Consider the following 115,343-nt stretch of genomic DNA (forward strand, 5'->3'; position numbering starts at 1 on the left):
CGGCTTCACCGGGGCGGCGCCGGGGGGCCCCGGGCTCCGCGCGCGCGGGGGGGGGGGGGCCCCGCCCCCCCCCCCGCCGCCATCAGGAAGCGGCGCAGCAGCACCAGCGCGGCGTCGACGTCCGCGACCGTCCACCGGTCCTCGGTCGCCCACCGCTGCACGTCGGTCCGCGACACGACGCGGATGACCACGCCGTCCCCGTGGGGCCACACCCGCAGGACGCAGACCCCGCAGCGGTCCTCACCGGGGGTGGGCGCGGTCACGGTCGCTCCTGCCCGGCGGCCCCGTGCCCGGCCGCTCGCGCCGTCGGGGAGCCGACAGCCGTGGCCGTCATCGCGTTCGCCTCCCGTCGGCCCGTCCCGGCCGCACCCGTCCCGGTCCCCCTCGACGGCCACCGCCGATCCTCCGCTCCCGGCGTCACCGGGGCGTCACCGCAGGAGCGGCCCGGCAGCGGCCCGCAGGGCCGCCGTCCCCCGGGTGCTGGGTGACGGAACGGTGACGCAGCGGTGGCGCAGCGGTCCCTAGCGTCGGGTGCACCGGGGATCGGGGGGAGGCGGTCGTGGCGGAGCGGACCGATGGGCAGACCAGGACCAGGGAGGAGCCCTCCGCCGAGGACCTCCTGGTCCCCGTCGTGCCGGGGGTGATCAGCTCGCTGCTGCTGGAGGGCCTGGGGGAGCTGACCGGCGTGCAGAAGCTCGCCGTGGGCACGGGCCTGGGCGTGCTCGCCTGGCTCGTGCTGCGGCTCCGGCACCGGCCGCGGCGCCAGCAGGAGGGCTCGGTCTGGCAGCGCTGGCGCTGGGCGCTCGTCACCCTCGCCGGCGTGAGCCTGCTGGCGCTGGCCGTCACCGTGGCCGTGTTCGGGCGGCCGACCCCGACCACGGCGATCGTGGCGCTGCTCGCGCTCGGGGTCCTGTACGGGTTCGCGCTGGCCGGGCGGCGGGCGTCCGGGGCGGGGGCGGCCGCGCTGTCCGGTGCCCTGATCGGGCTCTGCCTCGGCATCGCCCTGCTGTGACGCCGCCCTGCTGTGACGCCGCCCTGCCGGTCGGTGCGGCAGGATCAGCCCCGGACGAGGTCCCGGGTCGGCGCCCGCCGGGGGTGCCGCCGGGCCGGGTGGGAGGCGGTCCGCAGATGGCGCTCAGCGAGGTCGACCTGAGGCGCCGGTGGTCGGCGGGGCAGGCCTGCCACGGCCTGTGGAGCCTGCTGCCCGGTGCGGTGACCGCCGAGGTGCTCGCCCGCACCGGCCCGGACTTCGTCGTCGTCGACCTGCAGCACGGTGCCGTGGCCGAGGCCGAGCTGCCGGGGATCACCGCGGCGATCACCGCGGCCGGAGCCGTGCCGCTCGTCCGGACCCGCAGCCCGGGGTTCGCCGACGTGGGCCGGCCGCTGGACCTGGGCGCCCGGGGCGTCATCGTGCCGAGCGTGCGCGACGCCGGGCACGCCCGGGAGGTGGTCGCCGCCAGCCGCTACGCACCGGCCGGTGGCCGGTCGATCGGCCGGCTGTTCGGCGGGGCCGACGAGCCGCTCGTCGTCGCCATGGTGGAGACCGCGACCGCGCTCGACGACCTCGACGCCCTCCTCGCCGTGGAGGCGCTGGACGGGGTCTACGTCGGCCCCGGCGACCTGTCCCTGTCGCTGGGCCTGGCCGGGGACGAGCACCGGGTGCGGCTGCGGGAGGTGCTGTCCTCGGTCGTCGCCCGGGCCGGCGCGGCGGGCGTTCCGGTCGGCGTGCACGCCTACAGCGGCGAGGAGGCCGCCGCCCTCGCCGCCGAGGGCGCCACGATCGTCACCGTCGCCGTCGACGCGGTCTCCCTGGGGGAGTCGGTGGCCCACCACCTCGGCCTCGCCCGCGGCCGGGCGCGGACGGGGCCTGACGGGCCGCCCGCGGCGCGGTAGGAAGCAGGGGTGAGCCGCATCAACGACGTCGGGGGGATGGCCGGGTTCCCGGCGATCTCCGAGGAGCCCGACGAGCCGCCGTTCCACGCCGACTGGGAGGCCCACGTCCTCGCCCTCAACGGGGCGCTGATCCGGCGGGGCGTCTACAACCTCGACGAGTTCCGCGACGCGATCGAGCGGATGCCGCCGCAGGAGTACCTCGCCGCCTCCTACTACGAGCGCTGGTTCACCGCGATCGTCACGCTGCTGGCGGAGAAGGGCGTGGCTGCCCCCGAGGAGCTGGAGGGGCCCGGTGGCTGACCTCGCCCCCGGCGTGCGGGTGCGCACCCGCAGCACCGATCCCGACGGCCACACCCGGCTGCCCCGGTACGCCCGCGGCGCCGTCGGCGTCCTCGTCGAGGAGGCCGGCGTGCACCCGCTGGCCGACGACCGGGCCCGCGGCCGCGCCGGCGCCCCGCAACCGGTGTGGCACGTCCGCTTCGCCGCCGCCGACCTGTTCGGCGCGGGCGACCACACGGTCACCGTGGAGCTGTGGGCCGACTACCTGACCCCGATCGAGGAGGACGCATGAGCGGGACCCACGCCGGTTCGCCGATCGCGGCGCGGGTGCGCCACGTCGAGGCGCTGCTGGAGCGCCGCGGCCTGCTCGACGACGGCGAGATCGACCGCCGGATCGACGAGTTCCTCGCCGGCGGCTCGCCGGCCAACGGCGCGCGGATCACCGCCCGGGCCTGGGTCGACCCGGGGTTCGCCGAGCGGCTCCTCGCGGACGCCAACGCCGCGATCCGCGAGCTCGGGCTCTCGATGTCCGGCGGCCTGCAGGAGCAACGCCTCAAGGTGGTCGCCAACACCGAGGCCGAGCACCACGTCGTCGTCTGCACGCTCTGCTCCTGCTACCCGATCGCGCTGCTGGGCCCCTCGCCCGGCTGGTACAAGAGCGAGGCCTACCGCTCCCGGGTGGTGCGCGACCCCCGCGGCGTGCTGCGCGAGTTCGGCCTGGAGCTGCCGGCGACGACGCGGATCTCGGTCTGGGACGCCAGTGCCGAGTCCCGGTACATGGTCCTGCCGCGCCGCCCCGCCGGGACCGAGCGGCTCGGGGAGGAGGAGCTGGCCGGCCTGGTGACCCGCAAGGGGCTCATCGGCACCGCCGCCGTCTGAGCGGCGCGCCGGGGGCTCAGCCCGGCTGGGACTCGTGCCCGGCCGGGACGGCCCGGGTGAGGCCCCGGTAGGCGTCCGCGGCCCGGATCCGGCCGGTGACGACGTCGGAGATCGTGCGCGCGATCGGCATGTCCAGCCCGTGCTCGTCGGCCAGGTCCACCACCGTGGCCACCGTCCGCACCCCTTCGGCGACCATGCGCATCTCACCGAGCACGTCGTCCAGCGACCGGCCCAGACCCAGCTGCTCGCCGACGTGGCGGTTGCGGCTCTGCGGGCTCACGCACGTGGCCACGAGGTCACCCATGCCGGCGAGCCCGGCCAGGGTGGCCGCCTCCCCGCCCATCGCCACGGCCAGCGTCGTCAGCTCGGCCAGGCCCCGCGACATGACCGCGGCCCTGGTGTTGTCGCCCACGCCCAGGCCCTGGGCCATCCCGGTGGCGATCGCGACGACGTTCTTCAACGCGCCGCCGATCTCGCAGCCGACGACGTCGTGGTGGGTGTAGACGCGGAACAGCCCGCGCTGCACCTCGCGCTGCAGCGCCGCGGCCACCGCCAGGTCATCGGTCGCGATCACGCTGGCCGCGGCCTGGCCGGCCATGATCTCCCGCGCCAGGTTGGGGCCGGTCAGCGCCGCCGCCGGCCGCCCGGGCAGCACGTCCTTGACCACCTCGGTCATGCGCAGGTGGGTGTCCCGCTCGAGGCCCTTGCTGAGGCTCACCACCGGGATCCACGGCGCCAGGTGCGGCCGGACCTGCTCCAGGACCCCGCGGAACGCACCGGTGGGGACGCCGACCACCAGCAGCTCGGCGTGCCGGGCGGCCCGCTCCAGGTCGGCCGTCGCCCCCAGCCGCGCCGGCAACCGGGCACCGGGCAGGTAGGCGCCGTTGGTGCGCTCGCCGCCGATCTCGGCGGCCACGTCGGGGTCGCGGGCCCAGAGCAGGACCTCGTGGTCGCGCCGGCACAGCAGCGCGGCGACCGTCGTCCCCCACGAGCCGGCCCCCAGCACGGTCACCCTCATCGACGTCCTCCTCCGGCGTACCCCCGGGTGACCACCGGCCCGCACCGGTCACCGGCCCGCACAGGATGGGGGTGGACGGCGCGCGGGGCCAGTGCGGAGGCCGCGGGAGCCCGGGACGGCGCCGCCCGGTTTGCCATGACGCAGCTCCCGCAGGATGCTGCGCACGTACCGATCCGGGGCCGGAACGGCCGGGACCGTCGGCGTCCCGGCTCTGGTGACGAGGCGGACACGCCCCTGCTCCGAGGAGGCCCGGTGACGTCGACCCGTACACCCGCCCCGACGGCCGTGCGCGGCCCGGCGGGGGCAGGGGGAGCACCGGCCGGGGTCGCCGGCCCGCGCGTGTAGCCGCTCCCGGCCGGCACCGCCGGCCCGGGACCACCGACAGGGAGGGCGCTCGGGTGTTCGACCGCATCGCCGTCGTCAACCGGGGGGAACCGGCCGTCCGGCTCGTCCGGGCCGTCCGCGAGCTCGATGCCGAGCACGGCCGGCGGACCCGGGTCGTGGCCCTGCACACCGAGGAGGAGCGCCGGGCGACGTTCGTCCGGGTGGCCGACGAGGCCGTCCTCCTGCGCGACGGCGGCGCCCGGTCCCCGTACCTCGACCACGCCGAGCTGGCGCGCGCGCTGCGGGAGAGCCGGGCCGACGCCGCCTGGGTCGGCTGGGGCTTCGTGGCCGAGGACCCCGCGTTCGCCGAGCTGTGCGCCGACCTGGGCGTGACGTTCATCGGCCCGCCGCCGGCGGCGATGCGCCTGCTGGGCGCCAAGATCGAGGCGAAGGTCCTCGCCGAGGAGACCGGCGTCCCGGTGGCGCCGTGGAGCCGCGGCCCCGTGGCCGACCTCGAGGACGGCCGCCGGCACGCCGAGGTCATCGGCTACCCGCTCATCGTCAAGGCGCGCAGCGGCGGCGGCGGCCGGGGGATCCGCGTCGTCCGCGGCCCCGCCGACCTCGACGAGGCGCTCACCCGCACCCGGGTGGAGGCCGAGCGGACCTTCGGCGACCCGGTCGTGTTCATGGAGCGGCTGGTCGAGGGGGGCCGGCACGTCGAGGTGCAGGTCGTCGCCGACCGGCACGGCACCGTGTGGGCGCCGGGCGTGCGGGACTGCTCGGTCCAGCGCCGCAACCAGAAGGTCATCGAGGAGTCGAGCTCCCCAGCGCTGACCGCCGAGCAGGACGCCGCCCTGCGGGAGTCCGCGACCGCGCTGGTCAAGGCGGCCGGCTACGTGGGGGCCGGCACGGTGGAGTTCCTCTACCAGCCCGACGAGCAGCTGTTCACCTTCCTGGAGGTCAACACCCGGCTGCAGGTGGAGCACCCGGTGACCGAGGAGACCACCGGCCTGGACATCGTCAAGCTCCAGCTGCACGTGGCCGCCGGCGGCCGGCTCGAGGGGCCGGTGCCCGAGGCGTCCGGCCACGCCGTCGAGGCGCGGCTGAACGCCGAGGACGCCGAGCAGGGGTTCGCCCCCGCCCCCGGGCGGGTCGAGCTCATGCGCCTGCCCGGCGGGCCCGGGGTGCGCGTGGACACGGGCATGGGCGTCGGCGACGTCATCCCGCCGCAGTACGACTCGATGGTCGCCAAGGTCATCGCCTGGGGCCGGGACCGGCCCGAGGCGCTGGCCCGGCTGCGCTGCGCGCTGCGGGAGACGACGGTGGTGCTCCGCGGCGGGACGACCACGAAGTCCTTCCTGCTCGACCTCCTCGACCGGCCGGAGGTGCAGGAGGGGACCGTCGACACCGGCTGGCTGGACCGCACCGGCGCCGGCACCGGGCCCCGGCCCCTCGGCCGGGCCTGGGTGGCGCTGGTCCAGGTGGCCGTGGACGTCGCCGACGCCGAGGAGGCCCGCGATCGGGCGGCCTTCCTGACCGCCGCGCGCGGCCGCCGCCCGCGCGCCCCGCACGGGGTCGGGCGGACCCTGGAGCTCGGGCACCGCGGGCAGGCCTACCGGCTCACCGTCGCGACCCTGGGCCGCGACCGCTACCGGGTCGGGCTCGACGACCGGACCGTCGACGTCGACGTGGACCGGCTCGGGCCCCTGGAGAGCCGGCTGACCGCCGCCGGCGAGCGGTTCTCCGTCGTCGTGTCGTCGGCCACCGGCTCCTCCCTGGTCGAGGTGGACGGCGAGACCCACCGGGTGGCCCTGGACGTCGGCGGTGTGGTGCGCGCTCCCGCGCCGGCCGTCGTGGTCGCCGTGCGGGTCGCGGTCGGCGAGGAGGTCGAGGCCGGCCAGACCGTCGCCGTGCTCGAGAGCATGAAGATGGAGACGCCGGTGCGCGCGCCGTTCGCCGGCCGGGTCCGCGACGTCCAGGCCGCCGTCAACGCCCAGGTCGACGCGGGGGCCGCGCTCCTGACCCTCGACCGGGCGGGCGGCGAGGCCGAGGAGGCCTCCGGTGAGCGCCTGGAGCTGCCGGCCCCCCGCGACCCGGCCGAGGGGGACCCGGGGGACCGGGCCCGGTCGCTGCTGGCCGAGCTGCAGGCCCTGATCACCGGGTACGACGTGAGCGCCGCGCACGCCCGCGAGCTGGTGGCCGGGTACGGCCCCGCCCGGGACGCCGTCCCCGACGACCCCGAGCTGCTGCGCGGCGAGCTGGCCGTGCTCACCACCTTCGCCGACCTGTGCGAGCTCACCCGCAACCGCCCGGCCAGCGCCGAGGAGGAGGCCGACGCGCAGGTCCACAGCCCGCGGGAGTACTTCCACGCCTACCTGCACTCCCTGGACGTCGAGCGCGAGGCCCTGCCGGAGAGCTTCCGGGCCCGGCTGTGCCGGGCCCTGCTGCGCTACGGCGTGCAGGACCTCGAGCCCGGCCCGGCGCTGGAGGAGGCCGTCTTCCGGATCTTCCTGGCCCAGCAGCGCGTCGCCGAGCAGCTGCCCGCCGTGCAGGCGCTGCTCGACCGCTGGCTCACCGCCGCCGAGCTGCCCGACGGCCCCTCCCGGGCCGAGGTCGGGGAGGTGCTCGACCGGCTGGTCGTCGCCACCCAGCTGCGGTACCCGACCGTCGGGGACCTCGCCCGCGCCGTGCGCTACCGCCACTTCGAGGAGCCGGTGCTCCGGCAGGCCCGGCAGCAGGTCCTCACCGAGGCCCGGCGGCTGCTCGACGAGCTCGACGAGGCCGGCGCCCGCGGCGACGCGGCGGAGAGCATCCGGCGGATCGAGGCCCTCGTGGCCAGCCCCGAGCCGCTGGTCCGCCTGCTGGCGCAGCGCTTCGGACGGCCGACCGCCGTCCCCGACCCCGTTCTCGAGGTGCTGACCCGCCGCTACTACCGCAGCCGCGACCTGGAGAACCTGCGGTCGTCGCTGCTGGCGGGCAGCTCGTGCGTGACCGCCGACTACGACCTGCTGGGCACCCGGCTGCACCTGGTCGCGCTGATGGCCGAGGTCGCCGGGCTGCCGGCCCTGGTCGGCGAGGTCGCCCGCCTGGCCGGGGACGTCGGCGAGTCCCGGACCCTGCTCGTCGACCTCTACCTCTCCTGGCCCGACCGCCCCGCCGACGACGAGGCCGTGGTGGCCGAGCTGCACCGGGCGCTGCGCCCCCTCGAGGCGGTGCCCGCCGTCCGCCGGGTCACCGTCACGGTCTGCACGCCCGACGGGGACGTCGACACGGTGACCTTCCGCGCGTCGCCGGCCGGGCTGGCCGAGGAACGGCTCATCCGCGGCCTGCACCCGCTGACCGCCCAGCGGTTCCAGGTGTGGCGGCTGAAGGAGTTCGACGGCGAGCGCGTGCCCTCGGCCGAGGACACCTACCTGCTGCACGTCACCGCCCGGGAGAACCCCCGAGACGAGCGGTTCGTCGCCATGGCCGAGGTGCGCGACCTGACCCCGGTGCGCGACGAGCAGGGCGAGATCGTCGGCTACCCCACCGCCGAGCGGCAGCTGACCGCCTGCCTGGACAGCCTGCGCCGGGCCCAGTCGCTGCGGCGCTCCCGGCGGCCGCTGGAGCACAACCGCATCCACCTGTACGCCTGGCCGTCGATCGAGGTGCCGCTGGAGCAGATCGCCACCTTCGCCCGCACCGCCGCACCGCTGACCGTGGGCGCCGGCCTCGACCAGATCGTGCTGCTGGCCCGGCTGCAGGAGCCGGGCGGGCCGCCCCGGGAGGTGGCGCTGCGCTTCTCGCACCGGCCCGGCACCGGGGTCCGCATGGAGGTCACCGACCGGCCGAGCGAGCCCATGCGGCCGCTGGACGAGTACACCGAGAAGGTGCTCGGCTCCCGGGCCCGGGGTGCTGCGTACCCGTACGAGCTGGCCCCGCTGCTGGCGGGGCCCGGCGGCGAGTTCGTCGAGCTGGACCTCGACGGCGACGGCCGGCTGGCCCCGGTCGAGCGGCCGCCGGGCCGCAACACGGCCGGCCTGGTGGCCGGGCTCGTGCGCACCCCGACGGCCCGCTACCCCGAGGGCATGACGCGGGTGGCGCTGCTCGGCGACCCCACCAAGGCCCTCGGCACCGTCGCCGAGCCCGAGTGCGCCCGGGTCGTCGCCGCCCTGGACCTGGCCGAGGAGCGCGGGATCCCGGTCGAGTGGTTCGCGCTGTCCTCCGGCGCCCGCATCTCCATGGACAGCGGCACGGAGAACATGGACTGGGTCGCCCGCGCGCTGCGCCGGATCATCGAGTTCACCCAGGCCGGCGGCGAGGTCAACGTCGTCGTCGCCGGCATCAACGTGGGGGCGCAGCCGTACTGGAACGCCGAGGCCACGATGCTCATGCACACCAAGGGCATCCTGGTGATGACGCCGGACAGCGCGATGGTGCTCACCGGCAAGCACTCCCTCGACTACTCCGGCGGGGTGTCGGCGGAGGACAACTTCGGCATCGGCGGCTACGACCGCGTCATGGGGCCCAACGGGCAGGCGCAGTACTGGGCGCCGCACCTGGCCGCCGCCGTCGACCTGCTCTTCCGGCACTACGACCACACCTACCGGGCGCCCGGCGAGCGCTGGGCCCGGCCGGCCGGCACCGACGACCCGCGCGACCGGGACGTGCGGGAGTTCCCGCACACCCACCCGGCCAGCGACTTCAGCACCGTGGGCGACGTCTTCTCGGCCGAGGCCAACCCGGAGCGCAAGAAGGCCTTCGACATCCGCACCGTGATGCGGGCGGTCACCGACACCGACCACCCGGTGCTGGAGCGGTGGGCCGGTATGGCCGACGCCGACACCGCCGTCGTCCTCGACGCCCACCTCGGCGGCCACCCGGTGACGGTCGTCGGCGTGGAGTCGCGGCCGATCCCCCGGCGCGGCAGCCACCCCGCCGACGGCCCGGACCAGTGGACGGCGGGCACGCTGTTCCCGCGGTCGTCGAAGAAGACCGCCCGCGCCATCAACGCCGCCAGCGGCAACCGGCCCCTGGTGGTCCTGGCCAACCTCTCGGGCTTCGACGGGTCACCGGAGTCCCTGCGCGAGGTCCAGCTCGAGTACGGCGCCGAGATCGGCCGGGCCATGGTCAACTTCGACGGCCCGATCGTCTTCTGCGTGATCTCCCGCTACCACGGCGGCGCCTTCGTCGTGTTCTCCGGCGTCCTCAACGACAACATGGAGGTCCTCGCCGTCGAGGGGTCCTACGCCTCGGTCATCGGCGGGGCCCCCGCGGCCGCGGTGGTCTTCACCCGCGAGGTGGACCGGCGCACCGCCGCCGACCCCCGGGTGCGCGAGCTCGAGGCCGCCATCGCCGCGGCCGACGCGGTGCAGCAGGCGCACCTGCGCGCGGAGCTCGCCGGTGTCCGCACCGCCGTCCGGTCGGAGAAGCTCGGCGAGGTCGCCGACGAGTTCGAGGCCGTCCACGACATCGAGCGGGCCCGCCGGGTCGGCTCGGTGCACGCCATCATCCCGGCCGCCGAGCTGCGGCCCCGCCTCATCGCCGCCGTCGAGCGGGGGATGGAGCGCGCTCCCACGACCTGACCGCCCCGTCACGAGAGGACTCCCGTGAACGCCTTCGTCCTGAACCGGCACGGCCGCATCGTGTTCCCCTCGAACATCATGCCGGAGCTCGACTTCTCCACCCTGGAGACGCTCGACCAGCTCGACAGCGTCATCCGGCGCGACTTCGAGACGAAGGCCCCCAGCGGGACCGAGATCCTCGAGAAGGTCCGCACCGGCGGCTACGGCACGCGCTACGACCTGATGCGGGACATGGCCCTGAACCTGTTCTGGGCCAACCGCTTCTCGATCACCATGTACGACAAGCGGCCGACCCGGTGGGGCGACCTGCCGCGCACCCGCCCCGAGGTGTTCCTGCCCGTCCTCGAGCCGTGGGAGGACGGCGAGGCCAAGGTGTCCGGCGTCCAGGACGCCTACCCCCGGCTGCCGGCCCGGTGGGACGACGCCTGCGAGGACCGCGTCTTCGAGATCCTCTTCGACGTCTTCGCCAACCGGCGGCACCACGCCTCGACGCTGCCGGCGATCAAGCCCACGGTCGCCGAGTTCCTGGAGCAGCCGGGTGCGCTCACCTTCCGGCTGCCGCACTACGACCCGGACTACCCCGTCTACGACTACACCGACATCCTCGACGTCTCCGAGGACGTCCCCGAGCTCGAGGCGCTGCACCGCTGGGCCATGGTGCTGCACAACCAGTACCCGTGGGAGCGGTCGCAGGTGGAGCTGGCCGACGTGAGCCGGCTGCGCGACGACGACTGGGTCGTCGCCTTCCACCCGCGGGACAGGGAGGTGCGGGCCTTCCTCCGCCGGCTGCGCGGCGGTGCCGAACCCCGGCGCGCCGCCGGCCCGCGCGAGTCCCGGCCGCCGGTCCGGCCCTACCCGGAGCTGGACGTCCGGCAGCGGTTCGGCGTGCAGCCGCGGATCGAGGCGCTGGCCGTGGTGCACGGCGACCAGGTGTGCGACAACGACGACCTCATCCGCAACACCGCCTACAACTGGTCGCCGATGAGCGCCGAGGAGATCGCGTCGAAGACCGGCATCGAGCAGCGCGAGTACAGCTCGCTGCCGCTGGAGGACCTCGCGCTGCAGGCCGCCGAGGCGGCGCTGGACAAGGCCGGCCGGCAGCCGGAGGAGATCGGCGCCGTCCTGGTCTGCACCTGCACCAGCTCCCGCCTCATCCCGTCGCTGGCCACCTACCTCTGCGGCCAGCTCGGCATGCACCAGGTCTACGCCGCCTACGACCTCATCGCGGCCTGCGCGGGCATGCCCTACGGCGTCGCCGACGCCGTGCGGATGCTGCAGGAGGTCGAGCGGCCGGTCCTCGTCGTCTGCGTCGAGAAGTTCTCCGACAAGATCGGCAACGTCCGCACCTCGCGGATGATCTTCGGGGACGGCGCGGCGGCGCTGGTCGTCGGCCCGGCGCCCGAGGGCACCGACGGCGACATCGACTACATGAAGACCTACGCCAGCGGCCCGGCCAGCGAGGTGAACTCGATCCTCTGGCCCAACCCCGAGTTCGACAACAACATCACGGTGTTCGGCCCGCAGGTGAAGGCGCTGGCCGGCCGCTACCTCTCCCAGATGATCGACGAGCTCGGGCAGCTGCCGGCCCCGGACGGCCGGGAGGGGTCGCTGCTGGACGCGATCGACCTCATCGTGCCGCACCAGGCGAACAAGACGATGGTGATCGGCCTGGCCGAGCGGGCCGGGCTGACCGCCGACCAGCTCTACTTCAACATCGAGAAGGTCGGCAACACCTCCTCGGCGAGCATCCCGCTGGCCATCCACGACGCCGTGCGCGACGGCGTCATCACCGAACCGGTGCGCATCTTCGCGCCGGGCTTCGGCGCGGGGGCCGTCGCGGGCTACGCGGTGCTGCGGCTGGACCCCGCCGTCGTCGCCGTCGCCGGGGCGGGCGGGTCCCGCCGCGAGGACGCCGGCGCCGCGCCGTCCACCCGGCAGCGGGACGACTCCCCGGCCTCCGAGGAGGTGCGGGAGGCCTTCGGCTGAGCACCCCCCGCCCGCCCGGCCGCGCGCCTACGCTGGGAGGACCGGTGGGACGCCGGCGGCCGGGTCGGCGCCGCGGCCCGCCGCCGCGTCCGCGCGCCGAGCTGTGGGGGGACGATGTCCGACGGTCCCGCGTCGATGCCGGTCCTGAGCCGGGGCAGGCACCGCAACCCGGCCCGCGGTGCCTGCTTCATGGAGTACACCGCCCTGCTGGCGGGGGAGCCCTTCAGCGACGCGCCGGACTGCGTCGACGGCGAGCTGGCGGCCGTGCTGCGGCACGCCAACGACCGGTTGTCGGCGGCCGACCGGCCACGGCTGGTGCCCCTGCTCGGGCGGGCCATCGGCCTGGTGGTCCCGCCCCCGGTCGCGGCCGGCCCGCCGCGCCGTCCCCGCCGGGCGCGGCAGGCCGTCCCCGCCGGCGCCGGACCGGTCGTCGCCCGGCTCCGGCGGACGGTCTCCCGTCGCCTCACCGCCGCCCTCGGCCTGCAGCCGTCACCGTCCGAGTGGGCCCGGTACGCGTCCGGCCGCGACGTCGACCGGTTGTTCTGGGCCCTGATGTCCGAGCCCTGGCCGGTGCGCACCTCGGCCGCCTACGTCGACCGGCTGGTCGACCGGCTGGTGCTGCTGCACGAGTGCTACGAGCAGGCCGTGGAGGAGCTCGGGCTGCCGGCCGGGCGGCGCCCGGCCGTCCCCTCGGCCGCCGGGGCGGCCCCGGTTCCCTAGCCGGCAACCGGGCCGGGCTCCCTCACGAGGGGGCGGGCTCACGAGGGGGCGTGTCCAGGACCCGGTCGAGGAAGTCGAGCGCCCGGGGGAGCGCGTCGAGGCGGTTGGCCAGCCGCGCCAGCCCGTGCCCCTCGTCGTCGTAGACGAGCAGCTCGCAGGGCACGCCCCGGCTCCCGAGGGCGGACGCGAGCTGCCTGGCCTCCGCCACGGGGACCCGCGGGTCGTTCGCGCCGTGGACGACGAACAGCGGAGCGCGGATCTCCCCGGCCCGCCGCAGCGGCGAGGCGACGGCGAGGAAGGCCCGGTCGGTGCGCAGCGACCCGTACTCGCGTTCGCGGTGCGCGCGCCGGTGGTCCGCCGTCCGCTCCAGGAAGGTGATCAGGTCGCTGATGCCCACGATGTCGACGCCGGCGGCCCACAGCCCCGGCTGGAACGCGCACCCGGCGAGCACCAGGTACCCGCCGTAGGAGGTGCCCCACAGCGCCACCCGGGCCGGGTCCACGCCCGCGCCGACCAGCCAGCCGTGCACGGCGGCGAGGTCGTGCAGGCAGTCCAGGCGCCGGGTGGTGTCGTCGAGGGCGGCGTGGCGCCGGCCGTGGCCGGTGGAGCCCCGCACGTCGGGCAGGGCGACGACGTAGCCGCGGGCGGCCAGCGCCTGCACGACGGGGGAGAAGTCGGTCAGCGACTGGCCCTCGGGCCCGCCGTGCAGCACGACCACCCCCGGCGGGGGCGGGGCGCCGGCCGGGGGGTCGGGCCGGTGCACCAGGAGCGGCACGTCGACCCCGTCGGCGCTGGTGACCGTGTGCCGCTCCGGGCGCCGCAGCCGCGCCGGGTCGACCGGGAGGTGGTCGCGGGCCAACGGCTCCGGGGGCGCGTCCGCGCGCAGCCGCCAGACCCCGGGCGGCAGGCCCGGCGCGGTGCAGGTCGCCAGCACGCTGCCGTCGTCGGCGACCAGCGGATCGGGCAGCAGGTGGCTCCAGGCCATGACCGTGTCCGGGTCGGGGAGCCGCAGCACGCCCCGGGACGCCGTGGTCCGGGCGTCGAACAGCTCGCCGGCGCTGCTGCCGTGCACGTCGGTCACCGCCAGCAGGGTCCGCCCGTCCGGGCTGGTCCACCCCGCGACGTCCCAGGGCGGTGCCAGCACGACGCTCGCCCCGTCGGTGGTGAGGTCGACGCTGACGAGGGCGCAGCGGTCCCGGCCCCGGTCGCTGCTGACGACCAGGGTGGTCGCGTCGACCCAGGCGGGGGCGCCGACCAGCGCCGCCTCGTCGGGGTGGGGGAGCACCACCCGCGCGCGGCCGGTCGCGACGTCGAGGAGCAGCAGGTCGGTGTCCCTCGGGCGCGGCCCCGGGCGCAGGACCGACAGCCACCGGCCGTCCGGGGAGAAGCCGGAGGCCGGTTGCCACCAGCCGTCGCCGCGGTGCAGGAGCCGCTCCTCACCGGTGTCGGGGTCGAGCAGCCAGACGTCGAAGACGGCGCGGTCCCGGCGGTTGGCGAGGACCGCCACCGTCCGGCCGTCGGGGCCGACCCCGGCGAGGCGGTGCACGGCGGCGGGGTCGGAGGTGAGGTCCCGCCGCACCGGCCGGTCGCGGGACGGCGGGCCGTCGAGGTCGAGCAGCCACAGCCGGCTGCGCTCGTCCCCTCCGGCATCGCCCTCCACGACGGCCTGCCGGCGTCCGGGCCGGTAGCGCGCCGTGGTGACCCGCTCCTCGCCCGCGGGGAGCGGCCGCACCGCCCCGGCGTGCCACTCCGCGAGCCGGTCGACGCCCGACGCGTCGGTGCGCAGCAGCAGGCGGTCGCCGGCACGGTCCAGCACGGCGGTGGAGCGGGCCCGGAGCAGCTCAGCCAGCACGGGACCCGCCCGGGGCTGCCGCGGTGCGGGCGGGCGCGTGCCGTGGACCGGAGGGGCCGGGTCGGTCAGCCTCGGCGGGCGTCGGCCACCACCTCGAACCACTCGGTGCGGCTGGGCTCGGCCTCGAGCCGCTCGAGCGTCGACCGCTGCTCGAGGAAGGCGGGGTCGTGGTGCCAGGCCTCCCAGTCGCCCCGGCTCTCCCAGGTGCCGACGAGCACCCGCGTGCGGGGGTCGTCCGCCGGGGTGAGGAGCTGACCGGAGACCCACCCCGGCCGGTCGTGCGCCGACTCGAACCGGGCGCGGACCGCCGCGTCCCACTCCGGCTCGCCGCCCGGGCGCAGCCGGGTCGTCGTCACCACGGTCATCATCGCGAGCTCCTCCGCCGGAGGGTCCCTCCTGGCCACCCAGTCTCACCCGTGGCGGGCACCCCGGCCACCGACGCGAGGAGGGGGCACGGCGACGTGTCGCCGTGCCCCCTCCCGTCGTCCGCTCAGAGCGCGCGGACGTTCTCCGCCTGGGGGCCCTTCTGGCCCTGGGTGACGTCGAACTCGACCCGCTGCGCCTCGTCCAGCGACCGGTAGCCGGTCCCGGAGATCGCGGAGAAGTGGCAGAAGACGTCGGGGCCGCCGCCGTCCTGCTCGATGAAGCCGAAGCCCTTCTCCGCGTTGAACCACTTCACGGTGCCCTGGGTCATGTCGTTCTCTCTTCCGTGCTGTCGTGTCAGGGCCGACGACCGTCGGTCCTGGGTCGCCGCACCGACCGGCAGGACCGAGGGGAACGTCAGGCAGAGACGACTGCGGACGTCCGAGAACGAAGCAGAGGCACAACGGCGACCGGGACCGAGTGTAGACGTGCCGGCGCCGGTCACGGTGCCGCGTCGACGGGACGACCCCTGCGGCGCGTCGTCCCACCGGGTCGACCCGGGACCGTCGACGGGGGAGCCTGGGTCGATGGACATCACCACCGTCAACGACCGGCACCTGTACCGGGGCCGGGTCGTGGTCCAGGACCCGGAGGACCCGTCCCGCCGGACGGAGCTGGCCGACCGCATCGTCCGGTTCGGGCCCGCCGGCTGGCTGACGGTGGTGGCGGCCCTGGCGGAGGACGCCGAGATCGAGGTCTACCCGACCGGCCGCGTCCTGGCCGTCACCGGGCTCCGCGAGGTCGGGGTCGACCGCCCCGGGCGGCGCGCGACCGCGTGAGGGTGCCGCGGGACGCGACGAGGCCGGGGTGGTCCCGGGCGCCGGCAGCCCCCCGGACCACCGGTCACCACCGCAGGGGGTCGGTCAGCCGGGACTGCGCCGTGCGGCACACCCGGCAGTTCCCCCAGGTGACGATGGCCAGCGGCGTCGTGGGGGAGCCGCACTCAGGGCACTCGACGGACTCGTGCGACCGTTCGCGGGCCTCGGCCCTCTGGCGGGAGCGCTCCTCGTGGATCGCCTCGTCCCCCCGGCAGGGGCAGCCGAGATGAGCCTCGGTGCAGCGTCCACGGTGTGCGGCGATGAGGCCTCCTCTGTCCGTGGGTGACGCTACGCCTGCCGGCGTCCGGCTCCGCGCCGTGCCACCCGGGTCCCGCCGCCGGCCCGGCCGTCCACCCGCCGCGCGCCCGTCGTCGGACGGCGGTCCCGCTCACCGCCACGGCGGCCGGCCGGGGCCCTGCAGGGGCGGCAGGTGGTGAACCACGGGGCGATCGCGGTGCCGCAGCCCCCGCACCTGCCGGTCCGGGCGAGGGAGATGGCATCGGGGAGCAGTTCCGCGATCGCCTCGGCGCACTCCTCCTCGACCCAGGCGGCGTCGTCGGTGTCCAGGCCGGCGACCCCGGGGAACTGCCGGAGCAGCATCTGGGCGTCACGCGCCCCTGCGGCAGCCTGCTCGAACTCCGCCACGCCACCGCCGCGCGGGACGTCGGGCAGCACGGTCTCCGGTCGCACGGGCAGGCCGGCGGCGTGCTCCAGGGCGGCCCTGGCCAGCACCAGCCAGCGGGTACGCCGCGGCGGGTTGTGGTCGATGGGCAGGTTGGCCAGGCGCCAGACGGTGTCCAGGTCGCCGACGGCGCGCAGCGGACCCCGCAGCAGCGGCAGCAGCACCTGCACCCGCAGGACCAGGCCGGTGACGTCGTCGGCGGTCACCGCCTCGTCGCGGGTGGCGGTCCGTGCCCACGCCATCCACCGCGTCAGCGCCTCGGGCAGGTCGACGGCCTCGAGGGCGCCGAGGTCCGCGAGCTCCGGCCGCAGCCGGGGGGCGCGCCGGGGGAGGTCGCTGGCCGCGTCGCCGCGGGCGACGGCCGCTCCGGCCAGGAGCAGCCGCGGGTCGGGGTCGAGTCCCGTGACCCCGGTCAGCACGCCGACCCGGCCGTGGCCGGTGAGGCCGTACCGCCCCGCGCGACCGGCGATCTGGGCGGTCTCCCAGGTGCGCAGGGGGCGCACCTGCGCCCCGTCGAACTTGGTGGTCTCGGCGAAGAGCACGGTGGTGGCCGGCACGTTGATGCCGTGGCCGATGACGTCGGTGGTCACCAGCACCTCGATCTCGCCGGCGGTGAAGCGCTCGATGACCTCGCGGCGGGTCGCGGGGGGCAGCGCCCCGTAGAGGACGCCGACCTTCCCCGGCCGGTGCCGGTCGAGCGTGGCGGCGACGGAGTAGACGGTGGTCCGGGAGAAGGCGACGACGAGCGTCTGCGGCCGCACCCCGGCCGGCCGCACCGGGGCGCGCAGGACGTCGAGCCGGGACAGCCGCTCGTGCCGGACCACCGTGATGCGCTCGGCGTCGGACACCAGGGGCTCGAGCAGGGGGTGGGCCTCGGCGGCGCTGATCAGGTGCATCTCGCGGTACTCGCCGGTGAGCAGCAACCGGGCCCAGTGGTGCCCGCGCTCCGGGTCGGCGACCCAGTGCGACTCGTCGAGGACGAGCAGCTGCCCGCGCGGGGGCGCCTTCTCGACCGTGCAGCAGACGATCGGGGCCTGCGCGTCCACCTCCTCCTCGCCGGTGGACAGGCCCACCGTGCCGGGCGGGAGCGCGGCCGCCAACTTCGCGTAGGCCTCCTGGGCGAGCTGGCGCAGCGGAGCGGCGTACACCCCGGAGCCGGTCGCGGCCAGGGCCTGCAGCGAGTCGTGCGTCTTGCCGGAGTTGGTGGGGCCGAGGTGGAAGACGACCACCCCGGGGCGCGTCGCGCGGACGGGCAGCGAGGGCGCAGCGCCGGCCACCCAGTCCTGCTGGGCCCGCCTCTCCTCGCGGGCGGCGGCGCGGTCGGGCGCCGGGCCGGTCGGCCGGCGGTCGGCGGAGCGCTCCCGGCGTCGGTGGGTGGCGGAGCGGGGGTGGGTCACGGGCAGGAGGTGTCCTTCGGGGATGAGGTGCGCGGGGTGGGTCGACCCGCGGCCGGCGGGGACCCTCGCCCGGGGAACACCGGCGGCGCCCGGTCCATGCCCGGTCGGCCCGGCGCACGGACCTGCCCTCACCGCGAGGCCCCCGCGGTGGGGGCCGAACGGGGACGGCGGGGACGCACGACGGTCGCCCGGTGGGCGCCGGACGGCGGGCGAGGGAGCCGGGCGCGCTGGCCGTGGGGACCGCGATCCGCCCGGTCGTGACCGAGGGGGACCCACCCGGTCCTACCCCGGGGTACCCGGCCCGTCCGCGCGGTGGGGCACCGAGCCAGGGCACGCCGGTGTGACCGGTCGGCCCGTGCGGACGGCGCAGACCGCGACGACCCGTCGGGAGCACTGCCGGGCGTGCGTGGTTCAGGCCTCCCCGCCCAGCTCCGCATCGTCCAGTTCTCGTTGCCGGCGCCGGTCCTCCTCGACGTCGGCGCGCGCGTCGGCGTCCTCGCGGGCGAGGGCATCGGTGGTCCGATCCCTCGCGGTCCGGGGCCTCCCTCGGCTGCCTGCGTCCTGCGACTCGGTGCTCATGGCACGGCTCCCTCCGGTCGGTGGGTGGACGCGGTCGCCCGGGAGGGTGAGCCGTCGAGGCGACCCCCGCGGACCGCGCTCCGGGCGCAGGGGACGGATGCGGCGTGGTCGACGGGCGGGGCCACGTCCCGGACGGGCCACGCCGTCGGCGCCGGGCCCGAACCCGGGGCGGCGGGGCTCAGTGCTTCTTGTCCCGGGTCAGCCGCTCCATCTGGGACGGGGCGTCGGCCTTCGCCTTGCGCTCGAGGCGCTTCTCCTTGATCGACTTGCCGGACTTCTTCGACATCGTGTGTCGAGGGGACTTGTCGGCCATGTCGCGCTCCCTCACCGGGAACCTGAGCGGCTCCGTGTCTGGACGGTACGCCCCCCGGATGGCGTCGTCCGCGCGTGATGGGGTTCTTCCCCAGGGTGGCGGGGTGGCGGGGTGGTGCGGTTCGCCTCCACCGACCGGACGGGTGAGCCGCCGGTCGGCCCGCGCAGCTCCAGGGCGTCCCCGGCGGGCCTCTCGTCGGTCGGTCACGGCGGCACCTCGCCGTCATCGCACCGCTCGACCCAGGTCCCGCTCCGCCCGCGGGGGTACCGGTGACGGCGGTGCTCGCCCGGCGACCGCGCAGCCGGTCCCGCACGGCCGCCGGGCTGTGCAGGTCGCCACCTCCGCACGCGCGCGGGCCTGCTCGCGCGACGCGTCCGCGCCCGGCGGCACGAGAACGCAGCGGGACCCCGGCGGTCCACCCGTCCCGGCGGTCCCCGTCCGAGCGGGGCGACGTGCGGGCGGCGGGTGGGAATTGCATACTCTCGGACACGTTGCACCGGAGGTACCGATGCGAGGACCGAGCCCGGTCCTCGGCCGGGACCCCCGCGTCCCGTGGTCCCCCGCGCACCCGCCGGCGGCCGTGCACCGGCCGCGAGGTCCACCGGGGCCCGGCAGGGCCGACCGGGCCCGCCGTGGCCCGCGCCGTGGCCCCCTGGGGAGCCGCGCCGGGCGTCCCGGTGACCGGGGCCGCGGAGGGCCTCGGCCGCCCGGCCCGCGGGACGGACGGTGCAGCGTGCTGCCGGGGCGCCCGTGCCCGGCATGTGGAGGAGGAGTTCGTGGCTCGAGCAGGCCAGCGCCAGAGGGGCGCTCGCCGTCCCGCCGCCCCGCGGAAGCAGCGACCGGTCCGCCAGCGCGGCGACGTCGTCTCGCTGCTCGCCCGGACCGTCCGCGAGGTCGAGGCGGCCACCCAGCGCGGCCGCGTGACGCCCGAGGTGCGCGCGAAGTTCCAGGCCGTCGCCCTCCTGCTGCGCGACGAGCGCGCCCGCGTCCGGGAGGCTGCCGGTGGCGACGGCCACCGGGCCGAGCAGCTCAAGCGGCTGGACGGCATCGCGACCGTCCTCGCGACGACCGCCGTCCGGGACGCCGGGCTGCTGGCGCTGCTCGCCGACGACGCCGTCGTCTCCGACCGGGCCCGGTCGCTCAAGGCGGAGATGCTGCGCGACGTCGGGCTCGAGCCGGCCCCCGAGGACGTCGCGCCGGCGCCCACCGCGGAGCCCCCCGCGGGCGCGGAGCGGCGCGTCGTGCCGCAGTCGGTGGTCTCCCGGCAGCTGGCCAACCCCTTCCTCGCGCCCGACTACTCCGCCGTGCCGCAGCGCCCGTCCCGTCCCCGCCGCCTGGCCGGGTGGGAGCTGCTCGGTCCGCTGCTCAACTCCTTCGAGCGCGCCGGCGGCGGCGCCCCGGCGTGCATGGAGCTGCCCGAGCCGACCGACCGGTTCGCCCCGGCCGAGCTCGAGCCGATGCCGCACCAGGGCCGGCTCGTCGCCGCCGCCGCGGCCGGCCACCGGACCTTCCTGCTCGCCGACGAGCCCGGCCTGGGCAAGACGGCGCAGTCGCTGCTCGCCGCCGAGGCGGCCGAGGCCTACCCGCTGCTCGTCGTCGTCCCGAACGTCGTCAAGACCAACTGGGCGCGCGAGGCCGCGCGCTGGATCCCGCACCGCTCGGCGACCGTGGTCCAGGGCGACGGCGAGACGGTCGACGGCTTCGCCGACGTCGTCGTCGTCAACTACGAGGTGCTCGACCGCCACGTGGGCTGGCTCGGGGACTTCGGTTTCCGCGGGATGGTCGTCGACGAGGCGCACTTCATCAAGAACAAGACCGCCCAGCGCTCGCAGCACGTGCTCGCGCTGTCCGATCGCATCCGGTCGCGCACGCAGCAGCCGCTGCTCATGGCCCTCACCGGGACCCCGCTGATCAACGACATCGAGGACTTCCGGTCCATCTGGCAGTTCCTCGGCTGGATCGACGAGTCGCAGCCGATCGGCGAGCTCATGGACGCGCTGGAGGAGACCGGCCTGACCCCCGCGGACCCGGGCTTCTACCCCGCGGCGCGGCAGGACGTCATCGACCGGGGCATCGTCCGGCGCCGCAAGGTCGACGTGGCCGCCGACATCCCCGCCCGCCGCGTCGCCGACCTGCCCGTCGAGCTCGACGGGGCGGCCGGCCGGTCGATCCGGGCGGCCGAGCAGGACCTCGCCCGCCGGCTGGTGTCCCGCTACGAGTCGGCGCTGGCCGCGCGCTCGGGGGCCACGGAGGTCGAGGGCATCGATCACGACCTCGTCCGGACCGTCGCCGGGTGGGAGCTCAAGGACGCGAACGGGACGTCGACCGGCGAGAACGTGTTCGGCATGATGCGCCGGATCGGCCAGGCCAAGGCCGGCCTGGCCGCGGACTACGCCGCCCAGCTCGCCCGCAGCGCCGGCAAGGTCGTCTTCTTCGCCAAGCACGTCGACGTGATGGACGCCGCCGAGGAGACCTTCGACCGGCTCGGGGTCCGGTACTCGTCGATCCGCGGGGACCAGACGCCGTCGGCGCGGCAGAAGCAGATCGACGCGTTCGTGAACGACCCCGGGGTCGCCGTCGCCGTCTGCTCGCTGACGGCGGCCGGCGTGGGGCTGAACCTGCAGGTCGCGTCGAACATCGTGCTCGCCGAGCTGTCCTGGACCGACGCGGAGCAGACCCAGGCGATCGACCGCAGCCACCGCATCGGCCAGACCGAGCCGGTCACCGCGTGGCGGATCATCGCGGCCCAGACCATCGACGCCCGGATCGCCGAGCTGATCGACAGCAAGGCGGGGCTGGCCGCCCGGGCGCTGGACGGGTCCGACGAGGAGGTCGCCTCCTCGGCCGACGTGCAGCTCGAGGCGCTGGTCGCCCTGCTGACCGACGCGCTCGGGAACCGCTCGGCGGTCTGACCCGGCGGGGCAGGTGCCCGGCCACGTCTCATCCTCCGGGTACGAGTCCGGCCGGCCGGGGCGTCGCTAGCGTCGGCGCTCCCGCGAGCGGAGCGCCCCATGGACACCGAACCCGCCACCCGGACGCCGGACGCCGGCCCGGAGGCCCCCACCCGGCCGCCGTCGGCCGAGGCCGTGCCGCGACCCCGGCGCCGGTGGACCCGGTGGCTGCCGCGGTACCCGTGGAGCGGCACCGTGGGGGCGCTCGTGCTCGGCTGCGCCTCCCTCACGCCCTCGCTGCTGCCCCGGGGCTGGCTGCTCCAGGGGCTGATCGCCGGGATCACCGCCGCGGTCGGCTACGGGGTGGGCGTCGCGATCGCCTGGTTCGTCGCCGAGGTCGCCGACCGGCGGCTGTCCGCCGCCGCCCGCCGCCGCGCCTGGCAGGCGGTGGCCGTCGGCGGTCCGGTGCTCGTCGTGGTGGCGCTGTGGCTCGGGGTGGGCTGGCAGCGCGACATCCACCGGCTGATGGGGCTCGACCCGCCGGAGGGGTGGTCCGCCGCGGGCATCGTCGTCGTCGCGGTGCTGGTCTTCGCGGGTCTGGTCGCCGCCGGCCGCGGCGTCCGGTGGACGGGCCGGTGGCTGGTCCGGGCGCTGGGGCGGGTGCTCCCCGGCCGGATCGCGCGACCGCTGGGCGTGGTCCTGGCCGGCGCGCTGGTGGTCGTCCTGGTCGACGGCGTCCTCTTCCGGGGGCTGGTCGAGACCGCCAACTCGGCATTCGGCGTCCGCGACGACGGCACCGAGGCGGGTGCGGTGCAGCCCACCGTCCCCGAGCGGTCCGGCGGCCCCGGCTCCCTGGTGGCCTGGGACTCGCTGGGCCTGCAGGGCCGCAACTTCGCCGGCACCGGCCCCACACCGGAGGAGCTGGCCGCGTTCTCCGGCCGCCCGGCGCTCCAGCCGGTCCGCGCCTACGCAGGGCTGGCCACCGCCGAGGACGTCGCCGACCGGGCGGCGATCGCCGTCCGCGACCTGCAGCGGGCCGGCGGCCTCGACCGGGCCGCGCTGGCCGTGGTCACGACCACCGGGACCGGCTGGGTGGACCCGGCGGCCAGCAGCGCGCTGGAGCACGTCTTCAACGGCGACACCGCCATGGTGGCGATGCAGTACTCCTACCTGCCCAGCTGGCTGTCCTTCCTCGTCGACCAGGCGAAGGCGCGCGACGCCGGCCGGGCGCTGTTCGACGCCGTCTACGGCGCGTGGGCGCAGCTGCCGCCGGAGGACCGGCCGCGGTTGTTCGTCCTCGGCGAGAGCCTGGGGACCTACGGCGGGGAGGCCGCCTTCAGCGGCCTGGCCGACATCGCCAACCGCACCGACGGCGTGGTGTGGGCCGGCCCGCCGAACTCCAACGAGCTGTGGCGGGAGCTCGTGGCCGACCGGGACGCCGGCACGCCGGAGTGGCTCCCGGTGTACGACGGGGGCCGGACGGTCCGCTTCGCCGACGAGGCACCCGACCTGGCCGGGCCGCCGGCCCCGTGGGGCGAGCCCCGGGTCGCCTACCTGCAGAACGCCTCCGACCCGATCGTGTGGTGGTCACCGCGGCTGCTGCTGAGCCGGCCCGACTGGTTGGAGGGGGAGCGGGGGCCGGACGTCTCGCCCGACATGGTCTGGCTGCCCTTCGTCACCTTCTGGCAGGTGACCGCCGACCTCGTCTTCTCGGTCGACGTGCCGGACGGGCACGGCCACCGCTACGAGGCCGACTACGCCGACGCGTGGGCGGAGGTGGCGCAGCCGCCGGGCTGGACCGACGCGGACACCCAGCGGCTGCGGCAGCTGGTCGGCCGGGGCTGACCCCGGTCGTCGGCTCCCGCTCGACGTCCGTGCGGCGCACGAGGTCGCCGTCGAAGGCGTACACGTGCCGGACGTCGGCGACGTCGAGGAGGGTGCCGGTGCGGTCGCGGACCACCTGCTGCACGGCGACCTCCACGGTCCCGTCGTCCCGCGGCGAGACCGCGGTCGGCCGGACGGAGGGGTGGATCTCGGCCCACTGGCCCTCCCGGTAGCGCCGCACGGCGTCGTGCCCGACGACCCGCCCGCCGTGCCAGCCGTCGGGCCGGTCGACGTCGGGTGCCATGGCCGCCGGCACCGTGTCGAGGTCGCGCGCGTCGGACGCGGCGTAGAGGGAGCGCAGCAGGGGCTCGCGGTCGGCGGTCGTGGTCGGCGGCTCCTCCGGGACGACGTCGCGGGGACGCCACCGGGTCCGGGTGCCCGCGCCGGCGGATCCGGCGACGGTCCCGGGCGCGATGGCCGGTGTCGCCCCGCCTGGGCGCGATCGGCCCGCCGGAGCCCCCAGCCGCGTCCGGGCGCCGGCTCACGCGGCCACATGTGCCTCCAGCCAGTCGAAGACGCGCTCGCCGCGAAGCCCCGTCGCCGCCGGTTCGCAGTGCGAGTCCGCCCCCTCGGCCGCGGTGAAGGGCAGCAGCGTGACGGGGCAGGTGAGCGCGGCGGCCATGCGCGCGGACTGCCCGGGCCAGAACTGCTCGTGCTCGGGATCGGTGATGAGCACGGGGCAGGCGATCGCGGCCAGCTGCTCCTCGGTCAGCGCGTACCCGCGGGCGGCGGTGAAGAAGTCGAAGGGGGAGGTCACCCCGTAGGGCCGCATCCGCCACCGCAGCACGGAGCGGGTCGCCGGGGAGACCTTCAGCGCCCAGGACATGTCCGCGTCGAACTTCTGCCGGTCCCCGGCGTCCAGCAGCCGGACGAGGAAGTGCGGGAGCTGCTGGAGCATGGTGGTCGAGACGTCCACGACGCCGGGATCGATGACAGCAGCCGTGATGCGGTGCTCGAAGGCCGCGGCGCGGGGGACCCAGTACCCGCCCTGGCTGACCCCCATGACCGCGATCCGGGACGGGTCGACGTCCGGTCGCTTCGTCAGGTGGTCGATCACGGGCGTGAGGACGTGCTCCCAGTCCGGGCGGAAGGGGAGGCCCTGTCGCAGCAGCGCGGCGTTCTGCCCGGGGCCGTCGTAGGTCATCGCGTTCCAGCCGCGGGCGAGGGCGTCGGCGATCCCCCGGGACCAGGCGCCGACGACGGAGCCGTCGCTGCCGTTGGTGTACACCAGCGTCCGCCGGGGGTCGGTGGCCGGCCCACGGCGGAAGAAGTACCCGGGCAGGGCGGTGCCCTCGTAGGGGATCTGGATGCGCTCCACCGTGACCTCGCCGGAGGCCGTGCTCAGGTCGACGAAGCGGTCCCAGGCGTCGCGGTGCCGCTCCCACAGCGCGGTGAAACCGCCGGTGGCGTCGGCCTTGTCCGATGCCTCGGAGTAGTAGCTCGACGCACGTAGCCAGCGCGCCGCGGCGGTCCGCGCGTGGCCGGCGTCCTCGGCCGCTCGCGCCTCGCCGGCGACGCGGTCGGCGGTGGCCGTCCACTGCTCGACCCACGCTGTCGCGGAGCCGTTCGGTATCCGGTCGACGGTCGTCAACACCTCGCCGACGTCAGCCGCGCGGGAGTAGGCGCTGCCGAGGACGTTCTCGACCGCGAACTGGAAGTCGTCGTCCTCGAAGAAAGCGTGCACGTGGATCTCCGCTCTCGGGAGGCGGCGTCCCCCGCCTGCTGGCTCGACCCTCCCGGCAGCCGCTCCAACCGCGCTCCAACGGTGCGCGACCGGACGGTGGCCACTCGTGGAGCCCGCGTGGAGGAGCCGCGACGAGGGGCCTCCCGACGGGCGCGCGAACCGGGTGTCCCCGGGCCGGTGCTCCACGCGGACCCGTTCCCTCGGGTCGTCCTCCGTGGGCAGGGGGAGCGGCCCGACCGGGTGCACGGGCTCGCCGTCGACCGCGATCGGTTCCCGGCTGCCGGCCGACGCCGAGGCGGGGCCGGGACGACGGCGGAGAGCACAGACCCGGCGTCCCGGGTCACGGTCGGGTCGACGAACCAGACGCCACCCGGGAACCGGTCGGCCAGCGAACGCGCCACCTCGGCGGCCAGCCGGGTCCTGCCGCCCCCGGCCGCGCCCACCGACGTGGTCAGGGCGGCCCGGGGGACCACGTGCGTCAGCTCCTCCAGCTCGGTCTCCCGGCCCACGAGCGCGGACACCCGGCGGGGAGGTGCACCTCGCCCGGGACACCGCCCGTCGACCGGTCCCCGGTCGCGGGACCGGCCCGGAGGGCAGCTGCGTCGACGGCCGGGACGACGGGCGCGGGTGTGGGGCCGGCCAGGGTGGGGTCCTCCGCGAGGATGCGGCCGTGCAGCTCCCGCAGCTCGGCACCCGGCTCGAGCCCGAGCTCGTCGAGGAGCAGGGCGCGGACCTCGTGGTAGCTGCGCAGGGCCTCCTGCGCCCGGCCCAGGCGGTGCTGCGCCAGCATGCGCAGGGCCCAGAGCCGCTCGCGCAGCGGGGTCTCCACCAGGCCGGGGCCGAGGGCGAGCACCGCCCGCTCCGGCGAGCCGGCGGAGATCAGAGCCTCCGCGAGCAGTTCGCGCAGCTGGTCCCGGACCTCGGTCGACCGGGCTACCGCGGCGACGGCCCACGGCTCGTCGGCGAAGCGGCCGTAGGGCCGGCCCCGCCACAGCCCCAGCGCCTGCTCGGCGCGCCGGCAGGCCTCGGCCGCCCGGCCGGCGGACAGCAGGCCGCGCGCCTCCTCGGCCAGGGCGCCGAACCGCGCCGAGTCGACGGCGGCGGTGCCGGTGACGAGCCGGTAGCCGCCGGGGTCGTGGCGGAGGACGGTCGACGGTGAGCCGCGCGGCCGCCCCGGTTCCAGGGCCCTGCGCAGCCGCCAGACGTGCGAGTCGAGGGTCGACGGCGACCGCGCTGCGGACTCCGCACCCCACATCGCGTCCGACAGGGAGTCGACGCCGACGTGCCGGCCGGCGTTGACCAGCAGCAGGGACAGCGCGGCGGCGAGCCGGGTGCCTCCCAGGCCGACCGGGGTACCGGCGCGTTCGACCTCCAGCGGCCCGAGATCGCGGAAGTGCAGCGCGTCTGCGGGGATGTCGGGCAGCACGGCACCTCCTGACGAGCCGTCCCGGTGCCGCAGGGGCGGGGAGCCCCCGCACCTCGGTGACGTGGGCGCCGGGCGCCCGGCACCGGTCGTCCCGGTGCGTCGTCGGACCACTGCGTACCGCATCTCGCCGTACCGCGGTAGGTCCCCGGGCGCCGCGGTCTGCAGATGCGGTACGGCACCGGTCCGGGAAGTCGCGGACGGCCGACTCCCCCGGGTGTGCCTCCGGTCAGCCGACCCAGGTGGTGAGCGCGCCAGGTCGACCTGGCACGGCCGGGCATCGGCGGTGGCGCCGGGCAGCGGGCGGCCCAGGCAGACGATGAGCTCCGGACGCCCCGCTCCGGCGCGCGGCCGGCGCTTGGAGCCGGGTTGGAGCGGTCGGCGCGACGGTGGGGCACCGGCTGCACGGCGGGTGCGGCGGGACGAACGGATCTCCGCCCGGCTCGTGGAGCGGGGGCGGAGCGGGGAGGGGCGGAGCATGGGCACCACGGACGACGTGCTGGTGGTCGGGGCCGGGCCGGTGGGCCTGACGGCGGCTTGCCAGCTGGCCCGGCTCGGCATCGCGGTGCGGGTCGTCGAGGCCCTCGAGCGGCCGGCCACCGAGTCACGGGCCGTGGGCGTGCATGCCCGCAGCATGGAGATGCTCGCGGCGTTGGGCGTGCTGGGCCGGTTGGAGGCCCGCGGCCGGCAGATCGCCGCTGTCGAGGTGGTCAGCGGGCAGACGGGGAGCACGCGGGCCCGCCTCGAGCTCACCAGGACCTCCAGCCGGCACCCCTACGTGCTGGACGTGGCGCAGCCCGACACCGAGGAGGTCCTGGCCGAGCGCGCCGACGAGCTGGGGGTCCCCGTCGAGCGCGGCGTACGGCTGACCGACCTCGTGCAGGACGCCGACGGTGTCGGGGTCACCCTCCGCTCCCACGGCGGGGAACGGACCGCACGGGTGGGATGGGTCGTCGCCGCCGACGGCGGGCACAGCACCACCCGCCACCTCCTCGGCACGCGCCTCGAGGGCGACTTCCACGGCCAGCACTTCGCGATGGCCGACGTCGACGTCGACACGCCGCTGCCCCCGGACGCCATCCGGATGTTCACCCATCCCGACGGCCTGGGGCTCCTGTTCCCGCTGGCCGGGGACCGTGCCCGGATCATGTTCTCCGTCGAGGCACCCGCCCCCGGCGCGGGTGCGCCCACCCTGGACCGGATCCAGGCCCTGGCCGACGCGCGCATGGGCGGGAGGGTCCGGGTCCGGGCCCCCCGCTGGCTGACCTATTTCGAGGTCCACCACGCGCAGGTCGCCCGCTACCGGCACGGCCGGGTCCTCCTCGCCGGCGACGCGGCGCACGTGCACAGCCCGGCAGGAGCGCAGGGGATGAACACCGGCATCCAGGACGCGGCCAACCTGGCGTGGAAGCTCGCCCTGGTCGCCCGGGGCCGGGCGGACGCGGCGCTGCTGGACAGCTACCACGACGAGCGGCACCCCGTGGGCGCCGAGGTGGTGCGCGCCACCACGGTGCTGACCGACGTCGGGACCGCCTCCGGCCCCGGCGCCGCGGTCCGGGACCTCGCCCTGTTCGTCGTCGGCCACGTCCACAGGCTCGAGCACGCCGTCGCCACGACGATGGCCGAGTTGACCGTCCGTTACCGCGACAGCCCGCTGTCGGTGCAGCACGCCCGTACCCGCCGCGGCGCACGGGCCGGGGACCACGCGCCGGACCCCGTGGGACTGCTCCGCCCCGACGGGACCCCGGTGGCCGTCGAGGAGCTGCTGGCCCGTCCTGGCCTGGCGCTGCTGGCCCGCACCGGCGATGCCGATGTCGCCGGGGAACTGCGCCACGCGCTCGGGGATCTCGGCACGGTGGTCCGCGTCGCCGGCAGTGCCGCAGCCGCCACCGAGGAGGGGGAGTGGGTCGTGGACCCCGACGACGTCCTCGGCCGGGCCTACGGGCTGGGCCCCGAGGGGCTCGCGCTGATCCGCCCCGACGGCTACCTCGGACTCGTGGCGGATCCGGCCGACCCCGGGGTCGTGCGCGACTACCTCACCGATGCCCTGCGCATCGCGCTGCGCCCGGCGGGCACCGGCAGCCCGGCCGAGCGGGCGGCCGCCACCGGCTGACCGCGGGGCGGGGGCGGGGGCGGGGGCGGACGAACTCCGCCACGACGGCGTCCTCCGGGGCGTACGCCCCCGCGGAGGTGCCGGGTGCCGAGCCTCCGAGCACGCCGCGGCACGGCGCCCGGTCGCCGTGCGGCCACGTCACCAGCCTCGATCACCCGGCCCGCCGCAGCGCCGCGCCCGGCCTCGGCGCACGGGAGGACGCGGTCGTCCGACGTGGCGAGCTGCACGACAGCGAGGCCACCGTCCGCGAGCCGGGACGCGTGCTGTTCGGTGACCGTCGGTCCCGGGCCGACGACGACGTCCACGGGTACCCCTGCGGCGGCGGCGCAGCTGCGCTCGCCGGGCGCTCATCGGCGGATCTCCACGAGCAGCACCCACACCGTCGCGAGTCCTCCGAGGAAGGCCTCGACGACCGCGGGCGCCACCCAGTACAGGCCACCGCCGGCCCCGGCGACCAGGCTGACACCGGCGAGCACCAGGAAGGCCCCGATCGTCAGGCTGGGGACCAGGCGGAGCAGCAGCCAGCTGACCCGCGGTTCGAGCTCCCCCCGACGACCCGGCCGGTTGATCGCCAGCAGGCCCACGCCCGTCCCCAGACCGGCGACGACCAGCTCGATCCCCAGCACCGTCCTCGGCTGGTCCGGGACGAGGAGCAGCGTGCCGACCGCCAGCGGGAGGGTGAACAGCACCATCGTGCTGAGGCTGCGTCCGACCAGCGCGTCGACCGCCCGGATCTGGTCGATGTTGATCGACACGGCGACGACCAGCAGTCCGGTCAGGGCGGCCGAGGCGCCGACCGTCGCCACGGAGAAGTCCGACCAGGGCTCGGTGAGGTAGCCGCTCATGCCCGCGCACTCTGCCGCGAGGCGACCGGCGGCGGGCGACCGACCGATGCCCGGCCGGGCAGCAGGCCGCCGGCGCGCGGTCCGGTCCGGACCTCCCGCGCCGAGGGCGCCGTCGGCGTCCGCCGGCCGGTGCGGTCCACGGCGTATCACCGGGCCCCGACGCCTCCTCCGTCGTGCACCACCACTCTGCCCCCGCCGGGCGGTCCGGGGAGGTGGGCGACCGCGATCCCGACGAGAGGCCCCGGAGGCGGGCAGTGGACGCGCAGGAGCAGGCGCCGCCGTCGCCGTTGCAGCGCGCCCTGGATGCGGCGTGCGAGCCGGGCCGTCGCGACGGGCGTCTGGCGGTCGAGGTCGAGCCGGTCGGGAGCCGACCGGGCTGGGCTGCTGGCACGGGTCGGGTCCCGACGACCTCGCCCGGCTGGTCCGGGGCGCCGGAGCGGGGACCGCGCCCGCCGGGGTCCGGCTCAACGCCCCCTCTGGTACGCGCACGGCTTCCGCGAGGGCCTGGCGAGCGCCCGCGCCGGGCGGGGTCGCCTCCGGCGCGACGACACGTCCGAGGTCCCTCGGGCAGCACACCGGTGAACAGGAGAGGCACCATGGCGACCACCAGGAACCCCGAGACGACGCCCGCGCGCACCGGCGGCGACCGCCGTCCGGTCCGCCCGGCGATCCCCGCCCCGCGCCGCCCGGCCGAGGACGACCGGGCGCCGTCCACCGGAGAACGCGTGCCCTACCCCCCGGCCCGCTACGCCCTCGACCGGCTGGCGGCCCTCCGGCGTCCCGCGGCGGACGGCGACCCGGACGGCGACCCGGGCGGCGACCGGGGCGGCGGCTGAGCACCGGGCCGCCGCTCGCCACCGGGCGGCGGCGGCCGGTGACGCGACCAGCGACCAGCGGCCGGCGCCGACGCCCGACCGCCGCCGGGGCGGGTGGGCGACCGGGTACCGGGTCGCGCGGGCGAGGAAAGGACTCCGCCGCACGGTCCGCGGGCCACTACCCTCCGCGCATGAGCCGGGCGCTCCGGTACGAACCACCCCTCCCCGGCCGTGACCTCGTCCTCAGGCCGCGGCTCCTCGCCCCTCTGCACTCCCGCTTCGCGCGGCCGCTCACGGCCGTCGTGGCACCCGCCGGCTTCGGGAAGACGACGCTGCTGGCCCAGGCCGTCGAGGAGAACGCGCTCTCGCCCCTGGGCGAGGACCGCTGGCTCACCTGCCAGCCCGACGACGGGGTGCTCTCCTTCCTCACGTCGGGAGCCCTCGCCGCCCTCGGGACCGCGGCGCCGGTCCCGGAGACCCCGCGGGCCGCCGCCGTCGCCGTGGCCGAGGTCATGTGGCGTGCCGCGCCCCGCCACCTGGCCCTGGTGCTGGACGACGCCCACCTGGTCGATGCCGCCTCACCCGGGGGGCGCTTCCTCGCGGCGCTCGTCGAGGAACTGCCCCGCAACGGTCACCTGCTCGTCGCCGCCCGCCCACCGCTGCCCCTGCTCTCCCCCCGGCTGCTGGCCAACGGGGACGCCGTCGTCCTCTCCGAGGCGGACCTGCAGTTCCGCGACGAGGAGGTGTCCGCCTTCGCCGGGTCCCGGGCCGTGGCCCCCGAGCTGCTGAGCGGGGTGGGTGGCTGGCCGGCCCTGGCCGAGCTGACCGCGACCGCGGGGCCGTCCGCGGTCACCGGGTACGTCTGGGAGGAACTGCTCGAGCGCCTGCCCGCGGACCGGCTGCACGCCCTCGCCCTGCTCGTGGCCATCGGCGGTGCGGACGAGGGCATCGCCGCCGCGGTCCTGGGGCGGGAGGTCCGGCTCGCCGACCTGCTCGACGGCCTGCCGCTGGTGGTGCGGGGGTCGTCCGGGTGGTGGTCCCTGCACGCGCTCTGGGCCGGGGTGCTCGACGGACGCCTGAGCGCCGGGCAGGTCGCCCGGGCGCGGCGCACCGCCGGCACCGTGCTGGCCCGGCGGCGCCGCTACCACGACGCCATGCACCTGCTGGTCGACGCCTGCGCCTGGGACTGCGTCCGCGATCTCGCCGTCGAGGTCTGCGAGGTCGGGACGCCGCTGGTGCCGCCGGACGTGCTCGAGGTGTGGCTGCGCCGGCTGCCGCCCGAGGTCCGTGACAGCGCCGAGGGCCTCCTGCTGGCCGCGATGGTGGCCGAGCCGAGCAGCCCGGAGGCGGCCGAGCTGCTGCTCGAGCGGGCCTCCGCGGCGGCACCGCACGGCTCCCCGGTGGCCTTTGCCTGCCTCAACGGCCTGGTGGAGGTGGCGTTCCGGCGCGCCGACCGGCGGCGGATGACGGTGTTCGTCGAGCGGCTGGCCGAGCAGGCCGCCTCCGGCTCCGACCGGGCGGCCGGGTGGGTCGCCCTGTTCCGGGCGCTGCTGGCCCGGGACCCCGGGGAGGTGCGGGCCCAGCTGGCCGCCCCCGGTCTGCTGGCCGGTGCGCCGCTGAGCCCGGTGCAGGACTGGCTCCGGGCGCACCTCCTGCTGCTCGCCCTCGGCGAGCCGGCCGAGGCCGAGGCGATCGCCCGCCGGGCGATGGCCTCCGCCGGGTCGAACCTCGCCGTGCTGTTCCGGTGCCAGGTGGTCGAGTCGCTCCGGCTCCGCGGGCGGCTCGAGGAGGCCGCGCAGCTGCTCCCGGAGCTGCTGGCCGGCCTCTCCCCGGGGAAGGTGCTCACCTCGCCCGAGCTCGTCACCTGCGCGGTCGTCCTGCTCGACCTCCTCGGCCGGGACGCCGAGGCCGAGGCCGTGCTGCTGCGCCACCGGTCGGTCGTCGCCGCGTCCTCGGTCGCCTGGGCGCCGGTCGCCGGGGCGGTCGCGGAGGCCTTCCACCGCGCGTCGCGTGGCGAGGACGAGGGGGCGGCGGCGGCCCTGCGGGGGGTGCTCCACCTGGGGCTGGCGCGGAACCCGGCGGTCCTGCAGGTGTCCTCGGCGGCCCTGCCCCTCCTCTACGTGCTCCTCCCCGAGGTCCGGGCACGCTGGGACGCCGACCCACCGGCCGGCTGCTTCGCGGAGGTCCACCGCGTGACCCGTGCGCTCGTGGCGCTGCGGGAGCACGGGTCCGCCGGCGAGGCCGGCCGCCTGCCGCCCGGTACCGGGCGTCTCGCCCGTGCCCTGCTGCCCGCGCCCTGGGCGGCGGATCTCTCGCTAGGGCTCCTCGCCACCGGCGAGGACGAGGGACGTGCGCTGGTGGAGGAGCTCGGCTCCCGGGCGCGGGACACCCTGCGGGTGCGGGGTGCCGGCGGCACCGGGCCGGTCGCGGTCACTGCCCGGCGGCTGCTCCGGGAGCTGCCCGCCGTGCCGCACCACCGGCTCGGGCTCCGCGTCCTGGGGCCCATGGAGCTGCGCCGGGACGGCGAGGTGGTCGCCGCCCCGCAGCTGCGCAGGGAACGCGTGCGCCGGCTGCTGGGCTACCTGCTCACCCACGACCGGCCCACGCGCGCCGCGGTGGCGGCCGACCTGTGGCCCGACCTGGACCCGGCGGCCGCCGCCCGCAACCTCCGCGTCACCCTCGCCTACCTGCTCGCCGCCCTCGAGCCCGACCGGCGGGAGCAGGACCCGCCGTACTTCGTCCGCAGCACCGGGCCGGTGCTGCGCCTGGTGGTCGACGGGCCGCTGGAGGTCGACTCGGTGACCTTCGACCGGCTCCTGGACGACGCCGCCCGCCTCGAGCGGCAGGGGGCGCTGTCGGCCGCGCTCACCGGCTACCGGCGGGCGGTGGACCTCTGGCGGACGGACTACCTCCCCGACGTCGACGGCGGCGAGTGGCTGGAGTGGGAGCGCGACCGGCTGCGCGGCCGGTTCGTGGCCGCGTCCGTCCGTGCCGGGGAGCTGCTCCTCGCCCGCGGCGGCGCCGCGCCGGCCCGGGCCCTGGCCGAGCGGGCGCTGGGCGTCGACCGCTGGGCGGAAGGCGCCTACCAGCTCCTGGTCACCGCGCTCCTGGAGACCGGCGACCTCGTCTCCGCACGGCGGTGGCTGGGGCGCTGCACGCGGGCGCTCGACGAGCTCGGCGTCCCCCCGCACCCGCGGACCGTCGCGTTGGCGCGGCGGCTGGACGGGCCGCGGCCGGGCCGGGCCGGGGCCGGCTGACGTCCGGCTAGCGCCCTCCTCGCACGCTCCGCCTCGACGGCGGCACCGGCGCCGCCGTGAGGAGAGGAGGGGCCATGGAGCCCGCGCTGGTCACCGCACTGGTCCGCCGCGCCGCCGACGGGGACGGCTCGGCCTGGGACGCGATCGTCGCCGAGTACGCCGGGATGGTGCGGTCGGTGGCCCGGGGCTTCGGGCTGACCGATGCCCAGGCGTCCGACGTGGTGCAGACGACCTGGTTGCGGCTGGTCGAGCACCTGGCCGGCATCCGGGACCCGCAGCGCCTGGCCGGATGGCTCCGGACGACGGCGCGGCGGGCGTCCCTGGCGGTCCTCCGCGACGCCCACCGCGAGCAGCCGGTGCCGCCTCCGGACCGCTCCGAGGTCGTCGACGAGGCGGGGCCCGAGGTGTCGGCCGTGCGCCGGGACCAGGAGGTCCTGCTCCGCCGGGCGGTCGCCACGCTCCCGCCCCGGCACCGGCAGCTGCTGGGCCTGCTCACCGCCTCCCCGCCGGCCAGCTACGAGGAGATCAGCGCCGGGCTCGGCATGCCGGTCGGGAGCATCGGGCCGACGAGGGCCAGGGTCCTCACCCGGCTGCGGGCGGAGCTGGCGACCGCCGGCCTGCACGACCTGTCCCTCAACTGACCCGTCCCCCGACCGGGGCGGCCCTGCAACCGGGGGCCCTGGACCGACCGGGCCCGGCCCGCCCCGGCGCTGGGCCGGGCTCGGTCAGCGGGCGGCCGGTCAGAGCGCGGCGAGGTGGCGGATCGCGGTGGTGCTCGGCACGAAGCAGTAGGCGCCGCCGCGCGTCGTGACCAGCCGGGGGAGGTCGGTGAGCACCGTGCGCCCGCCGGGGGTGGGCACGGTCAGCGAGCCCCCGGCCTCGGTGCCCAGGAACGGGTCCTGCGTCCGCCCGAGTCCGGGGGCGAACGTCCCGTCGTGCGCCCACTCGCGCATGAGGAACTCGAACTGGTCGCGCAGGCTGGCCCCGAGGAAGAGGCCGAGGACGCCGCGCTCGTGCCCGTCCCGTGGCCGGGCCGGGTCGTAGGGCGGGCCGTAGGTCAGACCACGCCGCACGATCCGGTGCTGGTGCCCTCCACCGCCGGCCACGCGCGAGCTGCGCGGGTTCATCCGCCGGATGTGCGACCCGACGGGGCACCGCTCGCCGCGTGCGTCGTCGAGGTAGTCGAAGTCGTTGCGGCGTTCCGGCGGCACCGGCGGCTCGGGGGAGCCGGTGTCGGGGGAGAGCACCAGCGGGGTGCCGTCGGGCCAGCGGCCGCACAGCTTGGCGACGACGAGCTCCGGTGACATGCCGGTCCGCGCGGACTGCGCGGCCACCAGCTCCCGGAAGGCGTCGACGTCCTGGGCGAGCACCCGGAACGCCGCGAAGCTGCCGTTGCGGCCGAGCGCCTGGGGTTCGGGCACCGGGTAGCTGAAGTCGCGGAACTGGCTGGGGTGGCCGAGCAGGAACGCCCCGGCCGGCGCCACCGGCAGCCGGTCGGGCGGGCCCGGCGGTGGAGCCGACGCGATGGCGGGCTGGGAGATCCCGTCGACGTACCCGAAGTGGTCGACCCGGTCGCCGAGGAGGGCGGCGTCCAGGCGCTCGAGCTCCGTCAGGCCCGGCGCGGTTCCCTCCAGGAGGGCGTCCGTGGTGCGTCCCACCGCCTCCGGGGACTGCCCGAACAGCGAGACGACGACGTGCAGCCCCGGGTCGGTGAACGCCGGCAGCCAGTGCCGCGGCGCGCTGGGGCCGACGTCGCCCACGTGGTCCGCGCGGGCCGCGGCGCCCGCGAGGAACTCCTCGGGGAAGCCGGCGAGGGAGTGCTCGGGGACGCCGAGGGCGCGCAGCCCCGCGGCGGTCACCGACACGTTCACGCAGCAGTCCGGCTTCTCCTCCCAGGGGGTGCCGGTGGTGACCCGGGGACGGCCGGCGTCCCCGTCGACGAGCGATCCGAGCAGCGCCCGGCCCGCGGCGGCGGCGTCCACCCGCAGCAGCAGGTGGCGGGCGTGCGGCATCGTGTAGCCGCGGACCACGAGGCCCTGCACGTCGGCGAGGTCGAGCACCGGTGCGCCGCGGGCCGGATCAGCTGCCGGCGTCGGCGGCGAGGAGGTCGAGGACGGTGCGCCGCGGGTAGGCGCTGTAGAAGGGCGGCAGGCAGCGCAGGTCGTTGCGCTGCACGTAGTCCAGGAACTCCGCCCGGTGGCGCGCGACCGGCAGCGGTGGTGCGCCGTCCATGTGCTGCAGGAGGTCGTCGAAGACCTCCCCGATGTGGTCGACGAACTCGTTGATGTAGACCGCGAAGTCGCCGTCGTAGGTCGTGATCACGGCGAGCCGCGTCTCGTCCAGGAAGACGAACCGGGCGAAGTGCACGGTGGCGATCGCGTCCAGGGCGGTGGTGACCGGGTTCTGCTCCCGCGGCAGCGACTGCAGCTTCTCGAGCTTCTCCTGGAGCACCCGGCGGTCGTCGGGCGAGCGCACGGTCATGACCAGGGTGAGCGGGTTCTGCACCGGATCGTCGGCGGTGGCTGTCATCCCGGCTCCTCGTCTCGTGTCCTGCGGTCCGGTCGTCTCGTGTCCTGCGGTCCGGTCGTCTCGTGTCCTGCGGTCCGGTCGTCTCGTGTCCTGCGGTCCGGTGCGGACCGGCACGCTGCTCCGACCCTGCGGGCGGCCCGTCACCGCGGCGTCACGACCCCGTCACCGCCGACCGGGTGTATCAGGGGTCCTTCCGTGCGTCTCTGCTCGTCGACGTCGCCGCTCGCGGACGGGGGGCAGCACCATGGACCGGATCGCCTGCACCGCACCCGGGGGCCGGATGCGGCTGACGCTGCTCGGCGGGTTCACCCTCCGGGCCGGCGGGGTCGCGGGACGGCCCGCCGACGGCGAGCTGCCCCGGGCGGTGCAGCGCCTGGTGGCCCAGCTCGGTCTGGCCGGCCCGACGGACCGCACGGTCGTGGCCGGCCGGCTCTGGCCCGACGTCTGCGAGGAGCGGGCGCACGCGAGCCTCCGCTCGGCGCTGTGGCGGCTGCGCCGGTCCGCGCCCGGGATCGTCGCCCCGTCGGGTGGCGCCCTGTCCCTCGCTCCCGGCGTCCGCGTCGACGTCCGCGACCTCCAGGCTTGGGCCGAGCGGGTGCGGGACCCGCGGAGCGGGACCGCTGGGACGGCGCTGCCGGACCCGTCGCTCCTGGGCGACCTGCTGCCCGGCTGGTACGACGACTGGGTGCTGCTGGAACGCGACCGCCTCCTGCAGGTGCGCCTGCACGCGCTCGAGGCCGCGGCGGAGCGGATGATCTCCGCCGGCCGCGCCGGCGAGGCGCTGCAGGCCGCGCACCTGGCGATCCGCGCCGAGCCGCTGCGGGAGAGCGCGCACCGCACCGTGGTGCGGGCTCACCTGGCCGAGGGCAACCTGGCCGAGGCCCTGCGGGCCCACGCGGCCTTCCGGGACCTGCTGCGCCGGGAGCTCGGCGTCCCCCCGACGGAGCAGATGACCCGCCTGGTGCAGGACATCGCCCGGCCGCACCGCCTGGCCTCCTGAAACCCCGCCGACCGGCCGTCCGGCCGGACGCGCCGGTCCACGCCGGGCGGGTCGCGCTCGCCCGCCACCGGGCGCCGGCAGGGTCCAACGTCCATTGACACCCGCTTCGGCGTGTCGGAACGATTCCGTCCTGTCACCACGTGGCGCCGGGGCCCGCTGGACGGCCCCGAGAGGGGGTCGCCATGAACGCTTCCACCGCACGCGTCTCCCTGCTCGACGGCTTCCGCGTGTCCGTCGACGCCGCGTCCGCCGGGACGGCGGTGGGCCGCCTGCCGCACGGCGTCCAGCGGCTCATCGCCCACCTGGTCCTGTGCGGGCGCCCGGCGCGGGAGGCGATCGCCGGCGAGCTGTGGCCGGACGTCTCCGAGGCGCACGCGCACGGCAGCCTGCGGTCGGCCCTGTGGCGCGTCCAGCGGGCGGTGCCGGGCCTGGTCGTCGTGTCCGGAGGGGCGGTGGCGCTCGCGGAGGGCGTGCGCGTGGACGTCCGAGAACTCGTCTCCTGGGCGCACTCCGTGCTCGCCCCCGGAACCCGGGCCGGGGTCCTCGACGCCCCCGTGACCGCGTCGGCCGGGGAGCTCCTGCCGGGCTGGTACGACGACTGGGTGCTGCTCGAGCGCGAGCGGCTGCGCCAGCTGCGCATGCACGCCCTCGAGGCGCTCGCGGACAAGCTCGTCCTCGCCGGCCGGCACGGCCAGGCGGTGCAGGCGGCCTGCGCGGCGATCCGGGACGAGCCGCTGCGGGAGAGCGCGCACCGTGCACTCGTGCGGGCGCACCTCGCCGAGGGGAACCCCGCGGAGGCCCTGCGCGCCTACGGCGCCTTCCGCGACCTGCTCGTCCGGGAGCTCGGCGTGCTGCCCACCCGCCGGATGGAGGACCTGGTGGCCCAGGCGCGGGGGCTCCGCGGCGGCGAACGGATCGTGCTGAGCTCCTCGGGACCGGCTCCCGCGTGCCCACCACCACGCCTCGGGGTGCCGGCGAACTGACCGCGCCGGGCGGAGGACCCGGGACCGTGGTGATCCGGGACCAGGCAGCGCCGTCGCCGCTGCAGCGCGCTCTCGACGCGGCGTGCGAACCGGGCCGTTCCGACGGGCGCCTCGTGCGGCGTCCCGCTGCGGGCGGCGACCCGGGCCGCGCCTGAGCACCGGGCCGCCGCTCGCCACCGGGCGGCGGCGGCCGGTGATGCGACCAGCGGCCACCGCCGACGCCCGGCCGGCGTGCCGGCGGGTCCGTGCCGGGCCGGGCCGGTCAGGAGGCGACGGTCGCCGCGGCGGATATCGGTTCGACGCGGTCGCCGACCCCGATCGGCCCCGGTTCCTCGACGGTGGCGTACACGCCGAGGACGACCGCGCCGCCGTCGGGCAGGTGGGCGACCGGGGTGGTGAGGTCCCCGGTCCGCTCGCCGCGGGAGCGCGCGACGGCCTTGAGGGTGCTGAAGTCCACGAGGCCGGTGTCGGGGTTCTCGTTGGTCACCACGCAGCGGGGGACCGGGCCGACCACCCGCACCGTGGCCCCGCCCAGCCGGACCCGCCGGCCCACCCAGGTGTCCTCCTCGTGCGGGTCGCACCCGTCCACCTCGACGAGCATCCGGAAGCGCCGGTGGTCCAGCCGCTCGCCGCCGGGCGTGACCTCCCGCAGGTGCTCGAGGGTGGCCGTGGAGACGAGCGTCACCGGGTGCACGTCGACCGCGTCGCCGGGGGTGTCGGCGGCGACCAGGTGCACCGGCTCGCCGACGAACTCGGTGAGGGCGGCCGACCACGGGCCCTCCACCAGGTGGCCGGCCACGGGGCGCCCGTAGAAGTCGGTGGTGACCGGCTGGCCCAGCTCGGTCGTCGTCCCCTCGACGGGGCCGCGCCCGGGGATGTCCAGGGACAGCCGCTGCCGCCCGCCGTCCCACCGGGCGGTGATCGTGACCAGCGGCCCGTGCTGCTTGCCGTTGACCAGCCGGTGCCGGGCGTCGACGAGGTGGAAGCGCCGGTTGTCCTCGACGCCGTTGCGGGTGAGCCTCAGGCTGGTCGGGGAGTGCAGGGCGGTGCCCTTGACGGGGGTCACGGAGAAGCGGGAGACGGCAGGCATGGGCTCGCATCCGGTCGGGCGCTGGTCCGACCGAGGGTAGGCAGCCGGGGGGCGCCGCGCGCACGGGCCCCCCGGTCCGGCCGGGAGCCGCACGCGGCGCCCCCGGGTCAGCGGTCGCCGAGCCGGGTGGTGAGCAGCGCCTGCGCCGCGGCGCGGGCCCGGCCGAGGGGCTCGGGGCCGGCCGACCCCGGGACGGCCGCGTTCCGCGCCAGGCCGGCGAGGGCGCCGTCGTAGAGCAGCAGCAGGTCCGCGGCCAGGTCCTCCGGCCGGGGCGCGCCGGCGTCCCGGGCGAGGGCCGAGAGCCGCCCGGTGAGCAGCGCCGTGTCGGCCGCCACCCACTGCCGGCCGGGGTGGGCGGCCGGCAGCTCCGTGGCGGCGGCCAGGAAGCCGCACCCCCGGTGGCTGCCCGACCGCTCCCGGAACCGCGTGAGCGCGTCGAACACCGACAGGAGGCGCTCGCGGGTGTCGTCGCGCTCGGCGAGCACCTCGTCCCACACCGCGCGCCACTGCTGGTGACGCTGCTCCAGGTAGGCGGCCACGAGCGCGTCCTTGCCGGCGAAGTGGGCGTACATGGTGGCGGGGGAGACGCCGGCCCGCCGGAGGACGGCGTCCACCCCGGTCGCGGCGATGCCCGACTCGTAGAACAGCTCGGCGGCGGCCGAGATCAGGCGCTCGCGCGCCGGCGGTGTCGCGGGGGTCGGGACCACGGCCTACTGTAACGCTCGTTATGATGAAACGATCGTTACAGTCGTCGGCCCGACCGGTCTCCGGGCGACCGGCGGTGCTCGTCGGTGCCGGGCTCGCCGTCATCGCGGTCACCTACGGGCTCGCCCGGTACGGGTACGGCCTCTACCTGCCGCAGTTCCGCGCCGAGTTCGGCTTCTCCGCCGGGACGGCGGGCGGGCTCGCGGCCGGGGGCTACCTGGCCTACTGCGCCGCCGCCCTGCTGGCCCCGGTCCTGGTGGCGCGAGGGCGGGCGCGGGTCGCGCTGTGGTCCGCCGGGGGCAGCGCCGCGCTGGGGTCGGTGGTGGTCGCGACCGCGCCCGGCACCGCGGTGCTCGCCGTCGGTGTGCTGGTCGCCGGCAGCGGGGCCGGGGCGGCCACGCCCGCGCTCGTGGCCGTGGTGACCGCCACGGTGCCCCCGGCGACCGAGGCCCGCGCGCAGGGGGTGGTCAACAGCGGCACCGGCGCGGGCGTGGTGGCCGGCGGCCTGCTGGTGCTCGCCGTCCCCGCGGCCTGGCGGGCGGCCTGGCTGGGGTTCGCCGTCCTCGCGCTGCTGGTCACCTGGGCGGCCGACCGGTCCGCTCGGTGGCCGTCGGCGACCGGCGGGCGGTCGCCGCGGGCCGGTCGGCCCTGGGACCGGCTGGGTCGGGCGACGGCCGCCGCCGTCCTCGCCGGCGCCGGGTGCGCCGGGATCTGGACCTTCGGGCGCGACCTGCTGACCGCGGACGGCGGCCTGACCGCCGGGGTCAGCGGTGCGCTGTGGTGCGTCCTGGGCGCGGCGGGGCTGGCCGGTGGCGTCAGCGGCGCCCTGGTCGAGCGGCACGGGGTGCGCCGCGCCTGGTGCGGCAGCCTGCTGGTGGCGGCCGCGGCGACCGCCCTGCTCGCCGTCCGGCCCGGCGTCCCGTGGCTGGCCGCGACCGCCCTGGCTGCCTTCGGCGGGTCCTTCGTCGCGCTCAGCGGTGTGCTGATCGCCTGGGGTGCCCGCTCCCGCCCGGACGGCGCGGCGGGCGCCGCGGCCTTCCTCTTCGTGGGCCTCACCGCCGGCCAGGCGATCGGTGCCCTGGCGCTGGGCGCGCTGGCCGAGGGGACCGGCCTGCCGGCCGCGCTCCTGGTGGCCGCCGGCACGGCGCTGCTCGCCACCGGCCTGGCGGGTCCGGACCCGGCCGCCGCAGCGATCGGGACGGGCGTGCGAGCCCGTGGCGGTCCGGCAGCTGCGGCGACCGGGTCATGAGCGCACCGGCTGCCCGCCGAGCCGGGTGCGCGGCCCTGCTCCCGAGCCCGCCGGGTCGTCCGCATGGCTCCGATCGCCCCCGCCGATCGTCAACTGCCGCGCTGGTCGAAGGCCTCCAGCTCCGCGTCGCTGACGTTGCCGGAGATCCGGGCCCACGCGGCCAGCTCCGGGAGGAAGGACTGCTTGCCACCGGGCGGGGCGTCGGACGAGTCGCCGTGGACGTCCGCGACGCCGTGCTCGTTGGCCAGCCTGTGCCGGAGGTCGTCGAGGGCGTTCCGGATGCGCTTGGCGTTCACGTGCACCCCGCGTTCAGCCAGGATCCGCTCCATCTGCCTGTAGGTCGGGATCCCGGTGATGTCATCCCACCCGAGCGTGCCGGGCAAGCAGAGGGCGCACAGCAGGTCCCGCTGTCGCGGCGTGAGGTCGTCGATGCGCCGGTATCCGACCGTGGCGCTGCCCCGGTCTGCCGGTGCCCTGCTGCCGGCGCTGCGCAGGCCGAGGGGGCCGGCGTCGATGTTGATTGCGTGGCGCCGACCTCGATCCCCCCGTACCACGACGGTGACCAGGTCGTGCGGCATGGTCCCCATGAGCCTCAGCGGCGGGATCTCGAAGCCCGGGCCCGGGAAGGTGACGACCTCCAGTGGTCGCTTGTCGGACACGTTGTGGATCAGCACGCCGTCGCTCCGGCACTCCAGCCGACCGGCTGCCCGCGGTACCCGCAGGTCCTCGGGGACGTGCCCGATGCGCAGGTGGCAGGCCGATCCGCGCCCGAAGGTGAGGGCATCCCCCGGCCTCAGCACGATGCGCGTGCCGGCGCTGGACACGACGACGTGCGATCCGACCACCGGGTCGTCCACCATCTCGAGTTCCCCGTTCCGCCGTTGGTGCTCCGACTCTGGCACGTCGCTGCGTGGGCGCGTCCACCGGCGAGCGGCCCCGACGCCCCGGGGCCGCTCGCCGGGTGCGGGTCTACGCCCGCGGCGCCGGGGGTGACGTGATGCGCCGCGTGCGCGACGTCCACACCTGGCCGTCCCAGTAGCACTCGACGCCCGGTGTGCCGGGCGCCGGGTACCACCCGGGCGGCAGCATGACGGAGGGCTGGGTGATCACGGGGGGCTGCGGGACGATCACAATCGGCTCCACTCGGCTCCGAGACGCGATCGCCAGCGCCGCGACCCACCCCATGAACGTCCAGCCCAGGAACAGGTTGAGGACGACCACGGTGCCGCGGTCAGGAGCCCTGCGCAGCAGTGCGACGATCGTGGGGAGGAAGTACAGGCTGAGGGCCAGCAGGAGGACGAGCGCGATCGCGCCGCCGTCACCGCTGTCCGTGGCCGCGTATGAGTCCATCGGTAACTCCTCTCGGACGGTGGTCCTGACATCACCCATTCCGCCCTCGGGTGGCGCCGTTCCGGAGTGCGCGGACGCCCTTGCCCTCCCGAGGTGGTCGTGCTAGCCGCGGCCGCCGTCGTGGTCGGTGACGTCGTGCACGAGCAGGCCCATCGCCGCCGAGCTGAGGTCGTAGCCCCCCGCGGGGGCGTTCCTGCACCCGGTCCCGGGAGTGCCACCAGCCGTTCACCGATGGGTGCGCGGCAGCTCGTTCCCGCCGCGAGCCCGCGTCCCGTGGGTCAGTCGGCACCTGGCGGACGGGCTGTGCCGGCGTCGATGCGCGGACGCCCCGAGAGGAGGACGGTGGGACACCAGCCTTGCTCTGCGCGCGGCGGGTGGTCCGGGTGGTGCCCGGCGCCCGAAGGATGAGCGGGGAGCGGCTCGGTCAGGGGCGGACGGCGGCGCGCCGGTGGAGGACCCACCACAGGGCGAGCAGCGCGACGCTGGCCAGTCCGCCGAGCTCGAGCAGTCCGAGCGACCACGTGAGGGCGTCGCCCTCCCAGGCCGCGGGAGCCTGGGTGCCGCCTTCGAGCGTCGGTAGATCGGTGCTCGCCGCCGCCGCGGAGAACGCTGCTCGCGCGCTGACGAGCCGTGCCGCCAGGTCGAGGGCCACCATGTCATCGACCCGCACCAGCGCGCCGCACAGCAAGAGCTGGGGGACCACGACCAAGGGGGCGAGGGCAGCGGCACCGGCGCCGGACCGGGCGAGCGCCGACGCGAGCAGGGCGATGACCGACGCTGTCCAGCCGGCCAGCACGAGCGTGACGAGAACCTCCAGTCCCGGCCGGTCGAGCAGCTGACCGGCCGGCAGGTGCCGCCCGGCCATCGCGGGAACGAAGAGACCGGAGACCTGCACGAGCGCGAGTAGCGCCAGGAGGATCACCCGGGCGACGACGTAGGCCAGCGGGGACACCCCCGCGGCCAGCTCGCGGTCGAGGACCCGACGCTCGTCGACGACCTGACGGATCGCTGCGAAGGTGCCCAGCCAGGTCGCCGCGAGCACGAGGACCAGGAGCATCGTGCGGATGTCGGCGTTCGGTGCCGTGGCCGGGTCGAATCCGCCACCGTCGGGAAACAACCGCGCCAGGAGGCCGAGCACCGGCGCCTGGACGAGCAGCAGCGCGAGGCTGCCCCGGTCGGCGGCCAGCAGACGCAGGTTCCGCCCCAGCAGGGGCAGGAGCTGGTGCCTGCGAGGCCCGTGCGACGTCACCGTGGGTGCGACGGTGAGCCGGCGGGTACCGGACGCTCGGCGGGCCTGCTCCCAGCGGTCGGCCCACTGCTCGGAGGCGTCGCCGAGCTCGGCGAAGACGGTGCCGAGTCCGCGCGCACGGAAGTGGCCGGGAAGGCCGCTCGGCGCGCCTTCGTAGGCGATGCGGCCCGCCGTCACGGCCAGCACGTGGTCGGCGACGTCGACCGCTGCGGGGCTGTGGGTCACCACGACGACCGTGGTGCCGCTGTCGGCGAGTTCCTTGAGATCGCGCATGTAGGAGCGCTCCAGGTGCGGGTCGAGCCCTGAGGTGGGCTCGTCCAGCACCAGGAGGCCGGGTCGGGTCAGCAGCGCTGCGGCCGCGTTGGCTCGTTTGCGCTGGCCGCCGGACAGCCGGTCGATCCGTTGGTCACCGTGCGCGGTGAGGTGCAGCTGCCCGAGCACCCGCTCGACGGCGGCGTGTCGCTCCTCCCGGCTGGCCGTCGACGGCATGAGCAGGCGGGCGCTGGTCCGCAGGCTCGCTCGGAGGGGCAGTGAGGCGTGCAGGACGTCGTCCTGCGGGACCACGCCGATGAGCGAGCCGATCGTGCCGGCGTCGAGTTCAGCCAGGTCCGCGCCGTGGAGGAGCACCCGGCCCCGGGCCAGCGGGACATCGCCGGTGAGTGCTGCGAGCAGCGTCGACTTCCCCGCGCCGCTGGGGCCGATGACCACGCTGAGCTTGCCCGCCGGCAGGGTCGCCCGGATCCCGTGGAGCAGTTCGGCGCCGCCCCGGCGGACGACGACGTCCTCCAGCTCCACGCCGGGACGGCAAGTGGCGCCCCGGCCGATCGCCGGCCGCTGTGGTCGCCCGGCAACCAGTTCGAGCAGCACACCGCGGTCGGGGTGTCCCAGTCGGAGGTGGGTGCCGCCCCGCACCTCCAGGGACTCGAACCTCTCGCCGTGCCGGAAGGTGCCGTTGCGGCTACCGAGGTCGAGGACCCGCCACGCGCCTCCGGGGAGCGGTTCGACCCGCGCGTGGCGGGCGGAGACGCGCGGGTCGTCCACCCGGACGTCGCAGTCGGGCGAGCGCCCGATCACGCACGGTCGGCCCGCCAGTGCGAGCCGGAGGCCCGGCGGCACCGCCACGTCGGGCCCGCTCCCCCCGGTCACCGGCACCTCCCGGGCGGGGGCAGCCGCAGTGCGGCGCCGTCCTCGCTTCGGCACCGGCCCCCGGGGACGGCGATGGCGCCCGCCCCACGCGTGGACCCGTTCCCCGTGGCTGACAGCGATCGGGTTCAGTTCCATGGCAGGACTGTTGCCGCGCAGGGGACCGCAGGTCCCGGGCACCCCTGCCCGTGCCTCCGCCGGCCGCCGCCCCGGGGGTCCGGGGCGGCGGCCGGCGGAGGCACGGGCAGACCACGACCCTCGCGCCCTCGGATGGGGGAGGATGCATGCCGTCGGGCACGGGTGGCGGCTAGGGGTGGCATGGGATCGACGGGGGACCTGCCGGCGTCCATCGCCGGCTACCGGGTGGTCGCCGAGCTCGGCGCGGGTGGCATGGGGACCGTCTACCTCGTCAGGCACCCGCGGATCGGCCGGCTCGAGGCGCTGAAGGTCGTCTCCCCACAGCTGTCCGCGGATCCGGAATTCCGGGCGCGCTTCCTCCGGGAGGCCGATCTCGCGGCGTCCGTGGAAGCGCCCGGGATCGTCCCGGTCTACGACAGGGACGAGGTGGAGGGCCAGCTGTACCTCACCATGCGGTGGATCGACGGGACGGACCTCGCCCAACTGCTGCGTGCCTCACCGCGCCCCCCGGTCGGGCACGTGCTGACCGGCCTGGCCGGGGTCGCCGGTGCGCTCGACGCCGTCCACCGCGCGGGTCTGGTGCACCGCGACGTCAAGCCGGCCAACGTCCTCATCGCACGGGGACGGTTCGAGCCCCCGCCCGGGGGAGAGGTGCAGTGGTTCCTCACCGATTTCGGCATCGCCCGCAGGATCGATCAGACGACGGACCTCACCGGCCGGGCCTTCCTGGGCACCGTTCCCTACACCGCCCCGGAGCGGTTCGACGGCGCTGCAGCGACACCCGCCAGCGACATCTACGCCTTCACCTGCCTCGTCCACGAAGTGCTCCTCGGCCATCCGCCGTTCGGCCGCACCGCCGGCCAGGTCCTCGGCGCCCATGCCCGCGGGGAGCCGCCGCGGGACGACGGGCTGCCTCCCGCGGTGCGGGCCGCGCTGCGCACCGGGCTCGCGATGAGGCCGGAGGACCGCCCACCCACGGCTCTGGAACTCGTACGGTCGATGCGGAGGGCCGGCCTCGGTGGACTTCCCGCGCCGAGCCCCCCCGGCGAGGGCGCAGGGGAGGCCACTCTTCCACCGGGCGGCGCAGCCGCGGTGAGGGTCGCGGCCCGGCCCCGGCGCCCACGCAGCCGCCCGGGAGCGCACGAACCGCCGCCGTCGGACTGCTGACCGCCGACCCCGCACGGGCCGTCACGAGACCTCAGCCCGCTGTGTCCAGGACGGCCACGCTGCCCGCCGATCCCTGGGGTGCGCCCTCGGGCGGCTCCGACACGGTCACGAAGGCCTGGCCGCCGTCGGCGCGCACCACGATGCTCGTCGGTTCGTTGCCGACCGGTACGGGGACGACCTCGAGCGTCTGGAGGTCGACCACGGAGATGCTGTCGTCGTCGAGGTTGACCGTGTAGACGTGCCGCCCGTCCGGTGCGTACGCCACGTCCTGCGGGTTGCGGCCCACGGCGACCTGCTGCGGGGCCGAGAGGTCCGACGTGCGGTACAGCCAGACGTCGCTGCTGAGGAAGTTCACGACCGCGATCTGCTGACCGTCCGGGGACAGCGCGAGGCGGTGCGGCGCGGAGCCCGCGGTGATCTCGCCACCGATCGGCTGGAGGGTCTGCATGTCCCAGAGGGTGATCACGTTCGACTCGTGGTTGGCGACGTAGCCTGTCCGGCCGTCGGCGCTGAGGACGACCGAGTGGGGGTTCCGCGGCACCTCGAACCGGCCGACAGGGATGCCCTCGGCATCGAAGATCTCGACCCGGCCCTGGTCGTGCAGAGGCACGTACACCGTCGACCCGTCCGGGCTGACCGTCGGCTTGAGCGGGTAGAGGTCCACCGGTTCGTCGTGCTCGACGGTGCGGGCCGCGAGGTCCACGACCAGGAGGTGCAGATCCGTCCGCCGGTCCCGGGACGTGGTGACGTAGGCCTTCGTCCCGTCCGGGGACAGCGTCACGTACTGCGGCGGCCCCTGGCTGATGGGGATGGAGTCGACGACCGCCTGGCCGTCGATGTCGATGACCTGCAGCCTGCCGCCGTTCGCATCGGCGACGTAGGCGCGGGCGCCGTCCGGGGACAGGGCGATGTCGTGGGGGTTATCGAGCGCCTCGGTGATGGCACCGGCCAGCACCGGGGTCGGCACGCTGGGCAGGGGAGTGGCGGGGCCGGTCGTCGCCGCCGCCGCGGTGGAGCTGCTCGATGACGAGGCGGCCGACTCACCGGCGTCGGCGTCGTCCCCCACGTCGGTCAGGTAGAGGACCGAGAGCACGAGGACGGTGACCAGCACCAGCACACCGGCGGCGACCAGCGCGGTCCGGCGCGGGGCGCCGAGTGGCGATGCGTCGGTTCCGCCCGCGGGTCCCGCGCCCCTCGCGGGTACCGGTGGCCGGTCGTGCCAGGGAGCCGTCGCGGAGGCATCCAGTGCCGACGGGCCGCCGACGCGCGAGCCCGCTCCGGACGAGGCCGGTCCCGGCCGGTGGGCTTGCAGCGCCTCCATCGCGGCGGCGACGAGGGCCCCAGCGGTCGGGAACCGGTCGGTGGGGTCCTTGGCCATCCCGCGAGCCACCACGTCATCCATCCCCGGTGGGATGTCCGGGACCACCGAGGTCAGCCTGGGTGGGTCCAGGCTGACGTGGGCGTAGAGGAGGGCCGGCAGCTCCTCGCCGCGGAACGGGGGTGCCCCGGTCAGGCACTCGACCAGCACGCAGGTGAGTGAGTAGAGATCGGTCCGGGCGTCGAACTCCCGCCCGAGAAAACGCTCGGGGGCCATGTACTGCAGGGTGCCGATGGCCACGCCGGTTCCGGTGAGCGCCGTGTTGCTCGTGCCGTGCGCGCGGGCGATGCCGAAGTCGACGACGTAGAGGAAGTCCTGCGGCGTGACCAGCATGTTGGACGGCTTGACGTCCCGGTGGACCAGCTCCTCAGCGTGCGCGGCGTCGAGCGCCGCCGCGGCCTGGGCGACCAGTGCGACCGCCCGCTCGGGCGCCAGCGGGCCGCTTCGGCGGAGCAGCTGGTGCAGGTCACTGCCAAGCACCAGACGCATCTCGATGAACGGCCGGCCCTCTATCGTTCCGTAGGAGTGCACCGGGATGACGTGGGGCTCGCTGAGCTGCGCGGTGATCCGGGCCTCCCGCTCGAACCGGGCCATGAACTCCCGGTCCGCGCCCAGGCTCTCCGGCAGCAATTTGACCGCGACCCGGCGATCGTGGTGCCGGGCGTCGCGAGCGAGGTAGACCTCGCCCATCGACCCGGTCCCGAGCAGTTGCTCGAACTCGTACGGCCCGAGCCGTCGTGGCCTCATCGCTCCCCCGCGGCGGCCTGGGGCAGGACCTGCGCCCGTCGGTGGTCCCGTGCTGCCCGCGGGGGCCACGGGGACCTGCGTCCGGCCAGAGGCTAGCCGTTGGATCGCCGGAACGCAGGGCCGCGGCTCCTGCGCGGCCGAGGCAGATGAATGCGGACCGTCCGGTCCACCGGGGGGAACCGAGCGAAAGTGCGGAGCGATGCGTGGGAGGGGTGGCGCCACGACGTGCAGCGCCACCCCTCCGGCCTCAGCCCCTCAGGCAGACCAGGTGGAACGAGCTGCCTTCGAAGGTGCGGGACGTGGTGGGGGCGGAGCCGACCTCGATGTGCTGGTGGAACTCGCATCCCCCCAACCTCCGCCATTCCCGCGGACCCCAGCTCGTGACCGACCGCCAGTAGACGGCCTCACCGCTACGGGCGAGATTCGCGCCGTGCGCTGCGGCAGCGAAGTAGCGGGCGGCCTGCCCGCAGCTGTCGTCGGCGTTCAGGTATCGGGCCGTCAGCCTGCCGGCCTCCCCGGCCAACTGGCCGATCGGCAGGCCGCCGACCCTAATCTTCTTCGCCAGGTCCGGCACCACGGTGCTGGCGGTGCAGGTGAAAGCGGAAGCGGCGCCCAGGTCCAGGAGCTGCTCCACCCATGCGTCGTTCGACGCCGCCGGCACCATGATCGCGTTCGACGACGGCCTCCCCGCACAGATCGTGTCGAGGCGCCGCTGGTACTCGGGGCTGGCGAGCACGCTCGTCACGAGCCGATTCCACGGCCGGCCGTCGAGCAGTGACCGGTGGTGGGCTTGCCAACTCTCTGCGTCCGGGATCCGGTCGAGGAGTCCGGCGTACAGGCTGTTGACCCTGCGCTCGGGTGTGTCGAGGTACCTGCCCGCCTCGGCACTGGTGGCGATCCTGTACGAGGCGGTCAGGACCCCCTGGCGGCAGTCGCGGTCGATCAGCGAACCGAGGTCCTCCAGCTCGGCGGGGTCCGGGTCGCGCCCGACATGATGGATGTACAAGGCCGCGACCTCCCCACGGCCGTCGGCCGCGCGGCCGTCGGTGGCCTGCGCAGCTCCGGTTCCCGAACCGATCGCGAGGCTCACGGCGAGGACACCGGCCCCGACGACCCGCACGGCCCGGCTGCGCCAGCTCATGGCGGACGGCATTCCGGTGTCCTCGGGCGCATCCGGTCGGGTCCGGTTCCTGCCGACCGGGGCGGTCGCGGGCGTAGTGCTGCTCTGCCGGCAGGTGCTCCCGGGCCCGAGCTGGGACGCCCCGAGGCGTTCCCCGGGGATGCCGGGCAGACGGTGGTGGAGGGCGCGGTCGAGCTTCACGGGTTCGCTCCTCGGGGATCGAGTGCACTGGTGGGTGGGCGTCCAGTCGACCAGCGACCGGTCCTCGTCCCAGGTGCTGCGCTGCCCTTGACGACGCAGGCCTGGCCGTGCTCGATCGCTGCATGGGGGGTCGTCACCCGGCCGCGGCTCCGCGCTCGCCTGCGCCCCCCTCGGGCCAGGAGGGAACATGGCGACGAGACTCCTCTGGGTGTTGCGAGGCGTCCCAGAGCATCCGGTGAGCGGTCGACCTCGACCTGATCACCGCCGTCGGCGCGCCGTCCCACGCACCCCCGCCCTAGCGCCTGCAACCTCCATGGGTTGCTGACCCAAGTCCACCGCTAGCTGTACCCGGCCAGGACGTCGGTACGGGCGTGCGGATCAGGAGCCGAGCAGCTCGCAGGTCCGGCACCGGGCGCCGGTGACCACGTCGCACCAAGGCATGGGCAGCCGTTCCAGCTGCTGCTGGGCGAACAGCTCGCACAACGAGGCGCCGTCCCCGTCGACGAGGTGGAGGCGACGGTCCGGGGAGCCCTCGCCGGTCGTCCGGGCGACCGGGAACGGGGTGGGGAGGGGGTCGGCGGTCCCGGTGGCCTGGCGGTCGACCAGGACGGTCAGGAGGGAGACGGGGTCAGGCATCGGGCGTTCCGCTTCGCAGCTGCTGCGTGGCGTCGCCGTGGACCGGAGCGACCGGGTTCCGCCGGGGACCGGGGCGGAGGGCCGCGGGGCGGCCGATCACCACGGTAGTCGCCCCGCCGACGCCGGGCCACGCGGCGGGCGTGCCGTCCGGAGCCCGGGCTCAGGGGGACAGCCCGAGGGTGACGACCGCGGTCGCGACGTCCTGCAGGGACGCGTTGTGGTCGCGGGCGTGCTTGCGCAGGACCTGGAACGCCTCCTCCACGGAGGTCCCGCGGCGCTCGGCCAGCATGCCCTTGGCCTGCTCGATGACGACCCGCGAGGTCAGCGCGGTCTCCAGCTGCTCGTTGAGCTCGGCCAGCCGCTCCTGCGCCCGCCGACGCTCGGTGACGTCCCGGATGTTGCAGATCCGTCCCCGGACCGCGGGGTCGTCGAGCAGGTCGGTCACGACCATCTCGACCCAGCGCCAGGAGCCGTCCGGGCAGCGGAACCGGCACTCCGGCGAGGGGGGCTCGTCGTGCCGCTCCCGGGCGGGCGGCCGCAGGACGACCGCCCGGTCGTCGGGGTGCACGAGGTCCCACAGGCGCACCCCGAGGGCGCTCTCCTCCGACCAGCCGAACAGCCGGGTGAAGGCCGGGCTGGCGAACGTGACGGCCCCGCTGCGGGACATGACCAGGACCGCGTCCGACGAGCGGGCCAGCAGCGGGCGCAGCGCGGAGCCGAGGTCGGTGGACACCCCCGCGATGCCCACCAGGCGACCGTCGTCGTCCCGCACGCCGACGTCGGTCACGAGCGCGGAGAAGGTCGACCCGTCCTTGCGGACGACGGTGAAGCCGCCCGACCAGGGCCTGCCCTCGCGCACCGACCGCATGATCTCGTCCCCCTGCTCCTGCCCCGCCTCGGGAACCGTCACCTCCGCGATGTCGCGGCCCAGGATCTCCTCGGCGGTCCAGCCGTACAGCCGCTCGGCGGCGTCGTTCCACCGGACGATGCGGCCGTCGAGGTCGGTCACGATGACCGCGTGCCCCAGGGTGCGCAGCAACCGCTCGGCGGCCGCCCAGTCGCCGGCCACCCCACCGGAGGCGGGGTCCCCGTCATGAGCCACGCGTCACCACCCGACCGCGCCGGAGGGCCGGGCGCTGCTGCCCGAGGAGAGCGTGACGCCACCGTCCGGGACCGGCAAACCGGGGACCCGTCCGCGGCGGCCGGCCACCCCGAGCCGGTCGGCGGTCCCGGGGCGTCAGGTCAGCGGGGAGAAGCCGGGCAGGTGCCGGCCCAGCCACGCCGTCCAGCGCGGGGCCTCCCGGGCGGCGGCCTCCGGCCCGCCCGCGCCGAACAGGTGAGCCCGCACGGCGACGGTGGTGCCGCCGTAGGAGAACGCCGCCACCTCGAGGATGCCGGGGTGCGGCCGCTCGACGTGGAGGGTGACGCCGCGGGGCTCGGCCTCCACCACCGTCCCCGTGGTCCGCGGCGCTCCGCCGTCCAGGTCGACCCGGTCGCCGGGGGAGACACCGGCCAGGCCGAGCGCCGACAGCAGGTCGCGCCCGGCCTCGTCGGCGGACCGGCCGGGCAGCGTGCCGAAGGCCGCCATCGACGCCACCGGCAGCCCCCGGAAGTGCGTCAGCACCACCCGGAGCGCGCGCAGCGCGCCGCGCCACCCCTCGTCGGTGCCCTCCAGCTGCTCCTCCCAGCCCTCCCCGCCGGTGAAGAACCCGCTCACCAGCCGCACGACGCACGTGCCCCCATCGCGCGACTCGACGAGCAGCTCGGTCGCCCACGGCGGGGCGCCGGGGGCGTCGGGGTCCCAGCCCCGCTCCTCGTAGGCGAAGCGGTACGGGGGCTGCCAGGCGGTCACCACCCCCTCGGAGCTGCCGAACGGGCCGTGGTGGGTCACTATCCGCCCGCCCTCGCGCTCCTCGACCTCGGCCGGGACGAACCAGGTCGAGATGCCGGGCCCGGTGGCGATCGCCCGCCACACCTCCTCGGGGTCACCCGGGACCTCGGTCTCGTGGGCGGAGACGCGGGCGGTCGGGTCGTCGGGGTCGTAGCGGGTCACGGCTGCTCCTCGTCGGGCGGGCCGACGGCGGCGTCGGCGGGAACGGGGTGGACGGCGAGGACGACGCGCTGCCACCGGCCGTCGGCGGCGTCCTCGTCGTGGTAGCGGGCGACGAGCCGGGTCACCGCCTCGGCGAGCTGCTCGGCGAACGCCGCGCGGTCGGCGGGCGTGGCGAAGCGGACATCGGCGTCCAGGGCGAGGACCGGGAGCGCCGTGCCGGTGCGGCGGGCCCGCGCGGCCATGCCGCCGACCTCGCGCACGACCCGCCCGGCCAGCGCGAGCAGGTACGCCGCGGAGAGGCGGTCCCGCGTGGCCGGCCGGTCGGCGGCCGCGGTGCCCAGCGCCTCTGGGGACACCAGGTAGCCGGCCGCCGTGGCCGACAGCAGCCGTTCGGTGAGGCCGCCCCAGCGCCGGATGCCGGAGGGCTCGACCAGCCCGTGCTCCTCCAGCTTGCGGAGGTGGTAGTTGACCTTCTGCCGGCTCAGGCCGACGCGCTCGGCCAGGCCGGCCGCGGAGGCCGGCGTGCGCAGCTCGGCGAGCAGCCGCGCGCGGACGGGGTCGAGGGCCGCGGCGGCGGCCGCCGGGTCGGCGATGACGTCGAGGTCCTGCACGGCTCCACCGTCATCCTGACAAAGAACCTTGTCAAGCTTCGCCCGGTGGCCTTGCGGCCGGTCACCCGAGGTGCGGCTACGTCACCCGGTCCCGGCCGTGCTCCGGCGCCGGCACGGGAGGGCGAACGCCTGCTCGTCGACGACCGTGCCCGTCACGAGGGTCGCCGCCACGCCCTCACTCCTCCCAGTCCACGAGGTTGTCGAAGACCCGGCGCGAGATCCGCGTACCGGAGTTCGTGGTCGGCCCCCCGTAGGCGTGGATCGCCACCGCGACGCGGTCGTCCCCCTCGACGACGTAGACGGGACCACCGCTCTGGCCGCCCGCCGTGTCGAGGTCGTAGTGCACCTTGGACGGGGCGGTGGTCGCCACCGTCCGGGAGTCGTACCAGAGCGTCCCGGGAGGCTGGTCGCCCGGGTAGCCGGAGACGTTCACCAACCCGCCGAGCAGTTCGTCGTCGGACCGGACGGCGAAACCGAGGGTCCCGACGGTGTCGCCGAGGGGGGTGGGGACGACGACGGCGCCGTAGTCGAAGTTCTCGTCGCCGTGCTGGGCCCAGCCGCGGACGGTCCAGAACCGGGTCGCCGTCGCCGCCCCGAACGGCAGGTGGGTGCCGTTGCGACCGGGCATCACCTGGATGCTCAGCACCCAGCCGTTGCGGGCGGCCACCGGGCTGTTCGTGATGAAGACGCAGTGACCGGCGGTCACCAGGGTGCGGGGGCTGACGAACCAGCCCGTGCCGATCCACTGCGAGCCGTCCCGAGCGGTGATGAGCAGCGACGCGTGCGCCGACCAGGGATAGCGGGCGGTGTCGTCGACCTGGACCCGGTCGTCCAGGCCGTGCACCGTCTCCAGCGGCGTGCCGGGTTCGGCCAGGCCGAGGTACGAGGCGGCGCCGATGTCGGGCAGCACGACGTCCGGGGCGGTCACCTCGGTCGTCCCCGGGCCCTCGGGACGGGGGACGGCCTCCCGGCCGTCGGGTGTGGTCGGCGCTGCCCCGACCCGTCCCCGCGTGCCGGGTGCGAGCAGCTCCGCCACGCCGCCGTCCTCGTCGGGGACCAGGTTCGTGACGGCGGCGTGCAGGTCCTGCTCGTCCAGCCGGCGGCCCCCCTCCGGTCCCCGGGGTCCACCGCGACGCCGGTGCGCACCGTCCACGGCGGCGTGCACGACCTGCTGGACGACGGCCGCCCGCAGGTACTCGCCGGCGCCGTGGTGATTCTCGCTGTCGTTGCGGACGATGTAGTCGCGCACCCGACCGGCGGGCCGGTACTCGTCCCGCACGGTCTCGTCCAGGGCCACCAGGTCCCGGGTGTCGCAGGCGTTGACCCAGTGGTCGACGACCCGGGGGACCTCCAGCGGCTGGACCACGACGTCCTGGATCTCGGTGATGCCGAGCGGGGACCCGAGGGTGACGAGCAGCGGGACGTCGAGGCGGGACCCCCGCCAGGCCCGGAGGACGTCGTAGGCGACGACCGAGCCCAGGCTGTGACCGATGACGACCACCGGACCGTCGAGGTCCTGCAGCGCCTCCTGGACGCGTGCCCGGATGGCCCGGCCCTGACCGCCGAAGAAGTAGGCGTGGACGTCCTGGAGCGTCCGCTCGACCAGTGCGCGGAAGACGGCTTGCCGGATGGGCCGCGGAGCCGGGAACGCCTCGGTGGGCGAGGCCGGCAGCATGGGCTCATCGGCCGCGAGCGCGTCGGCGGTGTAGGCCATGCGCCGTCCCCAGGCCGTCAGCCGGGGGTCGGTCGTCGCGGCCCCGCCCGCCTCGGTCACCCCCGTCGCCCCGGCGAGGCCCGCGAGGGTCGCCGCCAGGAAGGCCTCGGCGTCCTCGGGCGGGGACCAACCCGGGCGTCCGTCCGTCGTCGCCGGTGCCGCGAACACCTCTTCCACGTCACCGGAGGACGTCGATTCCTGCAGCGGCGCGGGGTAGCGGAGGTCCGCCCAGTAGGCCATCCGGGAGCGGGTCCCGAGGTCGCTGCCGAAGAGGGCCCGGTCCCAACGCCGCTTCAGCGGCGCACTAGCGATCTTGTTGCCGATGCCGTGCACGTACAGGACCGGGACGTCCACGGTGCCTCCTCCGGTGTCAGGACGTGCGGCCCTTCCGCACGACCGCGTGCAGGACGTCGGCGCGCACCTGCGTGACCCGCCGCTGCCGCATGCGGCGGAGGAACGTCGTGCGCACGCGCTCGGCTGTGGCGGGTCCCATGACGTCGAGCAGGAGCCGGTAGCCCGAGCCGAGGACGACGGCCCAGAAGTCCGGTCCGTCCATGGGGTGGACCACGGACTCCTCGACGACGGCCGGCCGGGCCACCTGCGCGTCGGCGAACACCTGGGCGAGCCGGTCGGGTGTGTTGATCCTGGCCCACGACAGCGTCGCCGAGCGGACGTCCAGCCTGCGGCAGCAGCCCGCCACCGCGTCGAGGTAGAGCGACTGCGCCGGCTCGAGGACCCGGCGACCCCACGTGGTGACGACGAGCCTCCCGCCGGGGCGCAGGACCCGCCACAGGCCCGTCACCGCCGCCGGGAGATCGACGGCGAAGTACAGGCCGAAGGCGCAGAGGACCACGTCGGCGCTCTCGTCCGCGACGGCGAGGTGCTCGAGGTCCCCCGCGACGAACCGGGCGTTCCCCAGGCCCTGCGAGACGGCCTTGGTCCGCGCGCGCTCGAGCTGCCGCACGGCCAGGTCGATGCCGACCACGCGCCCCGCAGGGCCGGCCCGCCCTGCCGCCGGTAGGGCGGAGGCGCCGGTCCCGCAGCACACGTCGAGCACCCGCGAGCCCGGGACGACGTCGGCCAGCTCCACCATCCGCCGCCCGAACCGCTCCCAGAAGAACAGGGCAGCGGCGTCGAAGCCGGGGGTGGCCGCGTCGAACGTCGTCCGGACGAGCGCCTTCCGCTCCCTCTCCTGCGCCGGCGCCTCGAGCACCGCTGGGCCGCCTCAGAAGTAGCCGCCCCTGCCGAGGCAGCGGCTCGCACCGCGGGGCGGCAGGGAGTAGCAGACGGCGGTGCGGGACTCGACGTACACCGGGACGTGCCCGGGGTCGCCGGGGAGCGGGCCGGCCGGGTCGCCGTAGTACCGGCGGACGATGAACAGGAGAGGTCCGGAGCCCTCGGGAGGCACGCGGACGTCCTGCGCGAAGGGCTCGATGGGCACCGACCGGTCCACCGGGCCGTACACCGGCACCGGTCGTCCGGCCCCGGCCGGTCGGGTGGTCTCCCGCGGTCGTGCAGCAGGGCCCCGCTCCATCCGACCGGCGGCGGCCAGCCCGAGGGCGGCCACCGCGGCCGGCGACGGCTCGATGCGTGCGTACTCGTACCGAGGGCCGGGGCGGGGGCGCGGCGACCCGTCGCCACCGCCGCCTCCGGGCGGGGGGACGCCGGGGGGGCCTGCCTGCGCGGGGGTACCCGTCGGCGCTTCGTCGCCCGGCGCCTGGGGTGGGCCGCCCTGCGCCGCCCCCGTGCCCGGCGGGAGGTCCCCGTCCCGGTCCTGCTTCCCGTCCCGCTTGCGTCCCTTGGGTGGGGCCATGCCGGCTCCTCCTCCACTCGCGCTGATGACTCGATGCTGCGCGGGAGCGGGTCGCACCGGGAGGGGACTCCCGGTGCGACCCGTCCTGCGCGCGGCGACGGCCGTGTCAGGTACCGGACTAGATCCCGAGCGAGCCCAGGATCGGCGCTCCGACGCGCACCACGTCACCGACCGTGCTGACCACGTTGCGGATGTCGTCGAGCCAACCCGATGCCTCGACGCCCGACCCGCTCATCGCTCCGCCGACCGGCGAGCGGTACACCGGCGGCGCCTGGATCGGGAGGCAGAGCGACGCACCTCCGGACTTCTTGTCCATGGTTCCCTCCCCTCAGCAGCTCGCAGTTGCTCGTGCCTGGCGTCGCAGCGCCAGCTCGGTGGCCCGCGAGGGCGCGGCCGCGCCCGGGGGCGCGTCAGATCCCGTACAGGACCGCGTAGCACATCTGCTGGGCCAGCCCGCTGAGCCCTTCGCACGAGTTCTGCGCGGCGACCACCCCGGAATCGTTCCGGCCGGACCCCTGGGGCCGGGCCGCGACCAGCGCGCGCGGCACCGGGGGCGCCTGCACGGGTGGCAGGTTGCCTCTCGGGCGGCGGTACTCCATGGCCTTCCTCCTCGTCGACCGGTCGGTCTGCTCCTGCGGGGCGACGTCCTGCCGCCCCCCGCTCCATCAGGTGGTGAGGTAGGTGTGCTCGGGGGCCAGGGAGGCCGGCAGCACGTCGTTGACGTCGATCGTGAACTGGTAGACCGACTTGGCGCGGCGGTCGTTCTCCGGGCTGAACCACTTGACCTTGACGTCCCAGCAGTCGGAGTCGATGCGGCAGTACGGGCTCTTGACGACCTCGATGCGGTCGAGGGTGAAGATCTCGTTCTCCGCGCCTGCGACGTTCATGCGACCGGTGATGATGCCGCCGGCGATGCCCGCTCCGAACTGGTAGGCGTTGGTCACCGCGAAGTTGAGCGCGCGGTCGGCCGGGCTCTGCCCCAGGTTGCGGCACTCGAAGTACACCTTGTCCAGGAAGGCGCGGATCATCCGCCGCACGTGCGCCTCGTCGAAGGGGGCGGGGGCGTCCGGCGGGTGAGCCTGCCGCAGCGCCTCGACGACGCGGTTGAGCAGCTGGGTCTCGTTCCAGGTGTACATACCGCGGCGCTGGGCGCAGACGACCGGGACCTCCTGACCGGAGAACAGCGTGACCGTCCGACCCGTCAGGACGCCGGGGATGGAGACCCGGGAGACGTAGTCGTCGTCGTCCTTGGGCAGGGCCTCGTTCCGCAGGGCCGACCGGAAGAGCTCGTAGACGTACTCCGGGTAGTACGGCTCCGCCTCGACCGCGTAGATCGGCGTCAGGTCGAGGTTCAGGGTCCAGATGACCTTGTTCGACTCGTGCGGGTTGTCGTCGAGGTAGTCGGTGAGCTGGAAGACGTCGTAGGGGTTGGCCTCGACGTGGACGTCGACGCCGCTCTCCCCCTCGCCGCGGCGGACCACATCGGGCATCAGCTGCCGGAAGGTGTCCCGGCGGGTCTCCGTGCCGAAGTCGAACCCGATGGTGCCGAGCGCGTAGACGAAGGGCGGCCGCCCGAGGCCCGTCCGCGACGGCGTCATCGAGCAGGTGCAGCCCCCGGAGCCACCGCAGCCGCAGCCGTCCGACGGGACCGGCACGGGGACCGGCTCCGGCGCCGGGACGGCGACCGGCACGGCCGTCGTCGCCGTGACGGGGACCGGGTACGGCGTGGCGGAGGCGGTCGCGCCGGTGGCGGGAACGGTCCCGCCCGGCCCCCAGGGCACCGGGGCGGCCACCACGTAGACCGGGCCCGCGGTCTGCTGGGGAGCGATCCCGGTCAGGTGCGCTGCCGGCACGCCGGGCGCGGTACCGGTCACGGGGGCGGGCAGCAGCGGGGTCGGTGCCCGTTCGGGCGGCACCGGGGTGCCGGGGGGACCGGCTGCGGGGACGGCGCCCGGCCACGGCACGGCGGCCGGCCAGGGGGAGGCGGCCGGCCAGGGGGAGGCGGCCGGCCACGGGGAGGCGGCCGGGACCGGCGCGGTGCCGGCCTGGTACGGCACGGCGACACCGGGTGCACCGGTGGACGGGGAGGTCGTCTGCCCGTCACCGGGCGCCCCGCTCGCGTGCTGATCGGGGGCAGCGTTGAGGTCTGACACTGTCGTCGTCCCTTCCTGCAGTACGGAGGCGTAGGCCTGTCGGACGTCGAGGACGCCTGCGAGGTAGCGCTCGCAGTCGCGCTCCTCCGTCGGCACGCACGGGGCCGCGGAGCGGAGGAGGGCCGCGCGGACGGCGAGGGGGTCCAGCCGGCCGAGCCGGCGCAGCTGCAGGCTCAGGAGCAGAGCGGCCACCCCGGTCACCAGGGGCGTCGCGAAGCTCGTCCCCGACAGCTCCGCCGTCCCCCCACCCGGGACCGCCCCGGTCACCCCCTCGCCCGGGGCGAGGAGACCGTTCCGGCGGTAGGGGGTTCCCCAGTTGCTGCTGCCCAGCGGGCGCCCGTCCCGGCCCAGGGCACCGACCGCGAGGACGGTGGGCAGCGCGGCCGGGACGTGCACGCACGCGCAGCCGTCGTTGCCCGCGGCGGCCACGACGAGCACACCGTCGTCCTCGCACCGCTGGAGCGCCCGCCGCAGCAGCGGGTCGGCGTCCTCGGCGGAGGCGCGCTCGCCCCCGCTGATGTTGATGACGTGGGCGCCGGCGAGCACGGCCTGCTCGACGGCGCGCGCGAGGTCCAGCTGGGGGAGCCGGCCCTCCCGCTGGTCCCGGAAGACCGGCACCAGCACCCCCTGGCACCCCGGGGCCACCCCGGCCACCGGCCCCCCGGGTTGCCCGAGGACGACGCTGGTGACGTGGGTCCCGTGCCGGGACATGCGGCCCGCTCCCGCCCGGTCGTGCACCAGGGTGTCGACAGCCTCGAGCCGGGCGCCGGCGAAGCAGGGGTGCGTGACGTCGACCGGCCCGTCCAGCACCGCGACCCGGACGGCGGGCACGCCCACCGTCTCGGCCTGCAGCATCGCCAGGCCTGGTACGAGCATCGCTGGCTGCATGGGACTGCTTTCCGGAGGCCGGTCGGCATGGCGGGCCGAGGTCAGGGTCGAGAGCCGGTGGGGGGCGCGCGGGCGCGGACCTGCCGTCGGCGCCGCGCCGTCCCAGGGGTCGGGCCGGGGGCCCCCGGACGACCGCGGGCACGGGCAGCGGTCCGAGTCGCATTCGGCCTCCTCGTGCTGCTCCGAGAACGGCGGTGCCTGTGCCATTGCACGCGCCTCGCGTCACCGGTCCGTCACGGCGCCGTCACGCCGCACCCCGCGCCGTCAGGTGACGACGTCGGCCAGGCTCTCCAGCGGGAGGAACCGCGGCGGCGCCGCTCCGGCCGACTCCTCCCGGTCGACCGTCCTGGTCAGCGGATCGGCGCCCACGTAGGAGGAGAGGTCGAGACCTGTCGCATCGGCGAGGTCGCGGACGGCGAGCTGGAAGGTCCGGTAGGGGCCCAGGACGAATCCCTCCAGCGCCTCCCGGCGGTCGCGCCGCTCCAGCAGCTCGCGGATGAGGTCGCCCTGGCTGAGCAGGTAGGCCGTGGCGTGCAGGACGCGGCGGTCGGCGTCCCGCATCGCCACCACCTTCCAGAACTCGCGCGGGACGAGGACGCCGGGCCGGATCTCCGGGTCGTCGTCCCGCGCCACCGGCCCGGTGAAGACGCAGGCCCGGAAGCCGTGCGTGCGGGCGCTGTCCAGGACGTGGTCCTCGAGGCCCAGCCACATCTCCGCGGCCTGGTTCATCTCCGCGTGCTGCGGAGCGGCGTTGGTGTAGTGGAAGGTGTCGCCGTTGGCCTGCCGGGCGAGGGCGCTCTCGTCCCCGGGGCCGGCCGCCGGGTCCCAGTTGGGGTCCTCGCGGCGGACCATGTGCCCGCGGTCGATGTCGGGATGGGCGTAGTCCTCCCGGCCGAGCTGCACCTCGACCGGCAGCCTGCCGTCGCGGAACCAGCGGTCCCGGCCGCGCTTCACCCGCACCGAGTGCCGGCCGTCGATGTTCACCGCGGTCACCACCGGCTGCCGCCGGGCCGTGGAGAAGCGGACGCCGAAGTGCGTGTACCGCAGCTCGCCGGGCCGCTCGGGCACCTCGTCACTCGGGTGGGCGAGGTCGCGCTCGACGTCGGGGGGCAGGCCCGGCCACGGCGCGGTGAGCCCGTCGCCCAGGAAGTCCGGGTCGTACCCGCCGCGGTCGCGGAGCTGGTCGGGGCTGTGGGTGCCATCACCGCGCGCCTCGGCGTCGTCCGGCCGCAGCCGCGAGGGGACGACGACGATCGGGGAGCGCAGGTCCGACAGCAGGGCCTGCAGGGTCCGGACGCCGACCGCGCTGTTCGCGACCCCGTAGACGCCGGCGAAGTGCAGGCCGACGACCCGCCCGTCCTCGAGGCCAATCAGCGGTGACCCGGAGTTGCCACCGAGGCTCGTGCAGTCGTGCGAGAGCACGGTCCGCCCGGAGAGGGCCTGCACGACCCGGCCCGGTGCGAAGCGCTTGACGTCGTAGAGGTCGCGGAAGTAGCGGGCCTGGTCGTCGACGTCGTTGCGGCTGTCGAACGCCGGGTAGCCGATGAGCGCGACGAGGTCCCCGGCGGCGGCCTCACCGGTCGCCAGGTCGAGCGGGCCCGGGAGATCGCTCCCGGTGATCCGCAGCAGGGCGACGTCCGGCGCCGCCTCGTCGGCCAGGTGGACGACGTCCCGGACGGGGAACGGGCGTGCGTCGGCGGGCAGGGAGCCGACCTCCTCGCGGAAGTCCACGTCCACCCCGTAGCGCGCGCCGCTGGCGGGGTTGCGGACCAGCACACCGCGGCCGTCGGCCGCGCGGCGCGCCACCAGCGCGGCGACGTGCCGGTTGGTCGCCACGAGACGGTCGCCGCCGTCGTCCGCGATGACCCAGCCCGTCCCTCCCCACCCCAGCCGGTGGTTGAGGAACTCCACCCGGCCCACCGAGCGGACGGTGGACTGGACCTCCTTGATCCGCGCCTCGGTGCCGGCCGGGAAGTCGGCGAGCGGCTCGAGCTCCACGGCGTCGTCGCGCACGAGCAAGGGGGGCCGGCCCACGCGCTGCACGATGGCCTCCAGCGCGTCGGTCGGGACGACGCCCTCCAGCGGACGCCGGTCGGCGGCCACCGCCTCCGCGGCGTCCTCCGCCACCGCGTCGCGGAACGGGGACGGGAGCCGGCCGCCGGCCAGCGCCGTCCGGACCGCCTCGGCCAGGTCGGGGGACGCAGCAAGCCTCCTGCGGAGGCCCTCAAGGCGGCTGTCGGTCATCGCCCCTCCCGGTGCCGTGGTGCCGAGGCGTATGTCGTCGGGGTCGAGCGTCGCGGCCCGCCGTCACCCACCTGTCACCGGTACGTCACGACGACCGGGTCCCGGAACCGGTGACGGCACGGTGACGGGCCGCGCGGATCGTCATCCCGAGCCGTCCGGCGCCGGTGGTCCGCAGGGATCGGCGGCTCGCGGCACGACGGCGGAAGACGGTACGGAGGGGATCGACGTGGTCGTGAACGAACGGCACTTCTGCGTGGCCGCTGCCCCGCGGCCGATGGAGTACGGGACCAGGGCCGCGCTGCTCAAGGAGTTCCAGTGGGACGCCGGCGCACGGATCAGCGTCCGTTTCACCGAGGGCGACCGCGAGCTGCAGGACCGGGTCCGTGCCGTCGCCGAGGAGTGGGTGGGGCCGCAGATGGCCAACCTCGGGCTCCTGTTCGAGGAGCCCGGCCCCGGCACCATCCGCATCTCCTTCGCCCAGGGCGACGGGTCCTGGTCCTACCTCGGCACCATGGCCCAGCAGGTCCCGACCGACCAGGCCACGATGAACTACGGCTGGCTCCAGCCGGATTCGCCGGACGACGAGCTCCGCAGGGTGGTGCTCCACGAGTTCGGGCACGCCCTCGGGCTCATCCACGAGCACCAGAACCCCAACCGGGCGATCGAGTGGAACCGGGCTGCGGTCATCGAGGACCTCTCGGGCCCGCCGAACTTCTGGGACGAGGAGACGATCGAGCGCAACATCTTCCACCGCTACGACCCGGAGCAGCTGCTGACCACCCCGACCGACCCCGAGTCGATCATGATGTACCCGATCCCGGCCGCGTGGACCACGGACGGGTTCTCCATCGGCCTGAACAGCAACCTCTCGCAGACCGACGTCGCCTTCATCCGGGAGGCGTACCCGTGGTGACGGGGCCCCGGGCCGACGACCACGCGGTGGTCGTCGGCATCTCCCGGTACCCGGAGCTCACCCGGGAGGGCGTCGCCACCGACCTCGAGGGACCTGACAACGACGCCCTCGAGGTCCGGCGCTGGCTGCTGGACGAGGCCGGGGGGAACCTGCCGGAGGAGAACGTCGCGATGATCCGCTCGGCGGACTGCACCGCCGACGCGGAGCCCGCCAGGACGCAGGTGGAGCGGGCCCTGGAGCAGCTGGAGGTCCGCACCCGCACCCGCACCGGACGCCGGCTCTACCTCTACTTCTCCGGCCACGGCTTCGCGCCGGACCTCGAGGAGGCCGCCCTCTTCACGGCCGAGGCCACCCAGGTGCGGCCCTCCTACGTCTACGCCCACTCGTGGCTGCGCTGGTTCCGCAAGGCGCAGCGGTTCGAGCAGTCCGTGATGTGGGTCGACGCATGCATGAACTACCAGCAGTCCATCCCGGTCCAGCAGGTGCTCATGCGCCACCAGGTGGGCCAGGCCGTCCCCGGGCCGGCGTTCATCGCGGTCGCCGCGCAGACCAAGAGCGCCCTGGAGCGGCGCATGCCCGACGCGCAGGTGCACGGGGTCTTCACCTGGACGCTGCTGTGCGGTCTGCGGGGTGGGGCCGCCGACCGGCGGGGCCGGGTGACCGGCCGCGCCCTGCAGGACTTCCTGCACAACGCGATGGCCGACTTCCTCCCCGACGAGGTCCGGCAGTCGGCCTCGGTCGACCTGCAGCCCTTCGTGCGCGCCGACGAGGGGCTGGACTTCGTCCGCCTGTCCTCCGTCCCCGCGTACGACGTGACCCTCCTGGCTCCCGCGGCCGTCCCGGGGCAGCGGCTGCGGGTGTGGACCGGGTCCCCGCCCCGGGTGGTCGCGGAGGCCCCGATCCCGGACGCGGGCTGGCAGGGCAGACTACCCCGGGGGCTGTACGTCGCCGAGGTCGCGGAGGCCGGCCTCCGCCAGGGGTTCCAGGTGACCGGGACGGGGGAGGAGGTCCGGGCGACCGTCGCGGCGCCCGGGCCCGGCGTCAGGGACGTCGACGCGGGGCGGCTGTTCCGCATCGACGTCAGGTCGGGGAACCCGGCCGCCTCGGTGGTCCTGGTCGACCACGAGTTCCAGCGTCTCTACACCGATACGGGCCGCCTCGAGGAGCGCGAGGTACCGGGGGTCTACAAGGTGCGGACCCAGATCGGACGGGACCTCACGACGGCCTCGGAGGAGGTCGTCCTCCTGGACGGTGACCTCGTCCTCGGCGCGGAGGCGGCGCCCCCGGTCCTGGTGTCGGCGGCACCGCTTCCGGGCAGCGCGTCGACCGACGAGCTGCACACCCGGCTGTTCACCGCCGCCGCGGACCGGGACCGGAGCCGGACGGGCACCTCGGCCCTCACGATCATGTCCCGGTACTGGACGGATCCGCGGGCCGGTGGCCGGCCCGCCGGGCTGCCCCACCCGATGGCCGGCCTGCGGCTGCACTCCCCGGACGGCGTGCTGCTGGCCGACCTCGCGGAGGAGTGCCGCGAGGTCGAGGACGACGACCCGGTCGCCGTGTGGGAGCGGCCGCTGGCGCCGGGCGCGTACGGACTGCGCCAGACGCTGCCGCAGGGGATCTTCGAGGGAACGGTCGTCGTCGCCCCGACGTGGTCCACCCAGGTCGTGCTCCGGCGCGCCGTCGGACTCGGCGGCGTGTGGGGTTCCCGGTCCCGGCCGCCGGAGACCCTCGAACCCGACGACGTGGCGGTCTTCATGCGCCGTCCGTCGGCGTCCGCCGTCCCCGAACGGGACGACGTCGTGGAGGCCGCCCGCCTGGCCCTGGCCCAGGGCCGCGACCTGTTCGCCGAGGGACGTGGCGACGAGCTGAGGCAGGCCCTGCTAGCGGGCTACGAGGACCCGGTCGCCGGGATCATCGGCTGCCACCTGCTGCTGCGTGCCATGGCCCACGGGCGCGGGGGCGGGGGAGCCGACCCGCAGGACACGTTCGACCGGGCCGTCCGGGGGCTGGGGGGGGTGCGCGCGGGCGAGCACCCCGACGTCGCGGCGCTCTCCCTGCGGTGCGCCGATCGGGACCTGCGCACCCGGGAGCCGCTGTCCGCCCCGCCCGTGTTCCTCGACAGCTGGCGCCTGGTGGTGGAGGCGTCGTACATCCGGCCCGACCTCGTCCCGGCCGACCTCTGGCGCCGCGTGCACGCCTCCACCCGCATCGGACCGTTCTTCGTCTGGGCCGTCGACGAGCAGCGGCGCAGCGCGCACGCCCACCAGCTGCAGGACTGGGTCTCCGCGTGCCGCGACGCGGAGCCGGCGCCGCCGGTCGTCGCACGAGCCGTCGTCGCCGAGGCCGTCCGCCCGCAGTCGTCCGTCGCCCCGCGCATGCCGGTGCACCCGGTGGCCGCGGTGCCGACAGGGGTCCAGGAGGCCGCCCGGCGCGTGGGCATCCCGGCCACCGCTGCGGCCGATCTCTGGGGAGCGCGGCCGGCGGTGCCGGGGTGACCTGCCGGCGGCGCGCCCGGGGCGGGCCCTGAGCACCGCGCACGAGACGGGTTTCACGCCGACGCTGGCGGTGTCCTTCCAGCGTGCGCCCTACCCGGCGTCCGGCGTCCTCGACCGGCTCCCGCGCAGCTGGGGGGCGCTGCCCGTCGCCCGGGCCGGGGACGGGGACCTGCTGGTCCCGGTGCCCGCCGGCGAACTCGCCTGGATCGGCCTCCTGCGGGATCCGGCCGCTCCCGCGGAGAGGGTCTCGGTGATCACCCTGCTGGAGCCCGGCGGGCCGACGGACGCGCTCACCGGCAGGCCCGCCGGGGCCGTCGCGCCGACCCGCCTGCTGGTGCCCCCGGCGCGGGTGGTTCCCGGGGTGGCCCGCGCCGGCGGCGGGTGGTGGGGGTTGGCGCGGGTCGCCGCCGGGCCCGGCGTCCCGGCATGCCGCGCGGTGGAGCTGCGGGCCGGCGACCGGGTCCTCGTCGCGCGCTTCGTGTCACCGGAGGACTTCCGGGGGCGGACGGGCACCGGGGTTCCCCCCCTGGACCCGGACGCGCCCTACGGTGGTCGACGGCTGCCCTGACCGTGAGGGCCGCGGGGACCGCACCGCCCGCCGTTGCTCCTCACGCCTCGTGCTCGCCGCCGAGGACCAGCCCCCCGTCGGGCCGGACCGCGACGTCGTAGACCCGGGACCGGACGTGGCCGGTGTCCTCCCTCCAGCCGACCACCAGCTCCACCAACGGGGGCTCGGTCTTGACCAGCCCCGGCCGGGTGCTGGCGCTCACGACGTCCGGTTGCCGCTCCAGCGCCGCCGCGACCGACTCCGGGGTGCCACCGGCGGCGAGCAGGGCCGCCAGCCGGCTGCGCTGCTCGCTCGAGCGGGACGGGGCGTCCCCGGTCACCGTGATGCATCCCCGTCCGGCTCGGGTCAGCGCTTGAAGTAGGTCATCGACGGCCCGGGGCGTCCGACGAAGCAGATCGACCGGAAGCCGTAACGCAGGACGTAGCTCAACGCCTGGCGGGCCTCGTCCTGCGCGGTCCCGAAGTCGAGGATCCAGTGGTCGCCGTCGACGAGCTTCCAGCTGCCGCCGACCTGCTGGACCTGCACCTCGGCCGGGTCGAAGGAGATGCAGTCCTCACCCGGCAGCGTCCCCTGCGGTGCCCGCCCGCCGGCCAGGTAGAACTCCATCGACGGGTTGGGCCGCCCGACGAAGCACTGGGTGTCGAGGCCGTAGTGGCGGATGACGCGCAGCGCCTCGTCGGCCTCCTGCCGGGACGAGCCGAAGTCCAGCAGCCACATGCCGTCGACCTCGATCTTCCACCGACCACCCGCCTGCACGACCTGGGCGGCCGTGGGGGCGAACGGGATGAAGTCGTGCCGGTTCTCGGGCACGAGCTCGGCGAACTCCGTCGCCCGGGTCACGTCCTCACCGCGGCAGCCGTCCGCCGGGCAGACGTTCGACCGGGCGCAGTTGCCCACCTGGACGTAGTCGGTCTCCCCACGGACCAGGATGCCCTCCAGCAGGTGCGTGCCGGAGTGGAACACCGGGGAGCCGGAGTTCCCGCCGTAGGTGTCGAGGTTGGCCACGAAGAACCGACCCGTGGAATTGTCCCGGACGACCGCGTTGCCGGCGATCTTCTTCGGGAGCCCCGACGGGTGACCGATCACGTGGACGCCGGCGCCGTCCGGCACGCGGCCGCTGCGGCGCACCGTGACGCAGCGGTGGTTGAGGACCGGCCGGTCGAGCTGGACCACGCACCAGTCCGTGCCCTCGACGCCGATCGCGCTCCCGAGGATGCGCCGGCCCCGGTAGATCTCGCTGTCGGCGATGCGGGTCTCGGCGGTCTCGGCGTCGCGCATCTGGTAGCCGAAGACGAAGCGCACGTCGGGCAGCCCCGCGGCGTCGACGCAGTGGGCGGCGGTCACCACGATGGACGGGTCCACGAGGAAGCCGGAGCAGAAGGCGATGGCGGGCTGGTCCCGGAACGGCTCGCCCGCGCAGAGATCCCGTCGGTCACCGAGAGTCGGGCCGGTCAGCGTCGAGGTCCCGTCACCGTTGTCGGTCACCTGGGCGGCGTCGACGAGCGCCACCGCGCTGTCCGCGTCGCGCAGGAGGGCCACGTCGGTGACCTGATGGACGTCGAGGCGGTCGTCGGTGCCGTAGACGACCTTCTGCGCGGCGCGCAGCGCGGCGGCCAGGTCCTCGGTCGGCACCGCCGCCAGTTCGCCGACGTGCGGCGAGCCGGTGAGGGGGACCGGTGCAGCAGCGGCCGGGAGGCCGGAAGCAGCCACCGTCTCGCGAGTACCGGCGCCCGCGCCGTCGGCTTCCCGGGCGCGGAGCTCCCGCAGCAGCACCTCGTGGTCGACTGCCGTGAGCCCGACCCGCTCCGGCGACTCGAGGGTCATGGCTTCTCCATCCCGACGCCGTGGCCGACGACCGGGCACCGCGGCCCGGCCCTGACCGGTCCACGGTGGCAGGGACCGCGTCACGGCTCCGTCACCGTTGCCGTGACGCGGACCGGTGGTCCCCGGCCCTCCTCGTCGCCGGAGCCGTCGGCCGGCGGCGACGCGGGCGGGCGTCGTCCCCTGCAGGCTGCGGTGATGCCGGCGTGACGGCACGGTGACGCACGCCGCCTACGGTGGGCCCTCGAGAGGGGGCCGCCTCGAGGGCCGGCCGGGTACGGCCGTGCCGCCGCAGCCGTGATCGTCGGGAGTGCCGGCATGTCCTTGCTGGATGCGCACGAGGAGCAGGCACCGGGGCCCGCGCTCGAGGACGGACCGCCCGAGGTGACGTGGCCGGGGGACCACGTCTCGTTGGCGCTCCGGGGCAGCACGGTCTTCAGCGAGGGCAGGATGCCGGGTGCGTTCTGCACCGAGGTCGGTCGTCGCCTGCTGCTCGCGGAACTGCAGTTCCCGCAGTGGGTGCTGCGACGCGTCGAGAAGATCACGTTCCAGGACGAGCGGAACGTCGTCCGCGAGATCCTGATCGACCTGCGGGTACGCGACGACGCGCCGCTCTTCGTGGACGGCGACGAGCGCTACTGGCTCGTGCCGATCACGGTCATGCGGCGACGGACCCTGGTCGACTTCCACATCACCAGGGAGGACGGGCAGCCGGTCAGCACGCCCGGCCTGCGGCTCGTCCAGCAGCTCGACCAATCGATCCTGCGCGCGGCCGCCGACACGGCGATCGGCCCGGCCGGGCCGGGTGCTGCCGGGGGCGCGGACGTCGACACGTTCGTCCACGAGTTGATCGCGGGCACGAAGGACCAGGTGGGTGCCCAGTGGGAGCGCTACGACGAGTCCGCCGGGATCGAGGGCGACCCGCTCGCCGTCCTCCGCCGGTCACCCGGGTTCCACCGTGTCGCACGGCAGATGCGCTCCGGCTTCAGCATGTACGTCTTCCTCCCCGTGGAGGACGGCAGGCACCGGCTGCTGCGCATGTCCTTCGTCGAGCCGATCCGGTGGAGGTACCAGCAGCCGCGGCTGTGGCTCGACGACCGCACGGAGATGCGCTATGAGTACCGGGCACTCCGCCCGCCGCCCTTCCACCGCCGACCCCTGCGCACCGCGGCGGCACTGGGCTGGACCGCGACCCGGCTGCGGCTGCAGGTCCCGTCGGCCGAGCGGGCTGCCAGCTACCACCTGGAACTGGTCGCGCCCACCGGCGTCCGGATCGGCAAGGCGACCCTGATCGCGGGCCGCCCGAACGAGGCCCGGCACCCCGCCGGTACGCCGAGACCGGAGAGCGACCCCGAGCCGCGGCTGACCGCCGACCACGAGGAGAGCGATGCCCTGATGGTCGGGCTGCACGGCGTCGAGGTCCCGCCGGGCAGCCTCTGTCGAGCCCAGGTCGACCTCCGGGTGCAGTCAGCGGGATGGCTCGGCGTCATGGCGCTCGCCGGGATCGCCATCTGCGCGGTCCTGGCATCGGTCGCCTGGCACGTCGCCACCCAGGAGTCACCGGGGGAGGACCAGGCGAACAACGTCGTCGTCCTGCTGCTCACGACCGCGGCTGCCGCGGCGACGTTCGTGGCCCACCGGGAATTCGGTGGGGTGGCTGCCCGGTTGCTCACGGGCGTACGGGTGGCCGCCGCTGCCTGCATGGCCCTCCCGGTGGTCGCGGCCGGGTTCATCGCCTACACGGAGCGCCCACCGACCGAACCGCCCGAACCGTCGACCCTGCCCGCGCTCGTGACCCTGACCGTGGCCGCGGCCGTCCTGGCGCTGCAGCTGGCGGTGGTCTGGTGCCTGTCCCGCCGGCTCGAGCGCGCGGGGCGGCCCCGGTCGCCGTGGGACATGACCACGGACACGCCGTCGCCCGAGCCGGGCTGGATCGGCGCCGCACTCCTGCGGCACAGGGCGAGGCTCCTGGACTGGGCTGCCGGGCGACCGGGCCCGGTGCGTCGTCTGTTGCGGCGGAGGATCCCCTGGGGTGGGGCTCACGTCGACTTCCTGGAGGCCGTCGAGGCGCACGGCTTCGATCTACCGGCCATGGCCGTCCGGTCCTCCGAGGCCTGGCACGAGTCCTACGACATCACCGACGCCCGGCACGAGGAGGCGGTGCAGGCCCTGGAGGGCCTAGCCCGAGCACCTGCAGCGGGCTTCCCCTGCGCCGATCCGGCGGCCTGCCCGCACCGGGCGGGGGACAACTGCCGGGTCAGCGTGAGCCGCACGGCACGGGGTGGCGGGACGCCCGACCCGCCGGCACCGGCACCACGGCGGGTCTCGCCGTGATCCGTCGGGGCCGCGTCAGCGTGCGCCTGGCCGCTCGACGACGGGAGCGTGACCCGAGCCGCGCGCCGCGAGGGACCCCTGCCCGCGTCAGCCCCTGGCGTCGGTGACGTGGGTGAGCACGCACGCCCAGCGGTCGCCCTGCCGGACGAGGACGTCGGTCGTCCACTCGTCCGCGTCGAACCGCGTGCCCCGGTGGTGGTCGGTGTTCGCCACCCGCCCGGTCAGCACCGTGGTGTCGCCGTGGACGCGGACCCGGAGCGGGCCGACCGGTCCCATGGCCGAGTGGGTCAGCTCACCGGACCCGACGAGCCCGGGGAACCGCTTCCCCCGGGGAGATGTCCGACCCCCGGGGGAGATGTCCGAGGCGTCGACCACCACCCGGTCCTCGGGGACGAAGCCGGCGATGCGCGCTGCGTCGTCGGCGATGATCGCCGCGGCCCGGTCCTGCGCGACGTCGTGGAGTTGCTCCGCTGTCCGCGCGCCGGCCCGGGTGCGGTCCGCGTGCGCCCCGTCCACGGCCGCGATCCCCCTCCGGATCGGCCGCGCCGAGGCGTCCGGTCAGCTCTTGGCCCGCCGAGGGTGCATCAGCCGCTCCATCTCCGTGGCGGCCCGCTGCTTCTCCTTGCGTTCGCTGCGCCTGGCCTTCACGGCCTTGCCCGACTTCTTGGTGGAGTGGTTGTCGTGGGGGGACTTGTCGGCCACGGGAGGCCTCCCTCGTCGAGGGCCGGAACAGCTCCTCCCTACCCCTCCTCGCTCGGCCGCGCCAGGGTGTCCGGCGCGTCCACACCGGTGCGGGACGATGTCCCGTCCCGCGACCGTGGGCCCCGGCCCCGTCAAGCGGTCGAGGTCCCCCGGGGCGAGCGGTGCAGGAAGTCGTCGGCGATCTGGTCGAACGTCGCCCAGCGGATGCCCTCGTGCCCGTTGATGTGCTCGATCAACCGCTCGAGCATGAGCAGCACCTGCGGCCGTCCCGCGACGTCGGGGTGGATGGTCATGGTGAAGGCCGCGTAGTCCATCTCCCGGTGCACCCAGTCGAACTGGTCGCGCCACATCTGCTCGATGTCCCGCGGGTTCACGAAGCCGTGGCTGTTCGGGCTGGACTTGACGAACATCATCGGCGGCAGGTCGTCGAGGTACCAGTTCGCCGGGATCTCGACGAGGTCGGTCTCCTCCCCGCGGACCAGCGGCTCCATCCAGTTCTCCGCCGGCGCCTCGTAGTCGATCTTGGTCCAGGAATCGCCGCCCCGGACGTAGTAGGGCTCGAAGTCGCGGTGCATCAGCGAGTGGTCGTACTTGATGCCGCGCTCGAGCAGGAGCTCGTTGGTGACGCCGCTGAACTCCCACCAGGGGGCGACGTAGCCGGTGGGGCGCTGCCCGGCCTTCTGCTCGATCAGCTCGATGCAGCGGTCCAGCACGGCCCGCTCCTGCTCCCGGCTCATCGCGATCGGGTTCTCGTGGCTGTAGCCGTGGACGCCGATCTCGTGCCCGGCCGCGACGCAGGCGTCGAACTGCTCCGGGAACGTCTCGATGGAGTGCCCGGGCCAGAAGAACGTCTGCGTCAGGCCGGAGCGCCGGAACAGCTCGAGGAGGCGGGGCACGCCGACCTCGCCGGCGAACACACCCCGGGAGATGTCGTCGGGGGAGTTCTCCCCGCCGTACGAGCCGAGCCACCCGCCGACGGCGTCGACGTCGACGCCGAAGGACACGAAGATCTCCTTGGCCACTTTTCCTCCGGGGTCGTCACGGTCCCAGCTGGGCGTCGAGGACCCGGTGCGGGTCCTGGGGGGCGAGCGCCAGGGCGGCGCTCAGCAGCAGGCGGGCCTGCCAGGGGCTCAGGTCGGCGGCGAACCGGGCGCCGGCCCGCGCCAGGCTCGCCCCGCCGCCGGCGTAGAGGGGGGCGACCGGACCGGACGGCACCCGGGAGCTGACGAGCACCGGGATGCCGCCGGACACCAGCTCGCCGGCCGCGTCGGCGATCGCCGGCGGGACGTTGCCGGCCCCGAAGGCCTCGAGGACGACGCCCCGGGCGCCGGCCTGCACCGCCGCCCGCAGCAGCGCGTCGTCCGCGCCGAGGTAGCAGGGGACGACGTCGACGCGCGGCAGCTCCTCCGCAAGGTCGAGCGGCACGGCTCCCCGCCGGGACGGCCGGGCGAGGGGGAGGACCGACGCGTCGGTCACCCGCAGGAGCGCACCCCGGCCCGGGGCGTCGAAGGCCGCGCTGCGGAGCGTGTCGACCTTGCGCACGCCGCGCGCCGCGTACACCAGACCGTCGAAGCACAGCAGCACCCCGAGGCCGCGGGCTCGCGGGGAGGCGGCCACGCGGAGCGCCGCGGCCAGGTTGCCCGGGCCGTCGGGAGCCGGGGAGTCGAACGCCCGCTGCGCCCCGGTGAACACCACCGGCCGGGGATCGTCGTGCACCAGGTCGGCCAGGTAGGCCGACTCCTCCATCGTGTCGGTCCCGTGGGTGACGACGACCCCGGCCACGTCCTCGGTGAGGCAGCGGCCGACCTCGAGCACCAGGGCGCGGAGATCGGCCGTCGAGAGCGCGAAGCTGCCCACGGTGGACCTGTCGCCGACCGTCACGTCGAGGTCGGAGAGCGGGCCGGCCGAGGCGAGCAGCTCCGCCGCCGGCGTGGTGGCCGTCAGGCCGGCACCGGTCTGCCGGCTCGCGATGGTGCCGCCCGTCGCCAGCAGGTGGACCCGTGGCATGCCACCTCCTGGACCGCTTCCCCGACCTGCGGACCCCAGGTGACCACGCCGGCCTGCTCACTGCACCCGGAGACGTGGACGGGGGAGCCGGCTGCTGCCTCCAGGCGGTCGCCCACGACCCGACCGGCGAAGGGCGCGGCCATGCCCGCGACGCCGACCGTGTCGAGGTGACCGTTCAGGGCCGGGCTCCGGCCGCCGCCGCACCCCCCGGGAGGTGGCGATCAGGCTGGGCCGGCCGGGCGCGGAGCGGGCGGGCACGACCTCCACGTCGAAGCCGCGGGCGCCGAGCCGCCGGGCGAGCCGGTCCACGACCGCGCCCTCGCCCGCCGCGCCGGGGACCAGGCCCGGGTCGACGCCGTCGATCCGCACCAGCTCCACGGTGAGGTCGACGGCTCCGTCCGCCACGGCAGCACCGGTCACCCGGCCGACCTCGTACATCGCGTCCCGGCGGACGTCGTCGAACGCGGTACCGCGCGCCGGCGGAGGGGCGGTGCCGATCCCCGCACATCAGCCGAGGATGCCGCGCTCGTACGCCGTCGCCACCGCTGCGGCGCGGTCGCTCACCCGAGCTTCTCGTACACGTGCACCAGGTGCGTCTTGACGGTGGCCTCGCTGACGAACAGCTCCTCGGCGATGGCGCAGTTGGAGGTGCCCCGGGCGACGAGCGCCAGCACCTGCCGCTCGCGCCCGCTCAGCGTCCCGGACGCCGACGGCGAGCGCACGTGCGAGGCCAGCCGGCCCGCGACGGCGGGGGAGAGCACCGTCTCGCCGGCCGCCGTGGCGCGCACCGCCTCGAAGAGCCGTTCGGCGGGGGTGTCCTTGAGCAGGTAGCCGGTGGCGCCGGCCTCGATCGCGGCGACGGTCTCGGAGTCGGTGTCGTAGGTGGTGAGGACGAGGACGGCGGCCCGCGACCCCGCCCGGCGCAGGGCACGGACGGCGTCGACGCCGCCACCGCCCGGCATCCGCAGGTCCATGACCACCACGTCGGGATCGGTGGCCCGCACCTGCGCCACGGCCTCGGGTCCGCTGGCCGCCTCACCCACCACGTCGAAGTCGGGCACCCCGGCGAGCATGCTGCGCACGCCGTCGCGGACGACCGGGTGGTCGTCGGCGACCACGATGCGGATGGGGTCGCGCATTCAGGCCGCCTCTCTCGCCAGCCGGGGAAGCCGCAGCGACACGGCCGTACCGCTCCCGGGCCGTGACTCGACGGCGAGCCGGCCGGTGAGCCGCTCGGCCCGCTGGCGCATGCCGTGCAACCCGAACGAGCTCTCCGCGGCCGGCGCCGCGGGGTCGAACCCGACGCCGTCGTCCCGGACGTCGAGCACCACCTCGTCGTCGTCGTACGAGAGCGTCACGCCGACCCGGCCCGCGCCGGCGTGCTTGGCCACGTTCGTCAGCGCCTCCTGCGCGATGCGCAGCACGGTCGCCTCCACCTCGGGGTGCAGGGCGACGGGGTCGCCGACGACCGCCACGTCGGCCCGGACGGCGCGGTCGGCGGCCCACCCGTCGACGACCGACCCGAGCGCAGCGGGCAGGGTCGCGCCGTCGAGGTCGCGGGGCGCCAGCGCGAGCACCGAGCGGCGTGCCTCGCCGAGCGCCTGGCGCGCCAGCCGCGGGGCCCGCTCCTGCCGCTGGCCTCCGCCGGCCGCCTCGAGCTGGGTGACGATGCCGGCGAGGCCCTGCGCGATGGTGTCGTGGATCTCGCGCGCCAGCCGCCGGCGCTCCTCCTGCACGCCCGCCTCCCGGGCCTGCACGAGCAGCTGCGCGTGCAGCGAGGCGTTCTCGTCGAGCAGCCGCTGCAGGTCGGAGTTGAGGCGTTCGAGCTCGGCGTTGCGCCGTTCGGTCTGCTCGGCCAGCCGCATGAACACCATCACCAGCCCGACGTTGAGCCCGACGAGCGCGACGAAGACCACGGTCTGCACGGGACCGTCCGGCGGGAACCCGCCGGACTGGGCACCGGCCTGGGCGATCGCCACGACCGCGACGCCGACGTACACCCACACGCCGCGCAGCGCCGAGTACGCGTCGATGTAGCCGATCCAGGCGAAGATCGCGTACCACGGGTTGAGCCAGCACAGCGCGAACGCCAGAGCTGTGCGCCCGGTGTAGTTCACGGCGCCGGGGGCGGGCGTGATCCCCATCCACACGGGAACAGCACGATCGTGCCGACCGTCTGCACGACCCGGGTGGTCCTGGCCGCCGCGGTGACGACGGCGCCGATGGAGGAGGTCGCCGCGGTGGCGAGCACGGCGCAGACCGCGTACCAGGCCACGGCCCGGGAGAGCGGGACGCCGTACACCAGGCGCGCCACGCCCAGCGCCAGGGCGACCGAGACGAGGACGGCGGCCGCGTGCAGGCCGGCCTGGGCGAACAGCAGGGCCCCGGGGTGCACCGGCGTCGTCCGGAGCCGTCGCAGGACGCCCCGCTCGCGGTAGCCGCGATCACCGACGGCATCGCCAGGATCGCGGCCATGATCATCGCCAGCAGCACGGCGGTCGAGGTGTAGAGGTCGACGACGCGCTGACCGCCGAGGCTCGCGTCGGCCTCGCGGAAGCCGGGGATCGCGCCGATGATCACGAGCAGGATCGTCGGGAACAGCAGGATCCAGAACAGGGACCCGAGCTCGCGGCCGAAGAGCCGCGCCTCGGCGCGCAGCACGGCGGCGCCGGCGCCGCCCGTGCCGGGGCGGGGGCCGGTGGTCGTGGTGCTCATGCGGGCGTCTCCTCGGTGGTCGTGGTCGTGGACGTGAGGTCGAGGTAGGCGGCGTCGAGCGGGCCGTCGACGACGCGCAGGCCGGACGGCGTGACGCGCTGCTGCCGCAGCCGGTCGAGGACGGCGAGCGCCGCGCCGTCGGTCCCCTCGACGACGATGCGGCCGGCGTCGCCGTGCACGCTGCTGACGCCGTCGAGGGCGCGGAGGTCCTCGAGGTCGACGGGGGCCGACGCGGTGAACGAGGTGATCGTGGCGGCGGTGGCGCGGCGGACGAGGCCGTCGGGGGTGTCGAGGGCGCGGACCCGGCCGGAGTGGATGATCGCTATCCGGTCGCAGCGCTGCTGCGCCTCCTCCATCGAGTAGGTGACGAGCAGGACGGTCACGCCGTCGGCGCGGAGCTCGCGGACGACGTCCCACACCTGGCGCCGGGCGCGCGGGTCGAGGCCGGTGCTGAGCTCGTCGAGGACCGCCACCCGCGGGCGGCCGACGAGGGCCAGCGCGATGGACAGGCGCTGCTGCTGGCCACCGGAGAGGTCGGCGAAGCGCGTGCCGCCCTGGGCGCCGAGCCCGAGCCGCTCGGCGAGGGCACGCCACGGCAGCGGGTCGTCGTGGAACGAGCTCCACAGGGCGAGCGCCTCGTCCACCGTGATCCTCGGCTGCAGCCGGCTCTCCTGCAGCTGGACGCCGAGCACACGGGTGAGCGCCGGGCGATCGGTCCAGGGGTCGATGCCGAGGACCCGGACGGAACCGGCGTCGCCCACGCGCAGGCCCGCGATCGACTCCACCGTGGTGGTCTTGCCGGCGGCGTTGGGGCCGAGGATGCCGAAGACCTCACCCGCGCCGCCCCCGACATCGGGCAACCGGCGACGACGGGCATCCATCGATCGGTGGATGCCCCCTGCTGGTGGCGTGCCCCGCCCGGTGTCCGAGGCGCTCCGGCACCGCGGGCGGCCTCGCGCCGTCGCTGGCAGGGTGGACGGCATGGCCGATCCCCCGCCCGTCGTCGTGGTGACCGGCGCGAACGGACTGGTGGGCGCCGCGGTGTGCCGGGCGCTGGCCGCACGGTCGGCGCAGGTGCGCGCCGTCGTCCGGCGCGCCGGCAGCGCCCCCGCGCTCGCCGGGGTCGACGAGCACGTCGGCGACTTCGCCGACGAGGGCCTCGCCCGCGCCGTGACCCGCGGCGCGGACGCTGTCGTCACGACTGTCCACCCGATGGGCTCCTCCCGCGACGTGCAGCACCGGGTGGGCGTCGAGGGCACACCGGTCCTCGCCCGGGCGGCACGGGACGCCGGCGTCGCCCGGCTCGTGCACGTGTCCACCGCCGGGGTCTACGACCGGTCGGCCGGCGTCGGGGACGTGGCCGAGGACGGCGTCCTCCTCCCCGAGGGCAGCGGCGACTACCCGGACACCAAGAACGCCACCGACGCCGCGCTGGCGCGGATCGGCGGGCTCACCACCGTGCTGGTCCGCCCGCCGGCCATCCTGGGCGCCGGCGACACCTCGATCTGGAACACCCTGCGGCCGCGGCAGGTCCGCGACGGGGAGGCCCGGGCGAACCCGGCGCAGACCTGGGCCTGGGTGCACGTCGACGACCTGGCGACGCTGATCGCGGACGTCGCCACGGGCGCCGTCCCGACCGCCGACGACCCGGAGCGGGGCCCCGTGGCCGGGAGCACCACCCCGGTCGTCGTCGCGGGGGAGCCGGCGACGTGGCGGGACTACCTCGGCACGGTGACCGACGCGCTGGGCATCGAACCCGAGTGGACCGACGAGCCGGTCTGGACCGGGCAGCTGCGCACCGACCGGGCGCGCGGGTGGGGCTGGGCGCCGCGGGTGGACCTCGCGCAGGCCCTGGACGAGCTGCGGCGGGGCCTGACGCCGCCCGCGTGACCGGGGCTCCCGGACCGTCGGTCGCGACCGCGGTCGCCTCCGGAGGGCAGGATCCGTGCCGGGACGCGACCGCGCTCCACACCCGACCGACGAGGAGGCGCCGTGATCGACGACGTGATCGCCCGCTGGCACCGGTTCCTGGCAGGGGACCTCCCCGGCGGGCTCGACGAGCTGCTCGCCGATGACGTCGTCTTCTACTCGCCGGTGGTCTACACGCCGCAGCGCGGGAAGGCCGTCACGAGGCAGTACCTCGAGGCGGCAGCCCGGACGCTGGCCGGTGCAGCCGGGGGCTTCCGGTACACCAAGCAGGTCCTCTCCGGGGACACCGCGGTGCTCGAGTTCGAGACCAGCGTGGAGGGCAGGTACGTCAACGGCGTCGACATCGTCCGGTGCGACGACGCCGGCCGGGTCGTGGAGTTCCGCGTGATGATGCGGCCCCTGCAGGGCATCCAGGCCGTGCACGAGCAGATGGGCCGGCGTCTGGCCGCCGGTAGCTGATCCGAAGGTGCCGGCGAGGTCGGCTCCGAGGAGGACACCGGCCCCGCGGTCAGCGACGGCGGGCAGTTCTCCTGAGTCCGAGAAGCGAGTCGGTGCACACCCGCACGGTTCGTGCCGGGGGCAGGGCCCACGAGCATCACGACAGGGCAGGGCGGCGCAGGCCGGGAGGGCCGCCTCCGGTGAGCGGAGCGCGCGGATCCCCGCCGATGCCCGCAGTGGTCGCAACGGGGGGGGGCACGGGTGCCGGCCGCACGGGGGCCTCGCCCGGGTCGGGGCGACCGTCCACGCCTGGACCCACGCGCGGGCCCGGAGTACGACCGCTTCCTGCTGGAGGTCGGCCAGTGCGGTCGCCGGTCGGTCGGGCTGCTCGGTCGTTCGGGCGGGAGACCGTCACTCCGCGGACAGGGATCACGCGCCGAAGAGACGGCGAACGCAGCGACGGGCATCGGTCTCCCGCGCCTGGGTAGCGGACAGGGGTCGAGTCCAGGAGCCGACCAGTGAGAGGTGAGTGATGACCACCAAGGCCGAGAAGTCGATCCAGGTGGACGTACCGGTGACGACCGCCTACAACCAGTGGACCCAGTTCGAGGACTTCCCGCACTTCATGGGCGGGGTGAAGGAAGTGCGGCAGCACACCGACCGGCGTCTGCACTGGGTGGCCGAGATCGCCGGAGTGCGGCGGGAGTGGGACGCCACCATCCTCGAGCAGGTCCCGGACCAGAAGGTCGCCTGGGCCGCGACAGAGGGCGCGACGAACGCCGGGGCCGTCCGGTTCGAGCCGGTCGGCACGGGGTCCACCATCGTGCACCTGTCGCTGGAGTACGAGCCGGAGGGGCTCGTGGAGCAGGTCGGCGACAAGCTGAACGTCGTGCAGAGGCAGGTGGAGTCCGACCTGCAGCGCTTCAAGGCCCTCGTGGAGAGCGAGGGCTACGCCACGGGCGGCTGGCGTGGATCGATCAACCCCGGCGAGGACGTCGGCACCCCCGGTGCCAACGCCGCCTTCCCCTCCCGGGGGGACAGCGGCAAGGCCGGCGTCTCGGGCAAGGCGGTCGCCGCGGGTGCGGCTGCCGTGGCGGGGGCCGCTGCCGCCGCAGCAGGCGCCGTCGCGGCCGGATCGAAGGGGAAGAACGAGGGGGCGGGACAGCAGCCGCACCCGAGCCGGCCCGAGGAGGTCACCGTCGTCCGACAGCCACCGGCGGACGCGGTGAGGGACGAGGTCTTGGTCGACGAGTCCGATACCGGTGGCTACACCACCAGGACCTCCACCGAGGGTGCCGAGAGGGGTGCGGTGGACGCCGACGACGATCCCATGATCGGTGGCGGCAGCCGCTGACCCGCACGGTCGTCGGAGGGCGCCCCCGCGTCCTCCGACGACCGGGGGGCGCCGAGCCGCTCGATCGCGGAAGCAGAAAGCCTCGCTCGAGCCCGCCGATCAGTTGCGGATACGTCGCTCCCACCGATTCCAGCGTGCTGTGTCGCGGGCACCGGGCTCCATCGGCCGGGAGAGGTGTGATCCCACCCGGGTGTCCCAGGGGACCTGGGCACCGGGATGTGAGCCGTCCCGCCCGCAGCCGTCCCGGTGGGGGAGGGGTGCGATGGGCGCGGCTCCGTGGCCATGGTCGGAAGGCAGCGCGCCGACCGGGACGACCCGAGATCGTCATTCCGGGATACGCCGCGTCCGGCCCGGAGGCTTCCCTCTGGCACGGCTAGGTGCTGCGACCAGCACATCTGTCGACGAGGCAGTGACGCGCCAGGCTGACCTCGCGTGTTTCGGAACGGACGCCGGCCCCGATATCCGGCCGCTGTTGTTGGCGAGCACGCCGCACCTGAGTGAGCTGCGATCCGCCACTCGTCGGAGATCGAGCCCGTTTCAGGGAGGCGCTGGCGAGCCCTGATCTGTCCGCGCAGACTGTCCGCAGATCTGACTTCCTCGTGGTCTCCTCGGGCGGGTTCCGCACCGAGGGGGAAGCGCAGGCATTGTCGCGCGCAGGTGCGGATCGGCTGGCCACGCCGAGATCGCAAACGTCCATCGAACGGGCTGCCCTGTGCAGGACTGCCCTGCGCCCAGAAGCGCAAGGCCGACCGGCTGGCTTCACCCGACCGAGATGTCACGGTGGGCTGCGGATGGCGGTGCAGATGCGGGGCGTCGGATACGTCGCGCCTGTCTGCCTTCGCTCACATGTCAGATCCGTGCCATAGCGTTCCGTCAGGGCAGGTTGCACGCGGGCCGTAGCGGGGCGGGTTTGCCTGCGGACATCGGGGCGGGGGACGGTGGGGCGAGTGGCTGAGCGGCGCATCTCGTTGAAGTACGCGACGACGTGCCGGCGCTGTCAGCGAATCCTGCCGGCGGGGACGAAGGCTCGCTGGAATCCCGACACCAAGTGGACTGCCTGCCTGCAGTGCCCGGAGCAGACCCACGACCGGGCTGGTGCCGCAGCGCATGGTGGAGTGGTCGCCCGAGCTCGTCCGCCCGTCTCGGCCGCGGCCTTCCCCGCGCCAGCTCCCGTACCGGTCGACCCTCGGTGGGACGAGCTGGTCCGCTACCACCTCGCCTGTGTGCAGCGCACCGGACTGGCCCAGCCGGTCGAGTACACCGCCGCCGATTCATGGGCAACGCTCCCTCTCGCCACGGAGCAGTTGCTCGCCGGCACGGCCGACTCCGTCCCAGTGGGACCCGAGCTGCGGCAGCTCTTCGACGGTGCCGGGAACGACGAGGCCGTCTTCTACGGCTGGCCGCTGGTCGTCGTCCCCGACCGACGGCGCGTCCGCCGCGTCGCACCCCTCGTCGTCACCGCGCTGCAACCACCCACCGCGGAGGAGACGGACGCGCTCGCGAAGGACGCGGAGCCCTACCTGAACCCGGCGCTGCTGTGCGAGGACTTCTTCCCGCCCGAGGCGCTCGCCGCGGCACGCGCCGTGACGGCCGGCGGCCTCGCCGTCGGCGACGCTGAAGGGCTCGTGAGCCAGCTGGCCGACGTGCTTACCGCGCTCGGCTTCGACGACCACCCCGCCCTCGACCCGCAGCGGCTGTCATCCACACCTGGGCCGCGCGCTTCGGGCGTGTACAACGCGGCCGTCGCCTACCGGGGTGCAACGAACGCCGCCACTGCCGGACTCGTCGAAGAGCTCACCCAGCTACGCACCCGCCCGGACTGGTTGCGGACAGCCGCCCGCTACCTGCTGGAGCCCGCTCCCGACGTCGCACTGCCCGACCAACCGGCGCCGGTCGCACCGCTGACACTCAACGATTCCCAGGAGCAGGCCCTCGCCGCCACCGGGGTCCTGCCGGTCACCGTCATCACCGGCCCACCCGGGACGGGCAAGAGCCAACTCGTCGCGGCGATCGTCGCCGCGGCCTGGCTGCGTGGGGACACCGTGCTCGTCGCCTCCACCAACAACGAGGCCGTGAAGGTCGCCGTCGAGCGCGCTACCCCGATCGACGAAGGGCTGCTCATCCGCACCGGCAATGCCGAGCAGCGCGAGGCCCTCCCGCCGACCCTGGAAGCCCTCGCCGGACGTCCGGTGCCTCCCGGGGTGTCCGCCGCCATCAGCCGACGCCAGCTCGAGGTCGCCGTCGCCACCAGGACCCGACTGCACGACGCCCTGGCCCACCGGGCCGCCGTTGATGGCGAGCTCGGACAGCTCGCCCTCGACCTCGAGGCCCGCCGCACCCTGCTGTGGGGCCAGCCGGCAGCCTCCCCGGTGCGCGACCGCCGCGCTCAGCTCGCCCGCCGTGCACGACGGGTCGAGCGCTCCCGCTGGTTCACCGCCGCCCGCACCCGCCGCACGCTGACCGCAGCTCAGGTGCCGACCGAACGGGCCGTACAGCTCACCGACCTCGCCGAGTGGGCCGAAGCCGAACTGCGTTGGGACGCCCTCCACGCCGAGGTCACCGCCCTCGGCCCACGAGACCCCGACACGGAGCGGGACCAGCTCGCCGCCGCCGACCACGCGTGGGAGCAGGCCAGTCTCACCGCCGTCCAGCACACCGTCGCGACACAGATCAGCGCCGGGGCCACCGCGCTGAAGCACCTGGCTCGCCTGCGTCGCGGCGCCCGAGCCGCGCGCCTGGCCGCCGTGGCCCAGGCCCTCCGTTCAGCGACCGGCTGGGCCTGCACCGCCCTGTCCGCCGGGCAGAACTTCCCCCTGACCGCCGGCCTGTTCGACCTCGTCGTCATCGATGAGGCCAGCCAGTGTGGCGTGGCCGAGGTGCTGCCGCTGGCCTACCGGGCCAAGCGGCTGGTCATCGTCGGCGACCCCAACCAGCTGGCCCCCGTCGTCACCCTCACGCCCCGCGACGTCGCCATCGTCGCTGCCTCCGTCGGAGCCAGCCAGGACGACCTGCACGCCCGCGCCGTCTCCTATGGGCAGGATTCCGCCTACACAGCCTTCGCCCGACGCGCCGGCCGGCCGCCGTTCTTGCTGGACGAGCACTACCGCTGCCATCCGGAGATCGCCGCATACTTCAACGAGGCCTTCTACGGCGGCACCCTGCGGGTGCTCACCGATGTCACCCGGCAGGACGGCACGGTTCGCGGCCTCCACTGGCTGGAGGTGGCCGGGCAGACCGAGCCCGGCCCGCGCAGTGGGGCGGTCAACCGTGCCGAAGCCGACGCGATCGTCCGCTGGGTCCTCGACCACCCCGACGAGCGGGGCAGTCTGGGCGTGGTCACCCCCTTTGCCGCCCAGGCAGCGTTGATCGACAACGAGCTGCGCCGCGCCCTCGGTGAGGAGCAGTGGACGGCCCGTGAGGTCGCTGTGGGGACCGCGCACCGCTTCCAGGGCGGCGAGCGCGACATCGTGTTGTTCAGCCCGGTGCTCGCCGCTGGAGCACGGTACGGAAGCGCGCGCTGGGTGGAGGAGCAACGGAATCTGGTCAACGTCGCGGTCAGCCGCGCCCGCCGTGCCCTGGTCGTAGCCGGTGACGCCAGCGCATTGGCGCAGCTGCCGACGCCGACGCTGGCAGTGTTGGCCGACGTCGCCCGGCGCGAACACCCGACGCCGTCACCGGCCGACCGAGAAGACCGGCGGCTGCACTCGGAGGCCGAGCGGCGGCTGTACGCGGCGCTCACCGATGCAGGCCTGAGTGTGCAGCTCAAGCCGGTCGTCGACGGCTACGAACTGGACTTTGCGGTGATCACCGCTGACGGCCGTCAGTTCGACGTGGAGTGCGACGGCACACAGCACACCGACGCCCGTGGCCGGCAACGTCGCCAGGATCTCGTTCGTGACCTGGTGCTGCAGCGGCTCGGCTGGCGGGTGCTGCGCGTCCCGGCCTGGCGCTGCCTGACCGAACCGGGGGCCGCCGCCCGCGACGTGGCGGGGGCCTGACGGGGGCGTCCGGCCCGGTTTCATGCACGCGCACTTCTCGGGCATCTCCACCGGTCCTCCCGGCAGACCAGGTCGGACAGCCGACGACGGCGGCAGACCTAGTTGTGATGCCCAGCCAGGTTGAACAACCTGGCTGGGCATCACACCTAGCGCACCACCAGGGACACGGTGTCGCCGTCGAGCGGGTCGACGATCGCCGGCCGGGTGGACTCGCCGTCGGTCACCTCGACGAGGTCACCGGGCGTCAGTGTCACCGGCGGGGAGACGTCGCTCGTGGAGGCGAGCGTGCGGACCCCGTCCGGGCTCAGGTGGATGTCGACCCGGACCCGCGCCTTGACCGCTGGCGCCGTCTTCTCCAGCGGCTCGGTCAGGCCGCGGTAGCGGTCCCACAGCGACGACCAGGCCACCAGATCGTCCGTCTCGACGAGGCCATCGGCGGCGTGGAAGGCGGCGACCTCCAGCACGTGGTCGCTGGGCGCGCCGTAGCGCTCCTCGAAATCGCGCAGCCGGGCCCGCATCTCCTCCAGTTCCGCGGCGGTGCCCCGGCGCCACACCAGCGCTGGCGGGAGCGCGCGGTTCCGGTCGCGCCCCGGCCCGCGGGCGCGGAGCCGCCGCACCGCCGCCTCCATCTCCTCGGCGCCGATCGGCCCGTGGGCGGCCTTCGACTGGTCGAGGAACTCGTCGAGCGCGGCCAGCCGGCGCGCCGCCGGCTCCGCATGTCCGGCCCGGTCGGCCGCGCGGGCCTGCTCCGACGTCGGCCCCGGGCCGGCGTGCCCGCCGCGGCGCGGCGCCGGCGGATGGCCGGTCCGCGATCTCGAGGATGGCGCACAGCTCGGTGACGGCGAAGAACTCCTCGGACTCGACGAGCCGGCCGTCGGCGTCACAGAAGGCGTCGGGGTAGTTGCCCGCGCCGATGCCGGGTGCTCAGCCTCGAACGCCGCGACCTGGGCGCGCACGTCGTCCAGGTCGACGGCGGTGCGCGGGCACGGGTCGGCGCTCGGGTCCGCGGTGGGGCCGGGCTCGTCGAGCAGCTCGAACTCGACTTCGGGGTGGTCGACGGCCAGTACGCGGGCGCGGGCCGGGGCGACGTCGTCGCTGAGCACGACCACGGTGTCGCCGGCGTGCAGCCGCCAGCGGGTCGCCGCCGGGGCACGGGTGCGGAACCGGTGCGCGGTGACGACCGGCGACCAGTCGACGAACAGCTCCACCGTGCCCACGTCTGCCTACCGTGGGGAGCCGGCGTTCCCTGCTCCACCCGGTTGTGCGCGGGCTCCTACCGGGCGGCGGGCAGGTCGGGTTCTGGGTCAGTCGCTGTTGGCGATCCGGTAGACCCGGTACTCCACCCGCGGTCCGGGCAGCACGCGCCCCTCGCCGAGGAACATCGTCCGGTTGACCCACGCGTAGCGCTCGTCCCCGGTCTCCAGACGCGGGTTGGTGAAGAAGTACTGCTCGCCGAAGTCCGTCGGCGCCCCGCCGCCTTCCATGATCGCGAGGATCGCCGGGGTGAGCTCCACCAGGCCGAAGTACTGGGCGTAGATGAACGCGCCGTCGTCGGTCTGCATCGTGGCGCGCACGTCCAGGCGGCCGAACCCGTCGGGGCACACCAGCAGCCAATCCGCGCCGGCACCGACCAGCGAGCCCCGCAGCCGGTCCCCGGTGACCTTTCCGCCGGTGACCGTCGCCTCCAGGCGGTTCCCGAACGGCCCCGGCCCGACCGGGTGGGGGTCCAGGTCGGCGTAGTACTCGAACTCCGGTACCAGCTGCGGCATTGCGCGCCTCCCTCCGGCGGCGGGGCTGACTGCGGCCCCGAGGCCGCACACGCTGAGACTCCGCCGCCGGAGGGTCAACCCATCCCGGGACACAAGACCGGCCCCGCGCGATCCCCGGACGAACTGTGCCGACGTGTCAGCGCTCGGTAGCGGGCAGGAGCGACAGTGCCGGCTGGGCCGGGCGCCGCCGTCTCCCGCGCCACGGTGCAGCCGCCGCGAGGTTCGCGTGTCGGATCCGCGGCTGCCGCGCTGCGCACCCGCAGTCAGCCGGTTCAGGTCGCCGCTGCTCGTGGCCGGGATCGTGCTCACAGCGATGTGGTGTCGGTGGCCGCCGCGGGGGCGTCGTCGGCGACGACGGTGACCCACACGCCGACGACCTCGGCGGCCGCGGCGGCGAACCGGCGCAGCGTCCCGTGGCCGGGCTCCCCGGCCGGCACCGTGACGATGACCGCGCCGGCGGCGTCGACCCGCGGGCGGGTCAGGCCGTGGTACTCGGCCAGCGGGCGCAGCACGCGCCGGGCGGCGAGCACCTCGTCCCGGGTGGCGGTGCGCTCGACGGCGACGGCAGGCCGGTCGGCGAGCCGGGCCTGCAGCCGGCGAAGCCGCCGGCCCAGGGCATCGACGGCGTTCTCCTGCGCACGCAGCTGCTCGACGGCAGCCGGCAGCAGTTCGTCCTCGAGCTCCTGCATCAGGTCGTCGGAGGCGGCGACCATCCCGGCGCCCTCGGGGTACATGTCGGCGTAGGCGCCGGCCCGCGCGGTCGCCAGCTGCAGCAGCTGGCGCGCGGCGTCTGCGCGGGCGCGGTCGATGCGGACCTGCAGCTCGTGGACGGCGGCCAGGCCGTGCTCCAGCGGCCTCCTCGTCGGTGCCGCCGGCGGGCTCCCATGGCGCGGCGTCCGCGCAGTTGGCCGGCTCGTCGGTCGGGTCGTGGGTGCGGGCGTCGTGCTGCGGGTGTTCGATGCGGGCGACGGTGGCCAGGCAGGTGCCACAGAGGTGCCGGTGATCGTCGCCGGATCCGGTGACGATGTGGAGGCCGGCGTCGGTGCGTGCGCACCGTGGGCACTCATCCGGTGGCCCCGGCAGGGGCAGCTCCCTCGTGCCGCCGATCTTGCCCGCGGAGGCCGACACGACCAGCTCCCGCATCCGGCCGGCCCAGGTCGCCGCGGAGCGCTGCCCACCGCTGCGCGGGGCGGGGCGGTGCCGCTGGGGGCGCCCAGGTCGTCGAAGCCAGCCGCTGCCGCGGCCTGGTCCTGTTCACCGACCGGGCCGAACGCCGCGTCCCACCCGGCGAGGATCCGGCCGAGCGCGGCCAGTTGGGCCTGACGGTCATCCGACGGCCCGCTCACGGCGTTGCCCGCTGCTCGTCGTTGCCCGCTGCGCGTCGGCGAGGACGCCGGCGGTGGCCGTGGCCACGTCGGAGACGGACAGCCCGCCGGGGGCCACCGGTCCCGATGTCACAGGGCGGTGACCGGCAGCACGAGCAGGAACCGGGCTCCTCCGCCGTCCCGGTCTTCGACCAGCAGGTCGCCACCGGCCCGCCGGGCGTGCTGGCGGCACAGCGCCAGCCCCAGGTGTGCACCGACGTGTTCTTCCAGGACCCGTCCGTGCCCGAAGCGGGTGAAGATCTGGTCGCGGCGACCGGCCGGCACGCCCGGTCCGCCGTCCTCCACCGCCATCCAGGCCCGGTCACCGTCGCGCCCGGCCCGCACCGCGGTCGCTCCACCCGCGTGCCGATCGGCGTTGTCCAGCAGGTTGGCCAGGATGCGGCCGATCCGCACCGGGTGAAGGCGCACCCGGACGTCGATCGCCGCGGGGTCGACCTGCACCGGCACCGGGTGGCGGTGCCGCGCCAGCGTGTCGTACACCGCCGGCACCAGCTCCGCAGCCGACTCGGCGCCGGCGGCGTCGGCTCGGGCCAGGTCCAGCAGCTCGGTCAGCAGCCACCGCGCACGCCGCAGCTCGTCGGTGAGCAGGTCCAGGACCTCTCGGCCCTCGGCGCCCAGCAGCGGCCGCTGGATGTCGAGGAGCTCGTTGGCGGACAGCGCCACGGTCATGCCCGAGCGCAGGTCGTGGGCCAGGTCGGTGAGGAACTCCTCGCCCTGTGCCGCGCGGGCGGTGGCCTCGGCTGCTCGTTGCTGTGACTCCACCGCGGTCAACGCCAACTCGGCTGTCGCGGCCAACTGCGGTTCGGCCTCCGCCCGGCACAGCTCGGAGAACGCCCCCCGCGCCGAAAGGCGAAGTTCAGCGAGCCGATCGGGTTCTCGCCGATCCGGATGGGCAGGCTGGCCACGCTGCGGATCCCGGGTTCGGCAGCCATCCGGCGGGCGAACCGTGGCCAGCGGCTCTCGCTGGCCAGGTCGGCCACCACCACGACCACGCCCTCCCGGGCGGCGGTGAGGCACGGGCCCTCCCCGGCCTCGTACTGGGCCTCGTCCATCCGGCGCGCCAGCTCACCGGCGGCCGCCACCGTCTCCAGCGTCTCGCCGCAGGCCAGGCTGACCGACACCTGCTCCACGGCAGAGCACCCCGCGCTCACCAGCTCGACGACCTGCTGCAGCACCTCGACACAGCGCTCCGGCCCGGACGGCGCCGTCACGCTGGAGGGGCCGGTCACATTCGCGGCCACCCGCTCCCCCTAGTGGGTGGGGACGGCCGCTGGTTGAGCATCCGCACCCGTCAGGCGTTGCCCTGTGTGCTCCGCTCCCGGTCCACCGAAACACCGATCTCGGCGCGGCTCGGGCGGCTGCGCGGACATGTCGCCGACCTGCGCCGGACACGCCGGTCCGGGGCCTGCCGCGCGCGCTCAGCGGTCGCGGGGGGCGTTGAGCAGAGCGGAGACGCGTTGGCGGGTGACGCCGAACAGCCCGGCGATGGCGTCCATGCTCAGACCCTCGTCGTGCAGGGCGCGGGCCTCGGCGCGTCGCCAGCGGCTTCCCGCGTCGGTGAGGTCGGACAGGGTGGCGCTGAGCAGCTCCACGATCAGCGGGCGCGGCTCGGTCGGCACGATCTCCCGGTAGGGCAGGCCGGCCGCTCGCCCGTCGCGGATGTAGGCCGAGCGCTGGAGGATCTGCTGGGCGTTGGCGATCATCTGCTGCGCCGTGGCGCAGATGTCCTCCAACGCCGCCAGCGCCGGATCTTCGGGGGGTGGTGACCGCCGCACGCAGGCCTCCTGCCGATCAGGTCGACACGCCGGCTCGATGCTCGACAAGAGGCACGCCGTCGCGCAAGGGGCATTGCCGCAACGGCTGTGGCAGCAACGGGCATTGCGGTGGGGGCGGTGGGGTGCGACCGTGGGCGTCGCCCGGGGGAACGGTGGCGCCGGAGGTCCCGATGGCAGATCTCGCCGAGGTCTTGCGTGAGGTCGCGGCCCGGCTGCGCACCGAGCGGCACCCGCCGGTGGAGACCACGCTGGAGGCGATCACCGCCGCCGCCGCGGTCGCCGTGCCCGGCGCCGAGGACGTCGGCATCAGCTTCGTCGTCGGCCGCTCCCGGATCGAGGCCCGGGCAGCCACCGGAGAACGCCCCACCACCCTGGATGCGCTGCAGGACCGGCTCGGCGAGGGCCCGTGCTACGCGGCGCTCCGCCAGGAGGTGGTGCACGCCCCGGACGTGGCCACCGAGGAGCGCTGGCCCCGCTTCGCCACCGCCGCCCGCGAACTGGGGGTGGGCAGCATGCTCTCGCTGCGGCTCTACGTCACCCCGGGCAAGGAGCTCGGCGCGTTGAACCTCTACGCCGGTACCCCGCACGCCTTCGACGGCGACTCCGAGGCCGTTGCGCGGATCGTCGCCGTTCACGCCGCGATCGCGCTGGCCGCCGCCGAACGCGAGGAGCACCTGGAGGCCGCGCTCCGCAGCCGCGACCGCATCGGCCAGGCCAAAGGCATCCTGATGGAGCGCTACAAGCTCACCCCCGACCAGGCCTTCGCCTTCCTCGTCCGCACCTCCTCAGTCACCCACCGCAAGCTCACGGACATCGCCGACGAGATCGCCACCACCGGCGCCATCCCCGCCGCCCCAGGCGAGAGCCCCGGGCCGCCGCCGGCGCCGGCCGCCCCCTGAGCCCGTTGGCCGCGCCGGCCGGCCGGACGCCTACGACAGCTGACGAAGAGCCGGCCCGGCGGCCTGGGCGGCTGCTCGGGTCAGTCGTCGACGAGCACGACCTCGTACTGCCCGGCGGTCGGGGGGATGCCGGTGTCGAACTTCGCGTTCACGACGGCGAGCCGTCCGTCGTGCCGGATCGCCGTGGCCGGGACCTGGAACAGACCGCTGGTGATGACCTCCACGACCGAGCCGGACGTCAGGTCCCCGCTCAGCCGCACCTCGGTGACCTGGTTGCTGTTCTGCACCGCCCACAGCCGCCGGCCGTGCAGCACGATGCCGTCGACGGTCGGCACGTCGACCCCGGCGATCCGGGCGCTGTCGCCCGTCACCGGATCCACCGTGTACAGCGCGCCCTCGGCCGCGTGGGCGACCACGAGCTGGCCGCCGTGCCCGACGGCGGCGATGCCGTTGAGGTTGAACGGCCCGGGCGTCTCGGCCGCCGGTCCCCGCAGCGCCAGCGTGCGGAACTCGGCTCCCGGCCGGCCGTGGTGGTCGATCGGCACGAAGTACAGGACACCCCGGCGGCTCTCGGTGAACCACGCGCCGGCCTCGGTCACCGTGACGTCGTTGACCACCGTGGTGGGCGGGTCGGCGTCGGGTGGGGACGGCGGCGCGAACTGGTAGGTGGCGACGGTGGCCCCCGTCCGCAGGTCGTAGACGTAGGCCTGCCCGGTGCCGCCGCCGGCCACGTACAGCAGGTCGTGCCGGGTGTCGGTGTCCATGCCGACCGCCCACCGCCCCTCCGGTGCGTCGATGAACAGCTCGGCGGTTCCCTGCTCCAGATCGCCGCGGAAGATGTCGCCCGCGAACAGGTCACCGGCGTAGAACGTGCTGCCCTCGCCGTGCGCGATGCCCTCCGCCGAGGTGGCGCCCGGCAGGACGATGATCTCCGGCGCGATCGCCGCACCCATCGGCGGTGTCGCCGCGGCGGACGGGATGCCCGTGACCACCAGGCCGACCGCCCCGGTGATCAGCACTGCCGCCCGGACGTGGCCGGTCGTTGTCCGCATCGTCGTGGGCATGGCTGCCTCCGCTCGGCGCTGTCGCACTCGTGGTCGGACGGAACGGTCGTCAGCCGCCCGCCCCGCCGACTGTGGACCCCCGGGCCGGTGCGGCACAGGGACCAACGCCCCAGGCGTCCCCGGTCCCCCGGGCAGCGGCGGGCCCGACCGCGGGGACCGTGCGGCCGAACCGAGACCGCGTCGCCTGCTGCCGCAGGGGCCCGTGCCCTGCTCGGGCAGCAGCTGCAGGGCGGCGCGGCGATCACCGGCAGGACGCCGACGCGGCGGCCGGTCCTCCGGCGGCCCGCTCACGGCCGTGCCCGCAGGTCGTCGGCGAGCACGGCGGCGGTGGCCGTGGCGACGTCGGCGACCGACAGCCCGCCGTTGGCCGCCCACAGCGACAGGGCCACCCGCCGCGCTGCGGGATCGCAGCCGGCGAGGAACGCGGCGGCCTCGTCCTGCGGGGGCAGCAGGTCGGCCAGCCGCTCGGAGCCCCGCTCATCCCCGGCCTCGACCAGGGCGCGGTGGTGCGCCCCGTCGCCGGCCAGCCGCGCCGCCACCGCGCACCAGGTGGCCGGGGCGTCGAGGACCGCGTGGTCGGGCGTGCAGCCGGAACCCAGCGGCAGGTGCGCCGGCGCCGGCAGCGTCATCACCGCCCGCCACGGCACCGCCGACCGGCCGCGGACCCGGCACGCCGACGGGCGGCGATGTCGGCGGGAGTCCCAGAAGGCGGCTTCAGGGACAGTTCTGGCAACTTCCTGCCATCGCCTGGAAGCGCCAAGCCGAGGGAACCGGGGCGCTGCCTACAGTGGCTCGGTGCCATCTCAGCTCCTGCCCTTCCTTGCCGTAGTCGCGGTTCTCACGCTGACCCCCGGACCGGACATGGCCCTCGTCCTACGCAACGGAGTACGAGGCGGTGTCCGGATGGCGTGGTGGACAGGGCTGGGCTGCTGCACGGGCATCGCCGCGTACGCCACGGCGTCCGCGATCGGCCTGGCTGCGATCCTCGCCGCGTCGGCCACGGCGTTCATGGTGATCAAGTTCGTCGGCGCGGCGTACTTGGTCTACCTGGGCGTGATGACCCTGTGGCATTCGCGCAAGCGCCCGGCAGCCTCCACGCCTACCGAGGCGCCCGTGCCGACGGTGCTGGGGCGGAAGGCGGCCTTCCGGCAGGGCCTGGTCAGCAACCTGCTCAACCCCAAGATCGCACTCATCTTCTTGACGCTCATCCCACAGTTCGTGTCCCCAGGAGAGCCGGCGTTCACCACCGGCGTCCTGGCAGCCGTCTTCCTCGGCGTGGCCGTGCTCTGGTGGCGAACGTTTGCGCTCGCTGTCGGCGCTCTCGGTCGACTGCTGTCCCGGGAGCGCGTGCGCATCGCCATCGAGCGCGTCACCGGCACCGTGCTCATCGGTCTGGGCCTGCGGGTGGCGCTCACCGACCGCTGAGCGGGGCGAATCCAACGTATGGCGAGCGGCCTGACCTGAGTGTCTATAAGTGGACCGCTCAGGGACAACCGCTGTCTCTCCGGAGGGCAGGTGACGGACTCTTCCCGGACCTGGCGCCACTGGTGGCCGTCTCCTCTCCCGGGACCGCGGGCGCGTCACCACCGCGCGAGGCCGTAGGTCTCTGGCCCGCCGGTGCGCCGCGGAGAACGGTCTCCGCATGAGCGAGCTGCAGCACTTGGTCCGTCCGGCCCGGTCGGCGGACCTCGACGAGCTGACCCGCACGCTGGCGGTGGCCTTCACCGACGACCCGCTCTTCGTCCACCTGCTGCCGCCGGGGGTACGGGCGCGGGAGGAGCGCATCCGGCGCGTCTTCGCCGTCGACGGTGCCCGCAGCCTCAGCCACGGTGGCCTGTGGACGACGGCCGGTGCCGACGCCGCGGCGGTCTGGTTCCCGCCCGGTCACTGGCGGGGGTCGGCACGGCAGGACCTGCGCGAGCTGCCGGCCTGGCTGCGGATCGGCGGGCGGCGGATGCCGTACTTCCAGCGGGTGCGGTCAGCGCTGTACGCCCACCACCGCGAGCTGCCGCCGCACTGGTATCTGCTCTACGTCGGGACGAGGCCCGAGCGGCGGGGCCAGGGACTCGGCGCCGCGCTCCTGCAGGCGATGGCAGACCGCTGCGACACCGACGGGGTGCCCGCCTACCTCGAGGCCACCTGCGAGCGCAGCGTCCCGCTCTACCGGCGGCTCGGCTTCGCCGAGCACGGCACGATCGACGTACCGCCCGGCTGCCCCCGGATGGTCCCCATGTGGCGGGACCCGCGCTGAGCGGACGGGCCGGCGCCCCGGGTGAAGCGACGGCCGCAGCGGTCAGGCGCCCGGATGTTGAGCGGTCGCCGGACAGCGCTGAACGCGCCAGGACGGTCAGCCTTACGGGGCAAGCTCCGCGCCGCCCTGAGCGGGCCGCTCGAGGACACCGCGCCAGGACGGGACACGGCCCGGCACGCGGAGTCCCCGGGACGCCGCCGATCCGTCGAAGGCGGCGGGTACTGCCCGTCCTCGGTCACCCCGCGGGTGGGACGGCGCCGGGCTGACAGCATGTGGCTGTGCGCGCGGTGGTCGTCGATTCGGTCCGAGCCCTGCCCCGGGTCCGCGAGGTGGCCGAGCCCACGGCTCCGTCTGGCGGGGTGGTGCTGCGTGTGACCGCCACGGGCGTGTGCCGTAGCGACTGGCACGCCTGGGCGGGGCACGACGAGGTCGTGTTCCCGCACGTGCCGGGCCACGAGCTCGCCGGGGTGGTGGTCGACGTCGGTGACGGCGTCGCTCGCTGGCGCCCCGGTGACCGGGTGACCGTCCCCTTCGTCTGCGGCTGCGGACGCTGCGAGTGGTGCCGGGCCGGGGAGGCGCAGGTCTGCCCGGACCAGCAGCAGCCCGGCTTCACCCACTGGGGCTCCTTCGCCGAGTACGTCGCCCTGCACGCGGCCGACGCCAACCTGGTGCGCATCCCCGACGGGGTCGACCCCACGGCGGCGGCCGCACTGGGGTGCCGGTTCGCCACGGCGTACCGCGCCCTGGTCGGCCGCGCGCGGGTCGCCGCGGGGGAGTGGGTCACGGTCGTGGGTGCCGGCGGGGTGGGGCTGAGCGCAGTCATGGTCGCCGGCTCGCTGGGGGCCAGGGTAGTGGCGGTGGACCGCAACCCGGAGGCGCTCGCCGCGGCCGCCGCGCTCGGCGCCGAGCACACGGTGCGCGCCGACGGCCGCGACGTCCCGGCGGCCGTCGTGGACCTGACCCGCGGTGGCAGCCACGTCGCCGTCGACGCGGTGGGCAGCGAGCAGACCTGCGCCGACTCGATCCTGAGCCTGCGCCGGCGCGGGCGGCACGTGCAGGTCGGCCTGCTGCCACCGGTCGACGGTCATCCGCGGGTCCCGATGGCGCGGGCGATCGGCTGGGAACTGGACCTGTTGGGCAGCCACGGGATGGCCGCGGCCGACTACCCGGAGATGATGGCGCTCGTCGAGAGCGGGTCGCTGCAGCCGCAGCGGCTGGTCGAACGCACCATCGGGCTCGAGGAGGCGGCCGCACTGCTTCCCGTGTTCGACCGGGCGACGGTCGCCGGGGTGACCGTGGTCGACCCCGCCCGCTGACGCCGGCCGGGAGCGTGAGGACGACGATGCGGGCACCGGGCGGCCCGGGCACGACGGAGCGTCGAACCCGCACCGAGCGGCCCGGCCGACCCCGGACACCGAAGCGCTCCGGGCCCCTGACCTCCAGGAACACCGGGGCGGTGCTGTGTCCGAGGGGCGACACATTACATCGGCACACGCTTCGCGCCAGGTCGGTGACTGTCGTACGCGGTGGCGTGCGGCAGGGGACCGCTCGTGCCTCGGGACCCGGGGCCAGTTCGACGCGAGCGTGGTGGCTCGGCTTGCGGGACGCGCCGGCAATGGCGCTGAGTTCATATCCCCGCCAGGAAACGCGCCGTGCTGCCATGCTCCGGGCATGGGGGACTCGGTGGGTCAGGAAGCGGAGCAGCCGGCGCGGGATCTGGCGCTGCTGCGGTCGTTGGTGGAGAACCGCGCTGCGCTGATCGGAAACGCCGACGCGCTAAGCGCTGCGACGCTGCTTCTGCCGTTCGCCGCGGAGGAGGAGACCCCGGACGATTGGGCACAGCGACCGGACGGCGGGGGAGCCTGCCCGGCCACCGAGCTCGTCGTCAGGCTGGCGGGGGTCAGCGCGGACCAGTCGATCGCGACGCTGCTCCACCTGTGGCTCTACGGGATGGCTGGTCGCCGCGAGAGCGCGCAGGCGCTGTGGGCTCTCTCGGAGGCGGTGGCGCCCACGGTCGGCGCACTCGTCACCCGGCTCCGGGACGTCGACGCGCCCTACCCCGTCATCCGCTGGCTCGGCGATTTGGAGGACTACCGCGAGATGCTTGAGCAGCTCGCTACCGGTGACCGGCCTGCTGGCATGGACCGCCATGCGGAGAAGGACGTGTGGAACCGGGAGGTCCAGCCCCGTGTGGCGGCGGCCCGGCGGGCGTTGCTGGCCGGAGACCAGCCGGACTTCGAGATGCCGGATGAAGAGGTCATCGCCGGGTGGGCCAACGCGGCCGCCGACCAGGGTGGCTCGCGGCGGACGTACTTCGCCAATCAGGCCACCGAACAGCTCCGCAGCGTGGAAGGCGCAGTGGAGCGTCAGCAGACCGTTCAACCGTGGCGCGGCAGCTCCTGCGACATCGGCACGCTGAGGGAGTCGATCGAGGCGCTCGCGCCCGACCACAGGGAGATTGCCGACCACGTCCTGCGCTACGCCTTGGTACGGGCTGCCGACTGGGAGGAGGAGGAAAAGCGGGTCGCGGACGCCCTCTCCGACCGGGTCCAGCGCCTCGCGGCAGCGGCGGTCGACCGGGATGACCGCTTCCTGCTCGCAGCGATCGCGGCTTCCAGGCCCGGCGCCGACGGAACTGCGGCCGCCTCGCTCGATCGCATCCGGGCCGAGGTCGCTGACCTCCGGAGGCGTTGCTCCCCGCTCGATTCCGACACGATCGGCCTCATCGAGATGAGCCTGGGCGAGTACAAGCTCACCTACGCCGAGGAGCTGTTCGCCGAGGCCGAGCAGACCCGGCGTCAACGGGAGCAGGCGACGGTGGCGCGCAAGCGCATCGAGCGGCTCCGTGCCTCCTCGACCGACGCGTTCGTGGTCTCCTGGCGGAAGCGGGCTGAGGAAGCGCTTTCGGACGGACGCCTGCCCGAGGCCGAGCACGCCGTCGGCGTAGCGGAGCGCGCCGACGGCCTCCACAGGCAGCTGGCGCAGTTGGAGGCAGATGCCGGGCACGAGGATGCTGAGTTGCTCGTGGACCTCGTACCGGCGCAGACGGCCGACGACCTGGACAACTTCGAAGCTCGAATCGACCGGGCACGTCAGCAACTTGAGGAGCGCCAGGCCCAGCGGCTTGAACAGCGCTACGACGAGCTCCTCGGCCGGCTCGCCGGCCTGGTGGAGGACGACTACCCCTTGCTGGCCGAGTCACGGCAGCGCCGAGAGCAGGCGTCCCCTCTTCGGGTGCCTGACGTGGACGAGCTGGCCGATCGGGTGCGGCAGGTTGAGGTAACCCGGGCGCAGAAGGCCGTGTCCGCACTGGCCGACATCCGCAGGTTGCTCGAGGAAAGCCAACTCGGCGCGGACGACCGACGCGACGCGAGCCGCCTGCTCGATGAGGTGTCCGACGACCTCGAGTCCGGTCGCCTGGTGGCCGCTCACCGTACGGTCGGCCGCGCCCGTGCTTTGATCGAGCGGCGTCAGGTGCCGAACTGGCGGGTGGACGACGGCGAAGAGGCCCTGGTCGCTCATCTCGAGCGGTACGTCCAGCAGTTCAGCGGCATCGGCGCGGACGACGTACGGCGGCTGCACGTCGCCCTGAAGGCCAAGCCGTTCGTCATCCTCGCCGGCTTGACCGGGAGCGGGAAGACCGCCATCGCCCGGCTGTACGCCGAGGCGCTCAACGCCACCCCTGCAAACGGCCGATTCGTGCGGATCGCCGTCCGCCCGAACTGGGTGGACGAGAGCGACGTCCTCGGCTACCTCAACCCGGTCAGCAACGTCTTCCAGCCCGGCTTCCTCGCCCTGCTCGTCCGGGCCTGCGAGCGCGACCCCGACCTGCCGTTCTTCTGCCTGCTCGATGAGATGAACCTGGCGCCGGTGGAGCAGTACATGGCCGACGTCCTCTCGGCCATGGAGGACGTGCGCAGCCCCGGTCAGCCGCGCCCGGCCCTCCGTCTCTACTCGCCCGGCATCAAGCCGGGGAACGCCCAGGACTGGCCATCGGAGCTGCCGCTGCCGGAGAACCTGTTCCTGATCGGGACGGTCAACGTGGACGAGACAACCCGAGCGCTGTCCGACCGGGTGCTGGACCGGGCGAACGTCCTGCAGTTAGCCACGCGGGTCACGCGTGCCCACCACGAGATCCACCCCGATCCGGGGCGGCCCGACGCGCGGGAACCTTCCTGGGCCGTGCGGTGGGAGGACTGGCAAGGCATCTGCTCGATTGAGCCGTCCGACCGGGCGCACGATCTGCTTGTCCAGATCGCCGACGCATTCACCGGCATGCGGCTCGGGCTGGGACTCCGCGCGCACATCGAGGTGGAGCGGTTCCTCGGCAACGCCAGCGGTGTGCTCCCCGACGCCGATGCGCTGGATCTGGCTCTCCTGCAGCGCGTGGTGCCGAAGGTCCGAGGCTACAAGCGCGACCTGGAGTACGGGCTCGAGCAGTTCCGCACCGCCATCGCAGGCGACGCCTGTCGTCGGTGCACCACGGTCCTCGACGACTGGCTCGACCCGCGGACGAGCGACGACGCCTTCCTCGACGGCACGGACGTCCGTGTCGGGCTGCTGGGTCAGTGATCACCGCATCGACGGCACGCGGCCCCCGCGACATCGCCGGCCCGGCGGCACCGAAGGTGCTCGAAACCGGAGAGCTCGTCCTGGCAGGAGTCGCACCGGGGGCCGTCGTCAGCGCCGTCGGAATCTACCTAGGGACGGCGGGAGGGGGCGGTGAGTTCCGGGCGCGGTTGTCCACGTCGGTGCTCGCCGGCCACGTCGGGCTGCTGGCCATCGAGGTGGACGGCAGCCCGGCCGGGGAGATCGAGGTGGTGGCGGACAAGATCAGCCGCGCCGAGTACGAGGTGCTGCGCGCCGACCTCCGCGGCGTGTGGGCCCAACTGCTGTACGACCCCGGAAGTGCCTCCGCCGTGAGCGGCTTCGTCCCGGAGCCGGATGCGGTGGTTGTGTGGCGCCGCATCGCCCCGGCCGTGGAGGCCATCCGACGGGCACCGTCGGCACGGTTGGTCCCGACCACCGCACGGATGGACCCGTCCCGGTCGCGGACGGCCGCCCGCGCAGCGCCCCGGGAACTGGCGCGTGCCGGGCTGGGCCTGCCGGCGGACCTGCCGACCATCGGTCCGTCGACACGGACGCCGGAGAATGCCGCGATCGCCGGCGGGCTGCTCCGGCTCCTGCGACTGGCCGAGCGCCAGGCCGGTGCCGGACGGGTGGTCGGCGACGTCCAGCGGTTGCTGGCAGCACCGCCATTTGACCGGGGGACCGAGCGGGGAATGCACGGGTTACCGCACGGAGCGCGTGCTGACGTCCGCTACCGCCGGGTGCTCACCGAGCTACGCGCGGTGTCCGGTGCGATGACCGAGCCGGTGGAGGGGCCCGGGGCGTTGCGCCTGGGTGTTCGTGCGCTTCCGCAGCTCTACGAGTACTGGGTCTACCTCCAGGTCCTCCGGCAGGTCGCGGCCCGGTACGGGGACCCCCTATCGCCGGGGTACGGCGTGCTCGCGGTCAACCAGCGGGGAGGGGGAGTCCGGGCCGAACTCGCCAGTGGAACCACGGTCCGCTTCCCGGGAGACGTGGTGGTGGTCTACGAGCCTGAACTGCGCTACAACCCAGCCGGCAGCCTGGCATTGGAGCTTGTCCGCCATCCGCTGCCCCCGATCGCTGCCCTGCAGCCACGGGGGAGGGCCACTCCCGACGTCCTGGTGCTGCGTCAGGGGCCGGAGCCTTCGGCGCTGGTCGTGGACGCCAAGTACTGCTCCCGCCGCTTGCTCGATGCCGAACTCGCGAAGATTCACCTCAAGTACGGACGGATCCGTCACCGGGGCCGAGGCGTCGTCCGGCACGTCACGGCCGCCTCCCCGCACGCGGCCGGGCATCTGGCGTGGGCCGGCTGCTCCGCGAGCCAGTTCCGCCCCGGGCAGGCGGTCGAGCAGCTGCCACTGGACCTGCTGCAGTGAGTACCCGATGACACGGTCAGATCAGAGGTGCCGCAGCCGCTGATCAACCGCGGGGGGCTGTCCAGCGGAAGTTCCAGGGAGCGTGGACGAGATCCGCACATGCCGCGGCCGGCGACCCTCCATGTCACCGACCTGGACGGCACGCTGTTTAACACGGAGGGGCGGGTCGCTGCCTTGACCGCCGACATCCTCCGCCATCTCATCGCCAAGGGCGTTTTCCTTAGGCACGCCACTCCCCGGTCCTGGGCAACGGACCCGGCCGGTCCGACCCAGCTCAAGGCGCGCCGTCCGACGACCCGCCCGTCAGGGGTCTCCCGCGGGGCTGGCGCGGCTCGATCGGCGGGTGGCTGATGTCGCCGAGCATTGATGGAGCCCCGAGCGAGCGTTGGAGAGGGCCCTGTGGCGCAACATCACCGAGCGGTCGGGGAACAGGGCTTTCGGACCGGTCCACATAAGAGCGGCAACCTCCTCGTCCGTCCGGACCCGTTCCGAGCCGGTACCGTCGTCCCCCGTCGAGCCGGGCCGGCTAACACGCTGCCCGGTCGCGGATGACCACGCCCGGGTAGCGGTGCCCCCTGCGTGCCCGAGTCGGACGCGGACGGCGCCTGGCGACATCCTCGTACCAGCCGTGGACGGTCCTGGCGCTGACGACGCCCGCGCGCGGCAGCACGGGAACGGGCTCACGCGAAGAAGTAAGCGAGCCGATGATCCATCGAAGAGGAAACACGCACGGCTGTAGAACCGTGGGGGTTCAACTCGGTGTCCGAGGGGGGACTTGAACCCCCACGCCCTATACGGGCACTAGCACCTCAAGCTAGCGCGTCTGCCATTCCGCCACCCGGACAGGTGAGCCGCCCTCGCGGGCGACAAGAGCCAGCATAACCGAGCCGCCACCGGGGTCGGCACACCCCCGGGTGGCACGATCGGCGGCATGTCGGAGCCGACCGAGAAGCCGCTCACCCGCGCCGAGGACGAGGTCGCGGAGCTGCTGAGCGACCTCATCCGCATCGACACCACGAACACCGGGGACACCGCCACCGGCAAGGGGGAGCGCGCGGCGGCCGAGCACGTCGCCCGCCTGCTCGACGAGGTCGGCATCGACAGCGTCGTCCACGAGTCCGAGCCCGGCCGGGCCAGCCTGGTGGCCCGCATCCCCGGGCAGGACCGCAGCCGCGACGCCCTGCTGATCCACGGCCACCTCGACGTCGTGCCGGCCGACGCGGCCGAGTGGAGCGTGCACCCCTTCTCCGGCGAGGAGCGCGACGGCTACGTCTGGGGCCGCGGCGCGGTCGACATGAAGGACATGGACGCCATGGTGCTGGCGCTGGTCCGGGACTGGGCCCGCACGGGCACGCGGCCCCCGCGGGACGTGGTGCTCGCCTTCGTCGCCGACGAGGAGGCCGGCGGCCGGCTCGGCGCCCGGTTCCTGGTCGAGGAGCACCCGGACCTGTTCGAGGGCTGCACCGAGGCCATCAGCGAGGTCGGCGGGTTCAGCATCACCGTCCGCGACGACCTGCGCCTGTACCTGGTCCAGACCGCCGAGAAGGGGCTGGCGTGGATGCGGCTGACCGCCGGCGGCAAGCCCGGCCACGGTTCGTTCGTGCACGACGACAACGCCGTCACCCGGCTGTGCGCCGCGGTCGCCCGGCTGGGCGCGCACCGCTTCCCGACCGTGCTGACCCCGCCGATGCGCCAGTTCCTCGCCGCGGTCGAGGACGCCTACGGCATCGAGATCGACCCCGACGACCCCGAGCAGGCCCTGAGCCGGCTCGGCAGCATCAGCCGGATGATCGGCGCCGCGCTGCGCAACACCGTCAACCCCACGATGCTCGGCGCCGGCTACAAGGCCAACGTCATCCCCGGCACCGCGAGCGCCACCGTCGACGGCCGCTTCCTGCACGGCCAGGAGCAGGAGTTCGAGCGCCAGCTGGCCGACCTGGTGGGTGAGGGCGTGCGGCGGGACTGGATCGTCCACGACCAGGCCGTCGAGACCACCTTCGACGGCCCGCTGGTCGAGCAGATGGTCGCCGCCCTCCGCGCCGAGGACGACGGCGCCCGTCCCGTGCCGTTCACGATGAGCGGCGGCACCGACGCCAAGAGCTTCGAGCGCCTCGGCATGCGCTGCTTCGGGTTCTCCCCGCTGCGGCTGCCGCCGGACCTGGACTTCGCCGCGCTCTTCCACGGCATCGACGAGCGGGTCCCGGTCGAGTCGCTGCGCTTCGGCGTCCGCGTGCTCGACCGCTTCCTCCGCGCCTGCTGACGCCGGCCGGCGCGCCGCCGCACTCCGCCCTCGTCGCCGCGATCGTGATGTCGGGGAACCGGCACGCCGCGGCGGCCCGGCGAGTCGCTCCCGGGACTCCATGATCGCGAGGCGCAGAGGCGCAGAGGCGCAGAGGCGCAGAGGTGGAGAGGCGCAGAGGCGGAGAGGCGCAGAGGCGCGGGTCGCGAGGCGCGTGGCGCGGGGCCGGGAGCGGGCGGGCCGGCGGTGCCGGCGAGGGTGCCCGGGTGGGACGCCGGGGCCCGTGGTGTGATGCCCGGGTGACCGACAGCACACCCCGCCCCGGCTCCGTCGCGCTGATCACCGGGGGGACCGGCGGCTTCGGCCGCGCCCTCGCCACCCGGCTGCGCGAGCGCGAGGTCACCGCCGTCCTCGCCGACCTCGACAGCGAGCGCAACCGGCAGGTCGCCGCCGACCTCGGCTGCCCGTTCGTCGCCCTCGACGTGACCGACCGCGCCGCCAACGAGGCGGTCGTCGCGCAGGTCGAGGCCGAGCACGGCCGGCTGGACGCCGCCTACCTCAACGCCGGCATCTCGGCGGCCAAGAGCGACGACGCCCTGGACCTCGAGGAGTTCATGCGGGTGGTGGACGTCGACCTGTTCGGGGTCGTCTACGGCACCGTGGCCGCCCGCCCGGCCCTGCAGCGGGCCGGCGGGGGAGCGATCGTGGTGACCGCGTCCCTGGCCGGGCTCTCGCCGATGGCCACCGACCCCGGCTACAGCGTGGCCAAGGGGGGCGCGATCGCGTTCGTCCGGTCGATGGCGCCCCGCCTGGAGCGGGAGGGCATCCGGATCTCCGCCATCTGCCCCGGCTTCGCCGACACCGCGATCATCGACCGCATCCGCGACCAGTTCACCGCCGCCGGCTTCCCGGTCCTCTCGGCCGACGAGGTCGCGCAGGCCATGGTCATGGCGTGGGAGCAGGGCGAGCCCGGCGCGGCCTACGTCGTCCAGCCGGGCGTGGGCACGGTGCCCTACCGCTTCAAGGGCGTCCCGAGCGCCCGGACGGCGGCCGGCGAGACCGCCGTCGTCCCGGAGGCGCTGCGGCCGCCGTCGATGCGCTAGCCCCGGGGAGCGCCGGCCCGGCCGCGCGCCGGGCCGGGGTCCCTCGGCGTCAGACCCGGGGCTCCCGGCAGGCGAACAGGAACGCCGGGGGCACGTTCCACGGGGTGATCGTCCGCGTCACCGACCCGAAGCGGCGGCGCAGCTCGCCGGCGATGATCGGCGAGTACTGGATGACCAGCAGCGCGCCGTCCGGCGCCAGGGCCCGGGGCAGCAGGTCCAGCACCCGCCGCCGCAGCCCGGCGTCGAACGAGGTGTAGGGCAGCGCCGAGACGAGGACGTCGGCGCGCTGCCCGTCCAGGTGGGTGTCCAGGTTCTCCGCCGAGTCGCACACGACCTGCAGCCGCGGGTCGTCGTAGCGCGCGTCGAGCAGCTTGGCGAGGTCCGGGTCGATCTCCAGGGAGACCAGCCGGGCACCCGGGGCGAGCCGGGCCAGGATCTCGCCGGTCTGCACGCCGGTGCCGGCCCCCAGCTCCACGACCAGGCCGGCCGCGGACAGGTCGGCCAGGTCGAGCATGCCCCGCACCGCCCAGCGGGAGGTGGGCAGGACGGCGCCGACCTGGCGCGGGTTGGCGAAGAACGCGCGCAGGAAGCGCAGCCGGTCGCTCAGGTGCTCGCTCATGTGTCCTTCCCCGGGCCGCCGGACCTCCGGGCGGCCGTTCGTCCGGAGCAGCGTGGCACGGCGGCGCGCGGGCCGCGATCGGGACCGGGTGACGACGGTCACCGGGGCGTCTGGCAGGGTCGCGGGCATGCGCGCATGGCGGGTCCACCAGCTCGGCAACCCCTCCGACGTCATGAGCCTCGACGAGGTCGAGCAGCCCACCCCGGCCGAGGGGCAGCTGCTGGTCCGCGTCCGGGCGGCGGCGCTGAACTTCCCCGACGTCCTCATGGCGCAGGGCGTCTACCAGGAGAAGCCGCCGCTGCCCTACACGCCCGGCGTGGAGCTGTGCGGCGAGGTCGTGGAGACCGGGCAGCGGGTCATCGGGTCGCCCTCCGGCGGGCCCGGCGCGTTCGCCGAGTACGCCCTGATGGACGCCGACAACGCCTGGCCGGTCCCGGACTCGCTGTCCGACGAGAAGGCCGCCGCCCTCTACCTGACCTACCAGACCGGGCACGTCGGCCTGCACCGCCGGGCCCAGCTGCAGCCGGGGGAGTGGCTGCTGGTGCACGCCGGGGCCGGCGGCGTCGGCTCGGCGGCCATCCAGCTGGGCAAGGCCGCCGGCGCGCGGGTGATCGCCACCGCCGGCGGGCCGCGCAAGGTGGAGGTGTGCCGGGAGCTCGGCGCCGACCACGTCGTCGACTACACCGCCGAGGACTTCGTGCCGGTGGTCAAGGAGGTGACCGGCGGCCGCGGCGCCGACGTCGTCTACGACCCGGTCGGCGGCGACGTGTTCGACCGGAGCCGCAAGTGCATCGCCTTCGAGGGCCGGCTCCTGGTGGTCGGTTTCACCAGCGGCCGGATCCCCGAGGCGCCGGCCAACCACGCGCTGGTGAAGAACTACAGCGTCGTCGGCCTGCACTGGGGGCTGTACCGGAAGATGGAGCCCTCGCTGATCGCCGCGACGCACGACGCGCTGGTCGCGCTGGTCGGGGAGGGGAAGGTCGACCCGCTGGTGGGCGCGGTGCGGCCGCTCGACGAGGCCCCGCAGGCCCTCGCCCAGCTGGCCGACCGCAGCACCGTCGGCAAGGTCGTCCTGCTGCCCTGACCTGGGCGTTCACCCCCGCACGGGACGGGCGGTCGCGGCCGCCTCGATCTGCTCGACCAGCTCCGGCCGGGCGGCGTCGGCCGAGAGGCGGGCGCCGGCCCGGCGGGCGTCCGCCCGCAGCCGGGGGTCGGTGAGCAGGCGGTGCACGGCGGCGGCGATCCGGTCCGGGGAGGCGGTGGGGCGCAGCCGCAGCGCGCCCCCGAGCCGCACGGCCCGGACCGCGTTGTCCCGCTGGTCGCGGCCCAGGGGCAGGCACAGCGTGGGCAGACCCGCGGCCAGCGCCTTGAGCAGGGTGCCGTGGCCGGCATGGGTGACGACGGCGTCCGCCCGGGCGAGCAGCGGGCCGTGCGCGGCCGCCCGGACGACGGCCACCCGGTCGCCGCCCGGCACCGCGGCGGGGTCGACGTGCGGGCCGGTGGTGACCACGGCCCGCACCGGCGAGCGGTCCAGCGCGGCCACCACCCGGCGCAGCACGTCGACGGTGCCGCGCTGGCGCGTGGTGGAGAACCCGACGACCACCAGGGGCCCGCCGCCGGCCGGCGGGTCGATCCGGGGCGCCCAGCCCGGGTCGTCGAGCAGCGGGCCGGTGTAGCGGACGTTGCCCGGCAGCCGGGCCGGCAGGTCGAAGGCGGCGGAGGTCAGCACCAGCACCCGGGCGGCGGCGTCCCACTGGTCCCACAGCCCGGCCAGCGGCGGCAGGCCGAGCCCGGCCCGGGCCGTGTTCAGCGCGGGGAGCCCGCGGTCCCACAGCCGGGTGGCCTGCCGGGCCAGCAGCCGGTCGCGGCCCCGGCCCAGGGGCCCGCGGGCCGGGGGGAGGCCCGAGCCGAAGGGCGGCAGCTCCGGGGCGGGCCGGAGGTAGACGTTCGGGCAGAGCGCCACGGACGGGACGCCGAGGGACTCCGCGGCGGCCAGCACGCCGAGCAGCGCCCCGTCGGAGACGACGACGTCGGCGGGGTGCTCGGCCGACGCCTCGCAGACGTCGGCGGCGAAGGCGGCAGCGGGGCCGGCGACCACCCCGTCGAGGATCCGGGTCAGCACCTGCAGCGGGGTCCGGCAGCCGGCGTCGTCGACCAGGTCGGGGTCCCCGGGGTACCGCCGGGCCGGCGCCCGCCGCCACGGCCGGGAGGCGGCCCCGGTGGCCGCCACCTGCGGCACCAGCACCGGGTCGGACAGCACCCGGACCTCGTGCCCCCGTGCCACGAGGCGGCGGACCACACCCATCTCCGGGGGGACGGTGCCACCGCCGTCCCACAGGGCCACGAGCACGCGCACGCCGGTCTCCTCAGGGTGCGGGGGCCGCCTCGAGGGCGGCCCGGAGCAGGACCTCCAGGACCGCCGCGACGTCGGACCGCCCGAGCCCGAGGTCGCGGCGCAGCAGCTTCCAGGTGCCGACGTCGGAGACCGCGTAGAGCGCGGCCACCGCCCGGGCCCGCGACCGCGGTTCGGCCGGGAGCGCGCCGGCGAAGACCTCCTCCAGCCAGGCCGCGTGCGCCGCCCGGCCGAACTCCACGCCCCGGGCCACCACCGGGATCCGTTCGGCGGCCGCGACCAGCCGCACGTTGGCGTCCCCCAGCGCCTCGTACTGCCGCAGCAGGGCCGCGACGGCGCCGGGGACGTCACCCGGGGAGACCGGGCCGCGCAGCGCCTCGATCTCCGGCGCCAGGGCCGCCACGAGGGCCAGGAACAGGCCCTCCTTGGAGGTGAAGTGGTTGCGCAGCGTCTGCTGGGTGACCCCGGCCGAGGCCGCGACGTCGGCCAGCCGCACCTCGTCGTAGGGGAGGGCGGTGAACCGCGCCCGGGCGGCGGAGAGGATGCGCTCCCGGGTGCGCTCGACGGCCCGCGCACGCTCCTCCATCCGGTAGGGGCGCGTGGCGCGGGTCACACCGGGAGCGTCCGCTTCGCTTGGCTCCGGGTCAAGCGAAAAGCGTCGCGCTCAGATGTGCGGCTTGGGCAGGTAGGACAGCCGCGCCCGCCGGCGCAGGATCGCCTTGCGCGTGCCGTCGGCGTGCAGCTGGAGCCGGGCGAGCTCCCAGCCCCCCGTGTCCGCCTGCAGGCTCAGCATGGTCGCCGCCGCGGACCGGGACGTGCCCGGTGGGATCCGCAGCGGCGCGAACTCGTAATCCCCTGCGACCGCCTCCACCCGGCCGATTGTGCCTGCCCGTCGCCTGCCGGTCACGTGAGCGTCACCTCGCCCGCCACGCGTGACGGGCGCCCGGCCTGCCGGTCCCCGCAGCGGCGGGCAGGATGGGCACGGACCGCACGACCCGACGACGAGAGGCAGGTGGCCGTGACCGAGCCCCGCACCGACGTGCCCGACGCCGACCGGGCCGAGCAGGAGGACCTGGTCGACGTCCCCGAGATCTCGATCGCCGGCGACGCCGCGCCGCCGCCGGAGGACGTCCCCGAGGCCGACGCGCTGGACCAGCAGCTGGTCGCCCGCCCACGCGGCACCGGCGGCCCGGTGCACCCCGTGGGGGACCGCGAGGCCGACGACGCCGACGTCCTGGAGCAGGAGGCCGACGTCCCGGTGGAGGACGACCCCGACCTCGACTGAGGAGGGCCCACCAGGGCACCGGGCCGGCGGGGTGGCCGGGCACCCCGCCGGGTGACCGGCCGGCACGGGTGGTCCGGGCACCGGCAGCCTCGCGCGGGTGACCGCCGCCTGGACCGCCCTGGGGCTCATCGCAGGAGGGCTGCCGCTGCCGGCCTGGTGGATCGGCGGGCGGGGGTGGTCCTGGGGAAGGCTGCGGCCGGGCCCCGAGCCGGACCTCTACCGGGAGGTGGTGCGCCGGCACGGGCTGCGGCCGGGGAGGCCGCCCGGGTCGAGGGCGCGGTCACCCGGGGCCGGGAGCGCCGGCCCTCGCGGCGGCCGCTGGTCGTTCTCGTCCTGGTGGTGTACGCGGCGCTGCTGGGCGGCACCGTGGTCCGCAGCGCCGCGCGCGGGGAGTGGGGGCCGCTGCTGTCCGGGGTCCTCTGGGCGCTCGTCCGGGCCCTGCCCGGGGCCCGCCTGGTGGGTGGCCCCCGGCGCGCGATCGAGCGCGACAGCGGGCCGCCGCCCGCGTCCTGACCCTCAGCCCCCGAGGCCGCCGAGATCGACGTCGGCGGCCTCGCACGGGGCCCGCAGCACGCTCACCGTCGCCCAGCCCTCCCGCAGCAGCGCGACGTCGCTGTCGGGAGCCGGCTCCTCGGGCACCTCGCTGAAGGTGAGGGTCACGAACCCCTCGCCGGTCTCGCCGACGTCGGCCTGCACGGCGCCGAAGTGGGCCAACCGGGCCGACCGCAGCCCGCGCAGCCGGTCACGGGGGACGTCGGGGACGTTGACGTTGACCACGGCCGGGCCCACCGGGTGGTCCAGCAGCCAGTGCAGCGCCCGGCGGGCGGCCTCCTCGGCGGTGTCCCACTCACCGGGATCGGCCGCGGCCAGCGACACCGCCAGCCCCGGGATCCCGTGGGTGGCCCCGGTCAGGGTGGCCCCCACGGTGCCCGAGTGCAGCACCGCCGTCCCGGTGTTCGGCCCGCGGTTGACCCCGGAGAGCACCAGGTCGGGCCGGGGCCCGAAGGCGTCCCGGACGCCGGCGAAGACGATGAACCCCGGGGAGGCCTGCACCGCGAGGACCCGCTCGGCGGCCAGGCCGGGCAGCGTCCGCTCGTGCACCACCAGCCGGCCGCCGTCGGCCAGGGCGGTGAGGGCGGCGCTGCTGCCGCTGTACTCGTCGTCGGGGGCGGCGACGACCACGTCGAGGCCGGCGTCGGCCGCCACGCGCGCCAGCCGCAGCAGGCCGGGGGCGTCGATGCCGTCGTCGTTGGTGACCAGGCAGCGCACGGCTCAGCCCTCCCGGAACGGCTCGACGACGACCCGCTCGGCCAGCCGGGCCGCGACGTCCCGGTGCCCGGTGGCCAGGCCGCGCCGGGTGACGTTGAGCGCGCCGGCGGCGGCGCCGAGGCAGAGCGCCCGGCGCAGGTCGCCCCCGCGGGCGAGGGCGGCGGCGATGCCGGCGGTCATGGAGTCGCCGGCCCCGCGGTGGTCCTCCAGCTGCAGCGTCGGGGCGTGCACCGCGAGCACCTCGTCGTCGACCAGCGCCAGCGCGGGGTCCCCGGCGCGGGAGAGGACCACCGCCTCGGCGCCCTCCTCGGCCAGCGCCCGCATGGCCGCGACGAGGACCTTCGGCTCGTCGCTCTCGGCGCGGCCGTCGCCGACGAGGTCCTCTTGGCTGACCTTGAGCACGGTGAGCCCACCGGCCACGGCCGCGGTGAGCGCGTCACCGGAGAGGTCGGCCACCACCGGCACCTCGACCGCCCGCAGGTCGGCCACCAGCCGGCGGAAGGTGTCGGCGGGCACGGTGTGCGGCGCGTGGGCGCCGCCCAGCACGGCGACGTCGGCGTCCAGCCCGGCCGCCAGCGAGGCGGTGTAGAGCTCGTCGACCTCGTGCCGGGACAGCGCCGGCGGGGCCATCTGGGCGACCTCCGCGCGCTCGCCGCCGCGGCGGTCGTGCACGTAGGCGCCGTTGGGCAGCAGCTGGTCGGTGGCCCGGACCGCGATGCCCTCGTCGGCGATGAGGTGGCGCAGCACCGAGCCGGTCTCACCGCCGAAGGGCGCGGCCAGCGTCGTCCGGACGCCGAGGGTCACCAGCATGCGGGCGATCCAGTGACCCTGGCCGCCGGCGTGCAGGTGGATCTCCGGCCCGCCGTCGCCGTCCGCCTCGACCGTCACCGTCAGCAGGGGGGACGGTGCGAAGACGAACGCCGTCCCGTCCTGGTCGTCCGTGCCGCCGGTTCCCGCGCCCATCGCCCCTCCCGGTGGTCCGCCGTGGCGGACCGGTGCTGCCCCGCGGTGGGCGGTGCCACACCTGGGCTTCCGCCCCAGCCGGAAGTGTGGTTAGGCTGGCCTAACTCATTCCCGGAACGCCGGAGGTCCCGCGTTGACGACGAGCCCGATGCAGGTGCCGCTGGGTGTGGCCGCCGGACCCGCCGAGCGGGCGCGGACGGTCGCCACCCGCGTGGCCGCCGCGCTGTGCGTGCGCGACCTGCCCGCCGGCCGGCCCCTGGCCGCGGCGACCACCACGGAGGGCGACGTGCTCGTCCTGGTGCCCTCCGGCGGCGAGGTCACCACCGCGCTCGAGGGGGCCGGCGGCGAGCTCACCGCGGCCCTGCTCGTCAGCGACCCCGCGCCGGTCCCGCTGCGGCAGCCGGTGCGCGCCCAGGTGTGGCTGTCGGGCTGGCTGGCCGCGGTCCCCGAGCCGGTGCGGCGCGAGGCGGCGCTGGCCTTCGCCGCCGTCCGCCCCGCCGAGCAGCTGCTCGACGTCGGGACGGCGACCACCCTGCTGCGCCTGGACTTCGCCGAGGTCGTCCTGCGCGAGGGCTCCCGCTGCACCGAGATCCCGCCCGCGGAGTTCACCGCCGCCCGTCCCGACCCCCTGGCCGGCGTCGAGGCCGCGATGCTGGGCCACCTCGACCGTGACCACCCCGAGGTCCTCGCCCTGCTGCGCAGCCGCATCCCGGCCGGCGACCTCGGCCCCCGCGACGTCGTCCGCCCGCTGGGCGTCGACCGCTTCGGCTACCGGCTGCGGATCGAGCGGCCGACCGGCCACCGGGACCTGCGGGTGCCCTTCCCGCAGCCCCTGACCTGCGCCGGGCAGCTGCAGTCGGCGACCCGGCGGCTGCTGTGCGCGGCACGGGCCGCCCTGGCCCGCCGCGACTGAGCCCCGCGGGCCCGGCACAGGCAGCTCTTCCCACGTCAACGGCCCGCGGACGCGGGAAAAGCTTCCCATGCCAGGTGGAACGGGAGGGGCGCCCTCAGCCGGCGTCCTCGGTCAGCAGCCGGGTCAGGCGGGTGCGCCGCGGGCGGACGTCGACCTCCCGGACCGCGCGCGCCAGCGCCGCACCCGAGGCGTGCACGATCGACAGGTGCCGCTGCGCGCGGGTGAGCGCGGTGTAGACCAGCGGCCGCGACAGCATCCCCCCGGCCTCGGGCGGCAGCACGACGACCACCCCGGGCCACTCCGACCCCTGCGCGCGGTGCACGGTGATCGCCCAGCCGTGCCGCAGGTCGCCCAGCGCCTGCCCGCTGACCGTCACCGGGCCGGAGGCGAACGCCACGTCGAGGGCGCCGTCCCCGGTGCCGGTGACCACGCCGACCTCCCCGTTGGCGAAGCCGATCGGCTCCAGGTCGAGGTGGTTGGCGGTGGCCACCACGCGGTCGCCGACGTCGAAGCCCCACACCGTGCCGTCACCCGGGTTGAGCCGCGCCTTGAGCGCCTTGTTGAGCTCGATGGTCCCGGCCGGGCCGCGGTGCACCGGCGTCACCACCTGGACCGTCGCCGGGTCGATGCCCAGCGCCCGGGGGATGGAGTCGGTGACCAGCTGCACCACCCGCTTGGCGGCCTCCGCGCTGCCGGTCGCCGGGACGACGACCACCTCGCGGTCGGGGGAGTCCACCGGCGGCAGCTCCCCGGCCCGGACGGCGTTGGCCAGCCGGGCGATCGCCCCGCCCTCGGCCTGCCGGTACAGGGTGGTCAGCTCGGTGACCGGGACGACGCCGGAGTCGATCAGGTCGCCCAGCACGTGGCCGGGGCCGATGGAGGGCAGCTGGGCGGGGTCGCCCACGAGCAGCAGGTGGGTGCCGTCGGCGCAGGCCTCGAGCAGGGCCGCGGTCAGCTCGACGTCGAGCATCGACGCCTCGTCGACGACCACGACGTCGGCGTCGAGGGGCCACTCCTCGTTGCGCGCGAACCCGCCGGTCGTCCCCTGCGCGCCGAGCAGCCGGTGCACCGTCACCGCGGGGTGGTCGGTGAGCTCCTCCAGCCGCTTGGCCGCCCGCCCGGTCGGGGCGGCCAGCGCGACCTCGGTGCCCTTCGAGCGCAGCAGCGACACCACGGCGGCGACGGTGCGGCTCTTGCCGGTGCCCGGCCCGCCGGTGAGCAGCGAGACGCCGGCGCCCAGCACCTGGGCGACCGCGGCCCGCTGCGCCTCGTCCAGCCCCTTGGCCACCGAGCGGACGGCGGCCGGGTCGGCGATCCGCTCGGCCGTGGCGGCCAGCCGGGCGACGTTCTCCGCGACCGCCTCCTCGGCCATGCCGAAGCGGGCCAGGGACAACGTGCGCAGCGCCGGGTCCGGGTCGGGCAGCTCGTCGACGTCGGCGTCCTCGTCGAGCTCGGGCTCCGGCGGCTCGTGCTCGAGCACCTCGCCGGACTCCACCGCCGCGACCACCGCGGCCGCCGGGTCGGCGATGCCCTCCGCGCGCAGCGCGGCCACCACCAGGTCGGCGGGCAGCACGGTGTGCCCGTCCCGGGTCGCCGTCCGCAGGGTGAGGGCCACCACCGCCCGCCCGCGCCGGGTGTCCTGCCGGTCGGCCCGGGGCAGGACGGCGATGGCCAGCCGGTCGGCGTCGGCGAGGGAGACCCCCGGCAGGCCGAGCAGCGCCCACGGGTCGTCGCGCAGCCGGCGGGCGGCGTCCTGGCCGAGGGCGTCGGCGACCCCGGCGGCCAGCCGCGCCTCCAGCCCGGCGCCCACCAGCAGGCCGACCACCTCGTAGGTGGGCTGCGCCGACAGGAACGAGGAGAACAGCCGCTCGGCGCGCTGCCGGCCCACCCGGGGGAGCTTGAGCAGCCGGTCGGCGGTGACGTCGTCGGGGGAGGTGATGCCCGCGGCGGGCAGCTCCGCGGCGGTCCGCTTGCCGAGACCGGGCCACAGGCCCGCGGCGCAGAAGGCGGCGAAGACGGGGTCGGCGGGCGCGGTCACGGCCGCTCGGGGTAGGAGAAGTGCGGCGCCGAGACGTCCTCGAGCGCGGTGCGGATGGCGGCGGGCAGCCGGACGGCCTCGGCGTCGAGCGAGACCTGCAGCTGGGCGGCGGTGCGGGCCCCCACCACGGGCGCGGTCACCCCGGGGCGGTCGCGGACCCAGGCCAGCGCCACCGCCAGCGGCGTGGTGCCCAGCCCCTCGGCGGCGGTGATCACCGCCTCGACGATGCGGTCGGAGTCCGGCGTCCGCAGCCCGTCGATGAACGCCTGCCACTGCGGGGAGGCGGCGCGGGACTCCGACGGCGTGCTGTGCCGGTACTTCCCGGTGAGGATCCCGCGGCCCAGCGGCGACCAGGCCAGCACGCCGAGCCCCAGCGCCTCGGCGGCCGGCACGACCTCGCGCTCCACCCCGCGCTGCAGCAGCGAGTACTCGACCTGGGTGCTCACCACCGCCACCCGGCCCGGCCACGCCCGCTGCCAGGTCGCGGCCTGGGCGGTCTGCCAGCCGGTGAAGTTGCTGACCCCGACGTAGCGCACCCGGCCCGAGGCCACCGCCGCGTCGCAGGCGGCCAGGGTCTCCTCCAGCGGGGTGGTGTCGTCCCAGGCGTGCAGCTGCCAGAGGTCGACGTGGTCGAGGCCGAGCCGCTCGAGGGAGGCGTCCAGGGCGGCCAGCAGGTGCCCGCGGGAGGCCCCGCGGCCCATGGGGCCGGGCGCGGTGCGCCCCACGGCCTTGGTCGCGACGAGCACGTCGGAGCGCGGGACGACGTCGGAGAGCAGCCGGCCCAGCGTGCGCTCGCTCTCGCCGTCGCAGTAGACGTCGGCGGTGTCGACCAGCGTGCCGCCGGCGTCGACGAAGGCGGTCAGCTGCATCGCGGCCTCGTCCTCGTCGGTGTCCCGGCCCCAGGTCATGGTGCCCAGTGCGAGGCGGGAGACCACGAGCCCGCTGCGCCCGAGTGCGCGTTGTTCCACGGGGGGCCAACCTACCGCCGCGCCCCGCGGCCGGCCGGGGGCGCGACGGGGGCCGGGGACGGCGGGGGCGGGTGTGACGCGAACCCGTTCCCGGTGCACGCGGATGCCGCACCGGCGGCCCTAGGCTGGCCTCCCGTGCCCGCCTCCCCGCACCCGCCCCGCCGTCCCGCCGATCCCGTCGCCGGGCGGACCGGTCGATGAGCTGGCTGGAGGCCGTCGTCCTCGGCGTCGTCCAGGGCCTCACCGAGTTCCTCCCGATCTCCTCCAGCGCGCACCTGCGCGTCGTGGGGGAGGCCTTCGGCTGGGGCGACCCCGGCGCGGCGTTCACCGCGATCACCCAGATCGGCACCGAGGCGGCGGTGCTGCTCTACTTCCGCCGCGAGATCGGCCGGATCGTGGCGGCCTGGGTGCGGTCGCTGGGTGACCGGTCGGCGCGCTCCGACCCGGACGCCCGGATGGGCTGGCTGATCATCGTCGGCACCGTCCCGATCGTCGTCCTGGGCCTGCTCCTGCAGGACCGCATCGAGACGACCTTCCGCGACCTGCGCATCGTCGCGATCGCCCTGGTCGCCTTCTCGCTGGTGCTCTACTGGGCCGACCGGGTCGGGACCAAGAAGCGGGAGCTGGACCAGCTCACCGTCGGCCACGGCATCGCCTTCGGGTTCGCCCAGGCCATGGCGCTCGTGCCGGGCGTGTCCCGGTCGGGCGGCACGATCACCATGGGGCTGTTCCTCGGCTACTCCCGGTCGGCGGCCGCCCGCTACTCCTTCCTGCTCGCCGTCCCCGCCGTCCTCGGCTCGGGCTTCTTCCAGGTCTACGAGGCGCTCACCGGGGGCGTGGCCGGGGAGACCGTCGACTGGGGGCCGACCCTGCTGGCCACCGTGCTGGCCTTCGGCATCGGCCTGGTGGTCATCGCCTGGCTGCTGCGCTACCTCGACCGCGGCAGCTTCACCCCGTTCGTCGTCTACCGGGTGGTGCTCGGCCTGGCGCTGCTCGCGCTCGTCGGCGCCGGGGTGCTCGACCCGACCGGGGTCACCGCCCCGGACCCGTCCCCGGCCCCCTGACGCCGACCCCCCTGCCCCCGGCCCCCGGCCCCCGGCCCCCGGCCCCGGCCGTGATCATGGACGTCCGGCACGTCGCCGCGCCGCACCCGGCGTGTCGCCGAGCACGATCCCCGTGATCACGGCCGGGCGGGGCGCCGACCCGACCGCCTAGGCTCGGGCGTCGTGACCACCGTCATCCTCCTGCGGCACGGCCGCACGACGGCCAACGCCGGGGGCGTGCTCGCCGGGTGGAGCCCCGGCGTCCGGCTCGACGAGACCGGCGAGGCCCAGGTGCGCGCGGTCGCGGAACGGCTGGCGCCGGTCCCGCTGGCGGCCGTGGTGAGCAGCCCGCTGGAGCGCTGCCGGCAGACCGCGGACGCCGTCCTGGCCGGGCGCGACCTCGAGCCGGCCACCGACGAGCGGTTCGGCGAGTGCCGCTACGGCGACTGGACCGGCCGCCCGCTCAAGGAGCTGGTCAAGGAGCCGATGTGGAAGGTGGTGCAGCAGCACCCCTCCGCGGCGGTGTTCCCCGGCCCGGAGGGGGAGGGCCTGGCCCAGACCCAGGCCCGCGCGGTCGCCGCCGTCCGGGACTGGAACGCCCGGCTGGACCCCGACGCGGTCTGGCTCGCCTGCAGCCACGGCGACGTGATCAAGGCCGTGCTCGCCGACGCGCTCGGCATCCACCTCGACCAGTTCCAGCGGATCGTCGTCGACCCCGCGTCGATCTCGGTCGTCACCTACACCGACACCCGCCCGTTCGTGGTGCGGATGAACGACACCGGCGGGGACGTCGCCGCCCTCGTCCCGCCGAGGAGGAAGAGGCGCCGACGCCGGGCCGAGGACTCCGACGCCGTCGTCGGCGGCGGGGCCGGGGCGACCGCCTGACCTGGCGGTGCGGCCCGGCGGACCCGTCGGGCGGGCGCCGCGCCCCGGCTGGCCGCCCGGGTCGGCCCGCGTAACCTGGGACCGTGCCGCGCCAGGTCTTCCTCTTCGACCGCCCGTCCCGGTTCGTCGCCGGCACGGTCGGGCAGCCCGGTGACCGCACCTTCTACCTCCAGGCCTCCGACGCCGCCGGCCGCGTGGTCAGCGTCGCGCTCGAGAAGACCCAGGTGCAGGTCCTGGCCGACCGGATGAGCGAGCTGCTCGACGAGGTCGCCACCCGCCCCGGCGCAGTGGTCCCGCCCGACGCCGACGTCGACGACCTGGAGCCGCTGACCCCGCCGGTCGACGAGGAGTTCCGCGTCGCGGCCATGGGCCTGGCCTGGGACGGCGAGGCCCAGGCCGTCGTCGTCGAGGCCGTCGCCGCCGGTGAGGAGCCGATCGACGAGGAGGCCATCCTCTCCGACAGCGACGAGGGCCCCGACGCCCTGCGGGTCACCATCACCCCCGCGGCCGCGCGGGCCTTCGTCGTCCGCGCCCGCCGGGTCGTGGCCGCCGGCCGGCCGTCCTGCCCCCTGTGCTCGCTGCCCCTGGACCCCACCGGGCACGTCTGCCCGCGGCAGAACGGCTACCGCCGCTGAACCGGCACGCCCGATGACCGAGCGCCCCGCCGACCCGGCGTCGGACCTGCGCGCCCCGGCCGACGACGACGAGGCCCGCGCCCTCCTGCTCGCGGGCGAGATCGACCTCGAGGGCCGGATGCTCGACGCCAGCAACGTCACGCTGGTGGGCACCGTCCGCACCGCCGAGCTGGCCGCCGAGTGCGTGTACAAGCCGGTCGCGGGGGAGCGGCCGCTGTGGGACTTCCCCGACGGCACCCTCGCCGGCCGGGAGGTCGCCGCCGCGCTGGTCTCCGACGCCACCGGCTGGCGCGTGGTCCCGCCGACCGTGCTGCGCGACGGCCCGTTCGGCCCGGGCATGGTGCAGCTGTGGGTGGACGGCGACCCCGCGGTCGACCTCACCGCGTTCGTCCGGCTCGACCACCCGGGGCTGCGGCGCATGGCGGTGTTCGACGCGGTGGTGAACAACGCCGACCGCAAGGGCGGGCACATCATCCCCATCCCCGGCGGGCACGTGCACGGCGTCGACCACGGCATCTGCTTCTCCGCGGAGCCCAAGCTGCGCACGTTGCTGTGGCGCTGGGCCGGCCAGCGCCTGCCGGCCGACGCCCTCGCCGTGCTCGAGCGGCTGGCCGACGAGCTGCGCGACGACCTCGGGGAGCAGCTGCACGAGCACCTCACCCGGCGCGAGGTCCGCCGCACCCAGCAGCGGGTGGCCGAGCTGCTGCGCACGGGACGGCACCCCGAGCCCAGCGGCGACTGGCCCGCGCTGCCCTGGCCGCCCTTCTGAGAGGGTCCTGGCCGGTCGTCGTCCCGCTCCCGGACGTCCGGGCCGCGGGGATGTCCGGTGCAGGGGCCGTGAGCG

Annotated in this window: 100 protein-coding genes and 1 tRNA gene; 43 read left to right on the top strand and 58 right to left on the bottom strand. The window is 75.6% G+C overall.

Going from position 1 to position 115,343, the window contains the following annotated elements; translation table 11 throughout:
* Positions 1–5 precede the first annotated feature (5 nt).
* Positions 6–263: a hypothetical protein gene (locus ACI8AC_RS09840; protein ID WP_456897574.1), complete on the bottom strand. Its 258-nt coding sequence runs from the start codon at positions 261–263 to the stop codon at positions 6–8.
* 296 nt (positions 264–559) lie between these two features.
* Between ACI8AC_RS09840 and ACI8AC_RS09845 the strand changes: the two genes are divergently transcribed.
* The 5 genes from ACI8AC_RS09845 to ACI8AC_RS09865 all read left to right on the top strand — a co-directional run bounded on the left by ACI8AC_RS09845 (position 560) and on the right by ACI8AC_RS09865 (position 3,051).
* Positions 560–1,012 (top strand): hypothetical protein, encoded by a 453-nt coding sequence (locus ACI8AC_RS09845; protein WP_456897575.1) that lies wholly within the window; start codon positions 560–562, stop codon positions 1,010–1,012.
* A gap of 116 nt (positions 1,013–1,128) precedes the next feature.
* Complete coding sequence (locus ACI8AC_RS09850) at positions 1,129–1,893, top strand: HpcH/HpaI aldolase family protein (RefSeq protein ID WP_456897576.1); 765 nt, start codon at positions 1,129–1,131, stop codon at positions 1,891–1,893.
* 9 nt (positions 1,894–1,902) lie between these two features.
* Entirely contained in the window at positions 1,903–2,193 is a 291-nt protein-coding gene (locus tag ACI8AC_RS09855) for a hypothetical protein (protein WP_456897577.1), read from the top strand.
* Positions 2,186–2,464 (top strand): SH3-like domain-containing protein, encoded by a 279-nt coding sequence (locus tag ACI8AC_RS09860; RefSeq protein WP_456897578.1) that lies wholly within the window; start codon positions 2,186–2,188, stop codon positions 2,462–2,464. Before ACI8AC_RS09855 ends, ACI8AC_RS09860 begins: the two co-directional genes overlap by 8 nt.
* Complete coding sequence (locus tag ACI8AC_RS09865; RefSeq protein WP_456897579.1) at positions 2,461–3,051, top strand: nitrile hydratase subunit alpha; 591 nt, start codon at positions 2,461–2,463, stop codon at positions 3,049–3,051. The genes ACI8AC_RS09860 and ACI8AC_RS09865 overlap by 4 nt, the downstream gene beginning before the upstream one ends.
* 16 nt (positions 3,052–3,067) lie before the next feature.
* Here ACI8AC_RS09865 and ACI8AC_RS09870 read toward each other — a convergent pair whose 3' ends face one another.
* On the bottom strand, positions 3,068–4,069 hold the full coding sequence (locus tag ACI8AC_RS09870; protein ID WP_456897580.1) for an NAD(P)H-dependent glycerol-3-phosphate dehydrogenase: 1,002 nt from the start codon (positions 4,067–4,069) through the stop codon (positions 3,068–3,070).
* 398 nt (positions 4,070–4,467) lie between these two features.
* On the opposite strand from ACI8AC_RS09870, the gene ACI8AC_RS09875 reads away from it, so the two are divergent.
* From ACI8AC_RS09875 to ACI8AC_RS09885, 3 genes are all read left to right on the top strand, one after another.
* Entirely contained in the window at positions 4,468–9,957 is a 5,490-nt protein-coding gene (locus ACI8AC_RS09875; RefSeq protein ID WP_456897581.1) for an ATP-binding protein, read from the top strand.
* 24 nt (positions 9,958–9,981) lie between these two features.
* The gene (locus tag ACI8AC_RS09880; RefSeq protein WP_456897582.1) at positions 9,982–11,943 is read left to right on the top strand and encodes a 3-oxoacyl-ACP synthase III family protein; all 1,962 of its coding nucleotides are present in this window, start codon (positions 9,982–9,984) and stop codon (positions 11,941–11,943) included.
* 135 nt (positions 11,944–12,078) lie between these two features.
* Positions 12,079–12,663 carry a hypothetical protein gene (locus ACI8AC_RS09885; protein ID WP_456897583.1) on the top strand — a complete coding sequence of 195 codons (585 nt, stop codon included), beginning with the start codon at positions 12,079–12,081 and terminating at the stop codon, positions 12,661–12,663.
* A gap of 22 nt (positions 12,664–12,685) precedes the next feature.
* Here ACI8AC_RS09885 and ACI8AC_RS09890 read toward each other — a convergent pair whose 3' ends face one another.
* The 3 genes from ACI8AC_RS09890 to ACI8AC_RS09900 form a co-directional block, all read right to left on the bottom strand.
* A complete protein-coding gene (locus ACI8AC_RS09890) occupies positions 12,686–14,515 on the bottom strand; it encodes a S9 family peptidase (RefSeq protein ID WP_456897584.1) in 1,830 nt (609 codons plus the stop codon).
* A 65-nt stretch (positions 14,516–14,580) separates the two neighbouring features.
* Positions 14,581–14,883: an antibiotic biosynthesis monooxygenase family protein gene (locus ACI8AC_RS09895; protein WP_456897585.1), complete on the bottom strand. Its 303-nt coding sequence runs from the start codon at positions 14,881–14,883 to the stop codon at positions 14,581–14,583.
* Between the two features lie 122 nt (positions 14,884–15,005).
* Entirely contained in the window at positions 15,006–15,209 is a 204-nt protein-coding gene (locus ACI8AC_RS09900; RefSeq protein WP_456897586.1) for a cold-shock protein, read from the bottom strand.
* Positions 15,210–15,465: 256 nt separating this feature from the next.
* Between ACI8AC_RS09900 and ACI8AC_RS09905 the strand changes: the two genes are divergently transcribed.
* The gene (locus ACI8AC_RS09905) at positions 15,466–15,717 is read left to right on the top strand and encodes a hypothetical protein (RefSeq protein WP_456897587.1); all 252 of its coding nucleotides are present in this window, start codon (positions 15,466–15,468) and stop codon (positions 15,715–15,717) included.
* 327 nt (positions 15,718–16,044) lie between these two features.
* Here ACI8AC_RS09905 and ACI8AC_RS09910 read toward each other — a convergent pair whose 3' ends face one another.
* The 3 genes from ACI8AC_RS09910 to ACI8AC_RS09920 all read right to left on the bottom strand — a co-directional run bounded on the left by ACI8AC_RS09910 (position 16,045) and on the right by ACI8AC_RS09920 (position 18,742).
* Positions 16,045–17,835, bottom strand: a complete 1,791-nt coding sequence (locus tag ACI8AC_RS09910) for a helicase-related protein (RefSeq protein WP_456897588.1) — start codon at positions 17,833–17,835, stop codon at positions 16,045–16,047.
* Positions 17,836–18,246: 411 nt separating this feature from the next.
* Complete coding sequence (locus ACI8AC_RS09915) at positions 18,247–18,414, bottom strand: hypothetical protein (RefSeq protein ID WP_456897589.1); 168 nt, start codon at positions 18,412–18,414, stop codon at positions 18,247–18,249.
* Positions 18,415–18,592: 178 nt separating this feature from the next.
* On the bottom strand, positions 18,593–18,742 hold the full coding sequence (locus tag ACI8AC_RS09920; protein WP_456897590.1) for a hypothetical protein: 150 nt from the start codon (positions 18,740–18,742) through the stop codon (positions 18,593–18,595).
* 761 nt (positions 18,743–19,503) lie between these two features.
* Between ACI8AC_RS09920 and ACI8AC_RS09925 the strand changes: the two genes are divergently transcribed.
* On the top strand, positions 19,504–21,639 hold the full coding sequence (locus ACI8AC_RS09925; RefSeq protein WP_456897591.1) for a DEAD/DEAH box helicase: 2,136 nt from the start codon (positions 19,504–19,506) through the stop codon (positions 21,637–21,639).
* Positions 21,640–21,738: 99 nt separating this feature from the next.
* The gene (locus ACI8AC_RS09930) at positions 21,739–23,463 is read left to right on the top strand and encodes an alpha/beta hydrolase (protein WP_456897592.1); all 1,725 of its coding nucleotides are present in this window, start codon (positions 21,739–21,741) and stop codon (positions 23,461–23,463) included.
* Between the two features lie 520 nt (positions 23,464–23,983).
* On the opposite strand, the gene ACI8AC_RS09935 is transcribed toward ACI8AC_RS09930, so the two are convergent.
* Together ACI8AC_RS09935 and ACI8AC_RS09940 are read right to left on the bottom strand one after the other, a co-directional pair.
* Complete coding sequence (locus tag ACI8AC_RS09935) at positions 23,984–25,186, bottom strand: alpha/beta hydrolase family protein (RefSeq protein ID WP_456897593.1); 1,203 nt, start codon at positions 25,184–25,186, stop codon at positions 23,984–23,986.
* 478 nt (positions 25,187–25,664) lie between these two features.
* A complete protein-coding gene (locus tag ACI8AC_RS09940) occupies positions 25,665–26,612 on the bottom strand; it encodes an AfsR/SARP family transcriptional regulator (protein ID WP_456897594.1) in 948 nt (315 codons plus the stop codon).
* A 316-nt stretch (positions 26,613–26,928) separates the two neighbouring features.
* Between ACI8AC_RS09940 and ACI8AC_RS09945 the strand changes: the two genes are divergently transcribed.
* On the top strand, positions 26,929–28,722 hold the full coding sequence (locus ACI8AC_RS09945) for an FAD-dependent monooxygenase (protein ID WP_456897595.1): 1,794 nt from the start codon (positions 26,929–26,931) through the stop codon (positions 28,720–28,722).
* 347 nt (positions 28,723–29,069) lie between these two features.
* Here ACI8AC_RS09945 and ACI8AC_RS09950 read toward each other — a convergent pair whose 3' ends face one another.
* Complete coding sequence (locus tag ACI8AC_RS09950; RefSeq protein WP_456897596.1) at positions 29,070–29,567, bottom strand: hypothetical protein; 498 nt, start codon at positions 29,565–29,567, stop codon at positions 29,070–29,072.
* A 596-nt stretch (positions 29,568–30,163) separates the two neighbouring features.
* On the opposite strand from ACI8AC_RS09950, the gene ACI8AC_RS09955 reads away from it, so the two are divergent.
* The 3 genes from ACI8AC_RS09955 (at position 30,164) to ACI8AC_RS09965 (ending at position 34,280) form a co-directional block, all read left to right on the top strand.
* The gene (locus ACI8AC_RS09955) at positions 30,164–30,403 is read left to right on the top strand and encodes a hypothetical protein (RefSeq protein ID WP_456897597.1); all 240 of its coding nucleotides are present in this window, start codon (positions 30,164–30,166) and stop codon (positions 30,401–30,403) included.
* Between the two features lie 170 nt (positions 30,404–30,573).
* Entirely contained in the window at positions 30,574–33,639 is a 3,066-nt protein-coding gene (locus tag ACI8AC_RS09960) for a BTAD domain-containing putative transcriptional regulator (RefSeq protein ID WP_456897598.1), read from the top strand.
* A gap of 74 nt (positions 33,640–33,713) precedes the next feature.
* Positions 33,714–34,280 carry an RNA polymerase sigma factor gene (locus ACI8AC_RS09965; protein WP_456897599.1) on the top strand — a complete coding sequence of 189 codons (567 nt, stop codon included), beginning with the start codon at positions 33,714–33,716 and terminating at the stop codon, positions 34,278–34,280.
* Positions 34,281–34,379: 99 nt separating this feature from the next.
* Here ACI8AC_RS09965 and ACI8AC_RS09970 read toward each other — a convergent pair whose 3' ends face one another.
* The gene (locus tag ACI8AC_RS09970; protein ID WP_456897600.1) at positions 34,380–35,699 is read right to left on the bottom strand and encodes a Dyp-type peroxidase; all 1,320 of its coding nucleotides are present in this window, start codon (positions 35,697–35,699) and stop codon (positions 34,380–34,382) included.
* Between the two features lie 19 nt (positions 35,700–35,718).
* Positions 35,719–36,168, bottom strand: a complete 450-nt coding sequence (locus tag ACI8AC_RS09975) for a hypothetical protein (RefSeq protein WP_456897601.1) — start codon at positions 36,166–36,168, stop codon at positions 35,719–35,721.
* Between the two features lie 244 nt (positions 36,169–36,412).
* Here ACI8AC_RS09975 and ACI8AC_RS09980 point away from each other — a divergent pair, with 244 nt between their 5' ends.
* Both ACI8AC_RS09980 and ACI8AC_RS09985 read left to right on the top strand, forming a co-directional pair.
* The gene (locus ACI8AC_RS09980; RefSeq protein WP_456897602.1) at positions 36,413–37,168 is read left to right on the top strand and encodes an AfsR/SARP family transcriptional regulator; all 756 of its coding nucleotides are present in this window, start codon (positions 36,413–36,415) and stop codon (positions 37,166–37,168) included.
* A 182-nt stretch (positions 37,169–37,350) separates the two neighbouring features.
* A complete protein-coding gene (locus tag ACI8AC_RS09985; RefSeq protein ID WP_456897603.1) occupies positions 37,351–38,151 on the top strand; it encodes an AfsR/SARP family transcriptional regulator in 801 nt (266 codons plus the stop codon).
* A gap of 262 nt (positions 38,152–38,413) precedes the next feature.
* Here ACI8AC_RS09985 and ACI8AC_RS09990 read toward each other — a convergent pair whose 3' ends face one another.
* Complete coding sequence (locus tag ACI8AC_RS09990; RefSeq protein WP_456897604.1) at positions 38,414–39,241, bottom strand: MOSC domain-containing protein; 828 nt, start codon at positions 39,239–39,241, stop codon at positions 38,414–38,416.
* Positions 39,242–39,348: 107 nt separating this feature from the next.
* On the bottom strand, positions 39,349–39,948 hold the full coding sequence (locus tag ACI8AC_RS09995; RefSeq protein ID WP_456897605.1) for a TetR/AcrR family transcriptional regulator: 600 nt from the start codon (positions 39,946–39,948) through the stop codon (positions 39,349–39,351).
* A gap of 23 nt (positions 39,949–39,971) precedes the next feature.
* Between ACI8AC_RS09995 and ACI8AC_RS10000 the strand changes: the two genes are divergently transcribed.
* Entirely contained in the window at positions 39,972–41,195 is a 1,224-nt protein-coding gene (locus ACI8AC_RS10000; RefSeq protein WP_456897606.1) for an MFS transporter, read from the top strand.
* A gap of 89 nt (positions 41,196–41,284) precedes the next feature.
* On the opposite strand, the gene ACI8AC_RS10005 is transcribed toward ACI8AC_RS10000, so the two are convergent.
* The 3 genes from ACI8AC_RS10005 to ACI8AC_RS10015 form a co-directional block, all read right to left on the bottom strand.
* The gene (locus ACI8AC_RS10005) at positions 41,285–42,055 is read right to left on the bottom strand and encodes a hypothetical protein (protein ID WP_456897607.1); all 771 of its coding nucleotides are present in this window, start codon (positions 42,053–42,055) and stop codon (positions 41,285–41,287) included.
* 109 nt (positions 42,056–42,164) lie between these two features.
* Positions 42,165–42,545, bottom strand: a complete 381-nt coding sequence (locus ACI8AC_RS10010) for a superinfection immunity protein (protein ID WP_456897608.1) — start codon at positions 42,543–42,545, stop codon at positions 42,165–42,167.
* A 424-nt stretch (positions 42,546–42,969) separates the two neighbouring features.
* Positions 42,970–45,075: an ATP-binding cassette domain-containing protein gene (locus ACI8AC_RS10015; protein WP_456897609.1), complete on the bottom strand. Its 2,106-nt coding sequence runs from the start codon at positions 45,073–45,075 to the stop codon at positions 42,970–42,972.
* 180 nt (positions 45,076–45,255) lie between these two features.
* Between ACI8AC_RS10015 and ACI8AC_RS10020 the strand changes: the two genes are divergently transcribed.
* On the top strand, positions 45,256–46,242 hold the full coding sequence (locus ACI8AC_RS10020; protein ID WP_456897610.1) for a serine/threonine-protein kinase: 987 nt from the start codon (positions 45,256–45,258) through the stop codon (positions 46,240–46,242).
* Positions 46,243–46,273: 31 nt separating this feature from the next.
* Here ACI8AC_RS10020 and ACI8AC_RS10025 read toward each other — a convergent pair whose 3' ends face one another.
* From ACI8AC_RS10025 to ACI8AC_RS10085, 13 genes are all read right to left on the bottom strand, one after another.
* Positions 46,274–48,367, bottom strand: a complete 2,094-nt coding sequence (locus tag ACI8AC_RS10025) for a serine/threonine-protein kinase (RefSeq protein WP_456897611.1) — start codon at positions 48,365–48,367, stop codon at positions 46,274–46,276.
* 247 nt (positions 48,368–48,614) lie between these two features.
* Entirely contained in the window at positions 48,615–49,688 is a 1,074-nt protein-coding gene (locus ACI8AC_RS10030) for a hypothetical protein (protein ID WP_456897612.1), read from the bottom strand.
* A gap of 378 nt (positions 49,689–50,066) precedes the next feature.
* Positions 50,067–50,324, bottom strand: coding sequence for a hypothetical protein (locus ACI8AC_RS10035; RefSeq protein ID WP_456897613.1), 258 nt, complete (start codon positions 50,322–50,324; stop codon positions 50,067–50,069).
* A 160-nt stretch (positions 50,325–50,484) separates the two neighbouring features.
* Positions 50,485–51,426: a PAS domain S-box protein gene (locus ACI8AC_RS10040; RefSeq protein WP_456897614.1), complete on the bottom strand. Its 942-nt coding sequence runs from the start codon at positions 51,424–51,426 to the stop codon at positions 50,485–50,487.
* A 135-nt stretch (positions 51,427–51,561) separates the two neighbouring features.
* Positions 51,562–52,377 carry an SRPBCC family protein gene (locus ACI8AC_RS10045; RefSeq protein WP_456897615.1) on the bottom strand — a complete coding sequence of 272 codons (816 nt, stop codon included), beginning with the start codon at positions 52,375–52,377 and terminating at the stop codon, positions 51,562–51,564.
* Positions 52,374–52,988, bottom strand: coding sequence for an ArsR/SmtB family transcription factor (locus ACI8AC_RS10050; protein WP_456897616.1), 615 nt, complete (start codon positions 52,986–52,988; stop codon positions 52,374–52,376). The genes ACI8AC_RS10045 and ACI8AC_RS10050 overlap by 4 nt, the downstream gene beginning before the upstream one ends.
* Positions 52,989–53,163: 175 nt before the next feature.
* Positions 53,164–55,056: a trypsin-like peptidase domain-containing protein gene (locus tag ACI8AC_RS10055; protein ID WP_456897617.1), complete on the bottom strand. Its 1,893-nt coding sequence runs from the start codon at positions 55,054–55,056 to the stop codon at positions 53,164–53,166.
* Positions 55,057–55,072: 16 nt separating this feature from the next.
* Positions 55,073–55,915: a class I SAM-dependent methyltransferase gene (locus ACI8AC_RS10060; RefSeq protein WP_456897618.1), complete on the bottom strand. Its 843-nt coding sequence runs from the start codon at positions 55,913–55,915 to the stop codon at positions 55,073–55,075.
* 12 nt (positions 55,916–55,927) lie between these two features.
* Complete coding sequence (locus tag ACI8AC_RS10065; RefSeq protein ID WP_456897619.1) at positions 55,928–56,143, bottom strand: hypothetical protein; 216 nt, start codon at positions 56,141–56,143, stop codon at positions 55,928–55,930.
* 490 nt (positions 56,144–56,633) lie between these two features.
* A complete protein-coding gene (locus tag ACI8AC_RS10070) occupies positions 56,634–56,831 on the bottom strand; it encodes a hypothetical protein (protein WP_456897620.1) in 198 nt (65 codons plus the stop codon).
* 94 nt (positions 56,832–56,925) lie between these two features.
* Positions 56,926–57,114: a hypothetical protein gene (locus ACI8AC_RS10075; protein WP_456897621.1), complete on the bottom strand. Its 189-nt coding sequence runs from the start codon at positions 57,112–57,114 to the stop codon at positions 56,926–56,928.
* A 66-nt stretch (positions 57,115–57,180) separates the two neighbouring features.
* The gene (locus tag ACI8AC_RS10080; protein ID WP_456897622.1) at positions 57,181–59,544 is read right to left on the bottom strand and encodes a S8 family serine peptidase; all 2,364 of its coding nucleotides are present in this window, start codon (positions 59,542–59,544) and stop codon (positions 57,181–57,183) included.
* Positions 59,545–59,820: 276 nt separating this feature from the next.
* On the bottom strand, positions 59,821–61,800 hold the full coding sequence (locus tag ACI8AC_RS10085) for a DNA/RNA non-specific endonuclease (protein WP_456897623.1): 1,980 nt from the start codon (positions 61,798–61,800) through the stop codon (positions 59,821–59,823).
* 226 nt (positions 61,801–62,026) lie between these two features.
* On the opposite strand from ACI8AC_RS10085, the gene ACI8AC_RS10090 reads away from it, so the two are divergent.
* From ACI8AC_RS10090 to ACI8AC_RS10100, 3 genes are all read left to right on the top strand, one after another.
* Positions 62,027–62,713 (top strand): M12 family metallopeptidase, encoded by a 687-nt coding sequence (locus tag ACI8AC_RS10090; RefSeq protein ID WP_456897624.1) that lies wholly within the window; start codon positions 62,027–62,029, stop codon positions 62,711–62,713.
* Entirely contained in the window at positions 62,707–65,211 is a 2,505-nt protein-coding gene (locus ACI8AC_RS10095; RefSeq protein WP_456897625.1) for a caspase family protein, read from the top strand. The genes ACI8AC_RS10090 and ACI8AC_RS10095 overlap by 7 nt, the downstream gene beginning before the upstream one ends.
* Before the next feature lie 70 nt (positions 65,212–65,281).
* Positions 65,282–65,779 (top strand): hypothetical protein, encoded by a 498-nt coding sequence (locus ACI8AC_RS10100; protein ID WP_456897626.1) that lies wholly within the window; start codon positions 65,282–65,284, stop codon positions 65,777–65,779.
* Between the two features lie 40 nt (positions 65,780–65,819).
* On the opposite strand, the gene ACI8AC_RS10105 is transcribed toward ACI8AC_RS10100, so the two are convergent.
* Both ACI8AC_RS10105 and ACI8AC_RS10110 read right to left on the bottom strand, forming a co-directional pair.
* Entirely contained in the window at positions 65,820–66,098 is a 279-nt protein-coding gene (locus ACI8AC_RS10105) for a hypothetical protein (protein ID WP_456897627.1), read from the bottom strand.
* A gap of 26 nt (positions 66,099–66,124) precedes the next feature.
* A complete protein-coding gene (locus ACI8AC_RS10110; protein ID WP_456897628.1) occupies positions 66,125–67,603 on the bottom strand; it encodes a trypsin-like peptidase domain-containing protein in 1,479 nt (492 codons plus the stop codon).
* Between the two features lie 315 nt (positions 67,604–67,918).
* Here ACI8AC_RS10110 and ACI8AC_RS10115 point away from each other — a divergent pair, with 315 nt between their 5' ends.
* The gene (locus ACI8AC_RS10115; protein WP_456897629.1) at positions 67,919–69,934 is read left to right on the top strand and encodes a hypothetical protein; all 2,016 of its coding nucleotides are present in this window, start codon (positions 67,919–67,921) and stop codon (positions 69,932–69,934) included.
* 87 nt (positions 69,935–70,021) lie between these two features.
* Here ACI8AC_RS10115 and ACI8AC_RS10120 read toward each other — a convergent pair whose 3' ends face one another.
* The 8 genes from ACI8AC_RS10120 to ACI8AC_RS10155 form a co-directional block, all read right to left on the bottom strand.
* On the bottom strand, positions 70,022–70,450 hold the full coding sequence (locus ACI8AC_RS10120) for a hypothetical protein (protein ID WP_456897630.1): 429 nt from the start codon (positions 70,448–70,450) through the stop codon (positions 70,022–70,024).
* Between the two features lie 42 nt (positions 70,451–70,492).
* Entirely contained in the window at positions 70,493–70,636 is a 144-nt protein-coding gene (locus tag ACI8AC_RS10125) for a hypothetical protein (RefSeq protein ID WP_456897631.1), read from the bottom strand.
* Positions 70,637–70,767: 131 nt separating this feature from the next.
* Positions 70,768–71,658 (bottom strand): polysaccharide deacetylase family protein, encoded by an 891-nt coding sequence (locus ACI8AC_RS10130; RefSeq protein ID WP_456897632.1) that lies wholly within the window; start codon positions 71,656–71,658, stop codon positions 70,768–70,770.
* A 16-nt stretch (positions 71,659–71,674) separates the two neighbouring features.
* A complete protein-coding gene (locus ACI8AC_RS10135) occupies positions 71,675–72,643 on the bottom strand; it encodes an asparaginase (protein WP_456897633.1) in 969 nt (322 codons plus the stop codon).
* Between the two features lie 560 nt (positions 72,644–73,203).
* Positions 73,204–73,782 carry a response regulator gene (locus ACI8AC_RS10140; protein ID WP_456897634.1) on the bottom strand — a complete coding sequence of 193 codons (579 nt, stop codon included), beginning with the start codon at positions 73,780–73,782 and terminating at the stop codon, positions 73,204–73,206.
* Positions 73,783–74,787 (bottom strand): sensor histidine kinase, encoded by a 1,005-nt coding sequence (locus tag ACI8AC_RS10145; protein ID WP_456897635.1) that lies wholly within the window; start codon positions 74,785–74,787, stop codon positions 73,783–73,785.
* Complete coding sequence (locus ACI8AC_RS10150) at positions 74,757–75,254, bottom strand: ABC transporter permease (protein WP_456897704.1); 498 nt, start codon at positions 75,252–75,254, stop codon at positions 74,757–74,759. Before ACI8AC_RS10150 ends, ACI8AC_RS10145 begins: the two co-directional genes overlap by 31 nt.
* A 100-nt stretch (positions 75,255–75,354) precedes the next feature.
* Positions 75,355–76,218, bottom strand: coding sequence for an ABC transporter ATP-binding protein (locus ACI8AC_RS10155; protein ID WP_456897636.1), 864 nt, complete (start codon positions 76,216–76,218; stop codon positions 75,355–75,357).
* Positions 76,219–76,339: 121 nt separating this feature from the next.
* On the opposite strand from ACI8AC_RS10155, the gene ACI8AC_RS10160 reads away from it, so the two are divergent.
* The 4 genes from ACI8AC_RS10160 to ACI8AC_RS10175 all read left to right on the top strand — a co-directional run bounded on the left by ACI8AC_RS10160 (position 76,340) and on the right by ACI8AC_RS10175 (position 83,077).
* Complete coding sequence (locus ACI8AC_RS10160) at positions 76,340–77,248, top strand: NAD-dependent epimerase/dehydratase family protein (RefSeq protein ID WP_456897637.1); 909 nt, start codon at positions 76,340–76,342, stop codon at positions 77,246–77,248.
* Positions 77,249–77,350: 102 nt separating this feature from the next.
* A complete protein-coding gene (locus ACI8AC_RS10165; protein ID WP_456897638.1) occupies positions 77,351–77,746 on the top strand; it encodes a nuclear transport factor 2 family protein in 396 nt (131 codons plus the stop codon).
* Positions 77,747–78,257: 511 nt separating this feature from the next.
* Positions 78,258–79,079, top strand: coding sequence for an SRPBCC family protein (locus ACI8AC_RS10170; protein WP_456897639.1), 822 nt, complete (start codon positions 78,258–78,260; stop codon positions 79,077–79,079).
* Between the two features lie 1,223 nt (positions 79,080–80,302).
* Positions 80,303–83,077, top strand: coding sequence for an AAA domain-containing protein (locus ACI8AC_RS10175; protein ID WP_456897640.1), 2,775 nt, complete (start codon positions 80,303–80,305; stop codon positions 83,075–83,077).
* 146 nt (positions 83,078–83,223) lie between these two features.
* Here the strand turns inward: ACI8AC_RS10175 and ACI8AC_RS10180 are convergent, their stop codons facing one another.
* The 6 genes from ACI8AC_RS10180 to ACI8AC_RS10205 all read right to left on the bottom strand — a co-directional run bounded on the left by ACI8AC_RS10180 (position 83,224) and on the right by ACI8AC_RS10205 (position 88,006).
* Positions 83,224–84,294: a hypothetical protein gene (locus tag ACI8AC_RS10180; protein WP_456897641.1), complete on the bottom strand. Its 1,071-nt coding sequence runs from the start codon at positions 84,292–84,294 to the stop codon at positions 83,224–83,226.
* Positions 84,295–84,381: 87 nt separating this feature from the next.
* Positions 84,382–84,846: a DUF3237 domain-containing protein gene (locus tag ACI8AC_RS10185; RefSeq protein WP_456897642.1), complete on the bottom strand. Its 465-nt coding sequence runs from the start codon at positions 84,844–84,846 to the stop codon at positions 84,382–84,384.
* A 305-nt stretch (positions 84,847–85,151) separates the two neighbouring features.
* Positions 85,152–85,835 carry a hypothetical protein gene (locus tag ACI8AC_RS10190; protein WP_456897643.1) on the bottom strand — a complete coding sequence of 228 codons (684 nt, stop codon included), beginning with the start codon at positions 85,833–85,835 and terminating at the stop codon, positions 85,152–85,154.
* A 465-nt stretch (positions 85,836–86,300) separates the two neighbouring features.
* Complete coding sequence (locus ACI8AC_RS10195) at positions 86,301–86,993, bottom strand: sensor histidine kinase (protein WP_456897644.1); 693 nt, start codon at positions 86,991–86,993, stop codon at positions 86,301–86,303.
* A 5-nt stretch (positions 86,994–86,998) separates the two neighbouring features.
* Positions 86,999–87,472 carry a GAF domain-containing protein gene (locus ACI8AC_RS10200; RefSeq protein WP_456897645.1) on the bottom strand — a complete coding sequence of 158 codons (474 nt, stop codon included), beginning with the start codon at positions 87,470–87,472 and terminating at the stop codon, positions 86,999–87,001.
* A gap of 177 nt (positions 87,473–87,649) precedes the next feature.
* The gene (locus ACI8AC_RS10205) at positions 87,650–88,006 is read right to left on the bottom strand and encodes a hypothetical protein (protein WP_456897646.1); all 357 of its coding nucleotides are present in this window, start codon (positions 88,004–88,006) and stop codon (positions 87,650–87,652) included.
* A 170-nt stretch (positions 88,007–88,176) separates the two neighbouring features.
* On the opposite strand from ACI8AC_RS10205, the gene ACI8AC_RS10210 reads away from it, so the two are divergent.
* Positions 88,177–88,905: a GAF and ANTAR domain-containing protein gene (locus ACI8AC_RS10210; RefSeq protein WP_456897647.1), complete on the top strand. Its 729-nt coding sequence runs from the start codon at positions 88,177–88,179 to the stop codon at positions 88,903–88,905.
* 80 nt (positions 88,906–88,985) lie between these two features.
* Here ACI8AC_RS10210 and ACI8AC_RS10215 read toward each other — a convergent pair whose 3' ends face one another.
* Positions 88,986–89,969, bottom strand: a complete 984-nt coding sequence (locus ACI8AC_RS10215; protein ID WP_456897648.1) for a hypothetical protein — start codon at positions 89,967–89,969, stop codon at positions 88,986–88,988.
* A gap of 287 nt (positions 89,970–90,256) precedes the next feature.
* Positions 90,257–90,601: a hypothetical protein gene (locus ACI8AC_RS10220; protein WP_456897649.1), complete on the bottom strand. Its 345-nt coding sequence runs from the start codon at positions 90,599–90,601 to the stop codon at positions 90,257–90,259.
* A gap of 163 nt (positions 90,602–90,764) precedes the next feature.
* Here ACI8AC_RS10220 and ACI8AC_RS10225 point away from each other — a divergent pair, with 163 nt between their 5' ends.
* From ACI8AC_RS10225 to ACI8AC_RS10245, 5 genes are all read left to right on the top strand, one after another.
* Positions 90,765–91,394, top strand: coding sequence for a LysE family translocator (locus ACI8AC_RS10225; protein WP_456897650.1), 630 nt, complete (start codon positions 90,765–90,767; stop codon positions 91,392–91,394).
* A gap of 217 nt (positions 91,395–91,611) precedes the next feature.
* Positions 91,612–92,220, top strand: a complete 609-nt coding sequence (locus ACI8AC_RS10230; RefSeq protein WP_456897651.1) for a GNAT family N-acetyltransferase — start codon at positions 91,612–91,614, stop codon at positions 92,218–92,220.
* 329 nt (positions 92,221–92,549) lie between these two features.
* Positions 92,550–93,536 carry an alcohol dehydrogenase catalytic domain-containing protein gene (locus ACI8AC_RS10235; protein WP_456897705.1) on the top strand — a complete coding sequence of 329 codons (987 nt, stop codon included), beginning with the start codon at positions 92,550–92,552 and terminating at the stop codon, positions 93,534–93,536.
* A 355-nt stretch (positions 93,537–93,891) separates the two neighbouring features.
* Positions 93,892–96,792, top strand: coding sequence for a hypothetical protein (locus ACI8AC_RS10240; protein ID WP_456897652.1), 2,901 nt, complete (start codon positions 93,892–93,894; stop codon positions 96,790–96,792).
* Positions 96,789–98,186 (top strand): hypothetical protein, encoded by a 1,398-nt coding sequence (locus ACI8AC_RS10245; protein WP_456897653.1) that lies wholly within the window; start codon positions 96,789–96,791, stop codon positions 98,184–98,186. Before ACI8AC_RS10240 ends, ACI8AC_RS10245 begins: the two co-directional genes overlap by 4 nt.
* Positions 98,187–98,946: 760 nt before the next feature.
* On the opposite strand, the gene ACI8AC_RS10250 is transcribed toward ACI8AC_RS10245, so the two are convergent.
* Positions 98,947–99,030, bottom strand: a tRNA-Leu gene (locus ACI8AC_RS10250).
* Between the two features lie 87 nt (positions 99,031–99,117).
* Between ACI8AC_RS10250 and ACI8AC_RS10255 the strand changes: the two genes are divergently transcribed.
* A complete protein-coding gene (locus tag ACI8AC_RS10255; protein WP_456897654.1) occupies positions 99,118–100,446 on the top strand; it encodes a M20/M25/M40 family metallo-hydrolase in 1,329 nt (442 codons plus the stop codon).
* Between the two features lie 278 nt (positions 100,447–100,724).
* Positions 100,725–101,528 carry an SDR family oxidoreductase gene (locus tag ACI8AC_RS10260; RefSeq protein ID WP_456897655.1) on the top strand — a complete coding sequence of 268 codons (804 nt, stop codon included), beginning with the start codon at positions 100,725–100,727 and terminating at the stop codon, positions 101,526–101,528.
* A 49-nt stretch (positions 101,529–101,577) separates the two neighbouring features.
* Here ACI8AC_RS10260 and ACI8AC_RS10265 read toward each other — a convergent pair whose 3' ends face one another.
* The gene (locus ACI8AC_RS10265; protein ID WP_456897656.1) at positions 101,578–102,147 is read right to left on the bottom strand and encodes a class I SAM-dependent methyltransferase; all 570 of its coding nucleotides are present in this window, start codon (positions 102,145–102,147) and stop codon (positions 101,578–101,580) included.
* 127 nt (positions 102,148–102,274) lie between these two features.
* Here ACI8AC_RS10265 and ACI8AC_RS10270 point away from each other — a divergent pair, with 127 nt between their 5' ends.
* Positions 102,275–103,231, top strand: a complete 957-nt coding sequence (locus ACI8AC_RS10270; RefSeq protein WP_456897657.1) for an NADPH:quinone oxidoreductase family protein — start codon at positions 102,275–102,277, stop codon at positions 103,229–103,231.
* 9 nt (positions 103,232–103,240) lie between these two features.
* Here the strand turns inward: ACI8AC_RS10270 and ACI8AC_RS10275 are convergent, their stop codons facing one another.
* From ACI8AC_RS10275 to ACI8AC_RS10285, 3 genes are read right to left on the bottom strand one after another with little or no spacing between them, the layout of a single operon-like run.
* Positions 103,241–104,503, bottom strand: coding sequence for a glycosyltransferase (locus ACI8AC_RS10275; protein ID WP_456897658.1), 1,263 nt, complete (start codon positions 104,501–104,503; stop codon positions 103,241–103,243).
* A gap of 10 nt (positions 104,504–104,513) precedes the next feature.
* Positions 104,514–105,113, bottom strand: coding sequence for a TetR/AcrR family transcriptional regulator (locus ACI8AC_RS10280; RefSeq protein WP_456897659.1), 600 nt, complete (start codon positions 105,111–105,113; stop codon positions 104,514–104,516).
* A 51-nt stretch (positions 105,114–105,164) separates the two neighbouring features.
* Positions 105,165–105,371 carry a DUF5703 family protein gene (locus ACI8AC_RS10285; protein ID WP_456897660.1) on the bottom strand — a complete coding sequence of 69 codons (207 nt, stop codon included), beginning with the start codon at positions 105,369–105,371 and terminating at the stop codon, positions 105,165–105,167.
* 141 nt (positions 105,372–105,512) lie between these two features.
* Between ACI8AC_RS10285 and ACI8AC_RS10290 the strand changes: the two genes are divergently transcribed.
* Together ACI8AC_RS10290 and ACI8AC_RS10295 are read left to right on the top strand one after the other, a co-directional pair.
* On the top strand, positions 105,513–105,785 hold the full coding sequence (locus ACI8AC_RS10290; protein WP_456897661.1) for a hypothetical protein: 273 nt from the start codon (positions 105,513–105,515) through the stop codon (positions 105,783–105,785).
* 339 nt (positions 105,786–106,124) lie between these two features.
* The gene (locus ACI8AC_RS10295) at positions 106,125–106,298 is read left to right on the top strand and encodes a hypothetical protein (protein WP_456897662.1); all 174 of its coding nucleotides are present in this window, start codon (positions 106,125–106,127) and stop codon (positions 106,296–106,298) included.
* A 3-nt stretch (positions 106,299–106,301) separates the two neighbouring features.
* Here ACI8AC_RS10295 and surE read toward each other — a convergent pair whose 3' ends face one another.
* The gene (surE, locus tag ACI8AC_RS10300; protein ID WP_456897663.1) at positions 106,302–107,054 is read right to left on the bottom strand and encodes a 5'/3'-nucleotidase SurE; all 753 of its coding nucleotides are present in this window, start codon (positions 107,052–107,054) and stop codon (positions 106,302–106,304) included.
* A 3-nt stretch (positions 107,055–107,057) separates the two neighbouring features.
* Entirely contained in the window at positions 107,058–108,017 is a 960-nt protein-coding gene (locus ACI8AC_RS10305; protein ID WP_456897664.1) for a PfkB family carbohydrate kinase, read from the bottom strand.
* A 133-nt stretch (positions 108,018–108,150) separates the two neighbouring features.
* Between ACI8AC_RS10305 and ACI8AC_RS10310 the strand changes: the two genes are divergently transcribed.
* A complete protein-coding gene (locus ACI8AC_RS10310) occupies positions 108,151–108,930 on the top strand; it encodes a DUF2470 domain-containing protein (RefSeq protein WP_456897665.1) in 780 nt (259 codons plus the stop codon).
* A 94-nt stretch (positions 108,931–109,024) separates the two neighbouring features.
* On the opposite strand, the gene ACI8AC_RS10315 is transcribed toward ACI8AC_RS10310, so the two are convergent.
* Positions 109,025–110,968, bottom strand: coding sequence for an AAA family ATPase (locus ACI8AC_RS10315; RefSeq protein WP_456897666.1), 1,944 nt, complete (start codon positions 110,966–110,968; stop codon positions 109,025–109,027).
* Entirely contained in the window at positions 110,965–111,936 is a 972-nt protein-coding gene (locus tag ACI8AC_RS10320) for an aldo/keto reductase (RefSeq protein WP_456897667.1), read from the bottom strand. The genes ACI8AC_RS10315 and ACI8AC_RS10320 overlap by 4 nt, the downstream gene beginning before the upstream one ends.
* 197 nt (positions 111,937–112,133) lie before the next feature.
* Here ACI8AC_RS10320 and ACI8AC_RS10325 point away from each other — a divergent pair, with 197 nt between their 5' ends.
* The 4 genes from ACI8AC_RS10325 (at position 112,134) to ACI8AC_RS10340 (ending at position 115,268) form a co-directional block, all read left to right on the top strand.
* On the top strand, positions 112,134–113,000 hold the full coding sequence (locus tag ACI8AC_RS10325) for an undecaprenyl-diphosphate phosphatase (protein WP_456897668.1): 867 nt from the start codon (positions 112,134–112,136) through the stop codon (positions 112,998–113,000).
* A 162-nt stretch (positions 113,001–113,162) separates the two neighbouring features.
* Complete coding sequence (locus ACI8AC_RS10330) at positions 113,163–113,864, top strand: histidine phosphatase family protein (RefSeq protein WP_456897669.1); 702 nt, start codon at positions 113,163–113,165, stop codon at positions 113,862–113,864.
* An 83-nt stretch (positions 113,865–113,947) separates the two neighbouring features.
* A complete protein-coding gene (locus ACI8AC_RS10335) occupies positions 113,948–114,499 on the top strand; it encodes a DUF3090 family protein (RefSeq protein WP_456897670.1) in 552 nt (183 codons plus the stop codon).
* Positions 114,500–114,512: 13 nt separating this feature from the next.
* Positions 114,513–115,268, top strand: coding sequence for an SCO1664 family protein (locus ACI8AC_RS10340; protein ID WP_456897671.1), 756 nt, complete (start codon positions 114,513–114,515; stop codon positions 115,266–115,268).
* Positions 115,269–115,343 lie beyond the last annotated feature (75 nt).

Source organism: Geodermatophilus sp. SYSU D00758 (genome assembly GCF_054049955.1).

Bases quoted from the DNA above. Each gene is read 5' to 3' on its own strand.
- ACI8AC_RS10085 (WP_456897623.1), bottom strand. From the start codon at position 61,800: ATGACCGACAGCCGCCTTGAGGGCCTCCGCAGGAGGCTTGCTGCGTCC.
- ACI8AC_RS10135 (WP_456897633.1), bottom strand. From the start codon at position 72,643: ATGCCACGGGTCCACCTGCTGGCGACGGGCGGCACCATCGCGAGCCGG.
- ACI8AC_RS10075 (WP_456897621.1), bottom strand. From the start codon at position 57,114: ATGGAGTACCGCCGCCCGAGAGGCAACCTGCCACCCGTGCAGGCGCCC.
- ACI8AC_RS10005 (WP_456897607.1), bottom strand. From the start codon at position 42,055: ATGGTGGACGACCCGGTGGTCGGATCGCACGTCGTCGTGTCCAGCGCC.
- ACI8AC_RS10080 (WP_456897622.1), bottom strand. From the start codon at position 59,544: ATGCTCGTACCAGGCCTGGCGATGCTGCAGGCCGAGACGGTGGGCGTG.
- ACI8AC_RS10020 (WP_456897610.1), top strand. From the start codon at position 45,256: ATGGGATCGACGGGGGACCTGCCGGCGTCCATCGCCGGCTACCGGGTG.
- ACI8AC_RS10210 (WP_456897647.1), top strand. From the start codon at position 88,177: ATGGCAGATCTCGCCGAGGTCTTGCGTGAGGTCGCGGCCCGGCTGCGC.
- ACI8AC_RS10110 (WP_456897628.1), bottom strand. From the start codon at position 67,603: ATGACCCTCGAGTCGCCGGAGCGGGTCGGGCTCACGGCAGTCGACCAC.
- ACI8AC_RS09915 (WP_456897589.1), bottom strand. From the start codon at position 18,414: ATGAGCACCGAGTCGCAGGACGCAGGCAGCCGAGGGAGGCCCCGGACC.
- ACI8AC_RS09980 (WP_456897602.1), top strand. From the start codon at position 36,413: ATGGACCGGATCGCCTGCACCGCACCCGGGGGCCGGATGCGGCTGACG.
- ACI8AC_RS10025 (WP_456897611.1), bottom strand. From the start codon at position 48,367: ATGAGGCCACGACGGCTCGGGCCGTACGAGTTCGAGCAACTGCTCGGG.
- ACI8AC_RS10160 (WP_456897637.1), top strand. From the start codon at position 76,340: ATGGCCGATCCCCCGCCCGTCGTCGTGGTGACCGGCGCGAACGGACTG.
- ACI8AC_RS10215 (WP_456897648.1), bottom strand. From the start codon at position 89,969: ATGCCCACGACGATGCGGACAACGACCGGCCACGTCCGGGCGGCAGTG.
- ACI8AC_RS10305 (WP_456897664.1), bottom strand. From the start codon at position 108,017: ATGGGCGCGGGAACCGGCGGCACGGACGACCAGGACGGGACGGCGTTC.
- ACI8AC_RS10325 (WP_456897668.1), top strand. From the start codon at position 112,134: ATGAGCTGGCTGGAGGCCGTCGTCCTCGGCGTCGTCCAGGGCCTCACC.
- ACI8AC_RS10140 (WP_456897634.1), bottom strand. From the start codon at position 73,782: ATGCGCGACCCCATCCGCATCGTGGTCGCCGACGACCACCCGGTCGTC.
- ACI8AC_RS09870 (WP_456897580.1), bottom strand. From the start codon at position 4,069: ATGAGGGTGACCGTGCTGGGGGCCGGCTCGTGGGGGACGACGGTCGCC.
- ACI8AC_RS09950 (WP_456897596.1), bottom strand. From the start codon at position 29,567: ATGAGCGGCTACCTCACCGAGCCCTGGTCGGACTTCTCCGTGGCGACG.
- ACI8AC_RS10230 (WP_456897651.1), top strand. From the start codon at position 91,612: ATGAGCGAGCTGCAGCACTTGGTCCGTCCGGCCCGGTCGGCGGACCTC.
- ACI8AC_RS09850 (WP_456897576.1), top strand. From the start codon at position 1,129: ATGGCGCTCAGCGAGGTCGACCTGAGGCGCCGGTGGTCGGCGGGGCAG.
- ACI8AC_RS10240 (WP_456897652.1), top strand. From the start codon at position 93,892: ATGGGGGACTCGGTGGGTCAGGAAGCGGAGCAGCCGGCGCGGGATCTG.
- ACI8AC_RS09960 (WP_456897598.1), top strand. From the start codon at position 30,574: ATGAGCCGGGCGCTCCGGTACGAACCACCCCTCCCCGGCCGTGACCTC.
- ACI8AC_RS10010 (WP_456897608.1), bottom strand. From the start codon at position 42,545: ATGGACTCATACGCGGCCACGGACAGCGGTGACGGCGGCGCGATCGCG.
- ACI8AC_RS09965 (WP_456897599.1), top strand. From the start codon at position 33,714: ATGGAGCCCGCGCTGGTCACCGCACTGGTCCGCCGCGCCGCCGACGGG.
- ACI8AC_RS10270 (WP_456897657.1), top strand. From the start codon at position 102,275: ATGCGCGCATGGCGGGTCCACCAGCTCGGCAACCCCTCCGACGTCATG.
- ACI8AC_RS10145 (WP_456897635.1), bottom strand. From the start codon at position 74,787: ATGGGGATCACGCCCGCCCCCGGCGCCGTGAACTACACCGGGCGCACA.
- ACI8AC_RS09945 (WP_456897595.1), top strand. From the start codon at position 26,929: ATGAGCTCCGGACGCCCCGCTCCGGCGCGCGGCCGGCGCTTGGAGCCG.
- ACI8AC_RS10340 (WP_456897671.1), top strand. From the start codon at position 114,513: ATGACCGAGCGCCCCGCCGACCCGGCGTCGGACCTGCGCGCCCCGGCC.
- ACI8AC_RS09955 (WP_456897597.1), top strand. From the start codon at position 30,164: ATGGCGACCACCAGGAACCCCGAGACGACGCCCGCGCGCACCGGCGGC.
- ACI8AC_RS10170 (WP_456897639.1), top strand. From the start codon at position 78,258: ATGACCACCAAGGCCGAGAAGTCGATCCAGGTGGACGTACCGGTGACG.
- ACI8AC_RS10015 (WP_456897609.1), bottom strand. From the start codon at position 45,075: ATGGAACTGAACCCGATCGCTGTCAGCCACGGGGAACGGGTCCACGCG.
- ACI8AC_RS10115 (WP_456897629.1), top strand. From the start codon at position 67,919: ATGTCCTTGCTGGATGCGCACGAGGAGCAGGCACCGGGGCCCGCGCTC.
- ACI8AC_RS09990 (WP_456897604.1), bottom strand. From the start codon at position 39,241: ATGCCTGCCGTCTCCCGCTTCTCCGTGACCCCCGTCAAGGGCACCGCC.
- ACI8AC_RS09905 (WP_456897587.1), top strand. From the start codon at position 15,466: ATGGACATCACCACCGTCAACGACCGGCACCTGTACCGGGGCCGGGTC.
- ACI8AC_RS09975 (WP_456897601.1), bottom strand. From the start codon at position 36,168: ATGACAGCCACCGCCGACGATCCGGTGCAGAACCCGCTCACCCTGGTC.
- ACI8AC_RS10035 (WP_456897613.1), bottom strand. From the start codon at position 50,324: ATGCCTGACCCCGTCTCCCTCCTGACCGTCCTGGTCGACCGCCAGGCC.
- ACI8AC_RS10265 (WP_456897656.1), bottom strand. From the start codon at position 102,147: ATGAGCGAGCACCTGAGCGACCGGCTGCGCTTCCTGCGCGCGTTCTTC.
- ACI8AC_RS09900 (WP_456897586.1), bottom strand. From the start codon at position 15,209: ATGACCCAGGGCACCGTGAAGTGGTTCAACGCGGAGAAGGGCTTCGGC.
- ACI8AC_RS10000 (WP_456897606.1), top strand. From the start codon at position 39,972: ATGAAACGATCGTTACAGTCGTCGGCCCGACCGGTCTCCGGGCGACCG.
- ACI8AC_RS09930 (WP_456897592.1), top strand. From the start codon at position 21,739: ATGGACACCGAACCCGCCACCCGGACGCCGGACGCCGGCCCGGAGGCC.
- ACI8AC_RS10070 (WP_456897620.1), bottom strand. From the start codon at position 56,831: ATGGACAAGAAGTCCGGAGGTGCGTCGCTCTGCCTCCCGATCCAGGCG.
- ACI8AC_RS09885 (WP_456897583.1), top strand. From the start codon at position 12,079: ATGCCGGTCCTGAGCCGGGGCAGGCACCGCAACCCGGCCCGCGGTGCC.
- ACI8AC_RS09865 (WP_456897579.1), top strand. From the start codon at position 2,461: ATGAGCGGGACCCACGCCGGTTCGCCGATCGCGGCGCGGGTGCGCCAC.
- ACI8AC_RS10255 (WP_456897654.1), top strand. From the start codon at position 99,118: ATGTCGGAGCCGACCGAGAAGCCGCTCACCCGCGCCGAGGACGAGGTC.
- ACI8AC_RS10185 (WP_456897642.1), bottom strand. From the start codon at position 84,846: ATGCCGCAGCTGGTACCGGAGTTCGAGTACTACGCCGACCTGGACCCC.
- ACI8AC_RS09985 (WP_456897603.1), top strand. From the start codon at position 37,351: ATGAACGCTTCCACCGCACGCGTCTCCCTGCTCGACGGCTTCCGCGTG.
- ACI8AC_RS09895 (WP_456897585.1), bottom strand. From the start codon at position 14,883: ATGATGACCGTGGTGACGACGACCCGGCTGCGCCCGGGCGGCGAGCCG.